The 115,343-nt window shown below is 70.7% G+C and carries 83 protein-coding genes and 5 tRNA genes (2 of these 88 cut by a window edge); 50 read left to right on the forward strand and 38 right to left on the reverse strand.

The window, feature by feature from the left end; genetic code table 11:
* Window positions 1-574, reverse strand: partial view of a PQQ-dependent sugar dehydrogenase gene (locus F5972_RS25065; RefSeq protein ID WP_138461671.1) — the beginning only. It extends 2,291 nt beyond the left edge of the window; only the first 574 of its 2,865 coding nucleotides appear in the window; it begins with the start codon at window positions 572-574; the stop codon falls past the left edge of the window.
* Window positions 575-876: 302 nt separating this feature from the next.
* On the opposite strand from F5972_RS25065, the gene F5972_RS38950 reads away from it, so the two are divergent.
* A complete protein-coding gene (locus tag F5972_RS38950; protein WP_263641862.1) occupies window positions 877-1,005 on the forward strand; it encodes a hypothetical protein in 129 nt (42 codons plus the stop codon).
* Between the two features lie 209 nt (window positions 1,006-1,214).
* Here the strand turns inward: F5972_RS38950 and F5972_RS25070 are convergent, their stop codons facing one another.
* A complete protein-coding gene (locus F5972_RS25070) occupies window positions 1,215-2,669 on the reverse strand; it encodes an arabinofuranosidase catalytic domain-containing protein (RefSeq protein WP_111699106.1) in 1,455 nt (484 codons plus the stop codon).
* A 527-nt stretch (window positions 2,670-3,196) separates the two neighbouring features.
* On the reverse strand, window positions 3,197-4,207 hold the full coding sequence (locus tag F5972_RS25075; RefSeq protein WP_208759081.1) for a LacI family DNA-binding transcriptional regulator: 1,011 nt from the start codon (window positions 4,205-4,207) through the stop codon (window positions 3,197-3,199).
* Between the two features lie 703 nt (window positions 4,208-4,910).
* Here F5972_RS25075 and F5972_RS25080 point away from each other — a divergent pair.
* Both F5972_RS25080 and F5972_RS25085 read left to right on the forward strand, forming a co-directional pair.
* A complete protein-coding gene (locus F5972_RS25080) occupies window positions 4,911-6,944 on the forward strand; it encodes a ricin-type beta-trefoil lectin domain protein (protein WP_111699110.1) in 2,034 nt (677 codons plus the stop codon).
* 141 nt (window positions 6,945-7,085) lie between these two features.
* Complete coding sequence (locus F5972_RS25085; RefSeq protein ID WP_208759082.1) at window positions 7,086-8,396, forward strand: PQQ-dependent sugar dehydrogenase; 1,311 nt, start codon at window positions 7,086-7,088, stop codon at window positions 8,394-8,396.
* A gap of 133 nt (window positions 8,397-8,529) precedes the next feature.
* On the opposite strand, the gene F5972_RS25090 is transcribed toward F5972_RS25085, so the two are convergent.
* Together F5972_RS25090 and F5972_RS25095 are read right to left on the reverse strand one after the other, a co-directional pair.
* Window positions 8,530-8,604, reverse strand: a tRNA-Lys gene (locus F5972_RS25090).
* A 122-nt stretch (window positions 8,605-8,726) separates the two neighbouring features.
* Window positions 8,727-9,884, reverse strand: coding sequence for an acyl-CoA dehydrogenase family protein (locus F5972_RS25095; protein ID WP_150936472.1), 1,158 nt, complete (start codon window positions 9,882-9,884; stop codon window positions 8,727-8,729).
* 86 nt (window positions 9,885-9,970) lie between these two features.
* Between F5972_RS25095 and F5972_RS25100 the strand changes: the two genes are divergently transcribed.
* Window positions 9,971-10,402: a PspC domain-containing protein gene (locus tag F5972_RS25100; protein ID WP_150936474.1), complete on the forward strand. Its 432-nt coding sequence runs from the start codon at window positions 9,971-9,973 to the stop codon at window positions 10,400-10,402.
* Between the two features lie 3 nt (window positions 10,403-10,405).
* Here the strand turns inward: F5972_RS25100 and F5972_RS25105 are convergent, their stop codons facing one another.
* From F5972_RS25105 to F5972_RS25120, 4 genes are all read right to left on the reverse strand, one after another.
* Window positions 10,406-11,695: an MFS transporter gene (locus F5972_RS25105; protein ID WP_150936476.1), complete on the reverse strand. Its 1,290-nt coding sequence runs from the start codon at window positions 11,693-11,695 to the stop codon at window positions 10,406-10,408.
* A gap of 151 nt (window positions 11,696-11,846) precedes the next feature.
* Window positions 11,847-12,188, reverse strand: coding sequence for a metallopeptidase family protein (locus tag F5972_RS25110; RefSeq protein ID WP_150936478.1), 342 nt, complete (start codon window positions 12,186-12,188; stop codon window positions 11,847-11,849).
* Window positions 12,189-12,200: 12 nt separating this feature from the next.
* Complete coding sequence (locus F5972_RS25115) at window positions 12,201-13,034, reverse strand: ABC transporter permease (protein WP_150936480.1); 834 nt, start codon at window positions 13,032-13,034, stop codon at window positions 12,201-12,203.
* On the reverse strand, window positions 13,031-14,107 hold the full coding sequence (locus F5972_RS25120; protein WP_150936482.1) for an ATP-binding cassette domain-containing protein: 1,077 nt from the start codon (window positions 14,105-14,107) through the stop codon (window positions 13,031-13,033). The genes F5972_RS25115 and F5972_RS25120 overlap by 4 nt, the downstream gene beginning before the upstream one ends.
* Before the next feature lie 27 nt (window positions 14,108-14,134).
* Here F5972_RS25120 and F5972_RS25125 point away from each other — a divergent pair, with 27 nt between their 5' ends.
* The 5 genes from F5972_RS25125 to F5972_RS25145 all read left to right on the forward strand — a co-directional run bounded on the left by F5972_RS25125 (window position 14,135) and on the right by F5972_RS25145 (window position 16,753).
* Window positions 14,135-14,794, forward strand: coding sequence for a TetR/AcrR family transcriptional regulator C-terminal domain-containing protein (locus tag F5972_RS25125; RefSeq protein ID WP_150936484.1), 660 nt, complete (start codon window positions 14,135-14,137; stop codon window positions 14,792-14,794).
* Window positions 14,781-16,400 (forward strand): metallophosphoesterase family protein, encoded by a 1,620-nt coding sequence (locus F5972_RS25130; RefSeq protein WP_150936486.1) that lies wholly within the window; start codon window positions 14,781-14,783, stop codon window positions 16,398-16,400. Before F5972_RS25125 ends, F5972_RS25130 begins: the two co-directional genes overlap by 14 nt.
* Window positions 16,401-16,473, forward strand: a tRNA-Glu gene (locus F5972_RS25135).
* A 108-nt stretch (window positions 16,474-16,581) separates the two neighbouring features.
* Window positions 16,582-16,656 (forward strand) — tRNA-Asp (locus tag F5972_RS25140).
* Between the two features lie 20 nt (window positions 16,657-16,676).
* Window positions 16,677-16,753 (forward strand) — tRNA-Phe (locus tag F5972_RS25145).
* A 345-nt stretch (window positions 16,754-17,098) separates the two neighbouring features.
* Here F5972_RS25145 and F5972_RS25150 read toward each other — a convergent pair.
* Window positions 17,099-18,178, reverse strand: a complete 1,080-nt coding sequence (locus tag F5972_RS25150; protein ID WP_225311841.1) for an amidohydrolase family protein — start codon at window positions 18,176-18,178, stop codon at window positions 17,099-17,101.
* A gap of 113 nt (window positions 18,179-18,291) precedes the next feature.
* Between F5972_RS25150 and F5972_RS25155 the strand changes: the two genes are divergently transcribed.
* From F5972_RS25155 to F5972_RS25210, 12 genes are all read left to right on the forward strand, one after another.
* On the forward strand, window positions 18,292-18,870 hold the full coding sequence (locus F5972_RS25155; RefSeq protein WP_150936490.1) for a TetR/AcrR family transcriptional regulator: 579 nt from the start codon (window positions 18,292-18,294) through the stop codon (window positions 18,868-18,870).
* A gap of 34 nt (window positions 18,871-18,904) precedes the next feature.
* Window positions 18,905-19,318, forward strand: coding sequence for an HAD family hydrolase (locus F5972_RS25160; protein ID WP_150936492.1), 414 nt, complete (start codon window positions 18,905-18,907; stop codon window positions 19,316-19,318).
* 84 nt (window positions 19,319-19,402) lie between these two features.
* Window positions 19,403-19,470: transfer RNA gene (locus tag F5972_RS25165), tRNA-Phe, on the forward strand.
* A 556-nt stretch (window positions 19,471-20,026) separates the two neighbouring features.
* Window positions 20,027-21,691: a hypothetical protein gene (locus F5972_RS25170; protein ID WP_150936494.1), complete on the forward strand. Its 1,665-nt coding sequence runs from the start codon at window positions 20,027-20,029 to the stop codon at window positions 21,689-21,691.
* Window positions 21,692-21,913: 222 nt separating this feature from the next.
* Complete coding sequence (locus F5972_RS25175; RefSeq protein WP_150936496.1) at window positions 21,914-22,795, forward strand: helix-turn-helix transcriptional regulator; 882 nt, start codon at window positions 21,914-21,916, stop codon at window positions 22,793-22,795.
* Between the two features lie 71 nt (window positions 22,796-22,866).
* Window positions 22,867-23,796: an SMP-30/gluconolactonase/LRE family protein gene (locus tag F5972_RS25180; RefSeq protein WP_150936498.1), complete on the forward strand. Its 930-nt coding sequence runs from the start codon at window positions 22,867-22,869 to the stop codon at window positions 23,794-23,796.
* On the forward strand, window positions 23,789-24,685 hold the full coding sequence (locus F5972_RS25185) for an MBL fold metallo-hydrolase (RefSeq protein WP_150936501.1): 897 nt from the start codon (window positions 23,789-23,791) through the stop codon (window positions 24,683-24,685). Before F5972_RS25180 ends, F5972_RS25185 begins: the two co-directional genes overlap by 8 nt.
* A 390-nt stretch (window positions 24,686-25,075) precedes the next feature.
* A complete protein-coding gene (locus tag F5972_RS25190) occupies window positions 25,076-26,731 on the forward strand; it encodes a glycoside hydrolase family 44 protein (RefSeq protein ID WP_150936503.1) in 1,656 nt (551 codons plus the stop codon).
* Window positions 26,732-26,890: 159 nt separating this feature from the next.
* Window positions 26,891-27,829 carry an acyl-ACP desaturase gene (locus F5972_RS25195; protein ID WP_150936505.1) on the forward strand — a complete coding sequence of 313 codons (939 nt, stop codon included), beginning with the start codon at window positions 26,891-26,893 and terminating at the stop codon, window positions 27,827-27,829.
* 83 nt (window positions 27,830-27,912) lie between these two features.
* A complete protein-coding gene (locus F5972_RS25200) occupies window positions 27,913-28,140 on the forward strand; it encodes a hypothetical protein (protein WP_150936507.1) in 228 nt (75 codons plus the stop codon).
* Window positions 28,141-28,268: 128 nt separating this feature from the next.
* Window positions 28,269-29,270, forward strand: a complete 1,002-nt coding sequence (locus tag F5972_RS25205) for a PaaX family transcriptional regulator (RefSeq protein ID WP_150936509.1) — start codon at window positions 28,269-28,271, stop codon at window positions 29,268-29,270.
* A gap of 449 nt (window positions 29,271-29,719) precedes the next feature.
* Complete coding sequence (locus F5972_RS25210) at window positions 29,720-30,967, forward strand: cellulose binding domain-containing protein (protein ID WP_150936510.1); 1,248 nt, start codon at window positions 29,720-29,722, stop codon at window positions 30,965-30,967.
* Window positions 30,968-31,078: 111 nt separating this feature from the next.
* Here F5972_RS25210 and F5972_RS25215 read toward each other — a convergent pair whose 3' ends face one another.
* From F5972_RS25215 to F5972_RS25245, 7 genes are all read right to left on the reverse strand, one after another.
* Window positions 31,079-32,614, reverse strand: a complete 1,536-nt coding sequence (locus tag F5972_RS25215; RefSeq protein WP_150936513.1) for a S8 family serine peptidase — start codon at window positions 32,612-32,614, stop codon at window positions 31,079-31,081.
* A gap of 157 nt (window positions 32,615-32,771) precedes the next feature.
* Window positions 32,772-33,689 carry an alpha/beta fold hydrolase gene (locus F5972_RS25220; RefSeq protein ID WP_150936515.1) on the reverse strand — a complete coding sequence of 306 codons (918 nt, stop codon included), beginning with the start codon at window positions 33,687-33,689 and terminating at the stop codon, window positions 32,772-32,774.
* Window positions 33,686-34,675: an NAD-dependent epimerase/dehydratase family protein gene (locus F5972_RS25225; protein ID WP_150936517.1), complete on the reverse strand. Its 990-nt coding sequence runs from the start codon at window positions 34,673-34,675 to the stop codon at window positions 33,686-33,688. The genes F5972_RS25220 and F5972_RS25225 overlap by 4 nt, the downstream gene beginning before the upstream one ends.
* Window positions 34,675-36,327 (reverse strand): fatty acid CoA ligase family protein, encoded by a 1,653-nt coding sequence (locus F5972_RS25230; RefSeq protein ID WP_150936519.1) that lies wholly within the window; start codon window positions 36,325-36,327, stop codon window positions 34,675-34,677. The genes F5972_RS25225 and F5972_RS25230 overlap by 1 nt, the downstream gene beginning before the upstream one ends.
* Before the next feature lie 4 nt (window positions 36,328-36,331).
* The gene (locus F5972_RS25235) at window positions 36,332-37,351 is read right to left on the reverse strand and encodes a 3-oxoacyl-ACP synthase III family protein (protein WP_150936521.1); all 1,020 of its coding nucleotides are present in this window, start codon (window positions 37,349-37,351) and stop codon (window positions 36,332-36,334) included.
* 24 nt (window positions 37,352-37,375) lie between these two features.
* Window positions 37,376-45,187 carry a type I polyketide synthase gene (locus F5972_RS25240; protein ID WP_150936524.1) on the reverse strand — a complete coding sequence of 2,604 codons (7,812 nt, stop codon included), beginning with the start codon at window positions 45,185-45,187 and terminating at the stop codon, window positions 37,376-37,378.
* 528 nt (window positions 45,188-45,715) lie between these two features.
* Window positions 45,716-46,150 (reverse strand): DUF6294 family protein, encoded by a 435-nt coding sequence (locus F5972_RS25245; RefSeq protein ID WP_150936526.1) that lies wholly within the window; start codon window positions 46,148-46,150, stop codon window positions 45,716-45,718.
* Between the two features lie 251 nt (window positions 46,151-46,401).
* On the opposite strand from F5972_RS25245, the gene F5972_RS25250 reads away from it, so the two are divergent.
* From F5972_RS25250 to F5972_RS25260, 3 genes are all read left to right on the forward strand, one after another.
* Window positions 46,402-47,211, forward strand: a complete 810-nt coding sequence (locus F5972_RS25250; protein ID WP_150936528.1) for an IS5 family transposase — start codon at window positions 46,402-46,404, stop codon at window positions 47,209-47,211.
* A gap of 138 nt (window positions 47,212-47,349) precedes the next feature.
* Window positions 47,350-48,384, forward strand: a complete 1,035-nt coding sequence (locus tag F5972_RS25255) for a hypothetical protein (protein ID WP_150936530.1) — start codon at window positions 47,350-47,352, stop codon at window positions 48,382-48,384.
* Window positions 48,381-50,954: a tetratricopeptide repeat protein gene (locus F5972_RS25260; protein ID WP_150936532.1), complete on the forward strand. Its 2,574-nt coding sequence runs from the start codon at window positions 48,381-48,383 to the stop codon at window positions 50,952-50,954. The genes F5972_RS25255 and F5972_RS25260 overlap by 4 nt, the downstream gene beginning before the upstream one ends.
* Here F5972_RS25260 and F5972_RS25265 read toward each other — a convergent pair.
* From F5972_RS25265 to F5972_RS25275, 3 genes are all read right to left on the reverse strand, one after another.
* Window positions 50,920-53,619, reverse strand: coding sequence for an effector-associated domain EAD1-containing protein (locus F5972_RS25265; protein ID WP_150936535.1), 2,700 nt, complete (start codon window positions 53,617-53,619; stop codon window positions 50,920-50,922). The genes F5972_RS25260 and F5972_RS25265 overlap by 35 nt on opposite strands.
* Window positions 53,616-54,242, reverse strand: coding sequence for a M12 family metallopeptidase (locus F5972_RS25270; protein ID WP_191910306.1), 627 nt, complete (start codon window positions 54,240-54,242; stop codon window positions 53,616-53,618). Before F5972_RS25270 ends, F5972_RS25265 begins: the two co-directional genes overlap by 4 nt.
* An 85-nt stretch (window positions 54,243-54,327) precedes the next feature.
* Entirely contained in the window at window positions 54,328-55,383 is a 1,056-nt protein-coding gene (locus F5972_RS25275; RefSeq protein WP_150936539.1) for a trypsin-like peptidase domain-containing protein, read from the reverse strand.
* 80 nt (window positions 55,384-55,463) lie between these two features.
* Between F5972_RS25275 and F5972_RS25280 the strand changes: the two genes are divergently transcribed.
* The 8 genes from F5972_RS25280 (at window position 55,464) to F5972_RS25315 (ending at window position 70,822) form a co-directional block, all read left to right on the forward strand.
* Window positions 55,464-58,049: an ATP-binding protein gene (locus F5972_RS25280; protein WP_191910307.1), complete on the forward strand. Its 2,586-nt coding sequence runs from the start codon at window positions 55,464-55,466 to the stop codon at window positions 58,047-58,049.
* Between the two features lie 97 nt (window positions 58,050-58,146).
* The gene (locus F5972_RS25285; RefSeq protein WP_150936542.1) at window positions 58,147-58,722 is read left to right on the forward strand and encodes a carboxymuconolactone decarboxylase family protein; all 576 of its coding nucleotides are present in this window, start codon (window positions 58,147-58,149) and stop codon (window positions 58,720-58,722) included.
* Between the two features lie 379 nt (window positions 58,723-59,101).
* Window positions 59,102-64,492 (forward strand): metallophosphoesterase, encoded by a 5,391-nt coding sequence (locus tag F5972_RS25290; protein ID WP_150936544.1) that lies wholly within the window; start codon window positions 59,102-59,104, stop codon window positions 64,490-64,492.
* Between the two features lie 156 nt (window positions 64,493-64,648).
* Window positions 64,649-64,993, forward strand: a complete 345-nt coding sequence (locus F5972_RS25295) for a PadR family transcriptional regulator (protein WP_150936546.1) — start codon at window positions 64,649-64,651, stop codon at window positions 64,991-64,993.
* The gene (locus F5972_RS25300) at window positions 64,990-66,453 is read left to right on the forward strand and encodes a PrsW family intramembrane metalloprotease (protein ID WP_150936548.1); all 1,464 of its coding nucleotides are present in this window, start codon (window positions 64,990-64,992) and stop codon (window positions 66,451-66,453) included. The genes F5972_RS25295 and F5972_RS25300 overlap by 4 nt, the downstream gene beginning before the upstream one ends.
* A 119-nt stretch (window positions 66,454-66,572) precedes the next feature.
* Window positions 66,573-67,391 carry a MerR family transcriptional regulator gene (locus F5972_RS25305; protein WP_150936550.1) on the forward strand — a complete coding sequence of 273 codons (819 nt, stop codon included), beginning with the start codon at window positions 66,573-66,575 and terminating at the stop codon, window positions 67,389-67,391.
* Window positions 67,392-67,895: 504 nt separating this feature from the next.
* Window positions 67,896-70,073 (forward strand): prolyl oligopeptidase family serine peptidase, encoded by a 2,178-nt coding sequence (locus tag F5972_RS25310; protein ID WP_150936552.1) that lies wholly within the window; start codon window positions 67,896-67,898, stop codon window positions 70,071-70,073.
* On the forward strand, window positions 70,070-70,822 hold the full coding sequence (locus F5972_RS25315; protein ID WP_150936554.1) for a hypothetical protein: 753 nt from the start codon (window positions 70,070-70,072) through the stop codon (window positions 70,820-70,822). The genes F5972_RS25310 and F5972_RS25315 overlap by 4 nt, the downstream gene beginning before the upstream one ends.
* On the opposite strand, the gene F5972_RS25320 is transcribed toward F5972_RS25315, so the two are convergent.
* The 3 genes from F5972_RS25320 to F5972_RS25330 form a co-directional block, all read right to left on the reverse strand.
* Window positions 70,761-71,810 carry a DUF916 domain-containing protein gene (locus F5972_RS25320; RefSeq protein ID WP_150936556.1) on the reverse strand — a complete coding sequence of 350 codons (1,050 nt, stop codon included), beginning with the start codon at window positions 71,808-71,810 and terminating at the stop codon, window positions 70,761-70,763. The genes F5972_RS25315 and F5972_RS25320 overlap by 62 nt on opposite strands.
* 164 nt (window positions 71,811-71,974) lie before the next feature.
* Window positions 71,975-73,495, reverse strand: a complete 1,521-nt coding sequence (locus F5972_RS25325) for a purple acid phosphatase family protein (RefSeq protein WP_150936557.1) — start codon at window positions 73,493-73,495, stop codon at window positions 71,975-71,977.
* A gap of 115 nt (window positions 73,496-73,610) precedes the next feature.
* Window positions 73,611-74,822: a HupE/UreJ family protein gene (locus F5972_RS25330; RefSeq protein ID WP_150936559.1), complete on the reverse strand. Its 1,212-nt coding sequence runs from the start codon at window positions 74,820-74,822 to the stop codon at window positions 73,611-73,613.
* 175 nt (window positions 74,823-74,997) lie between these two features.
* Between F5972_RS25330 and F5972_RS25335 the strand changes: the two genes are divergently transcribed.
* Window positions 74,998-75,669, forward strand: a complete 672-nt coding sequence (locus F5972_RS25335) for a type 1 periplasmic-binding domain-containing protein (RefSeq protein WP_150936561.1) — start codon at window positions 74,998-75,000, stop codon at window positions 75,667-75,669.
* Between the two features lie 12 nt (window positions 75,670-75,681).
* Here F5972_RS25335 and F5972_RS25340 read toward each other — a convergent pair whose 3' ends face one another.
* A complete protein-coding gene (locus F5972_RS25340; protein ID WP_225311843.1) occupies window positions 75,682-76,311 on the reverse strand; it encodes a class F sortase in 630 nt (209 codons plus the stop codon).
* Between the two features lie 140 nt (window positions 76,312-76,451).
* On the opposite strand from F5972_RS25340, the gene F5972_RS25345 reads away from it, so the two are divergent.
* Together F5972_RS25345 and F5972_RS37470 are read left to right on the forward strand one after the other, a co-directional pair.
* Window positions 76,452-77,621: a glycosyltransferase family 2 protein gene (locus F5972_RS25345; protein WP_225311845.1), complete on the forward strand. Its 1,170-nt coding sequence runs from the start codon at window positions 76,452-76,454 to the stop codon at window positions 77,619-77,621.
* A gap of 2 nt (window positions 77,622-77,623) precedes the next feature.
* Window positions 77,624-77,788, forward strand: a complete 165-nt coding sequence (locus F5972_RS37470) for a hypothetical protein (RefSeq protein WP_165900532.1) — start codon at window positions 77,624-77,626, stop codon at window positions 77,786-77,788.
* A 46-nt stretch (window positions 77,789-77,834) separates the two neighbouring features.
* Here F5972_RS37470 and F5972_RS25350 read toward each other — a convergent pair whose 3' ends face one another.
* Together F5972_RS25350 and F5972_RS25355 are read right to left on the reverse strand one after the other, a co-directional pair.
* On the reverse strand, window positions 77,835-78,494 hold the full coding sequence (locus F5972_RS25350) for a response regulator (protein WP_150936563.1): 660 nt from the start codon (window positions 78,492-78,494) through the stop codon (window positions 77,835-77,837).
* A 1-nt stretch (window position 78,495) separates the two neighbouring features.
* Complete coding sequence (locus tag F5972_RS25355; RefSeq protein WP_150936565.1) at window positions 78,496-80,484, reverse strand: sensor histidine kinase; 1,989 nt, start codon at window positions 80,482-80,484, stop codon at window positions 78,496-78,498.
* Window positions 80,485-80,637: 153 nt separating this feature from the next.
* On the opposite strand from F5972_RS25355, the gene F5972_RS25360 reads away from it, so the two are divergent.
* Window positions 80,638-81,303: a hypothetical protein gene (locus tag F5972_RS25360; RefSeq protein ID WP_150936567.1), complete on the forward strand. Its 666-nt coding sequence runs from the start codon at window positions 80,638-80,640 to the stop codon at window positions 81,301-81,303.
* Between the two features lie 61 nt (window positions 81,304-81,364).
* Here F5972_RS25360 and F5972_RS25365 read toward each other — a convergent pair whose 3' ends face one another.
* Complete coding sequence (locus F5972_RS25365) at window positions 81,365-82,780, reverse strand: hypothetical protein (protein WP_150936569.1); 1,416 nt, start codon at window positions 82,778-82,780, stop codon at window positions 81,365-81,367.
* A gap of 313 nt (window positions 82,781-83,093) precedes the next feature.
* Between F5972_RS25365 and F5972_RS25370 the strand changes: the two genes are divergently transcribed.
* Entirely contained in the window at window positions 83,094-86,723 is a 3,630-nt protein-coding gene (locus F5972_RS25370; protein ID WP_150936571.1) for a hydantoinase B/oxoprolinase family protein, read from the forward strand.
* Window positions 86,724-87,031: 308 nt separating this feature from the next.
* Here the strand turns inward: F5972_RS25370 and F5972_RS25375 are convergent, their stop codons facing one another.
* On the reverse strand, window positions 87,032-87,973 hold the full coding sequence (locus F5972_RS25375) for an alpha/beta fold hydrolase (protein ID WP_150936573.1): 942 nt from the start codon (window positions 87,971-87,973) through the stop codon (window positions 87,032-87,034).
* Between the two features lie 62 nt (window positions 87,974-88,035).
* On the opposite strand from F5972_RS25375, the gene F5972_RS25380 reads away from it, so the two are divergent.
* On the forward strand, window positions 88,036-88,983 hold the full coding sequence (locus F5972_RS25380; protein WP_150936575.1) for a helix-turn-helix transcriptional regulator: 948 nt from the start codon (window positions 88,036-88,038) through the stop codon (window positions 88,981-88,983).
* Between the two features lie 112 nt (window positions 88,984-89,095).
* Here the strand turns inward: F5972_RS25380 and F5972_RS38365 are convergent, their stop codons facing one another.
* Both F5972_RS38365 and F5972_RS25395 read right to left on the reverse strand, forming a co-directional pair.
* Window positions 89,096-89,353, reverse strand: coding sequence for a YdeI/OmpD-associated family protein (locus tag F5972_RS38365; protein ID WP_225311847.1), 258 nt, complete (start codon window positions 89,351-89,353; stop codon window positions 89,096-89,098).
* A gap of 373 nt (window positions 89,354-89,726) precedes the next feature.
* Window positions 89,727-92,099 carry a tetratricopeptide repeat protein gene (locus tag F5972_RS25395; RefSeq protein WP_191910310.1) on the reverse strand — a complete coding sequence of 791 codons (2,373 nt, stop codon included), beginning with the start codon at window positions 92,097-92,099 and terminating at the stop codon, window positions 89,727-89,729.
* A 295-nt stretch (window positions 92,100-92,394) separates the two neighbouring features.
* On the opposite strand from F5972_RS25395, the gene F5972_RS25400 reads away from it, so the two are divergent.
* Window positions 92,395-94,554: an AfsR/SARP family transcriptional regulator gene (locus F5972_RS25400; protein ID WP_150936579.1), complete on the forward strand. Its 2,160-nt coding sequence runs from the start codon at window positions 92,395-92,397 to the stop codon at window positions 94,552-94,554.
* On the opposite strand, the gene F5972_RS25405 is transcribed toward F5972_RS25400, so the two are convergent.
* Window positions 94,532-95,011: a S26 family signal peptidase gene (locus tag F5972_RS25405; protein WP_150936581.1), complete on the reverse strand. Its 480-nt coding sequence runs from the start codon at window positions 95,009-95,011 to the stop codon at window positions 94,532-94,534. The two genes, F5972_RS25400 and F5972_RS25405, sit on opposite strands and share 23 nt — an antisense overlap.
* A 175-nt stretch (window positions 95,012-95,186) precedes the next feature.
* Here F5972_RS25405 and F5972_RS25410 point away from each other — a divergent pair, with 175 nt between their 5' ends.
* The 4 genes from F5972_RS25410 to F5972_RS25425 all read left to right on the forward strand — a co-directional run bounded on the left by F5972_RS25410 (window position 95,187) and on the right by F5972_RS25425 (window position 98,415).
* Window positions 95,187-95,393, forward strand: a complete 207-nt coding sequence (locus F5972_RS25410) for a hypothetical protein (protein ID WP_150936583.1) — start codon at window positions 95,187-95,189, stop codon at window positions 95,391-95,393.
* A gap of 20 nt (window positions 95,394-95,413) precedes the next feature.
* The gene (locus F5972_RS25415; RefSeq protein WP_150936585.1) at window positions 95,414-95,929 is read left to right on the forward strand and encodes a MauE/DoxX family redox-associated membrane protein; all 516 of its coding nucleotides are present in this window, start codon (window positions 95,414-95,416) and stop codon (window positions 95,927-95,929) included.
* An 84-nt stretch (window positions 95,930-96,013) separates the two neighbouring features.
* Window positions 96,014-96,556 carry a TlpA family protein disulfide reductase gene (locus F5972_RS25420; protein ID WP_150936587.1) on the forward strand — a complete coding sequence of 181 codons (543 nt, stop codon included), beginning with the start codon at window positions 96,014-96,016 and terminating at the stop codon, window positions 96,554-96,556.
* A gap of 14 nt (window positions 96,557-96,570) precedes the next feature.
* Window positions 96,571-98,415: an ABC transporter ATP-binding protein gene (locus F5972_RS25425; RefSeq protein ID WP_150936589.1), complete on the forward strand. Its 1,845-nt coding sequence runs from the start codon at window positions 96,571-96,573 to the stop codon at window positions 98,413-98,415.
* Between the two features lie 18 nt (window positions 98,416-98,433).
* On the opposite strand, the gene F5972_RS25430 is transcribed toward F5972_RS25425, so the two are convergent.
* Window positions 98,434-99,246 (reverse strand): SDR family oxidoreductase, encoded by an 813-nt coding sequence (locus F5972_RS25430; RefSeq protein ID WP_150936591.1) that lies wholly within the window; start codon window positions 99,244-99,246, stop codon window positions 98,434-98,436.
* A 97-nt stretch (window positions 99,247-99,343) separates the two neighbouring features.
* Here F5972_RS25430 and sigJ point away from each other — a divergent pair, with 97 nt between their 5' ends.
* Window positions 99,344-100,228, forward strand: a complete 885-nt coding sequence (gene sigJ, locus F5972_RS25435) for an RNA polymerase sigma factor SigJ (protein ID WP_225311849.1) — start codon at window positions 99,344-99,346, stop codon at window positions 100,226-100,228.
* 59 nt (window positions 100,229-100,287) lie between these two features.
* On the opposite strand, the gene F5972_RS25440 is transcribed toward sigJ, so the two are convergent.
* From F5972_RS25440 to F5972_RS25465, 6 genes are all read right to left on the reverse strand, one after another.
* Window positions 100,288-100,719, reverse strand: a complete 432-nt coding sequence (locus tag F5972_RS25440; protein ID WP_111699204.1) for an SRPBCC family protein — start codon at window positions 100,717-100,719, stop codon at window positions 100,288-100,290.
* Between the two features lie 208 nt (window positions 100,720-100,927).
* Window positions 100,928-103,873: a LamG-like jellyroll fold domain-containing protein gene (locus F5972_RS25445; RefSeq protein WP_225311850.1), complete on the reverse strand. Its 2,946-nt coding sequence runs from the start codon at window positions 103,871-103,873 to the stop codon at window positions 100,928-100,930.
* Between the two features lie 319 nt (window positions 103,874-104,192).
* The gene (locus F5972_RS25450; RefSeq protein ID WP_111699207.1) at window positions 104,193-105,014 is read right to left on the reverse strand and encodes a carbohydrate ABC transporter permease; all 822 of its coding nucleotides are present in this window, start codon (window positions 105,012-105,014) and stop codon (window positions 104,193-104,195) included.
* Window positions 105,011-106,036, reverse strand: a complete 1,026-nt coding sequence (locus F5972_RS25455) for a carbohydrate ABC transporter permease (protein ID WP_111699209.1) — start codon at window positions 106,034-106,036, stop codon at window positions 105,011-105,013. Before F5972_RS25455 ends, F5972_RS25450 begins: the two co-directional genes overlap by 4 nt.
* A gap of 119 nt (window positions 106,037-106,155) precedes the next feature.
* The gene (locus tag F5972_RS25460; protein WP_111699211.1) at window positions 106,156-107,442 is read right to left on the reverse strand and encodes a sugar ABC transporter substrate-binding protein; all 1,287 of its coding nucleotides are present in this window, start codon (window positions 107,440-107,442) and stop codon (window positions 106,156-106,158) included.
* Window positions 107,443-107,630: 188 nt separating this feature from the next.
* Complete coding sequence (locus tag F5972_RS25465; protein ID WP_150936594.1) at window positions 107,631-109,622, reverse strand: glycoside hydrolase family 127 protein; 1,992 nt, start codon at window positions 109,620-109,622, stop codon at window positions 107,631-107,633.
* Window positions 109,623-109,859: 237 nt separating this feature from the next.
* Between F5972_RS25465 and F5972_RS25470 the strand changes: the two genes are divergently transcribed.
* The 6 genes from F5972_RS25470 to F5972_RS25495 all read left to right on the forward strand — a co-directional run.
* Window positions 109,860-110,876 carry a LacI family DNA-binding transcriptional regulator gene (locus tag F5972_RS25470; RefSeq protein ID WP_111699216.1) on the forward strand — a complete coding sequence of 339 codons (1,017 nt, stop codon included), beginning with the start codon at window positions 109,860-109,862 and terminating at the stop codon, window positions 110,874-110,876.
* A gap of 166 nt (window positions 110,877-111,042) precedes the next feature.
* Window positions 111,043-112,101: an ABC transporter substrate-binding protein gene (locus tag F5972_RS25475; RefSeq protein WP_111699218.1), complete on the forward strand. Its 1,059-nt coding sequence runs from the start codon at window positions 111,043-111,045 to the stop codon at window positions 112,099-112,101.
* Window positions 112,102-112,117: 16 nt separating this feature from the next.
* Window positions 112,118-113,215 carry an ABC transporter substrate-binding protein gene (locus F5972_RS25480; protein ID WP_111699220.1) on the forward strand — a complete coding sequence of 366 codons (1,098 nt, stop codon included), beginning with the start codon at window positions 112,118-112,120 and terminating at the stop codon, window positions 113,213-113,215.
* Between the two features lie 29 nt (window positions 113,216-113,244).
* Complete coding sequence (locus tag F5972_RS25485) at window positions 113,245-114,090, forward strand: ABC transporter ATP-binding protein (protein ID WP_225311851.1); 846 nt, start codon at window positions 113,245-113,247, stop codon at window positions 114,088-114,090.
* A gap of 13 nt (window positions 114,091-114,103) precedes the next feature.
* Window positions 114,104-114,919, forward strand: coding sequence for an ABC transporter permease (locus F5972_RS25490; protein ID WP_111699222.1), 816 nt, complete (start codon window positions 114,104-114,106; stop codon window positions 114,917-114,919).
* A 25-nt stretch (window positions 114,920-114,944) separates the two neighbouring features.
* Window positions 114,945-115,343, forward strand: the 5' portion of a protein-coding gene (locus F5972_RS25495; RefSeq protein ID WP_150936597.1) for a class II aldolase/adducin family protein. The gene runs 285 nt beyond the window's last position; 399 of the gene's 684 nt are visible here — the first part of the coding sequence; it begins with the start codon at window positions 114,945-114,947; its stop codon lies off the right edge, out of view.

A 115,343-nucleotide genomic window follows, 5' to 3' on the forward strand; every position in this document is an offset into this window, starting at 1 on the left:
GGTAGAGGTTCCCGGCCGCGTCGAAGTCGATGTCACCGCCGACGTGGCAGCACATGCCCCGGTCGTTCGGCACCTCCAGCACGACCTTCTCACTGCTCAGGTCCAGCGTGTTGTCGGACTTGAGCGTGAAGCGGGAAAGGTTCAGATGCCCCTTCCACTGGTCGAACTGCGACTGGGAGCCGCTGGAGGGGGCGTCGCCGGACGGGGTGCTCAGCCGCGGCGAGTAGTACAGCCAGACGTAGCGGTTGGTCGCGAAGTTCGGGTCGACCGCGACCCCCTGCAACCCCTCCTCGTCGTGGGTGTAGACGTTCAGCTTGGCGGCCACCTTCGTGGTGCCGTTGACATCGGTGATCCGCAGCGTGCCGTCACGAGCGGTGTGCAGCACCGACCGGTTCGGCAACACCGCCAGCGACATCGCCTCACCCAGTTCCCCGCCACCGGTCGCGAGGGCGACCTGCTGGTAGTCGGAGGCCGGGATCGTCAGCGCATTCGCCGCCGGGACATTGAGCGCCATCGGCAGAGGAGCCAGCAGCGCCAGCGTGGCCAGCATCACCGGCCACGGACGTCGGGACATAAGGGGGGTTCCTTCCTGACATGGGACATGCAGTCGGGCAAAGGCGCGCGCCGCCGCGCTGCTGCCGGTGGACGAGGTCTCGGGAGGGGTGCCGCCTCCGGTTCCCTCGGCTGAAGCGATGGCGTTCACTGCTAGAATCCCCGGTTTCTAACACGCGTGCCATCCGCTGTCACTCTGGCGGTTTCCTCCCGGTCAGCGAGTCGATTCGTTAGTGGTTCGCCATCCGCTGGCACCTTCCCAGCGACGTGGTCCAGGCCGAGGTTCAGGTGGCGAACTGAACGGCCCACGGCACCGCCGTGGTCTTGGATGCCGAGGACACCCCGCGCCGCCTGCGCAGCATGCTCGCCGGCGGCTTGTCGGCCGAGATCATCACCGAGTGCCTGGGCCTGCATCGCTCGCGCGTCTACCAAATCCGCGACAACAACCGGTGATCACTGCTCCGCCCTCCGCCTGGCCGAGGAAGGGGAAACTGTCGGTCGGGCGGCGTACTGTAGGGCCTCAGTGGCAGCGCTACGACCGTTTCGCGCCTTGTGGGCAGAAGCACGGTCAGGGGGAGCCGTAGCCCCACCCGGGTGTCTAAACCTCCACCCACCGGTGTTTCATCCGATCGCCCTCATGCGCCGAACCAGAAGGCCAGACATCAGCTGCGCAGGGTCCACTTCTGGCTGGTCGTGCCGGTGCAGGACCACAGCTGCACCTTCGTGCCGTTGGCGGTGCCGAAGTTGCTCGCCTCCATGCACTTGCCCGACTGCACGCCGGTGATGGTGCCGTTGGAGTTGACGTTCCACTGCTGGTTGGCCTGGCCGTTGCAGTCCCAGATGATCACCTGGGTGCCGTTGGCGGTGCCCTGCCCGTAGGCGTCCAGGCACTTGTTGCCGTACACCTGCAACTGCTTGCCCGAGGTGTAGGTGAACCGCTGGTTGGTGCCGCTCCAGCAGTCCCACAACTGCAGCTGGGTGCCGTTGGCGGTGCTGGAGTTCGGAACGTCCACGCACCGGCCGGACTGGCCGCCCACGATCTCGACGCCCTGCTGCGGGGTGCCGCCGGCCGGCGCGTACCCGGCGGCGGCGATGTTGGCCTGTACAGCGTCCTCGGTGGCGGCGCTCGGATAGCCGGAGGTCAACACGCCCTCGAAGAAGGTGCCGCGGCCGGAGACGCTGTTGTCACCGCCGATGCCGAGCAGGATGGCGCCTTCCTTCTTCATCGGGTTGTAGCCGTTGGGGCGCCGTCCGTCGAAATAGTTCGTCAGGCCGCCCGACTGCGCATCCCCGCCCCGGATCGCCCAGTGATTCGGCTCGCCCTTCACCATGGCCGTGACGAAACGGTGGTTGATGGGGGCGAGGTTGTTGTAGCCCGCGTTCACGCCGGAGAACAGTCCCCACTCCAGGTCGGCCATGATCCAGGGACCGGCTCCGGCCCCGTAGCCCCACTGCTTGTCGGCGCCGAAGTAGACGGTCTCCATGATGGCGGGGGAGTCGGCGATCCCATCCGTCTGCGCGTTGCCGTAGTCGAAGCAGCACCACTGGTTGTAGTGCGTGCCGTCGACGACGGCGTAGATGCCCTCAGGCTGGTCGCCGGTCGCCACACCGTTGGTGTGGTTGTTGCGGTAGCCGGTGCCGGGCTCCACCCGGACGCCGTACGCCTTCTGGCCGCCGATGGTGATCGGGGCCGCCTTCGCGTCGGCGAGGTTGTCGTACCCGCCCGCGGCCGGACCCTTCCAGTAGCCGGGCGGTGCCTGGGTGAGCCGGTTGTTCCGGCCGGACTGGTCATAGATGATCGTGATCACACAGTTCGTGCCGGCGCAGAACGAGTCCTGGGCGGCCGCGTTGGCCACCCCGCCCGGGCTCAGCACCCCGATGTCCCGGGTGGTGTTGTCCGAGGATCGCCGCACCTGGTACAGCGGGCCGTTGTAGTTGCCGTACAGGGCGCGGGTGGTGCTGTGCGCCGCCACACACGGCGTCCCGCCTGCGGCGTAGATGTCACACGGCTGCGACGTCGCGGCCTGGGCTGTACCACCGCCGACCAGGCAGGCGGTGGCGAGCAACGCGCTCGCCCCGGCCGCGAGCGCCCTTCTCAGGTACCCTGAAAGCATCATGCCTTCTTCTCTCGATCAGGAATCACGACCGGACGGCACCGATGCGGCAGGCCTTGCGAGCGTGTTAGCGCTAACATCAGTGAGCGTCGGGATATCGATTCGACGGGGAACGGGATAGTGCGGAGTCAAATCAATGAAGGTCTCGCCGTCAAGTACGTGGATCACATCTCTCAGGAAGCCCGGTCGCCATCGGCCCGCCACCTGGGCTTTACCTTGACGAGTCGAGCCGTTCCGATGAGATTTAGTGAAACTTTCATCCCGAGTCCGCCGGGTGGTGGCGCGTCGCCCGCCACACCAGACTGCCGCCGGCATCGATGATCAATTAGTGGAGTCCACCCAGTCCCGCACATTCGAGCGTCAGATGATCGAGAAGAGGCAAGCATCAACGGCCCTGCTGAGGGCCGTTGTGGCATAGGACCGTCTCCACGCTTTCAGGGGATTGACACCTACGACGGGCTCGGCCGCACCACAGGCGTCTAGCTGCCCGGCCGGACCAACGGCGTGCAGACGGCCAACACGACCTACTCCTACCTGGTCAGGACCGATGGGCCGGTCGAGCCGCGCACGATGAGGTGGGTGGGCAGCATCAGCCGGGACCCGCCAGGGCGCTGACGTCCGTCGAGTAGATCCAGCAAGAAGTCGACCGCGGTCCGCCCGATCTGCTGCTTGGCGATGGCGACGCTGGTCAGCGGCGGGTTGGTCATGGCGGCGAAGGGGATGTCGTCGAAACCGACGAGGCTGATCTGCTGGGGAACGCCTATGCCGCGGGCGGTGAAACGGTTGAGCAGTCCAAGTGCGATGACGTCGTTGAAGGCGATCACAGCGGTCGCCGAGGTGGCGAGCACCAGATCGGCCGCGGCGGTGCCGCCGTCGTAGGTGGGGGACACGGCGGTGAAGTCGGTCAGCTCGGCGCCCGCGGCGGCGACGGCGGCGCGCAGGCCGCGGAGCCGTTCGCGGTTGTCGGAGGAGGCGGCGGGACCGGCGACGTAGGCGAGCCGCCGGTGGCCGAGGGCCAGGAGATGCTCGGCCACCTGCCGGGCGCCGTCGGCGTTGTCGGAGGTGACGCAGGGGACCCGCCTGCCCCTATGGTTGATCGTGACCACCGCGGTTGCCCGTAGGAAGGGATCCAGGTACTCCTGGGCGGCGCGGGGCGAGCACAGCAGGAACCCGTCAACCTGCCTGGCCAGGGTGCGCACGAGGTCGACCTCGGTTGCGGGGTCTTCCCCGGTGTCGACCAGCAGGACGGAGTAGCCGCCTTCCCGTGCCCGTCCTTGCACGGCCTGGAAAATGGTGGAGAAGATCGGGTTGGTGATGTCGGGCACCACGAGCCCGATCATCCGGGTCCGGCCCGTGGTCAGGGCGTGCGCGGCCTGGTTGGGGTGGTAGCCCAGGGCCGCCGCGGCCCGATGGACGCGCTCACGCGTGCCGGGGCGCACCTGGCCGGGATCAGCCAGCGCCCGGGACACCGAGGCGGGTGACACACCCGCCAGCCGCGCCACATCCTTGATGGTCACCGTCACGACAGGTTCATCCGTCACGACGGTTCCTCCGGTATCGCCAGCACGCCGCATGCCACACCGGATTCTGGAACCGATTTCCATTCCCTGTCAAGCAATGGCTGAACGCCTGGCGGACAGTCCTCAAACTTTGGGTCTTGACACTGTGCGGACCTCGGCCGATGTTTGGAACCGATTTCAGTTGCGTTTCTTTCTCCGGCATCTCCCTAGCCATCCCTCAAGGAGGCAAGCCGCAATGGGACACGCATCCTCCCACGTCAGAGGCATCCGCGGACGATGGCGACGACGGTCCACGACCTGTGGACGGCCGGCCCTTGAGCTGGTCGAAGCCGGTAGCGTGTCTTCCACCATCATGGGTGGCGTCGCCGTCGCCGGTGTCCTGCTCGCCATATCTCCGAGCGGACATGGTGAGTCCTCCGATAATCATCGCCAGCCAGCCGAAGGACCAATGCGCCGGGCCGGTGACGAACTTCTGATCAACCTCCTCAACGACCGCGAACGGCCCGGCAGCTCCCGCAGAGTCGTACCCATGCAGCTCGTCGTACGGGAATCAGCCGGTCTCCGTCCCACATATAGGGGCAGGTAGCCGCAGCCCGTTACACCACTGTTCCGCCCACCACCGAAGATTAGCCACGGCGCGATTCGGGATCCCACCGCGTATCCACCATCACGATCACTGCCGCTGGTACCGCCCCCGCAAGGGATTCCGACAGGACGGACCCCCATGAGAATCACACCTCTTGCGAAGTTACTCGCGAAGTTGGCAGCCATCGCGCTACTCCTCGCCCTCGGCGGCGGCATCGGGACGAACGCCCTGGTGGCGCCGGCGTACGGCGCGACCGCGGCGACCGGCGCGGCCGGGAGCAGCTCGGCCGGTCAGGCAGCCGGCGGCTGCGTCGCGGATCCCACCCTCCCCGGCGCCACGACAAGCCCCCTCTACACCGTGACGGCGGACGGCGCGCCGCTGTTCGTCGAGAAGATGACCAAGTTCGCCCCCGAGATGCAGGTGCATTACGCGCACTGCTCGATGGCGGAGGCGGGCACGGCCACATTCTCGGTCACCGTCGCTCAGAGCTTCAGCTCGTACACCGTCAGCCCGAAGAGCCGGAAGCTGGCGGTCACCAGAAGCGGCAACACGATCACTTTCGACAGCGGCCCCAACTACTTGATCGTCCAGTTCGACTCCAAGGAACTGCTGTTCATTCTCATCGACGCGCCCGAGTCGAATCCGCCCCAGCTGGGGGACGCCAACGTCAAGAACCTGGCCGATTACGGGGTCGACAACACGGGGGCGACGCTCGTCACCTCCAAGATCCAGAACGCGATCAACGCCGCGTCCGGAGCGACCCAGAACATCCTGTACGTCCCGCCCGGCAGGTATCAGGTCGGTGAGCTCTGGATGAAGAGCGACATGACCCTGTATCTGGCGGCCGGCGCGATCCTCTACGGCTCGAACAGGCCGGGAGACTTCAACACCGGCAGCGGTGGTGTGAACATCGAAGGCACCCAGCACGCGACCGTCCGGGTGTACCAGGTGCACAACGCGAAGCTGCTGGGCCGCGGTGTCATCGACGGAAACGGGAAGTCCCTGCGGGCGCAGGGCAGCAACCTGAACCTGCTGAAAATCGAGCAGAGCTCCGACATCCTGGTCGACGGCATCATCGTCCGGGACCCCAGCTACTGGAACACGCTCATCTACCGCAGCGACAAGGTCACCCTGAAGAACTACAAGGTGATCAACGTTCGGCCCACCACGACGACGTGGAACAACACCGACGGGGTGGATTTCGACGAGCCGACCAACGGCCTGCTGTCCAATGCCTTCCTCTACACGGGCGACGACAACATGGCGACCAAGAACGAGTTCGACAACGGTAGCTTGATCAACACCAGGAACATCGTCCACGAGCATGTCGTCTGCTACAGCAACTCGGCCTGCGCGAAGATCGGGACCAAGACCCAGGGAACCTCGATGGACGGCGTCGTTTTCCGTGACATCGATGTGGTGAGGGCGGGACGCGCGATGGTGATCGACGCGTACGACACGGCCGTCGTCTCGAACGCCAGGTGGGAAGACGTCAGAGTGGAGAACACCGACAGCCTGATCGACCTCAACGAGGACCGTCCGCCGACATGGAGAACGGCGAAGAACACCTCGACGATCCGGGACGCCTACTTCACGAACGTCTCCTCGGACGTGAAGAAGGTCATCAACCTGCATGGGCGTTCGTCGTCCGTGAACATCGCCGGCGTGCACTTCAAGAACTTCACCGTCCAGGGGAAGCCGATCACCAGCCGAACCGATCCGGACGCGAGCTGGAACATCAACGCCTACGTCTCGGGCATCACCTTCGACGGCGACACGACACCGCAGCCCGGGACCATCCGACTGCGCAGCCAGTTCGCCAACCGGTGCATCGACAGCCCGAACGGCGCCAGCGCCAACGGCACCCTGCTGCAGATCTGGGACTGCAACAGCCTCGTCAACCAGCAGTTCACCCGCACCGGCAGGCAGTTGCTGCTCGTCGGCAAATGCCTGGACGAACCCACGGGCGCGACACACGGGACCAGGGTGCAGCTCTGGAGCTGTTCCGGCGGCAGCAACCAGCAATGGAACATCAACGCCGACGGCACCATCACCAGCGGCAGCGGCAGCGGGCTCTGTCTCGACCTGAACAACGACGCCACCGGCAACGGCACCGCGGTCATCCTCCGCAACTGCGACGGGGGCAACTCACAGAAATGGGCCAAAAACTAATCAGCGCCGGCGACAGCGGAGGCCTGGTGAGGATCCCGGCGGAGGCGGCACCCCTCCGGGACCGGAGAGCGGTACTGGCAACAGCGCGTCGGCGCGCGCCTTGCCCTGACTGAACTGTTCACGTCAGGAAGGAGCACTCCCATGTCCCGACATCCGTGGCTGACGGCGCTGACCGTGACGGCGCTGGTCGTCCCCGGGGCGCTGGCGCTGACCGCCCCTCCGGCGAGCGCGCTGACCATCCCGGCCTCCGACTACCAGCAGATCGCCCTGGCCACCGGCGGCGCGGAGCTCGGCGAGGCCATGTCGCTGGCCGTCCTGCCGAACCGTTCGGTCCTGCACACCGCCCGCGACGGCACGCTGCGCGTCACCGACGCCGCCGGCGCCACGAAGGTCGCCGCCAGACTCAACGTCTACACCCACGACGAGGAGGGTCTGCAGGGCGTCGGGGTCGATCCCGACTTCGCGACGAACCGGTACGTCTGGCTGTACTACTCGCCCCGGCTCAGCACTCCGACCGGCGACGCGCCGAGCAGCGGCACCCAGGCGCAGTTCGACCAGTGGAAGGGGCATCTGAACCTGTCGAGGTTCACCCTGAAGCCCGACGACACGCTCGACCTGGCGAGCGAGAAGGTCGTGCTGGAGGTGCCCAACGACCGGGGGATGTGCTGCCACGTGGGCGGCGACATCGACTTCGACGCGGCGGGCAACCTCTACCTCACGACCGGCGACGACAGCAATCCGTTCGAGTCGAGCGGGTACGCCCCCCTCGACGAGCGCACCGGCCGCAACCCCCAGTACGACGCGCAGCGCACCGCCGGCAACACCAACGACCTGCGCGGCAAGCTGCTGCGGATCAAGCCCCGGGCGGACGGCACGTACACGATCCCGAGCGGCAACCTCTTCCCGGCGGGCACGGCGAGGACCAGGCCGGAGATCTACGCGATGGGCCTGCGCAACCCGTTCCGGATGAGCGTCGACAAGGCCACCGGCGTCGTCTACCTGGGCGACTACGGCCCGGACGCGGGCGTGACCAGCTCCAGACGGGGCCCGAGCGGCCAGGTCGAGTTCGACCGGATCACCGCGGCGGGCAACTACGGCTGGCCGTACTGCACCGGCACGAACACCGCCGCCGAGACCTACACCGAGTACACCTTCCCCAGCGGCCCCTCCCTGGGCAGGTACGACTGCGCGGCCGGTCCGGCGAACAACTCCTTCCGCAACACCGGCCTGCCCCACAACGAGTACACGCTGCACGGTCTCCACGCTACGAGGGGAAGCTCACGCCCTGGCCTCACGGTCGTGACGTTTTCGTCCGCCGGTCCTGGATGCCTGTCGACTCGGCAGAGTGCGGAGAGACGATCTCTGGCCATCCGCATGCCCTCACTTGACGCTGGGGCACTGGGGAGTCTTCGGTTGTGGTCTTCTGTTGATCGTCTGTGGGGTCCGGCCTGACGAAGGGCGCCTGAACGATCTACCGTGTGCCCGGTCCATGCCCGCGAGCGAACAACGAGCAACCAAACGAGATCAACTACTCGCCGCGAGGCACACCTTGACCGAGAAATCCCAGGTCAGGTGGGGTGTGGAGTGGTGGGGCGCCAGGGACTCGAACCCTGAACCGACGGATTAAAAGTCCGCAGCTCTGCCATTGAGCTAGCACCCCTTGGTCATGCCCTCCGGCCTCCCGCGTCGCGGTGTGATCCGGCAGGACACTCCCCAAGATGCAGGGTACAGACAGTACCGCGTACATGGCGACGTCATTGTCCCCGATCGCCCCATCACCGCTCAGCGGAAGGCGTCGAGGCCGGTGAGCGCCTTGCCGAGCGTCAGCAGATGCACCTCCTGGGTGCCCTCGTACGTGAGCACGGACTCCAGGTTCGTCATGTGCCGGATGACCGGATACTCCAGGGTGACGCCGTTGGCCCCGAGCACCGTACGGGCCTCGCGGGCGATGTCCAGGGCGGCCCTGACGTTGGCCAGCTTCCCGAAGCTCACCTGGTGCGGCTTCAGCTTGCCCGCGTCCTTGAGGCGGCCCAGGTGGAGGGCGGTGAGCCCGGCCTGGCCGAGCGCGACGGCCATCCAGGCGAGCTTCTCCTGGGTGAGCTGGAAGCCGCCGATCGGCTTGCCGAACTGCACTCGGGTGGTCGCGTAGTCCACGGCCGCCTCCAGGCAGGCCCGGCCCGCACCGACGACGCCCCACAGGATGCCGTACCTCGCCTCGGTGAGGCACGACAGCGGGCCCTTCAGGCCCGTCACCTCCGGCAGCACCGCGGACGCGGGCAGCCGTACGTCGTCGAGGTAGAGCGAGGACGTGACCGAGGCGCGCAGCGACAGCTTGCGGTGGATCTCGGCGGCGGAGAACCCGGGCGCCGAGGTGGGGACGACGAAGCCGCGGATCCCCTCGTCGGTGCGGGCCCAGACCACCGCCACGTCGGCGACCGAGCCGTTGGTGATCCACATCTTGGCGCCGTTCAGGATCCAGTCGCCGGACGGGTCCCGCCTGGCCGTCGTACGCATGCCGGCCGGGTCGGAGCCGTGGTCGGGCTCGGTGAGGCCGAAGCAGCCGATCGCCTCACCGGACGCCAGCCGGGGCAGCCACTCCTCCTTCTGCTCCTCCGAGCCGTACTTCCAGATGGGGAACATGGCCAGCGACCCCTGCACCGACACGAACGACCGCAGGCCTGAATCGCCCGCCTCCAGCTCCCGGCAGGCCACGCCGTACGAGACCGCGTCGAGCCCGGCGCAGCCGTACCCCTCCAGGTGCATCCCGAGCAGACCCAGGGACCCCAGGGCCGGGGCGAGCTCGCGGGCGGGGAAGACGCCCCGCTCGAACCACTCGCCGACGTAGGGGAGGACCTTGCCCGACACCAGGTCTGCGACGGTGTCCCTGATCAGGCGGTGCTCGGGGTCGAGCTGGTCGTCGAGGTCCAGGAGGTCGTCCATGACGGCCAGGCTATAGGGGCCGCTTCGGGGTAGGGCCAGGGGGAATCCCGATGTGCGCCCGCACCCCCAAAAGGCATTGTGGAGGCATGAACGAGATGAACACCAACGGTTCGGTCAAGCAGCTCCACCGCACTCGAAACGGCAGGATCGTCGCCGGTGTGTGCTCGGGCGTGTCCGAGTACACCGGCATCGACGCCAACATCCTGCGCCTCGCCCTCGCCGTGGCGAGCTTCTTCGGCGGCCTCGGCTTCGGCATCTACGCCGTCGCGTGGCTGCTGCTCCCCGAGGAGGGCAAGCCCACCTCCATCGTCCAGGACCTCATCAACAAGAACAAGGACGGCCACGTCTGGCACGACGCCAAGGCCAAGTGGGACACCGTCCAGCAGGGCTGGCAGCAGAAGCAGTCCCAGCCCACCTACACCGGCCCGGGCACCGGGAGCTACGAGCAGCACCCGTACGGCCGGCCGTCCACCGACGGCACGCAGGACCAGGGCGGCCAGGGCACGCCGCAGGCCTGATCCTCAGGCGGCGGCCCGGACCTTGGCGATGATCTCCGTACGCGACTCGGTCCAGAGCACGGCGAGCACCGCCGCGGCGCACAGCCCGGCGACCCCCGCCAGCGTCACGACAGGCTCCGGACCGAGCCGCTGGGCCGCGGCGCCCCCGACGAGGATGCCGGTGCCCTGGGCGGCCATCAGGCCCGACTGCACCAGCCCGAACGCGGCGGCCCGCCCGGACGGCGGCACGCACTGGACGAAGGCCGCGTTCGCCGCGAGCTGGTACGCCCCGCCCACGCCGGACAGCACCCACAGGGCCAGCACGCCCTCCAGCGGCGGCCGCACGACGCACAGCACGAGCGGCGCGCAGGTCAGCATGGCCAGCCAGCCCATTCCCCGCAGCCGGCCGGTCGGCGTGACGAACCGCCCGAAGACGAAGGCCCCGAGCGCCGTTCCCGTCGGCATCGCCGCCATCAGCAGGCCCGTGATCACCGCCACCGGCACCCGCCCGTCGGCCAGTGTCGCGGCGTACGGCGCGGCGATCCCCTCCGGCAGCACGTAGAACCCGCAGAGCAGGGCGAACAGCACGAGCGTGCGGAGCCGCCGCTCCCCGAAGACCAGCCGGGCACCGGCCCGCGTCATCCGCCACACCGACGGCCGCTCGCCGTCCTCCCGCTCGGGCGCCGGACGGCGGCGCACCCCCGCGACGATCACCAGGGCCGACCCGAGGAACGTCGCGCAGTCCAGCGCCAGCGCGCGGTACGGTCCCAGCACGGCGATCGCGGCGCCCCCGGCGGCGAAACCCAGCATCTGTACGGCCTGGTTCGTCATGTTCTGCAGCGCGGACCCCACGACGTACCGGTCGCCCTCCAGCACCTCGGGCAGCAGCGCGGCGCGGGCGGCGGAGAACGGCGCGCCGAGCAGGACCACGCAGAAGACCAGCGCGCACAGCACGGGGAACGGCGTGGCCGGAACGGCCATCGCGGCCATCATCAGGGCCCGCAGCAGGTCGCACCAGAGCATCACCCGCCTGCGCGGATACCGGTCGGCGAGCCCGGCCAGCAGGGGGCCGCCCAGGATGGGCGGCAGATAGGTCAGCGCGTAGACCGACGCCGTGGCCAGCGGCGACGCCGTACGGGTGTAGACGAGCACGGCGAGCGCCACCTGGGCGAGCTGGTCACCGAGCAGCGACATGCCCTGGCCGAGCCACAGGGACCGGAACTCGGGGATCGCGACGACCTCGCGGTAGGTGACGCGGGTCTCGGGAGGACGGCGGTGCCGGCCGGACAGCCTGCCGGGTTCGGTGGCCGCCATCTCACTCCGCGGAGATCGCCCCGCCGGCGGCGGCCGCCGGTGCTCGCCGCGGATAGAGAATCTGACAATGCGTGGTCGCCATGTCACTTACAGTGCCCGCCGATGAGGGCTTTTTCAAGCGTTCGGTCATCCCCGGGTCAGGAGGCTGGGGTCACCACCCGAGTTCGTGCAACCGGTCGTCGTCGATGCCGAAGTGGTGCGCGATCTCGTGGACGACCGTGACCCGGACCTCCTCGACCACGTCGTCCTCGGTCTCGCAGATCTCCAGCGTCGTGTTGCGGTAGATCTCGATCCGGTCCGGGAGCACCCCCGAGTACCAGTCGCCCCGCTCGGTCAGGGGAATGCCGGTGTAGAGCCCGAGGAGGCCGGGCTCGGGCGGGTCGTCCACCACCACGACCACGACGTTGTCCATCACCTTCGCCAGGTCGGCGGGGATGGTGTCCAGCGCCTCGGCCACGAGTTCCTCGAACCTTCTCAGCGGGACGTCGATCACCGTCCCATCGTTTCACCGCGCGGTGGCCGTGCGGTAGCGGCGTACGGCGAGCGGTGCGAACACCGCGATGATCAGGACCGACCAGCAGACGGCGGCCGTCACCGGATGCCGGAGCGGCCAGGACGCGGCGGCCGAGCCCGGGTTGCCGAACAGCTCGCGGGCGGCCGAGACGACCGCGCTCATCGGGTTCCAGTCCGCGACGGCCCGCAGCCAGCCCGGCAGCCCCTCCAGCGGCACGAACGCGTTGGCCAGGAAGGTCATCGGGAGCACCCAGGAGAACGTCAGCCCGTCCGCCTGCGCTCCGCTCCGCGCGAACAGCCCGAGGTACGTGCCCACCCACATCATGGCGAAGCCGAACAGGGCGAGCAGCGCGAACCCGGCCAGCACGCGGAACGGGTTCCCGTGCGGACGCCATCCGGCGACGACCAGGCCGGTGAGCGCCATCATGGCGAGCGACAGCAGGGCCCGGGAGAGGTCCGCGAGCCCGCGCCCGGCCAGTACGGCGCCGCGCGCGATGGGCTGGGTGCGGAACCGGTCGATGACGCCGCGCGCCATGTCCTCGGCGACCGCGGTCGCGGACGATACCGCGCCCATCGCCATGACCTGCATGAAGATGCCGGGCATCAGGTAGTTCCGGTAGTCGCCCCCGCCGGGCAGCGTGATCGCGCTGCCGAAGACGTACCCGAACAGGACGGTCATGATGACCGGGAAGACCAGCACGGCCGCGATCTCGGCGGGCTGGGCGCGCAGCCGTGAGTAACCGCGCCCGGCCAGCACGAGTGTGTCGGTCAGGCCCCAGCGCAGCCGTCCGAGGCGGGTGGCCGGGGGATCGATGGTGACGGTCATGCCGCGTCCGCTCCCGTGAGCCGCAGAAACACCTCGTCGAGCGTCGGGCGGCGCAGGCCCAGGTCCTCCACCGCGACGCCGGCGGCGTTCAGGGCGGAGGCCACCCTGACCAGCGAGGCGGCCCCGTCCGGGACGGGTACGGCCAGCCGCCGCTCGCCGCGGTCGATCTCGATGCCGGTCGCGTCGCCCGCGAGGCCGGTCGGTCCCTTTCCGGAACCAACGCCGTGACCCGCTTCGGAACCCCCGCTGGAACCTGCTCCCGGGCCTGCTGAGGGGCCGCCGGGGAGCGCGTCGCGGACCACCTCGGCGCCGCGTGCCAGGTCGGCCGCCTCGCGGAAGGCCACGTACAGCCGGTCTCCGCCCACCCTCGCCTTGAGCGCGGCCGGTGAGCCGGACGCGACGACCCGCCCGGCGTCGAGGACCGCGACCCGGTCGGCCAGCCGGTCGGCCTCGTCCAGATACTGGGTCGTGAGCAGCAGCGTCGTGCCCTCGGCCGCCAGTTCGCGCAGCAGGTCCCACAGGGCCAGCCTGCTCCGGGGGTCGAGGCCGGTGGTCGGCTCGTCGAGGAAGAGCACGGGCGGCGCGACGACGAGGCTCGCCGCCAGGTCCAGCCTGCGCCGCATGCCGCCGGAGTACGTCCCGGCCGGCCGGTCCGCCGCCTCGGTCAGGCCGAAGCGCTCCAGCAGTTCCCCGGCCCTGCTCCGGGCCGTACGGCGGGGCAGGTGGTGGAGCCGGCCGAACAGCTCCAGGTTGCCGCGCCCGGTGAGCAGTTCGTCGAGGGCCGCGTGCTGCCCGGCCAGGCCGATGCGGTAGCGGAGCCGGTCGGCGTCCCGGACCACGTCGCAGCCGGCCACCCGGGCCGAGCCGCCGTCCGGGCGCAGCAGGGTGGTGAGGATGCGCACGAGGGTCGTCTTGCCCGCGCCGTTGGGGCCCAGCAGCCCGCAGACCGAGCCCCGCGGCACGTCGAGGTCGACGCCCCGCAACGCCTCGGCGGGCCCGTATCTCTTGCGCAGTCCTTCCGCCTGGATCACGGCCGTCTCCTTAACGTCGTTAAATTTAACACCGTTAAGCATGGATCCGACGTGGTTAGGCTGTCAACCGTGGCACTCGAACGCGGCACGATCGTCAGCACCGCGCTGCGGTTGCTGGACGAGGTGGGGCTGGAGAAGCTGACCCTGCGCAGGCTGGCCGCCGAGCTGGGCGTACAGGCCCCCGCGCTCTACTGGCACTTCCGCAGCAAGCAGGAGCTTCTGGACGAGATGGCCGACGCCATCGCCGTACAGGAGGCTCCCTCGCTGCGGCCGCTCGCCGAGGGCGAGCCGTGGGAGGAGTGGCTGGCGGAGTGGTTCCGCGGCCGGCGCCGCGTCTTCAGGTCGCACCGGGACACGGTCCGCCTCACCGCGGGCACCCACCCCGGTGCCGAGACCCTGCGGACCGCCGAGACCATTCTGGAGTCGCTGGTGAGGGCCGGGTTCACGCCCAGGGACGCGTTGTGGGGGATCGGCACGCTCGGGAACTTCCTCGGCGGGTTCGTGCTGGAGGAGCAGGCCGACCAGGAGCGGGGCATGACCGGCCAGGACACGTTCGAGGAGGCGCTTGAGGCGCTCGCGCCGTACCCCCACCTGCGTGCGGTGATGGCCGACACCGGCGCGCCGCAGAGCGACGCGGCCTTCGAGCACGGCCTGGCGTTGATTCTGGCCGGGATGAGGACGCGTATCGAAGCGACGCGGGGTATGCACAAAAACGATGGAGATCTCTAAGGTGAGGGCCTTCGCCCGGAAAGCGGCCGGCAGCCGGACCGCCGCCGTACTCGCGGTCGTGCTGGCGGCGGTGGTCGGCGGCTGGCTCGGGCTGGCGCTCGGCGCCAGGGTGGACACGCCGGTCGGCCCCGCCGACATCGGCATGTCCATCTCGCCGTCCCTGCACGGGGAGACCGTCGTCGACGTACGGCCTCTCGGGACGCTCAACTTCAACACCCACGACGGTCCGGTACGGCTCGGCCTGACGATCGAGGCGGTCCACCCGGACGTGGCCGAGGACATCATCAAGAACCCCCGGTGGGCCGACCGGCTCCCGACGACCATCGAGACCGACGTGATCGAGGGGCTGCGCCGGCTCGCCGTACGCGCGGCCCTGTTCGCCGTCGCGGCCGGGTTCGTGACCGGCCTGGTCGTCTTCCGGCGACTGTCCCGGGCGGCCTGGACCGCGGGCGCGTCGCTGGCCATGGTGGCGATCCTCGGGGGCGTGTCGGCGCTGACGTTCAACCCTCGCTCGATCGCCGAGCCCCGGTACACCGGGCTGCTCACCGGCGTGCCGTCCCTGATCGGCAGCGCCGAGTCGATCGTGACCAAGTTCTCCGAGTATCGCGGCCAGCTCACCAAGCTGGTGACCAACGTCTCCCAGCTGTACGAGGTCGGGTCGAACCTGCCGATCTTCGACCCCGACCCGGACACGATCAGGGTGCTGCACGTCTCCGACCTGCACATCAACCCGATCGGCTGGAACGTCATCAAGTCGCTGAAGGACCAGTTCAAGGTGCAGTTCGTCGTCGACACCGGGGACATCAGCGACCACGGCACCAAGCCGGAGAACGAGTTCGTCAAGGAGATCGGCTCGCTCGGGGTGCCGTACGTCTACGTGCGGGGCAACCACGACTCCAAGAGCACCCAGGACGCGGTCGCCAAGCAGAAGAACGCGATCGTGCTGGACGGCGACGCCGCCACCGTGGCCGGACTGACCGTCTACGGCATCGGCGACCCGAGGTTCACCCCCGACAAGGCCGTCCAGGTGGACGGCGACTCCAGCGAGAGCCTCCTCGACCTCGGCAAGACCAACGCCCAGAAGCTGGCGCCCCGCGACTGGTCACGGTCGAAGTCCACCTCCGCCCCCGACCGGATCCCCGCCGACATCGTGGCCGTCCACGACCCCACCGTGGGCCGCGGTTTCTCCGGGTACGTCCCCCTGGTCCTGAGCGGGCACGTCCACGCCCGATCCACCCAGCTGATGCCCACGGGCACCCGGCTGATGATCCAGGGCTCCACGGGCGGCGCCGGCCTGCGCGGCCTGGAGCACGACGAGCCGACGCCGCTCACCGCCTCGGTGCTCTACTTCAACAAGAAGAGCCACCGGCTGGAGGCCTGGGACGACATCACCGTCGGCGGCCTCGGTGAGCAGTGGATCCAGTGCCAGCGTCGTATCGAGCCGGACCCGGGCCGTACAATTTTCCCGGAGTCGCAGCAGGCGCCGTCGCCGACGGCGAGCGGCAGCGGCACCCCGTCGACAACCGCTTTGGCATCGGGGGCAAACGTCCCCTATGCTTCAGAGGTCTCCGACGGAAGGCGTCACGGAACAGGGCGAAAGCCTTGAGCCCCCATCGTCTAGCGGCCTAGGACACCGCCCTTTCAAGGCGGCGGCACGGGTTCGAATCCCGTTGGGGGCACGTGGAGCGCGTCGAGCGCACCGGAAGACGGAAGGTCGGAAGACCTCCCGGAAGCTGGTAAGCTAGGCGAGCCGAACAACACGGGAGCGAAAATCTCCCGGACATAGAGGTCCTGTAGAGCAGTTTGGAGTGCTCGCCACCCTGTCAAGGTGGAGGTCGCGGGTTCAAGTCCCGTCAGGACCGCGTACGGCGGCAGCCGCCGAGGTCAGGTAGCTCAGTTGGTACGAGCGTCCGCCTGAAAAGCGGAAGGTCGGCAGTTCGACCCTGCCCCTGACCACCATCCTTGAACAGCCCAAACGCCCCGAGCCGATCACGGCCGGGGCGTTTTCGATCTCTGCTGACGACAACGGGTCCATGCTCAGGGCTGTCTGCTGCTTTTGTGGACCTTCTCGAAGATGCGGCTTGCGAAGTCGTACAGTGGATGGCCTGCTGACAGCAGGACGCACGGAGACTCGGCTCCGTGCTGGGCGTGTGAGTACACCGTGAGGAACGCCACCTCCTGGTCGACCGGTACGTCGAGCGCCGTTGTTGACTGCGGGGCCGTCGCCGGCCTGTGGCGGTACTGCCTCGACCTGCTCGACGCCGCCGCGGTTACGGGAACTTCCGCTCGTGCAGCCGCTCAGGTTCAGGGTTCGCGAGCGGTGGCCGGAGTGACGGGGTGACCGGCGCACCAGACAGCGCGGATGTCGCGGGTGGCCGTGATGTCCCGGATCGGGTCGCCGTTGACCAGCAGCAGGTCGGCCCGCATTCCCGGCCGGACGGCGCCCCGGTCGGCCAGGCCGAAGGCGCGGGCGGGCAGCACGGTCGCCGAGCGCAGGATCTCCACCGGCGTCATTCCGGCCCGCGCCATCAGCTCGAACTCGTGATGCAGGCTCTCGCCGTGGGGCACGGGCACCGGCGCGGACGACTCGGCGTTCGCGTCCGTCCCGGCGAGGATCTCAACACCGGCCCGGTGCAGACGGCCGACATCGCCCAGCACCTCCCCCAGGTGGTCGGCCCGCCCAGGCGGCGGGCCGGAGGTCATGAAGGCGGTGAGCAACGCCTCCATCATGGTGATCGTCGGGATGGACCTCTGGCCGGCGCCCCTCATCGCGGCCACGTCGCGCGCCCGGACCCCGCCGGCGATCGGCGTGTGCGTGACGAACTCCGCTCCCGACTCCACGGCCATGGTGTAGGCGCCCGGGGTGGCGGCGTGCACGATCGTCTTCAGCCCGTACTCGCGCGCCGCCTCCACCAGCGCGCGCAGCGCGTCCGCGGGCGGCCCGCCCTCGCCGGGGGCCTCGGCGACGCCCTTGATGTAGTCGACACCCTCCGCCGCCCGCGCCTCGACGTGCCGCCGGGCATCGGCTGCCGTCAGGATGACGGCTTCCGGCGGCATTCCCGGCATGCGGGCGTGGTGGCCGCCCGGCCCGATCGCGGGCAGCCCGGCGGTTCGGAAGTCGGCCGCTCCTCCGGTCTCGCGCAGCGAGGCCACCCGCTCGGCCGGCCAGCAGGCCATGTCGAGTCCGGTCGTCACTCCCCAGGCGGCCAGGGCGGCCAGATTCCCGGGGTCGTGCAGGTGGACATGCGCGTCGATCAGCCCGGGCAGCAGCGCCGCCCCCGCCGCGTCGATCTCCTCCGCCCCTGCGGGATCGTCGCCGATCAGCGCACCGTCGATGACGACGGTACGGGGCTCGCCGAGCCGCTTGCCATCGAAGACCCGCACATTGCGCAAGGCTGTCCTGCCGTCAGTGGACATGGGCCGCCCGCCTTAAATAAGGAACAACTTTGTTCACTAATGGAGGCTAGCACGGCGAAGTACGTGATATATCCGTCCTCATGAGTCCCACCCGTCGCCGCGGAGACGCCCTCACCACCGCGATCTTCCAGGCGGTTCTGAGCGAACTGGCCGGGAGCAGCTTCGAGGAGCTGACGTTCGACAAGATCGCCTCCGAGGCCGGGACCGGGAAAGCGGCCTTGTACCGGCGCTGGTCCACCCCGGTCGAACTCGTCCTCGCCGCGCTGAGCGACCCCGCGACCGGGTTCGGCGACCCGCCGGCGCCGCCCGGCACGGGCGCACTGCGCGATGACCTGATCGCCCTGCTCGAGCACTTCGTACAGGCACTCAACGAGCCGCGCGGCCGCGCGCTGCTCCCGCTCATCGCCCACCGCCACCGCCATCCCGAGTTGTTCGAGCAGGTCCACCGGCTGGTGGTCCGCCCGCACCAGGAAGTACTGCTGTCCGTCCTGCGCCAGGCGGTCGAACGCGGCGAAGCCGCACCCGGCAGCCTCACCCCGCGCATCGTCTCAGTCGGGCCGCGCCTGATCCTCTTCCAGGCATGGGAGGGCGGTCTCGTGGACTCCGGCGAGATCGCCTCCATCGTCGATGAGGTGCTCATTCCGCTGACCAGGCCATGACCCCCTGGCCGGCATCGGTCGCTACCGCGGGCGGATGCCATACCTCGTGCGCTGTCGGTCTGAAATGCTGGATGGCTTGGCCGGGCTACGCGCTTCCGGGTGGCGAGTCGCGATCATCACCAACGGGACGGCGGATAACCAGCTTGGAAAGATCCAGCAGACAGGGTTGGCCGAGGCTGTAGACGCTTATGCCCTGTTGGGGCTGGAGGGCATCCGTAAACCCGACGTCGGCCTGTTCGAGATCGCGGCCAAGCGTTGCGGCGTGGCTCTCGCCGAGGGCGGATGGATGATCGGTGACAACCTGACCGCTGACATGGCCGGCGGACGGGCCGAGGGCCTCCGGACGACCTGGATCGACCGAGGCGCCTGGCCCGGAGTCGACCACCAGGCCGACTACGTGGTTACCGACGTACTGCAAGCCATGGAGGTTCTCGAGCGCCAGGGCTGATGTGACGACAACGCTGACGACAACGTCGGCCACCATGAGCGCGCATCGACATCCGAGCAGCACCCTTGACCTCGGGACGGACCGGGGGAGCAGGGCGATTGGTCCGCCTGAAAAGCGGAAGGTCGGCAGTTCGACCCTGCCCCTGACCACCACCATTGAACAGCCCAAACGCCCCGAGCCGATCATGGCCCGGGGTTTTTTGTTTCCACAATGTGCTTGGGTCGGTAGTCGATGCAATCGGCCACGCTCCAGCTCTTGGACGGGCCGAGCGGCCACAGCATGATGATCGCCATGTGGGCCGGTCGTCGTACGGGGTTGGGGGCGATCAAAGGCCCGGGATTTCGTTCTTCACAGCCCGGCCCGGCGGGACATCATCCGGATATAGACCGGACATCGTTCCAGCTCGGACTTGGTCATCGCGCTGTAGCGGCCGGCGGGCGTTTGCGACGCTGCCGTCAGAGCGTGGTTCGGATTCTTGTCAAGGCGGCGAGGATATTGCTGAAGCGCCCCGTTATGGCCCCCTTGAGTGCTCTTGTTGGGCTCCCATCCTGGCGTTTGGATTCTGGGAGAGGCGATCTTCTGCGGGGTGTCACAAACGACGGGTTCCAGGCGCCTCAACCGTGCCGCCGTCTGTTCTGCCCGGCCGGGTCCTCTCGTAGTGCGCAGGGCATCGACCTGTGCTGTCTGCCCAGAGAAGGAGTTGTGGCCTTGACCGCGCTGACCTACACCCTCCTCACCGACCCGACATCCCTGGAGGCGTCAGTAGACGGGCGCTCTCCGTCCACGGGAACGGTGTATCTGATGGTCACCAACCCAGGGAAGACGGTGCCCTGGGTGAGGATCGAGGTGAAGGTGCCCGTCGGTGACGGCGCCGGTCACCTCACCCGGGACATCGGCACGATCAATCCGAGGGGCGAGTACACCGACACCCAGTCGGGTCCTCAGGCGGACACCGAGTCGGTGATCGTCCAGCCGCGGGGCGTCGATGTCTTCCAGGTCACCACCCAGAGTGGGCGCTTGGAAGCTTTCGCACCGGGTGACTACATGGTGCTGACTCTGGAGAACGTCACCGTCGCCCCCTCCGCCGGGGTGGCCGTGCTGATGGTGACCGAGACCATCAGAACCCGTAGAGGGTGGCAGGTCAGCGACGCGGCGGTGCCGGTGGTCAAGGCCGCTGCCAAGGAGATTCCGGCACCGCGTGACTTCCGCCCGGACAAGGCCATGCTGGACTCCGGCGAAAACGTCACGCTGAGCTGGGACGGGTCCGGCGACTTCGGCTACGAGATCCGGTTCCCCGGCGGACACGCGGCCATTGCCCCGGGTACGCGTACCTGGTCGCCGGCCGACGCCCCGAAGCGGGCCACCACCTACATCTTGGTCGCCACCGACCCCACCACACAAAAGCAGCACTTCCTCACCACGACCGTTCAGGTTCGCTATCCCGTCCTGGAAACCCTCACCGCCACGACGGGCATCGACACCCCCTGGGTCCAGGGGACGGCGAACAAGGGGCGCGTCACCTTCACGGGCACCGGGGTGGAGATCTTCGGCGACTCCGGCGGGCCGGGGACCGTGACGGCCGACAAGGCCGATCTCAACGGTGTGAACACCGAGTGGGTGCAGGGGAGAAGCACCGACGACGGGAAGATCACCTTCCCCAAGGACGGGCTCGATGTCCGTCAGGGAAGCGGGGCGTGGGGAAACGTGCACGCCGACAAAGCCGACCTGAACGGTGTCAACACCAAGTGGGTGCAGGGACGGCACGCCGATGACGGATGGATCAGCTTTCCCAAGGAAGGTCTGGACGTGCGCAAGGGAGCCGGCCAGGACTGGGGAACGGTGTTCGCTGACAAGGCCGATCTCAATGGTGTGAACACCGAGTGGGTGCAGGGGAGGAGCGCCGACGACGGGAAGATCACCTTCCCCAAGGACGGGCTTGATGTTCGTCAGGGAAGCGGTGCGTGGGGAACCGTGCACGCCGACAAAGCCGACCTGAACGGCATCAATACCAAGTGGGTGCAGGGACGGAATGCCGATGACGGATGGATCAGCTTTCCTAAGGAAGGCCTCAACGTGCGCAAGGGAGCCGGCCAGGACTGGGGATCGGTGTTCGCTGACAAGGCCGACGTGAACAGCGTGATCACCAAAGAGGTCCGCGGATCAGGTGAGGACAAGGGGTACATCGAGTTCCTGGAGCAGGACAAGGGCGTGCGGATATTCGGTGGCGTGTCGGCCGGCTGGATACGGGGGCTCAACGATGACGAGGCATGGATCCGCTTCAACGCAAAGGGCATATGGGTGCTCACGCGCCGAAACGGCCAGCGGACGAGCGCGATCGTGAGTTGCGCGGCGGTCAATGACCGGCCCGCCTGATCGCGCCTGGCAAGCGGAGGGTCGGCGGTTCGGCCCTGCCCCTGACCGCCACCCTTGAACAGGCCAAACGCCCCCGAGCGATCCTGCTCCGGGGCGTTTTTCATCTCCAATGACAGTCGACTGCAGGGGGCTTGTGCCGCGGCACTCCCGTCACGACCGAGACCGTGCCTGTCCCTGGCAGAGTGTGGCTGGCCCGCGAATCGGTCGCGAATACTGTGAGCCATGAACAGCAGACGACAGCTCGGGGAGTTCCTTCAGACAAGGCGCTCTCAGCTGCGACCCGAGGACGTGGGGGTGGCCACCTACGGTGACCGGCGTCGGGTCCCCGGGCTGCGCCGGGAGGAACTGGCGCTGCTGGCCGGTGTGAGCGCGTCGTACTACTCACGGCTGGAGCAGGGCCAGGCGCCCAACGCCTCGCCCGACGTGCTTGACGCGCTGGCCCGGGCGCTGCGTCTGGACGACGCGGAACGCCGGCACCTGCACGAACTGGCCGCCGCCGGCCGCCGCCGGGGCACCGTACGCCGTGCCGCGCCCGAACGGGTCAGCCCCGCGACGCGTCAACTGGTCGCGGTGCTCGGTGATGTGCCTGTGCTGGTGCTCGGCCGGCGCGGCGACGTGCTGGCGTGGAACACGCCGGGCCACGCCCTGTACGCCGGCCATCTGGCCCCGGAGGGCCCGGAGACACCCCGGCAGCGGCCCAATATGGCCCGCCTGGTGTTCCTGGACGCGCACACCCGCGACCTGTACACCGACTGGCCCGCGAAGGCCCGGGGCGTCGTGGCGACCCTGCGCATGGCCTCCGGCCGCCATCCGGACGACCCGCTACTGACCGCGCTGGTCGGAGAGCTGACGGTCAAGAGCCCGGAGTTCGCCACGATGTGGGCCGACCACCGCGTCAAGACCGACGGCGACACGGTCTACGAGATGCGGCACCCGCTGGTGGGCGCCATGCGGGTGACCCAGCAGACCCTGCGGACCACCGATGACCAGGCAGTGGTCGTCGCCACCACCGAACCCGGCTCGCCCTCGCACTCCGCGATGACGCTGCTCGTCCACAGCGTGTTGACAGGGCAAACGTCCCGGCGTACCCGAATCACCAGCTGACCTCGCACATTCCCCAGGCGCTCCGACCGGAGCGCCCGATGCCGCACGCCCTCATACAGACAGGACCAGGTATGCGCACCAGATTCCTCGCCCTCGCGATCGCCGCCGGAATCGGCCTGACGACCGTAACCCCGTCGGACGCGGCGACGTCCCGGATAGCCGTGCACTTCGACCTGACGAAGGGCCAGCAGCCGGAGAACATCGCCCTCGCCCCGGACGGCACGGCCTATGTCACCTTCGCCGCCGCCCGCCAGGTCGCCGCGATCAGCCCGGAAGGCACGATCCGGATCCTGGCGACCCTCCCCGCCCCGGCTGACGGCGGCGCACCGGCCCTCGGGTTCGCCCTGACCACCGGCATCGTCCGCACCGCCGACGGCACGCTCTATTTCCTTTACGCCAGCGGCGACCCCGCGACCACCGGCCTCTACCGGCTGCGACCCGGCCGGAAACCGCAGCGCATCGCCGCGCTCCCGGCGAACGGTCTGCCCAACGGCCTGGCCTACGACGAACCGGCGAAGACCTTCTACCTCACCGACTCGGTCCTCGGCTCCATCGCCACGGTGCCCCTGCACGGTGGCCCCGCCCGGACCTGGTCGTCGGCACCGGAACTTGCCGCGGCCGGATTCCTCGGCGCCAACGGCATCAAGGTACGGCACGGCGCGATCTGGGCCACGAATCTCGACCGGGGCACCCTGCTCCGGATTCCGATCAGGCAGGGCCGCCCCGGACCTGTCCAGGTCAAGGCCACCGGCCTGGCCGGCATCGATGACATCGCCTTCACCGGTGACGGGGACGACCGGGTCATCGCGGCCCTCAACGCCCCGAACAAGGTCGTGCGCATCGACACGGACGGCCGTGCCGTGACCCTTCTCACCGCCGGACTCCAGAACCCCACCTCGGTGGCGGTACGCGGCCGGACCCTCTACGTGCTCAACGCCGCCTACCTCACCGCCACCGACCCCAACCTGATCCTGGCCACCATTGGAGCGCCCTATGCATGAGATCAAGCTCGGCGACGTCACCGTCACCCGCGTCGAGGAGACCCACGGCCCGATCATGCCGGCCCGGGACTTCTTCCCGACCATGCCGGAGGAAGCCTGGCAGGAGCACCGCGACCTGCTCGTCCCGGATCACCTGAGCTCCGACGACGACCTGGTGCACGTCGCCATGCAGACCTGGGTGCTGCGCAGCGAGGGCCGTACCATCCTGATCGACACCGGGATCGGCAACGACAAGAACCGTCCGGCGGTCGAACCCTGGCACCGGCAGCAGTTGGACTATCTCGGCCGGCTCGCGGTGGCCGGAGTCCAGCCCGAGGACGTCGACCTGGTCGTCAACACCCATCTGCACCTTGACCACGTCGGCTGGAACACCCGCCTGGTCGACGACGAGTGGGCGCCGACCTTCCCGAACGCCACGTATCTGATGCCGGCCGCCGACTTCCACCACTGGAACCCGGACAACAATCCGGGCATCGCGGGCAGCATCAACGAGTACGCCTTCGAGGACAGCATCGCCCCGGTGCGCGCGACCGGGCAGGTGCATCTGTGGGAGGACTCCTACGTCATCGACGGCAACCTGCGTCTGGAGGCCGCTCCCGGGCACACGCCCGGCCACGCGGTGATCAAACTGGAATCCGGCGGCGAGCGGGCCTTGTTCGCCGCCGACATCATCCACACGCCGCTACAACTGCGTCACCACCACCACGGCAGTTGCTTCTGCGAGGACCCGGTCCAGGCCCACGCGACCAGGCGCCGCCTGCTCGACTGGGCTGCCGATACCAACGCGCTGGTCCTGCCGGCCCACATCAGCGGCCGATCCGCGCTGGAGATCGAGCGGTGCGGCGAGTCCTACGCCGTCAGGGAGTGGGCACCCTTCAGCCGCTACTGACCGCGCCGTCCGTCCGGCAGGACGAGGACGAGGACGACGAGGCCGACGTTGCGGCGAGTGCGGCTGACTGATCGGCGACGACTCCTGACCGGCTCGTAGATGCCGGCAAGCCCGGCGGCAGGATCTCTGCGAAGACCTGAGGGGCTCCCGTCCGCCTTGGCTGTGTCGCTCGGGGCTGTGTGGAACTTTCAGGCTGTCCGCCTGAACCGCCGCCGGGTCGTCATGGGGTGGCCATGGCCTGACCAGGAGACGTGCCACGTCAGGGGTCAGGGTTTCTTGGTACCGCCTTGCCGACCATCTCCGCGCGACCGCGGTGTCTTGACTCGTGTGAAGCATCCGGTCAGGCTCCTCGATTGGTCACCGACGGATCGATTGACGGGAGCGTCGAGGATGGGTGCTCAACGGCGGCGGAAGCTGCGATCGGCCACGACGCTCGGCGTGGCGGTCTCCTTCGTGGCGGGGACGTTGACCGCCCAGGCGGCCCTGGACCCGGCTCTGGCCGTGGCGGGCCCGACCTTGTCGGTGGACCTGTCCGCCGCCCGGCACGCGATCAGTCCGGACATCTACGGCATGAACGGCGCCGACCCGGCGTTCGCCGCCGAGATCGGCCTGCCGGTGGCGCGCTGGGGCGGCAATTCGACCACGCGTTACAACTTCAGGAACCACACCTACAACACGGGAAGTGACTGGTACTTCGAGAACATCGTCGCCGGGCCCGACAACACGGTCGAGGCGTTCGTCAAGACCAACCGGGACCGCGGCACCAAACAGGTCGTCACCGTGCCGATGAGCGGGTGGGTGGCCAAGGACTCGCCCGACCAGCACCCGTTCGCCTGCGGATTCCCCGCCAGCCGGTTCCCCGCTCAGGACGGATTCGACCAGTGGGACGCCGGCTGCGGCAACGGCAGGCTCAACAACGCGAACCTCACCGGGGCGGTGCCCGAGGACACCTCGATCCCGGTGGGCGCCTCGTTCGACGGCGAGATGGTGTCGCATCTCGTGAGCCGGTTCGGCAAGGCGGCGCGCGGCGGCGTGTCGATCTACGAGCTCGACAACGAGCCGGTGCTGTGGAATTCCACGCACCGCGACGTGCACCCCGAGGCGGTCTCGTACGACGAGCTGGGCAGCAAGAGCACCGCGACCGCCGCGGCCATCAAGGCCGCCGACCCGACCGCGGCGGTGCTGGGCCCCTCCGGCTGGGGATACTGCGAGTGGGTCGCGTCCGGGGTGGACGGATGTGCGCCGGGAGCCGACGCGGCCGCGCACGGCGGGCTCAACCTGTCGCAGTGGTTCCTGAAGAACATGAAGGACTACAGCGACGCGCACCGTGGCAAGCGCATGCTCGACTACTTCGACCAGCACTACTACCCCCAGATCAACGGCGGGAAGGACCCCGAGTCCAACGCGTGGCGGCTGCGGTCCACGCGTTCGCTGTGGGACCCGACGTACGTCGAGGAGTCCTGGATCGGCCCCACGGGCGTGAACGCGCCGCCGCTGCAGTTCATCCGCAAGATGAAGGAGTGGGTCGCGCAGTACTACCCCGGCACGAAGACCGCGATCACCGAGTACAACTGGGGCGCGCTGGACGACATCAACGGCGCACTGGCGCAGGCCGACGTTCTCGGCATCTTCGGGCGCGAGGGTCTCGACCTCGCCACCATCTGGGACGAGCCCCAGCCGACGCAGCCCGGCGCCTACGCGTTCCGGATGTATCGCAACTATGACGGCGCGGGGAGCCGGTTCGGTGACGTGAGCGTGTCGGCGACCAGCAGTGATCAGGGACAGCTGGCGGTGTACGGGGCGCAGCGCTCGCGCGACAAGGCGCTGACCCTGATGGTGGTCAACAAGACCGGCGGTGAGCTGACCTCACCGTTGTCGGTCGCCGGACTGCACGGCAACGCCAGGGCGCAGCGGTTCACCTACAGCCCGGCTGATCTCAACTCGATCGTGCGCGGTAACGATCTCACGGTGCACCAGGGCCGGGTCACCGCGACGTACCCGGCGAACTCGATCACCCTGCTGGTCCTGCCGGTCCACCGGCGTTGACGGTTCCCCCTGGGCGTCGAACCCGGCGAACCCCGGCCTGCCACCGCATCGTCAAAACTGGAAGAAGTTGCGCTCAGAGATCCGGCTCCGGGACGCGTCTCCGTGAACAGGGCACTTAGGCTGGCCACGTTACGTAGTCGTATGTCTCGGGGGTCGTCCATGTCGATCGCGTCTCGTCCGCTCACCCAGACGGAGCTTCTCCTGGAGCTCGAACCCGTGGTGGAGCGGGAGCTGGATCGGCATCTCGCGGTGGCGAAGGAATGGTTCCCGCACGAGTACGTCCCATGGAGCGAGGGCCGGACGTTCGACGGAGTCCTGGAGGGCGAGGCCTGGTCGCCGGAGGACTCCTCGATCTCCGAGGCCGCCCGGGTCTCGCTCGTCGTCAACCTGCTGACCGAGGACAACCTTCCGAGCTACCACCACGAGATCGCCACGACCTTCGGCAGGGACGGCGCCTGGGGCACGTGGGTGCACCGGTGGACGGCGGAGGAGGGGCGGCACGGGGTCGCCATCCGTGATTACCTCACCGTCACCCGGGCCGTCGATCCGGTCGCGCTGGAGCGGGCCAGGATGAGTCACATGCAGAACGGCTTCGCCACCGAGTACGACGGCATGCTCCGGCAGTTGGCCTACGTCTCGTTCCAGGAGCTCGCCACCCGTATCGCCCACCGCAACACCGGGAGGGTGTCGGGGGACCCGGTGTGCGAGAGGCTGCTCGCGAGGGTCGCCGCCGACGAGAACCTCCACATGGTCTTCTACCGGAACCTGCTCGCCGCCGCGTTCGAGCTGGCCCCTTCGCAGACCATGCGAGCCGTCACCGATGTCGTGACGTCGTTCCAGATGCCGGGCCAGGGCATGGAGGGTTTCGCCCGCAAGTCGGTGACGATCGCCATGGCGGGCATCTACGACCTGCGACAGCACTCTGACGAGGTCCTTCTGCCAGTGCTGCGGCAGTGGAAGACCTTCGACATCGAAGGGCTCGACGCCGAGGGGGAGCAGGCCCGCGAGGAGCTGTCGGCTTTCCTGGCTCAGCTCGACGCGGCCGCTACCCGCTTCGAGGAGCGACGCGAGGCCCGGCGGGCGAGGGCCGAAGCCTGAAACAGGCCGACCGAAGGACGAAAACGGCATCATCTGGGGCATTAGGGTGCGAGCGGTCCCACAGTCGGCACATACTGGAGACGATGAACGCAGCCAGCGGCGAGCACCGCCGTCACCTGTCCACAAGTCCCTTCAAACCCCCGCCTCCTGCTCCGCCTCTCGAGCGGTTCAGCGTGAACGACCAGGTGACCCATGACCGGTACGGCCTCGGTGTGGTCATCGGCGTAGAGGATGGCGTCGCCGTGTTCGTCGACTTCCGGTCGCGACAGGAGCGAATCACAGCACCGTTCAAGCGGCTGTACAAACTCTGAGACCACCGCGGCTCAGCAGGCCTCGGGTTCGACGAAGAGCCCGAGGTGCTCGATGGCAACCCTGACGGCAACGTCCGCCGCCCCGGCCGTTGTCCGGCAGGGGCGTTGTCGTGGGGCAAGCTGATGACGTGAGTCTCCACGCACCTCCGGACGATGTCGGAGTCCCACGGGCGCAGGCCGGTCCCACCCCGCAGCACCTGCTCGCGACCTTGCTCGGTGAGTACCTCGACTCGTCGGACGCCGACCTTCCGTCGGTGGCGGTGGTCGCGATGCTCGGGGAGTTCGGCATCAGCGAGTCGAGCGCGCGCGCCGCGTTGTCCCGGCTGACCAAGCGTGGCCTGATCGCCGTACGGGGATCCGGGCGGCCGCCCGTGTACCACCTCACGCCTCAGGCGATCGCCAGGCACCGATCCCGGATGGATCATTTCCTGAGCTTCGGCGCACACCCGCCGCGGTGGACCGGCGACTGGGTGACCGTCTCCTTCTCGGTCCCCCAGTCCGGCCAGGCCCCACGGCACGCGGTACGCAAGGCGCTGGGGTCGCTGGGCTTCGCGCGGCTGTACGACAGTGTGTGGATCCGTCCCGGAACCGACTCCGGTCCGGTGACCCGGGCGCTCCACGACGTCCTGGACGGCGTCGACGGCAGCCGGTGGTCGGTGATGCACGCCCGCTTCGACGAGGAGGCCGGCCCGCACGGTCCGGCCGCCGCCTACGATCTGGCCGGTCTCGCCTCCGCCTACGAGGGTTTCATCGCGCGGTACTCGGACCTGCGGGTGGCCGTACGCAACGGGGAGATCGACGCGACGCGGGCGCTGGTGGCCCGGACCTCCGTCATGGATTCCTGGCGGAAATTTCCGGACATCGACCCGAACCTCCCCGAGCACCTCCTGCCGAAACCGTGGCCCTGCCAGGCTGCCAGAAATCTCATGCTGGAGATCCATTCCGCCCTCGGCTCGCTCGCCGAGGCGCGGCTCATCGAGGTCGTGACTCCGTACTGGCCGGACGCCGCGTCCTGGATCACCCACTTCCAGGCGTCGGAGAGCGGCGTCTCGGTCCCGGCGGCGAGGGCCGGTCGCAGGAAACTTTCACTCACTGGAACTCCTGCCGCCCCGCCAGGGCGCGTTTCGTGACCATGCGGCCGTCGGCTTCCCGGCCGGCCGCCGCGCGCTGAGACCCCACCCGAACGCCAGGCCGTCCAGGCATTGTGACCTGGGCGGGAGCCGCACCCGTCGGCCCATTCCCCTGGCGGCGGGCGGCGCCGTCCAGAAGGTCCGCGTGATCGGGCGGCGTACGGGGCGATTCCCGTCTGCGTGAGTACTGCCTCAACGCGGCAAGTGTGATCGCTTGACACTTTTCGTGACCGCAGTGATATTAACTGCACATTGCTCTCATCGGCTCGTTTCGGCTGGCAGGAGCGCATTTTGCAGTCGATGGCCCGCCATATCGATCCTCGGATTCGGTCGGCGCCGACCGGCCCGGCCGCCGTGGAAGTGGTCGGGTCGTTGCCGGGCTCCGTCGGCGTGCGCCGCGCATGCCGCATCCGACACAGAGCGCCGTCGTGACACCTTCGGAAGGCGAAATGAGAAAACGCTCGATCATCAGGGCGGTACTGGCGGTCGCGGTCGCCCCGCTCTGCGCTGGAATGGTGGCGCTCGCCTCGACGCCGTCCGCCGCGGCGGTCGGTGGCTCGGGCCCCTACCCGGCGGATTACGAGACCTCCACCAGCCTGCCCAACCACACCATCTACCGGCCCGGAACCCTCCCTTCCGAGAAAATGCCCATTTTCGTATGGGGCAACGGAGGCTGTTCCGCGAACGGGACGGGGCAGCTGCCCTTCCTCCGCGAGATCGCCTCGTACGGATTCCTGGTCATCGCCAGCGGCAGCCCCAACGGTTCCGGTTCGACGACCTCCCAGATGCTCACCCAGTCCATCGACTGGGCGGTCGCGGAGAACAGCCGCCAGGGCGGTAAGTACAACGGCAGGCTCGACACCAGCAAGATCGCTGTAGGCGGCTGGTCCTGCGGAGGGCTGGAGGCATACGCCGTCTCCAACGACTCGCGTATCACCACGACAACCATCTTCAGCAGCGGCCTGCTGAACGACTCCGACGACTACCAGCTCCGCCGGCTGACGAAGCCGATCGCCTACTTCATCGGCGGGCCGAGCGACATCGCCTACCCGAACGCCATCGACGACTGGGGCAAGCTGCCGGCGGGACTGCCCGCGTTCATGGGCAACCTGAACGTCGGACACGGCGGCACCTACACCCAGACCAACGGCGGCGAGTTCGGCCGCGTGGCGGTGCTGTACCTCAAGTGGCGGCTGAAGGGCGACACGACGGCCGGCACCAACTTCGTCGGCGCCAACTGCGGCCTGTGCAACACCCAGTGGCAGGTTCAGCAGAAGAACCTCACGCTCGGCGGCAGCCCGTCTCCGTCTCCCTCCCCGTCACCCAGCAACAGCCCGTCCCCCTCTCCGTCACCGTCACCCAGTGGCAGCCCCTCGCCCTCCCCGTCACCCAGCGGTGGGACCGGGGGCTGTTCGGCGACCTACACGGTGCAGGACCAGTGGGCCGGCGGGTTCGTCGCGAACGTCAACGTCACCGCGGGCGGTGCCGCGATCAACGGCTGGAGGGTCGCTCTCACCCTGCCCGGGGGAGCCACGATCACCTCGTTGTGGAACGGCGTCAACACCGGCACCAGCGGCGCCGTGACCGTCACCAACCAGAGCTACAACGGGCGGCTGTCGGCCGGACAGAGCACCAACTTCGGGTTCCAGGGCAACGGAACCGGCGCCGGAGCCACCGTCACCTGCACCGCCACCTGATCCTCGGCCCTCTCGACCGGGCGACCACATGACTCAGGCATGACGCTGGGCCCGCACCGGCATGACGGTGCGGGCCCAGCGTGGTGTCACTCAGGCGATACGAGGGTCAGTTCACTGGATGACCGCGAGGGCGTCGACGACACCGGTGCCGAAGAAGCCGTTGTCGTCGGCGGTGCCGGCGCAGGTCGCGGTGTTCGGCGGGCACGGCTTGGACACGGCCCGTGCCTTGAGCTCGCCGAGCATCTGGGCCGGCGTCCAGGACGGGTGCGCCGACTTCATCTGCGCCATGACGCCGGCGACGTGAGGGCTCGCCATCGACGTGCCGCTCTTGGTGCCGTAGCCGTCCGCCCCCGTCCGGGTGTTCCACGTCGTCGAGTAGATCGACGAACCAGGAGCCGCGACGTCGATCTTGCCGAGGCCGTAGTTGGAGAAGGACGACCGGACGCTGTCCAGCGTGGTGCCCACGCGCTGCAGGGACGCGACCGTCACGACGCCGTCGAGCTCGGCCGGGATGTCGCTGCAGCCGTTGTTGATCGTGCGCACGGTCGGTTCCGGCGCGTCGTTGGGGCTGCCCTTGTCCACGGTCTTGTTGGCCAGGTCGTAGTTGGAGTTGCCCGCCGCGGCGACGTTGACGACGCCCTGCTTGGTGGCCCACTCCACGGCGCGCCGGACGGCCTCCTTGCTGGCGGCCTGGTCGGGCTGGTCGTCACACCAGAACTCGAACGGGTCGACGTAGTAGGAGTTGTTCGTGACGTCCATGTGCTTCAGGCCCGCCCACATGAAGCCGCAGATGGCGTACTCCGGGTAGATGAAGCCGTCGTTGTTGACGACCTTGACGGACGCCATGCGCACGTTCGGCGCGACACCGACGATGCCGATGTTGTTGCGGGCGGCGGCGATGGTGCCGGCGACGTGCGTACCGTGGTCGCTCGTCGTCGGGCGCCACGCCAGCGGCGTCTGGTCCGGACGGCCGACGTCGGTGCAGTTGACCGAGTTCGCGACGTCGATGTTGGCCTTGAGGTCCGGGTGCGCCGGCGAGATGCCGCTGTCGAGCACCCCGACGAGGACGTTGCGGTTGCCGTCGGAGACCGCCTGCGCCTGCGGGGCCTTGATCATCTGCATGTCCCACTGGACCCCTTCGTTGGGGTCGAGGCTCGCGCCAGGCTGCGGGTCAGACGGGATGTCGCCGTTGTCCGGCTTCTTGGCACCCTTCTTGTACCCGCCGGCGCCGGGACCCCACGGCGGGGCCAGGTCGGTCGGCGTCCCCTCGGAGACCCCGGCCGTACGGGTGGCGCCGACGGAGGCGACCGCGTTGCCGCCCTTGGCGGTGACGTTCGCGCGGAAGGCCGCACGGTCTGAGTGGGCGACGACCACGCCGATCGCGGGCCAGGACTGGACGACGACCCCTCCGGCGGCCTCGACCGCGCGCTCGACGAGACGCGTCTGGCCGGGGTTGGCGATCCGGGCGTTGACGACGTAGCTCATGAGCATCCCGTCGGGGAAGTCCACGTTGACCGGTGTCGACGTCGGCTCGCCGGGGGTAGCCGCGCTGGCCGAGTCGGTAACGCCTCCAAGGAAGGCGGCACCCACCATGGCGAACGCCGCGGCGGTGGCCGCGAGGCGTCGCTTGGGCAGGGCATGCTGCATGTGTTGCTCCTTGAACAGTGGGGTTGCGGCACCCATCGCCGCGCTCTGGCCGGCCCTAACTCCGAGAGTCCGAAATCGCCCTTAATCCAGCCTTTCGGGTTGGTTGGTGACGGTAACAGCTCGATCGAGAATTGTTCAAGAGTTCACTGACGGCCGTTCAAGGGGCGAGCAGGAACGAGCGGATGGCGGGGACGAGGTCGGCGTGGGCGTCTTCGAGCAGGTAGTGACCCGCGCCGGGATACAAGCGAATCCGCGCGGCGGGAAAACGCCGCCGCCATTCGTCCAGTACGGCGCGGTCGAAGACCGGGTCGTCCATTCCCCAGGCGATCAGCGTGGGCCGGTCGGCGAACCGCCCCAGCGACGCACCGGTGGCCTGGAGGAGAGGCCAGGAGGGGTCGCCGGGGCGCAACGGGATGTCCTGGACGAAGCGCTGGATGGCCACCCGGTGCTCGGGCCGGTCGTAGGGGGCCAGGAACGCCGAACGCACCGGAGCCGCCATCCGGCGCCGTACCCCCAGCGGACGCCAGGTGGCGCCACGGGCGAAGAGGTTGTGGCGCAGGAACAGGCGGGTGCCCAGCCGGGTGTCCCGCAATATCCGGTACGGCAAGCGCAGCAGCGGACGTACGCGTTCGCCGTGCGGGTTGGGAAAGGCCGCGGTGTTCAGCAGCACGAGGCGGGCGACCCGGTTGGGGTGGCGGCAGGCCCAGGCCATGCCGATCGGCCCGCCCCAGTCGTGCAGGACGAGGGTCCACCCCTGTTCGGGGGCGCCGGCGTCGCCGACGAGGTGGTCGGTCAGGGCGTCCAGGTCGTCCACCCGGGCGGCCAGGTCGTAGGGGTAACGGCCGGCCCCCGGCTTGTCCGACAGGCCCATGCCGATGTGGTCGGGGGCGACGCAGCGGAACTCCTCCCGCAGCGCGAGGATCGGCCGCCGCCACAGGTAGCTCCAGGACGGGTTCCCGTGCAGGAACAGCACCGGCTGCCCCGCCCCCTCGTCCAGGTAGTGCTGGCGCAGGCCGTCAAGTCGGGGGTGGGCGAACCACCGGGAGGTGAACGGATAGTCCGGGAATCCGGTCACCGGGCGCTCCTCGCGGACAGGTGGGCGGTGAGCCGGGCCAGTCCTTCCGCCATGCTCACCCGGGGCCGGTAGCCGAGATCGCGACGGGCCGCGGAGATGTCGAACCAGTGCGCCGTCGAGGCCTGCTCCACCAGGAACAGCAGCGGGGGCAGGCGCCGCGTCAACGGCGACCGGCGGACCCGCTCCAGCAGCCGGGCCGCCCGCAGGACCGGTCGGACGGGAGCCCGGCGGGTCACTGGAGGCAGCCCGGCGGCGCGTAGCAGCAGGTTGAGCCACTCCCCGAAGCCGCAGGGCTCGCCCTGGGCGACGAAGTAGGCCCGGCCGGCAAGCGGTGAGCCCGGACGCAAGCGGTCGAGCGCGAGCAGGTGGGCGTCGGCGGCGTTGTCCACATAGGTGGTGTCGATGGTCTTGTCGGTCTCGCCCAGCAGCCACAGCAGACGGCGCCCCGCCACCAGCCTCGGCAGGAAGTGCGGATCTCCCGGCCCCCAGATGAGATGCGGGCGCAACGCGACCGCCGTCACCCGCCCGGCCGCCGCGTCGGCGAGGACGAGCCGCTCGGCTTCGGCCTTGGTCCGTGGATAGGCGGCGGGAAAATGGTCGGCGTACGGCACGGACTCGTCCACACCCTCCAGGTCCCGCCCGTCGTGGACGACGCTCGGTGAGGACGTGTGGACCAGGCGTGCCCCGTGACGCGCGCAGGCGTCCAGCACGTTCCGCGTTCCCGACACGTTGACCTCCTCGTAGTCCCGGTCCCGTCCGTGTACGCCGGCCTTCGCGGCGCAGTGCACGACCGCCTCGCACCCGGCGACGGCGGCCGTCACCGCAGCGCGGTCGCGTACGTCGGCCAGGTGCTGGGCGACTCCGAGCGCCGCCAGCGCGGGGCTTCGGTGACGCTGAAGTGCGTGGACGGTGTCACCGCGGGCGACCAGCCGCCGGCAGACGGCCTCGCCCAGGAAGCCGCCGCCCCCGGTCACCAGGACCCTCATCACCGGCCTGCCCGTACGCGCCGCGCGGCCCACCGGGCGAGCTCGTGCCGGCGGATCTTGCTGTTGTGCCGGGCGTCGACCGGGAACCCGCGATGGAACAGCACGTCCCGAATCCCCTCGGTGTGCGGATGGCGGGCCGCCACGCTCAGGATGCCGGCTGTCACGCGAGCGTCGTCCCGGAAACCCGGTTCGCGCTCCACGACCAGGACCGGACGCTGGGCGCCGGCGGGGCCGACGCCGACCAGCGCGGTGCGGCGGACCCCGGGCACTGCGGCGAAGACGGGTTCGACCTGGTCGGTGTGCAGGTCGCCGCCGACGGCGCGGATCCGTTCCGATTTGCGTCCGGCGAACCAGAGCCTGCCCTGCTCGTCGAAGCGGCCGGCGTCACCCATCCGGTGCCAGACGCGGTCCCCGTCGCGGATCCGGGCCAGCGCGGTCGCCGCCGGATCGTCCAGGTAGGGGTCGCTGACCGTGGGGGCGGCCACGACGATCTCTCCGATGGCGCCCGGCGGCACGACCAGATCGTCACTCCACCGTTCGACGGGGTCGTCGCCGAGGGCGATGACGCGCACCTCGGCGCCCGGGAGCGGGAGACCGAGGCAGGTGCCCGCCCCGGCGGCGGTGGCCGCAGCGTGCCCGGCGAGCGGGCGGCTCTCGATCGCGGCCACCGGCATGCACTCGGTGGCGCCGTACACCGACAACACCCGCGCGTCGTCGCGCAGGCAGCCGCGCAGGCGGTCCATGACCGGCATCGGCAGCGGCGCCCCGGCGGACACCACGTCGCCGAGCGTGTCCAGCACCAGATCACGGGCGGCGCAGTGCCGCGCGAGCCGGTCCAGCAGCGCGGGAGCGGCGAACATCCCGGCCACGCGGTAGCGCCGGATGTCGGCGACAAGGGCGGCCGGGTCGGCCCGCACCGGGTGCCGCGGGTCCATGTCCGGGATCACCACGGTCGCCCCGAACGCCGCCGCTCCGAGGGCGAACGGCGCGAACGTCGACAACACCGGCGTTCCCGGCTCCACCGTGCCGAGTTCGCCCAGCAGGGTGAGCTGCGCGGCCAGGTGCCGGTGCCGAAGCGGCACGCCCTTGGGCGGGCCGGTGGATCCGGAGGTGTACGCGATCAACGCCAGGTCGTCCGGCCCGGCATGGCGCCACGAATCCACCCCGCCCGGCCCGAAGCCGGATTCCGCCTCGCGGGGCAGCCGCGCGGGGACGGTGACGGAGACGCGGACGTCCGGGGTCCAGCGCAGCAGTCTCCTGGCCATCTGTACGGCGGGAATCGCGACGAACGCCTCGGGCGCCGCCTGGCGCAGGCAGCGCTTGATCGCGCCGAGCGGCAACCCGGGATCGACCAGCACGGGCACCGCCCGGAGCCGTAACAGGGCGACGGCGAGCGCGCCCAGTTCCGGGCCCGGCGGCACCAGCAGGGCGGTACGCATGCCCGGGCGGATCCCTGCCTCCATGAGGACCGCGACGGCATGGTCCACCGACCGCGACAGCTGCCCGTAGGTGGTGGCCGCCGGGCGACGGCCGCCGACCTGGCAGGCGATGACGTCGGGCTGCTCGCGAAACCAGCGTTCGGCGCGGACGATCAGTTCGCTGACCGGCTCGGCCGGGCCGGAGCCGCTCGGAGGAGTCACCTGCGTGGTCACCGGCTCACCACCGTACGACGACGATTCCGGCGCTGGCTCCGCTGGCCAGGCCGACGAGGGCGACCAGGTCGCCGCGCCGCACCCGGCCCGAGCCGACCACCCGCGCCAGTTGCACGAGCAGCGTCGCCGCGACAAGGTTGCCGTGCTGGGCGATGGTGACGACGACCTTGCCCTGGGGAATGCGCACCTGGTCACAAAACCACCACAGCGTCGGCAGCGTCGCCTGGTGCACGCAGATCGCCGCGAAGTCGTCCCAGGTCAGCCCGAGATCGGCGAGGGGTTTGTGGAAGACGGCGTAGTCGATTCTCTCGATGCCGCGCACCAGCTCGACGGAGTCGACGACGAGCGGCCCGATCGTGGGCCGGCCCGCCGACGGGTCGGTGGTGAGGTTGTCCACCGCCGAGATCGCCGCCTGCCATCCGGCGGAGTACGCGGAGAACCGGTGGGCGAGCACCCCCGGTTCGGCGCCGGCCTCCAGCAGCAGCGCGGCACCGGCGTCGGAGACCGTGTAGGACGCGGCGACGGTGACGTACTCCTCGGCATCGGCCACGGTCCACGGCGTGCCGGCGGTGGGCAGCTCTCCGCAGCAGACGAGGACCCGCCGATGACGGCCGGCGGAGATCAGCGCGTCGGCCACCTGGATGGCGTTCAGCACGCTGTTGCACGCGTTGCGTACGTCGAACACCGGGCAGCAGGCCCCGATCTTGGCGGCGACGATGTGCCCGGTGGCCGGCTCCACGGCGTCGGACGACACTCCCGCGTAGACGAGCAGATCGAGATCGGCGGCCCGCAGGCCGTTGTCCTCCAGGACCCGGCGGGCGGCGTGCGCCGCCAGGTCCGACGGTTTCTCGTGGGGGAGGGCGACGTGCCGGCGCCGTACTCCGCTGTGCTCGTGGATCAACCCTCGGGGCAGGTCCAGGGTGGGGTTGCGCTCGGCGAGCCGGTCTTCCAGCTCGGCCGTGCTGAGCGTGGTCTCCGGCAGATAGGCGGCCACTCCCGCCAGCCGGGTGTGCGACTGGGTCACTGCGGTCCTCACCTCTCGTTCGCTTCAGGCCGGCTGTCCGGTACGGGGGCCCGCACCGGCGGGCCGCTGTTCGCCGCGCGGCCCGAGGCGCATGAGGATGCTGGAGGCGATGTCGGCGACGGTGCCGCCGCCGCGCATCAGCTCCATGGGCGGGATGTCGATGCCGAACCGCCCGCGGATGGAGGTCAGCAGTTCGGTGGCCATCAGGGAGTCCAGGCCGTACTCGTCCAGCCGCCGGTCGCTCGCGATCTGGTCGGCCGGGACGAGCATGACGGTGGAGAGCAACCGGGTGATCTGCTCGGTGACGTACGCGTAGCCCTGCTCGTAACTCATCTCCGCCAGCAGCGACGGCAGGTCGGGCCCCTGCTCCTCCGCGCCGGGCGGCAGCACCAGGGACAGCCACGGACGCCGCAGGCCGGGCAGGACCTGCCGCAACCGGCCCCAGTCGCAGCGGCCCACCATGGCGACGTCGGCGTGCTCGCCGAGCATGGCCTCCATGGCGTCCAGCGCCCGTGCGGGCGGCATCGGCGGGATCCCGGCCTTGGCCAGCGCCTCTCCCTGCCTGCCCCGGGTAAGCACCCCGATCTCCGCGAGCGCGCCCAAGCAGGCCGTCAGGGCGGGCAGGCCCTCCCGTCTCCGCCGCCGGGCCAGCGCCTCCAGGAACAGGTTCGCGGCGACGTACGAGGTCTGGCCGATGTTGCCGACGGTGGTGAGGGAGGAGTACATGACGAACAGGTCGAGGCGGAGATCCCGGGTCAGTTCGTCCAGCACGATCGCGCCGGCGACCTTGGGACGCAGGACGGCCCGGATCCGGTCGTCGCCGATGTCGGCGAGCAGGCCGTCGTCGAGGTGCATGGCCGCGTGGACGACGCCGCGCAGCGGACGGCCGCCGCCGTCCAGGTCGCGCAGGACACGCCGCATGGCGTCGCGGTCGGCCACGTCGGCGGCGTACGCGCGGACCTCCACCCCCGATCTCTCCAGTTCCGCCAGCAGAGCGGGAGCATCGGGCGTCTCGGCGCCCCGGCGGCCGACCAGGGCCAGGTGGCGGGCGCCACGCTGCGCTAGGCGGCGGGCCGTCGCCGCGCCGAAGCCGCCCAGGCCGCCCGTGACCAGGTAGGTCCCCTCCGGGTCCAGGCGCGGCGCCGTCCGCTGCGGCCGTACGGTGACCGGTTCGTCGCGTGGGTCGAAGGACACCACGACTTTTCCGATATGCCGGGAATGGCGCATCATGGCGAAGGCGTCGGCGACGCGGGCGGCCGGAAACACCGTGTGCGGCAACGGCCGGAACCGCCCGGTGCGATAGAGGGGCGCGGCCTGCGACGTGCTGTCCGCCATCAGTTCGGGCGCCTTCCACATCAGCGTGCCGATGTCCACGCCGTGGAACGCGAGGTTGTCGGAGAACGGGCGCAGCAGCAGGGACCTGTTCTGGTAGATGTCCCGTTTGCCGAGCTCGATGAACCGGCCGCCGTGCCGCAGGCACTCCATGCCCCGGGCGATGGCCTCACCGGCCAGCGAGTTGAGCACGATGTCCACTCCCCGGCCTCCGGTCAGCTCCCTGACCTGCTCGGCGAAGAGCAGGCTGCGCGAGTCGAGGACGTGGTCGGCTCCCATCGCGAGCAGCAGGTCGCGTTTGGCGGCGGTGCCGGCGGTCGCGATCACCCGGGCGCCGTGGTGCCGGGCGTACTGCAGCGCGGCCAGGCCGACCCCGCCGGCGCCGCCATGGACCAGGATCGTCTCTCCCGCCCTGACCCGTGCGCAGTAGCCGAGCGAATGGTGCGCGGTGGCGAAGGCCATCGGCATGGTGGCGGCTTCGGTGAAGGTCATCCCCTCGGGTACGGGGACGGCCACCCACGCCTTGACCCTCGCGTGGCTGGCGAACCCGACGGGCCCGGCCGCCATGACCCGGTCACCCGGCCGGACATCGGTGACGGCGGCGCCGACGGTGGTGACGATCCCGGCGCACTCCAGGCCCAGTTCGTGGCCGCCGAACACCGCTTCGACGGCCTCGGCGGGCAGCAGGTTCACCGCCTGCATCACGTCGCGGTAGTTCAGCCCGATCGCCCGCACCTCGACCACGACCTCGTCGGGCTCGGGCTCCGGCATCGGGATCTCCTCCCAGGCCAGCGTGTACGACAGCCCCGGATCGCACACCTTGAGCCGATAGGCGCCGCCCGAGCCGACGGCCAGGTCGCGGCCGTGCTCGCCCGGCTCCAGCAGCCGTGGTACGAAACGTCCCCGGCGGGTGAGCAGGATCTCGTCCTCCTCGTCCGGTGCGAGCAGTTCCGCCGCCAGGCGGCCGGCGTCCCGCGCGGGGTCGCCGGTGGGGTGCAGGCAGAGCCGGCGTATCGCCGGTCGCGGCTGCTCGTTGCCCAGCGAGCGCGTCGTCCCCCAGGTCGCCGCGTCCTCAGGGTGGAGCTTGACGTCGGTGAGGTGAGGCTCCGGCAGCGCGCCGCAGGGGCGGGCCACCAGCCACACCGTGACCGCGACGTGCTCGGGCAGTTGCTCGCAGGCCAGCGCGACGGCCCGCAACGCCGCGGCCCGCCGGGTGACCCGCTCGACCGTCGCCTTCGGCTCTGTGCCGATGGTCGCCTTCGGCTCTGTGCCGATGGTCGCCTCCGGCTTGGTGTCGTCGGTTCCGCCCAGGATGACCGCGATGGTGACGGTCTCGGCGGTGGGCGGGAAGTGATCGGCCCAGTGGTCGGGGTCGTCGCTGAGCGGCGAGTGCAGCACGTCGCCGCCACGGCTCCCCAGCAGCGCCCCCAGCTCGGCCGTCAGGGCGCCGGTGCCGTCCTCACCGGCCAGGATCCACGTCCCGGCCGCGTCCGGTACGGCGCGCAGAGCGGCCGGAGCAGCCTCGGAGGCGGCAGGTATGTAGTGCGCGGTGTCCGCACCACCCTCCACGGTGACCGGAGCACACTCGTCGACGGCCGGAACGCGCGGCGTGGCGGCCGCAGTGCCCTCGGCAGTGGTCGCGGCACCACCGGCGGTGGCGAGCATCACCGAGAAGTCGCCGGCCGCGCGTTCGTCGTCGTCGCCGGTCTGGACGACCTCGGTGTAACCGGCCTCCGCCAGCACGTCCGGCCATTCCTCCCGGGACAGCAGCGGCGAGCGCGGCCGCAGGTGCCGGTCGGTGAAGTCCCAGAACTCCTCCTGCACGCCGAGGAACGGCAGCAGGGTCCCCACCCGATGCGGTTCGGCGACGAGCAACTGGCCGCCGGGCACCAGAAGAGCGGACAGGTGGCGTAGCGCGGCGGGCAGGTCACGGGCCAGGTGCAGGCTGTTCGCCGCGACCACGAGATCGAATCCGCCCGCGGCCACTCCCTGCCCGGCCGGGTCGGCGTCCAGGTCGAGGACGGCGTAGTCGACGAAGTCGAAGCCGGTGAAGCGCTGCCGCAACCGGGTCAACGCCGCTTCGGCGACGTCGGTGACCAGGTAACGGGTGCGGTCGGCGGGCAGGACTGGCAGCAGCATGGCAGTGGTGCCGCCGGTCCCCGCACCGGCTTCCAGGACACGGAGCGGCCGGTCGGCCGGCCATCGCCGGACGATCTGCTCGACGAGCGCCCGGGCGATCCGGTTGGTGAACAGGTTGACCGGCCCGATGTCGTGGAACTGCTCGATCAGCTCCTGACCGCCTCCGGAGCCCAGGACCTCTAGGCCGGTGCGCCGGCCCGCGAGCAGTTCGGGCAGGCACCGCCCGACCCGTACGGTCAGGGCGCTCTGGGCGGCGAAGGCGGCCCCCCGGGTGAGAAGGTCCCGGTGGAGGTCTCGGATCAGGTTCCGGTTCAGGTCTCGGTTCAGGTCATGGTGAGGGTCGCGGTGGGCACCTCCGGCTGCGTCCCGGTCGGAGTTCCGCTCCAGCAGGCCGTGCCGTTCCAGCAGGGGCAGGGCCGCGTGGAGCATCCGGCGGTGGTGCGCCTCGGGGCACGCCTCGATCAGGTCCTCGACGCCTATCGGCCGCCCGTCGCTCGCCCCATCGCTCGACTCGGCACTCAGTTCGCCGAGCGCGCCGGCCAGCGTACGGGCGAAGACCTCTTCGAGCCGTGCCGCGTACCGCGGGTAGTCCAGCTCGTGCCACGCGGAGCGCAGCCGGTCGATCCGCTCGGCCGCGCCGGACAGGATCTCGCCGGGGCCGGGCGCCGGCCACGGCTCGGCGGGCGCGTCCGCCCGGGGCGCGGCCCGGAGCGCCGTCTCCCACCGGGTGACCGGGGTGACGTGGACACCGGGCATCCGGCGGAGCCGGCAGCCCTCCACCTCTGCGGCGATCCTGCCCTCGCCGTCGGCGACCACGAGGTCCCAGCAGACCTCCTCGGCACTGCTGGAGCGTTCCCGCACGTAGACCAGCCCTTGCGCCGAGGGCGTTCCCCACAGGCGGACGGAGCCGATCGCGGCGGGCATGTAGCCGCGGCCCGCGCGCAGCGACTCCACCAGCCACAGCACGCCGGCCTGCAGCGCGCTGTCCAGCACCACCGGGTGCATCTGGTAGCGCCCCTGCCCCTGCTCCGGGCACGAGTAGGCGCCCAGCACCTCCCGCTCGCCCGTCCACAGCTCGGTCAGGACCTGGAACTCCGGCCCCCACACCATCTGTCCCTCGGCGGCCCGCGCGTAGTATCCGGGCACGTCCACAGGCGTGCCGATGCGGGCACGCAGCGCGGCCACGTCCAGCGGCGGCGGGACCGGGCGCAGCAGCGGCCGTACCCGGGCCCGGAAGTGCTCGCGGGGCTGCGCGGACTGCCGGTCGGCGCTGGCCACGGTGACCACTCCGGTCTCGGCGCAGAGCGACGTCTGCGCCCACACCGGATCGGCGGCGGCCTGCGACGGCACCACCATGGCCCGGCTGATGTCGACCCTGTCCACCTCCACCGCCTCGGCGGCGTCCGGCAGGGCGAGGCGGGCGGCCGCGACGGCCATCTCCACATATCCGGTGGCCGGCATGACGGCGGCGCCGCCGGCCCGGTGATCGGCCACCCAGGGCACCCGTACGCGGTCGATCTCCCCCTGCCACGTGGGGTCCAGCACCGGAAGCCGCTGTCCGAGCAGCGGATGCTGGATCGTCGTGTCGACGTCGGTCCGCACCCAGGTGTGCGGCCCGCCGATCCAGTGCCGTTCGCGCTGCCAGGGATAGGCGGGCAGCGATCGCACCGCGCCGGGGCGGGGGAAGTACCGATCCCAGTCGAGCCGCGCACCGGCCGCGACGAGTTCGGTGACCGCGCGGCGGACGCGCGCCGGACCGGGCTCATCCCGGCGCAGGGTGGCCACGACGGCCGCGCGCACCCGCGCGGCGCCGCTGATCCGGCGCAGGTACGAGCGGAGCACGGGATGCGGGCCGATCTCCAGCAGCACGTCGAAGCCGTCGCCGAGCGCCCGCTCGACCGCCGCGGCGAACCGGACCGGCTCCCGGACGTTCCGCCACCAGTACGTCGCGTCCAGTTCCTCGCCCCGGACCAGGTCGCCCGTCACCGTGGACATCAGGGGGACCCGCACCGGGCCGGGCCGCAGCCCGGCGAGTCCGTCGGCCAGGGGCTGCCGCGCCGGATCCATGGCGCCGCTGTGGAAGGCGTAGTCCAGGTCCAGCTCGCGGAAGAAGATCCTGCGTGAGGAGAGGTCCTCGCCCAGGGACTTGAGCGATCCGTCCGGTCCGGCGATCGTGACGTCGCGGTCGGAGTTGACCGCCGCGAGCTCCAGGTCCGGGTAGCCGGCCAGGATCTGCCTGGCCGCGGTCTCCGGCAGCCCGAGCGCGGCCATCCGGCCCCGGCCTCTGGTGATCGACTGTGCCACGCCGCGCTCGGAGATCACCTGAGCCGCCTGGGCGAGTGACAGGGCGCCGGCGGTGTGGGCGGCGGCGACCTCGCCCACGCTGTGGCCGAGCACCGCTCCCGGCCGTACGCCTGCCGCCCTGAGCATCTCCACCAGACCGGCCTGTACGGCGAACAGCAACGGCTGCGCCACTTCGGTGGCCGAGAGGCGTGACCGTTCGGCGGGCAGGGACAGCTCCTCGATCACCGACCAGCCGAGCCGATCGCACAGTTCGGCGTCGACCGCTTCCACGGCCGATCGGAAGTCGTCGTCGGAGAGCAGGTCGGCGCCCATCCCGGCCCACTGCGAACCGTTGCCGGAGAACACGAACGCCACCCGCCCGTGCTCCACCGCCTCCGACTCCGCCACCGCCGCGTCCCCGGCTCCGAGCCGCCCGCCCGCCGCCGGCCCACTGGATGCACCGGATTCACCGGTGGGGGTGGCCGGCTCCGGGGCGTCCACCAGGCGCGCCAGCGCCCGCGCCGCCGCCCCGGCGGTGCCGGCCAGCACCACGGCGCGATGCCGGTGGCCGCCGCGCCGCCGGGTCGCGGTGTAGGCCGCGTGGTAGAAGTCCCCGTCGTCGAGTGACGCGAGGTGCGCGGCGGTCCGTTCCACGGCCTCCCGCAGCGCCGGCCGGCTGCGCGCGGACACGACGACGGGCAGCGCACCTGTGGGGGGTGCCGGTGCTTCGCGGGGTGCGACCGGTGCTTCGAGGGGGGCGGGTGGGGCGGCCAGCGCCACGTGGGCGTTGGCGCCCCCGAACCCGAAGGAGTTGACTCCGACCACGGGCCGCTCGCCTGCTCCGTCCAGCGGCCGCGGCTCGGTGGTGACGCTCAGGCCGAGGGCGTCGAAGTCGATCCGGGGGTTGAGCGTGGCGGCGTGGAGCGAGGGCGGGATCATCCGGTGCCGGAGCACCAGCAGGGCCTTGAAGAGCCCCGGCATGCCGGAGGCGGGCTCCAGGTGCCCGAGGTTCGACTTTACCGAGCCGATGGGCAGGGCTCCGCGCGTGCGCCGGGCGCCCAGCGCCCGCCCCAGCGCCCGGCACTCGGCCGGATCGCCGGCCTGGGTGCCGGTGCCGTGCGCCTCCACGTACGCGATCTCGTCGGGGCCGACGCCCGCCGTGGCGTACACCTGCCGTAACAGGGCCTCCTGCGCGTCGGCGTTCGGCAAGGCCAGCCCCCTGGTGCGGCCGTCGTTGTTGGTGGCGGCTCCGACGACGACGCCATGGATGCGGTCCCCGTCGGCCATCGCGTCGGCCAGGCGCTTGAGCACCACCACACCGCCGCCCTCCGCGCGGACGAACCCGTCGGCGTCGGCGGAGAACGCCCGGCACCGGCCGGTCGGCGACAGCATCGACGCCTGGCTGAAGCCGATGAAGGGGCCCGGGCCGAGCAGCAGGTTGACCCCGCCGGCCAGCGCCACCCGGCTCGATCCCTCCGCGAGGGACCGCCAGGCCCGTTCCACGGCCGTCAGCGACGAGGAGCAAGCGGTGTCGATGCTCATGCTCGGCCCGCGCAGGTCGAAGAAGTGCGACAGCCGATTGGCCGCGATGGACAGGGTTCCCCCCGACATCGAGTACGGGCCCAGGCCGCCCGGCTCCAGTGCCTGCATCGTGCCGTAGGCGGGATCCGAGATGCCGACGAACACGCCGGTGTCCGTGCCCGCGAGCACCGCCGGGTCGATGCCCGCGTCGTCCAGGGCCTCGACCGCCATCTCCAGGAGCAACCGCTGCTGCGGGTCCATCGAGGCGGCCTCTTTGGGGGAGATGCCGAAATAGGCGGCGTCGAAGGCGGTGACGTCCTCGTCGAGGAAGCCCCCGGCCCGGGTGTAGCTCCGGTTCGGCCTCGGCGTGGTGTCGTCGACGAACCGATCGGCCTCGAACCTGCTCGGCGGGATCCGGCCGACCAGATCGGCGCCCTGCCGCAACGCCTGCCACAGCCCGTCCAGGTCCACGATCCCACCGGGCAGGCGGCATCCCACGCCCACCACCGCCGCCGCGTGCTCCGGCCAGGCCTGTTCCGCTGTCGGGTCGTCCGCGCTCATGTCGCCCTTCCTGCTCAGGTCCACCACGACTCGGCACTTCGCCGGTCGGCTCGCTGTCTCGGCCAGGGTTCACCGTGTCTGACGCGCACACCTGACACACGCCAGGCGGATCGGTCACCATGTCATCACAACTGCTGGTATGTGCCTAGGCACACTCCGTGTTTGTCCCGAAGAATGATGTTGTGCGAGGAATGGCCAAAACCCTTGCGGGCCTGTACCCGCCCGCCGTTGAGGCCGGGACAATCAGCAGCAGGACATGGTCATGACAGGTGGCACGTGTTGCCGAGGTGTATGACCTGCTTCCTGCCGCACGACAGCGGGTTCGACTCCGCTCGTCGCTGAGAGCGGGTTGATCATGGATGGGTGCCACGGGTCGAGCCTGTGTCGCCGGGGGTCGGTGGCTGACTCTTGCGTCCCATCCGCAGGCCGGGGCCTTTGTGTGAGCGCCGCGGGCAAGCACGATCCAGCCCTGCCGCCTGGGTGTGATCCTCCGGGGGGGGCGGAAGGATCATGGCATCCGCTCCGGCCTCAGCAGTGCTTACTCAGTGACATGTGCTTGACGAGGTCGAACAGGGAGGGGTCGAATTGGCCCCAGGCGATCCATCGGTAGGTACGCGCATGGCTGGGCAGGTTCTTGACGAACTTGGTGCTGCTGCTTCGGTACACCCGTATGTCGCCGAGCACGGCCTTGCGCCCGTCCAGCAGATGCGCCCACATCAGCCAGGCGTCGTTGTCGTCAAGACTGAAGACCGTGGCGTCCAGGCGCGCCGTGCCGTCCGAGTACAGAGTCCATTCGGCGCCGGGTTCGATCGTGCATGAGCCCGCGGTGAGGTAACCCCTCCAGGTGAACGTCACCTGATCGGGGGTGGACGCGTTGGCTGTCCCGGTGGTGGGGAGCGCCAGGGCGAGGGTAAGGGCACCGATGCTCGCGACTACACCTGCTATCTTTCGAATGCTTTTCACGGCGCTTTCCTCTCGTTGGCAGCTGTTGATAGCTGACGGTCGTCGAACAGGTGGAGCATGGTGGCCTTGCACATCACTGATACGGCAACTGGGTTGCAAATCGCTTGATCTGCGCTTTGGCACGTTCCTTCAGAGCGTCTTTGAGAGCGTGTTTGAGAAGGGTCGATAACGGTCTGCGCATCTCGCCGCTGTGACCACCGTCGGATCGCGATCATGACTGTGCGCCCCGCGAGCGTCGCTACCCCTCCGATCTGACCGACGCCCAATGGGCGCTGGTCGAGCCGTTGTTACCCGCGCCGAACACGGGAGGGAGGCCGGAGAAGCATCCGCGCCGGGACATCGTGGGCGCCATCTTGTACGTGGTGCGGACGGGCTGTGCCTGGCGGCAGTTGCCGTTCGACTTCCCGCCCTGGCAGACCGTGTACTGGTACTTCGTCCGCTGGGAAGAAGCCAAGGTCACCGAGCAGATGCTCACCGCGCTGCGGCGCCGGGTCCGGGCGGGGCAGGGGCGAGCTGAGGAACCAACGGCGGGCATCATCGACTCTCAGAGCGTCAAGGGCGCCGACACCGTCGGCCGCGGGTCCCGCGGCTACGACGCAGGGAAGAAGGTCAACGGGCGTAAGCGGTTCATTGTCACCGACACCCTCGGCTTGTTGCTGGTCGTGTGCGTGATGGCCGCCTCTGTTCAGGACCGCGACGGAGCCAAGACCACTCTGCTCAGCATGTACCTGGTCACGCCGGTCCGATACGTGTTCGCCGATGCCGGCTTCGCCGGGATGCTGGTGGACTGGACCCAGCGTGTGCTGCGGACCGTGCTGCACATCGTCCGCAAGGCCCCTGGGCAGATCGGGTTCGCGGTGATCGAGCGGCGGTGGGTCGTCGAACGGTCGCTGGCCTGGCTGACCAGCCACCGCCGCCTGGCCCGCGACTACGAGCGCCAGCCGGCCACGGCCGAAGCCATGGTCCGATGGGCCGCGATCAGCGGCATGGCCCGCCGCCTCGCCCGGGGAAGCACTGCAACTCGTCAGCAGCGCATCACCCTCGATCACCCAGCGAAGTAGCCCTTCTCAAACACCTACTGACGAAAGGGCCGAAAGGCGGATGAATGCGGCGCGAGGAGTTGACCGATAGCTCTCGTATCGCCTGGTTCTTGCTACATCTGCCTATCGTCGCCATTGTCTAGCCGCTAGTTTGGGCAGGTGACCTCCTCTCCGGACTGGCTCTCCGTGGGCTCTCCAGTGCTCGCGAAGATCCTCGACGATCTAGGCACCCAAACCGATCTGGGGGCGGGGAGGTTCGTCGCACGGAACTTCCTGTTGGAGGAACGTCCGCCTGATGCCAGGACCCAGCGCTATGTAAACGTTGTGGGTACGCGTGTCAATGGCACACGGCCCGCCGAAGCGTTGGAACAGCTCTACGCGGTCCACAGTGAATACATTCTCAGAAACCTCAGCCAGGGGAGCCGTGCCAATTCCTTCGACCAGGAGGCCGCTGACTGTCCGGAGACCTTCAGAGGTGACGTCCTGGAACCGGATGCGGGGATGGCCGACGGCAACGTCGAACTCGGCCGGGTGGAGCAGGTGGGGCGGATCGGCGAGGATTCCGGTGAAGGCGTGGACAGCGTGCGGTCGCTGCTCTCCCGCGTGGCCGAGGGACGGCGCGATGGATCTCCCGACATCCGGGCCGAGAAAGAGCTGAGATATCTGCTGCAAGGTTGGCAGCAGGGCTTGCACAATCGGCCGATGCGCGCTTTCCTCTGGGAGGATCTCGAGTCCGTCCTATCCCGGCTCGAGGACGGGTGGCCCGATAAGCTCCGTGACAGGCTCGGCATGATCGAGCTTGACCCCATGAGGCGCCGTCCCGGCCTCGGGATAGACATATGTGTCTTCCGGTACTCGATAAAGCGTGTCCCCAAAGGGCTGACGGGGCGGCGGCTTGTCCTGCGGCCCACCATTTTTGATGAGGTGCTCTCAGAGGCGTTCTGTACATCACCACCAAAGCGGGATGTCGGGCATCCAGTCGATCTCCGTGGGTTCAATGGGCTGGTCCGTGAGGTCGTACATCCTGCGATAAATCTGCGGGTTGAGGAAGTGTGGGCCGCCGGCACCGTCCGCAGAGGAGTGGACCCGGACATCGCGAGCGCGAGGACCTTGCACCTTCTGAAGCTGGCGGAGTTCTGCGATGAGAGTTTTCAAGATCGGTTCGGCCGCACGGATGAGGATCTCTTTCGGTGAGTGGGATCGAAGACACTGCGATAAACGGCATCGAGGAGGCGTTCAGCGAAGGCGTCCCCCGGTGGTTGACCTTCTTCACTCGAGAGCCGCAGAACGCCTTGACCGCACTTTTTGAGATGACCTTCTACCACGGCCATCTCAACACGGTGGAGCCCGACGTCCTGCTGACGGACTGGGCATCCTCCATCTCCCAACAATTCCATGAGGCGCTGGATCGTGAGATGTCGGTCTGGTTTGCCGAGCGATGGCGGAAAACGGACCGCGTGCCAGCGACAGCCGACTTCACCTGGCAGTTCGCGCTGCGTTCGGCCGCGAATCTGAAATCGGTCCCGCACTCGACGATCGGTGTCTTGAGGGAGCACTTCCACGACGCACCGCGGCGGATCGGGACGATGACCAGGAACCGCGCCAGCGACCCCATCGGGTGGTACTGGCTGGCCCTGTCCCGGGTGCAGCCGGACGACGCCCTGGTGCGGCACTGGTTTCGACTCTGCAATCTGGTTCCAGGAACGCCACCGTTCCACGGCAGGTGGGGGCTGATCGGCCTGCGGCGCGCGCCGGACCGGTCAGACGTAGGTTTCCCCGTTCTTGCGCTGGCCGGGCTACGGCAATTCCTGCTGGCCCTGAACGACTACGTCGAGCAGCGCATCATCCATCCGTCGACGGCACGTTCGCTGGCGCTGATCGAGTGCCAGGCTCTGGTTCGAGCGAGCTCGTCCGCGGCCTGGCCCCGTGAGATCTGGGGCAGTCTGGAAGACCTGCCGAAGCAGCCGATGGCCTGGGTGACCGCCATCCTGGGTACACAGCCCTCAGCCGCCGCCCGTAAGCGTCATCGGTGGTCCGGCATGCGGCCCGCCAAGGATTGGAGGCAGCGGGCCGACGAGATCGTGAGCATGCTCTCGGCCGACGCCAAGCGCGGTCTGATAGCGGCGTACGAACTCCTCGAGGAGCAGCGCGCCTACAACGAGGCGTCGGGGGTGACGTATGGCCTGGTCCGTTCCCTATGCCGGTTCGCCAAGCTGCTCGCCCCTTACCGCGAACACGTCCCGCTCGCAATCACGTGGGCAGAGGAGGCGCGGAACCTTGAGCCGTGGAACGCTTACACGTGGGCGACCGCGACCAGAGGCTGGGCTCTCGGGGGGAATTTCGACGCGGCCGTCTCGCTTGGGTTCGAGGCGCTTGACCGGTTCCCCGACGACCCCGTCGTGCGGAACGGTCTGGCTGATGTTCTGAAGCTGGCCGGTCGGTACGAGGAGGCGGAGGCCGTGTACCGGGAGGCGCTTGACCGGTTCCCCGACAACCCTGTCGTCCGGAATGGCTTGGCTGATGTTCTGAAGCTGGCCGGTCGGTACGAGGAGGCGGAGGCCGTGTACCGGGAGGCGTTCAGGTTGTTTCCCAAGAATGCCTTTGGCTGGTGCGGCTTGGCTGATGTTCTGAAGCTGGTCGGTCGGTACGAGGAGGCGGAGGCCCTGTACCGGGAGGCGCTTACGTTGTTTCCTAAAAATTCTTTCGTCTGGTGCGGCTTGGCTGATGTTCTGAAGCTGGCCGGTCGGTACGACGAGGCAGAAGCCGTGTACCGGGAGGCGCTTGGCTTGTTTCCCCGTGAGCCTGTCGTTCGGAATGGTCTGGCTGATGTTCTGAAGCTGGCCGGTCGGTACGACGAGGCAGAAGCCGTGTACCGGGAGGCGCTTGGCTTGTTTCCCGGCGACCCCGTTGTCCGGAGCGGTCTGGCCGACGTTCTCAAGGTTCAGGGGCGAACCGAGGAGGCAGCGGATGTTCGTGACGTGGGCGACAGCGACACCTTGCTCTTGGGCCGGCCTTCCACCGTCTCAGAGGAGGCACTGGTTGCCCGCCCTACCGTGACCACCGCGCCGGAGGCACCGAACAGCCCTTCCCTGCGCGCCGTGATCAGACGGGCGATCACGCTCAAGGGCGAGGAACGCCGCCAGGAATTGGAACGGGTCCTGGTCGACATCGACGAGGTGCTGGCACAGTTCGGCACCGACAGCGATGCGCTCTACGCGAAACTCGAGGTGCTGCTCGTCTTGAAACGTCAGGAGGAGGCGGATGCGCTGCTCGCGGTATTACCGCCCTATCTTGCGACGCGTCCGGAGTTCCTCGCGATGAAGGGACGGGTGGCGTTGGCGAAGCTGTCGGCTCAGGAGACTACGAGGTTCTCCGATTCGGCGGTCGACTCGGTGGTACGGCCGTGGGAGGCGGCCAGTCGGGCCGCCAAGGAGTTCCGCTATGTCCCCACGCTGCAACGCCTCCGCGTCGGGACGATGATGTTCGACGGCGCGGACCTCGAGAGATTTCGCGACGAGGCGGCAAAGAAGCTCCAGGAATCAGTCGCTCACCGCGTCGAATCACCCGCCAGAAGCTCTACCCGCCGAAACACCCTGGCCTCTTGGTCGCTCGACCTCATGCGTCACGCTCTGGGCGTGGACCCGGAGAACCAGGAGGGCTCGTATTCGCAGGTGGCCGGTGAACTACAGATCCGGGCGGACTTCTTCGACTCCTTGGAGGACGAGTTGATCAGCGCGGTTCGGCATCTGTATACGCCCCAGTGACCATCCAGGGCCGCGAGGTGACTCCGCCTGGCTCGATCCCGTAACGGTGGAGTTGGTCGGCCTCTTCGGTGCGGCCGGATTTCCTCAGCAGCCTCGCAAGGTTGTCGATGGCACCAGGCATCCCTGTCTCGACGGCATGGCGGAGCCACCGTTCGGCATCGGAGGGACTCTCCGCAAGGTCCACCAGCCGCCGCAACGCCTCAGCGTTGCCCGCCTTCACGCAGCGTTCCAACCAGGTCCGCGCATCGGCTTTCCGGCGCCTCTCAATGAGCCGCTGCACCAGCTCGCGCAGCGAGGCCGCGTCGCCTGCGACAGCGGCGGCACCGAGCCAGTGCTCGACGACCTCCGGCCCGGACGACCGGAATTGTAGGCGCTTCATTGCCGCCACATCACCTGCCTCTGCGAGATCGCGAAGGAGGTCGTCGGTTTCCTCTCTCGATGTCGTCCGGTCCAGCCGGTCGACCAGCCTGGTCAGCGCCCGCCCGTCGCCGAACGCCACCGCTCGTTGGAGCCATTCCGTCGCCTGATCGGCGCGCCCAGCGGCGTCGAGTAGTGCGACCAAGCGGAGTAGCGCCACCGTGTTCCCCAAAGCGGCGCACGACGTCAAGTACTCTTCAAGCTCCTCTACCATGCCCTCCGCCTTCAACGCGTCCGCCAGCGGCGTCCGCATGACGCCGGTGCCGCGCGTCAGCTCGAACGCTTCGCGGATGCGTCCGGCCTTCACTAGGCGGTCGACGAGTTGCGCGTGGGCCTCGGGGTGTGCCGAGTCGCGCAACAGCGTGTCCGCCTCGGCGTGGCGGGCGGCCGCATCAAGGAACACGACGAGATGGCCCAGCGCTGCCGGGTCTCCCCGCCTCGCAGCAACCCTCAGCCACTTCTCGATGTCCCCGGCTTGGTCGAGCAGTTCGACGAGTCGGAGCGCAGCCTCCGGATCGCCGTTCATGGCGCCTTCCAGCCACAGGGCACGCAAGCTGCCGAGGTCGCGCGTACGCTCCAAACGGGCCGCGAGCCGCGTCCGGGCGATGCCGTCGCCCGCCGCCACCGCTCGTTTCCAGACAGCATCGGCCTCGTCTTCGCGGTCTTGGCGATCCAACCACTCCGCATATCTCCGAAGCGCCTCGGCGCTGCCCGTACCGGCACAGGCTGCGAGCCGGACACCCGCCTCCTCGACCAAGCCAGCCCGGGTGAGCCAGCGGGAGAGGGCGATTGAGGCCGCTTCGTGCCCTGCGTCTGAGAGGGGGACGGCCAGCCGCACCGCATATCGGTAGAGACCTCGCCGGTGTGCTTCCCGTGCTACCCGGAAGGCATCCTCTGCAGGGACGGCGTGGTTGAGCAGGATCTCCCATACTCCTGGGAGGACGACCGTGCCCCGTAGTCTCGACCGGCCATGCTGGGTCAGGGCGTTGTGCAGGATGTAACCTTTGCCCGGTGTCGGCGAACGCTCGAGTGAGCTGACGCCGTGCACGGGCCGTAGCGCCTCGGCGAGGCCGTCTTCGAACCACCCATCTGGGTACGAAGCGTCCTTCGCGTGCCGTTCGGCGACGGCGGCGAGCAGATCGTGAGGAATCAGGTGATGGATCCCTAGCCTTTCGAGGTCCATCGCGGCCCTGGCGATCGTGTGTGCGTAAGTCCCTTGCGGACTCATCGGCGAGTCGTACCGTTGCAGAAGCGCCGCGCCGCCCGTCAGTGCCTGAACAATCTTGCCGGAGGAGCCCGCAGCTTTCTCAGCGAGGATCAGCCGGGGATCGCCGTGGGTCGGATCGCGCCATGCGCCGTGGTCCGGAAGTGAGACAGTCTCAGGTACATCGAGCTTCGCGTTTCTTAGCAGCTCTCGCACATGGTGCGAGGTCTCGGGACATCCTTCGGTCATCTCCTCGTACTCCACGAGGGAGGCCGTACCGATCACGACCACCGGCCCCGTGACCGGTTCACCGAGCAGCTGCCTCAGCATCCTTGCCACCGTCTCGTTGTGATTCAGGAAGAGCGGCACACGGTCTAGCCACAGCACTGTTCTCGGGACAACCCACCCTGCCTTGAGCATCTCCATGAGGTCTGGGATGTCAATGGGGCGTACGAGTGACCAGTCAGGAAGACAGCTCCGTACCGCTTCCAAAGCCGTTCTGGTCCTGCCCGTGGCGGGGCTACCCACCAACACGACTATGGTGCTCGCCGACTGCGAAAGGACTTTACGCAACAGTCTGTCGTGGGGGCGCACGATATAGGGCGTCAGCGGGGGCAGCGACGCCCCCGAGAGTACTCCAGGTGCGGTCGCCGGTCGGTTCACCCCGAGATGGAACGGATCCCACTCGGCCGGCGTCGCGCCGCCTGGTGGTACCGGCATCGGTGCCCGTCTGTTGAAGAGTTCGCCGGCGGCCTCCTGGATCGCCCTGCGGTGCCCGAACTTGCCTGTGTCGGCAAGCACGACGTCGAGCAGGGCCCTAAAGCAGCCGTGATCCGCCGCTTGATCGATGACCTCCTTCCAGATGTCCCTGGTGTTGATACCGTCGGTGATCAGCGCGGTCCATGGCAGGCCGGCGACCATGTCGACGAGATTCCTGACCTCGTTCCGTTCGGGGTACGCCTCAAGGAGGGCATCCCTGAGGTCGTGGAGGCGCCGGTCACTCCAGTCGGGGACGAAGTCGTAGGGAGATGGCCCGCTGGTCAAGCCCGGCCCGGGTACATGTGGGAAATGAAGGCGATGTCCCCTTCGGACAGTTCGTTGTTCCAGCCGACGGTGAAACCACCGATGGTCAGTTCTGCCGGTACCGCATACTGCATGATCGAGTGAGGGTCATGACGGGTGTGCTGAACCTCGGTTGCCGAATAACGGAGCAGGACGTTCTGAAAGGTCTTGGCTCGGTCCCATCCATGCCATTTCCGGTAGTAGGCATAGACCTTTTCCTCGTCCCAGGGGATTCGAGCCGCAGGACTGGCCTGCTCGTGCACACAGCCGATGGCGTGGCCGAACTCGTGCAGTACGGTGCCGCGGAATTCCTGCTCCTCAACGTCCTCAGGAAACGCGAGGACCATGGTCGGTTCAGACGGGTGGACCTTCTCCGCGTCTCGGCCTACGTACGACCAGTATCCCTCGCCTGAACATGAGATCCGGATCTCCGCTCGGGGGGAATTGCCGAAGGTGAAGTGGAGGTTCGCGTACTTCAACCAGGTCTCGGCGTGGCGCTGGATCCGCTTGTGTGTTTCGGTGTCACCGTCGAGGAATCTGATTCGTAGTTCCTGGCCGTTCTGCCATTTGCGGTCCGCGGCGAAGGCGAGTTCCTCCGTCGGCATCCTCACCGGGCTCGGCTCGCCGGAGGAAAGGCCGGAACGGAAGCCCTCGCCAGGAGGGTAGGAGTCGATACACAAACGATAAGGGCTACTCATTATGGTCCTGACAGTTGGTCTCGAAGGCCACGCCCCGCTCGTACAGCCATCGCATGATCGGTTCTATCCGGCTGCCCTGGTTGCGCCAGGTCGCCTCGGTGTCGCCTTGGGCCTCGGCGCGGTGCAGTGCAATCACGTGCATCTTCTCGTTGAACACCGGGGAGCCGGACGACCCCTGCTGGGTGTCGGCCACATATTGAATGACGTCCTTGTCGACGTAGCGAACGGCCAGGGGTTCGAGAGCGAACTTCTTGAACGCCCCAAGCGGGTGCTGGATGATGACGACCAGGTCGTCGATGCTGACTTCGAATGGCGTGCCAAGTTTCAACGGGGGGCGGTCCACCGCACTCTCCAGGGTCACGACCGCCCAATCTCCGGCCGGGTCCGAGATTATCGAATCAACAATTCCCCTGCGGACTAACCGTACCTCGTGTTCTCCCAGATCGTGGTCGAACTCCGCGACGACCGACGTCACCGCGCCATACTTCGAATAGACGTTATGGTGATTGGTGAGCAAGCGGTCATCTGCGATCAGGAAGCCTGTGCCGAATGCCGTTTCCCCGCCGAACCTCAGCGACAGCTTCGCCACGCTCCGCGCCATCGCGATCACCTGTTCCGCGAGCTCGATCCCAACCAGCCGACTGCGTGGTGACATCAGCCGCTCCAACCGCAGCCGCTCTGCGGCCTTCGGTGACTCGTCGCTCCCTCGCCACCAGCTCCCGTCTGTGGACCGTTCGTACGGCACCGGTACAGAGGGCTCGGCACTGAGCATTTCCGTGAGCCGCGATCTGTAGGACGCTACATGGGGATCCGCCGCCGCCTTCTCCACCAGTGCCCTTAACCGCGCCTGATCCCCAAGGACCCTGATGAGTGCCGTCCACGTCGTGCGCATGCTGTCGTGCTCGGGGAACGTTCCCACCAGCAGGCCAGCCTCTGCGGCCAGGTCATATGCGTCCTGGCGCCGCGGATAAGCCTGCACCAGCAGATCCCGCAACGCCGGAAACTCGGGCCGGTCCCACCTCTGAGGCGTCTCATCCAGAAAGGCCATATTTTCCCCTTCCAAACGCCTATATTAGAACGACCCGAACAACCACGCTCCAGGGTATTTCTGACTTTACTATCGTGTGCATGGAGCTGTGGGAGCGCTCCGGGCAACTGGAGCTTCTCGGTGGTCTGCTGCGCGAGACCGCCCACGGCGGCCGCGTGGCGGTGGTTGCCGGTGAGGCCGGGATCGGCAAGTCCGTGCTCGTGACCGAGTTCGCCCGGCGATGCGGACCGGCGGCGTGGGTGCTCTGGGGTGGCTGCGACCGGCTGATCACCCCGCGGGCGCTCGGCCCCCTGCACGACATCGGCCGCCAGACCGGAGGCGCGCTGGCCGAACGGCTGAGCGCCGGCGTCACCCGGGAGGAGCTCTTCACGGCGTTCCTGGACGAGATCTCCGGCCCCGCGCAGCGCCCGCGCCCGGTCGTCGTCGTGGAGGACGCCCACTGGGCCGACGAGGCCACGCTCGACTGGCTGACCTGGACGGCCCGGCGGATCGGCCGGACGCCGGTCCTGTTCGTGGTGACCTATCGCGACGACGAGGTGGGCGCCGAGCACCCGCTGCGCGGCGCCCTCGCGACCCTGCCCAGCGCGATCACGCGACGCGTGTCGCTGCCGCCCCTGTCGCGCGAGTGCGTGGCGGAGCGGGCCCGCCTGACCGGGCGGGATCCGGAGCCGGTCCACCGGTTGTCCGGCGGCAACCCACTGCTGGTGACCGAACTGCTGAAGGCGGAGGGGCGGGCGGCGCCGGCCACCGTACGGGACCTCGTCCTCGACCGGCTGCGGTTGCTGCCGCGGCCCGCCCGGGAGCTGGCCCACCTGGTGTCGGTGATCCCGACCCGCGCCGACGCCGCCGTTGTGGCGGGAGCGCCGGACCTGGTCGACCTGTGCGTCGACGCGGGGGTGCTCGTGCCGTCCGGCGACGGTGTGTCGTACCGCCACGAGCTGCTGCGCGGCGCGGTGGAGGAGTCGCTGTCGCCCGCACGCCGCGCCGCGCTGCACCGGCGGGTGCTGGGCACGCTGGCCGGAATCACCGGAGTCGACCCGGGCCGTCTGGTCCACCACGCGACGCGAGCGGGCGACGAGGCCGCCGTCCTGCGGTACGGACAGGTCGCGGGGGCCGACGCCGCCCGGCAGGGCGCCCATCGGGAGGCGACGGCGCACTATCGGGCGGCCGCCGGGTACGCCGACCGGCTGCCGGCCCCGCGGCGGGCCGAGCTGCTGGAGGCCTACGCGTTCCAGGCGTACCTGGCCGGGCTGGCCGAGGAGGGGTTGCGGGCCCGGCGGGCGGCGCTGGCCGTACGCGAGGAACTGCGCCAGCCCGGACCGGCCGGGGAGGACCTGCGCTGGATCTCCCGGCTCGCCTGGTGGGCGGGGGACGCGCGGCAGGCCTGGGAGGCGGCCGAGCGGTCGATTACCGTTCTGGAGACCGAGCCGCCGGGCCGGCCGCTGGCCATGGCCTACAGCAACCGGTCCCAGTTGCACATGCTCGCGGGCGAGCGGGAGGCGGCGGTCTCGTGGGGGGAGCGGGCGCGAACCCTGGCCGTCCGGCTGGGCGATGTGGAGACCTCCGTCCACGCCGAGATCAACGTGAGCACCGCCCGGCTCGCGGGCGGTGACGCCAGCGCGGCCGCGGCGCTGCTTGAGGTGCACGAGCGCGCCTCGGCCCTCGGGCTGGCCGACCACGCCGCCCGGGCGCTCGTCAACCTGGCGACCACGCTGGTGCAGGTCGCCGAGTACGAGGCCGCCGCACCGGCGGTCGAGCGCGCGCTGGCGTACGCCACCCAGCAGGACCTCGACGGCTACCTGCAGTATCTGCTCGGCGTGCGGGCGGGGGTGCGGCTGGCGCGTTGCGACTGGGCCGGCGCTCTGGCCGACGCGGACGCCGCGCTGGACCGGCCGGTCAGGGACGGGGTCGCCGTGGTCCCCGCGCTGGTGGCGCGGGGCCGGATCCAGGCGGCCCGGGGCGACCGCGAGGCGCGGGCCACGCTCGACGAGGCCGCCCGCCAGGCCGAGCGCACCGGTGAGGTGCAGCGGGTCTGCCCGGTGGCGGCCGCCCGCTCGGAGTGCTTCCTGCTGTACGGCGACCCAAGGCGGGCCGCCGAGGAGGCCCGGCACGGCCTCGGCCTGGCCGTCCGGGCCCGCCACCCGGTGTACGCCGGGGAGCTGACCTACCGGCTGTGGCGGGCCGGGGAGACCGCACTCCCCCGTGCGGAAGCCGGGCCGTACCGGATGATGATCGACGGAGACTGGGCGGGCGCGGCGGCGGAATGGGCCCGGCGCGGGGCCGCGTACGCGCGCGTCGAGGCGCTGGCGGGCGGTGACGCGGGCGCCGCGGCCGAGGCCCTGCGGGTCCTCGACGAGCTGGGGGCCACGCGGGCGGCGGGCGGCGTGCGGGCCGAGCTGAGAAGGCGAGGTCTCACCCGCGTGCCGCGCGGCCCTCGCCCGGCGACGGCCGCCAACCCCGCCGGCCTCACGCCGCGCCAGGCGGAGGTGCTCGCGCTGGTGGCCGAAGGGCTGTCCAACGCCGAGATAGCCGCCCGTCTGTCGTTGTCGGTCAAGACCGTCGATCACCACGTCTCCGCGTTGCTGGGCAAGCTCGGCGTGGCCACCCGGGGTCAGGCGGCCGCGGCGGCGCGTCGGCTGGACCTGACCGGGAAGCCGGCAAATTAGGGAGTTCTCCCCAGTCGCGGATCGTCGCGGGGACCTACCGTTCCGCGCGAAGACGCGAAGACGCGAAGACGCGAAGACGTCGTCCCAAGGGGGAGACATGAGCTATCTCGGCACACCTGACGAATCACCCCTCTACGAAGCGGAGCGGTCCGCCCGGGGGTACGTGCCCAACTACCTGAGGGTGCTGGCGCTGCGGCCCGAGGTCTATGAGGCGTGGCTGCGCCTGGGGGAGGCGGTCAGGGAGGGCATGGACCTGCGCCGCTACGAGCTGGTCACGCTGACGGCGGCCCGCCGCCTCGGTTCCTCCTACTGCGGTCTCGCGCACGCGGCCGTGCTGCTCGAACGGTTCTACGACGACGCGGAGTTGCGCTCGATCGTGGCCGACCACCGCGATGCGGGGCTGGCACCCTCGGACGTCGCGGTGATGGACTTCGCGGACCGCGTCGCCGCGGATCCCACCGGTGTGACCGAGCGAGACGTCGCGGTCCTGCGCGAGCACGGACTGGACGACACCGACATCCTCCAGATCGTGCTCGCCGTCTGCCTGCGCCGGTTCTTCAGCGGCGTCCTGTCCGCGGCCGGCGCCGTCCCGGATCCGGTCTTCGACACGCTGCCCGCGGGTGTCCGGGCCGTTCTGGAAGGGACCGGCGAGGCCTCCCCACCTGGTGCCTGACCCGGACGTCCCGGGGCCGTGATGCACCGGGTCCGGCCCTCCCAGGGCCCGGTCATGGCAGCTTCGCGCGAAGTGTCCCGAAATATGGTATTTGTCATGATTTCCCGTTCGTTCACCCCTGCTCCATGATTGCGAACCGATCCGTTTCGCCTGGCGTGATTTCTGTGATCAGCACTCTCAAGAACCACGCGAAACGGCAGAAACATGACGCGCAGCAGCGCAACCCGAACACCCCGCCGGCCCGGTTCGATCACCGCGCTCGCACTGGCGGCCGGCGCACTCGCCGGCGCCCCGGCTTCGCCGGCCGCCGCGGCCGGCGAGGACCGGCCGGCCTACCTCGGCAAATCCCTGTACACCGGCGAGTTCCACGCGCACCTCCGTGAGCGACGGCGTCAAGCTGCCGCCGGACGCCTACGCGCACGTCCACGACCAGACCGACGCCGACTTCTTCGCGGTGTCCGAGCACGACGTCATGTGGGACATCCGCAACGGCGACGACTTCGCCGAGAGCTGGCGGGACGCCGACTCGGCCGAGTGGCGCTACCTGCACGAGAGCGCCGACAGGTTCAACGCCGGCCAGAAGGACCTGGTCGCGGTCCCGGCGATCGAGAACACCTGGTACGACGGCACCGGCCACATCAACGTGTTCAACAGCGACTGGCACGTGACGGCGCGGGCGACCGAGAAGGGCAGCGTCGACGGGTTCGGCAACGTCTTCGGCACCGGCGACATGAAGTACGACTACTTCACGTTCCTGGCCCGCCTGAAGCGGGACCCGGACGCGATCGGCCAGTTCAACCACCCGTCCACGAAGGACAAGGGCGACTTCTTCGGATTCAAGGGCCTCGACCCCGCCACCGACGACCGGATGGAGCTCATCGAGGTCAAGTCGGCCGACGCGGTGGGCGAGTTCCAGAAGGCGCTCGACGCCGGCTGGCACCTGGCCCCGACCTGGAACGGCGACGAGCACTCCGCGACCTGGGTGTCCGGAAATCCGTCGATCACCGGCGTGTGGGCCGGGGGGCACTCTCTCGACGCCTTGTACGCGGCGATGCGGGACCGCAGCCTCTACTCGACGGCCGACACCAACGCGGTCCTCGGGTTCGGCGGCAACGGCAAGCTGATGGGCTCGATCCTGCCCGGCGGCACCGCCACCCTGGACGTCGAGGTCCGCCTCACCGACCCGGACGTCAAGGACTCCTTCACCTCCGCGCGCCTCGTCACCAACGGCGGCGCCGTCGCCCACGACTTCGGCACGATCAGCGGCAACGACCTGACGCTGAAGACGAAGCTCGACGTCCGGGACGGCGACTTCTACTACGTCCGCGCCGACCAGGCCGACGGCAACTTCCTGATCTCCGCCCCGATCTGGATCGGCGGGACCACCCGAGGCGCGAACTACGCCCCGGTGATCACCGTCCCGGTCGGCTTCCCCGCCACGGCGCGGTACGGCGACACGGTCACGCTGCCGCAGGCGACGGCCACCGACGACTTCGGCACCCGGCCGGCGATCGCGTACGAGGTGTTCGACTCCGCGGGCGTGGTGCCGGTCTCCGGCGGCGCCTTCCGGATCCGCTCGTACGACGACGCGTTCGTGGTCGTGAAGGCGACCGACAACCTCGGCAACACCAACGCCGAGCTGCTGCGGATCCAGGTGTCCCAGCAGGAGCCGGACCCGGCGGGCGTCTTCCGCTTCGGGAGCAACGCGGCCGTGGGTGAGAAGCCCGGCTCCGCCGGCATCGCGGTCACCACCGACCGGGCCGTCGAGCGGGTCTACGCGCAGGTCCTGCCCGAGGGCGCCGGCGACTGGTCCACGGCCCCGGTGCTGACCTCGGCGAACGACCGGCCGTACGAGGTCGACACGGTCGGCGACGGCGAGCCCGTCTACCAGCACTCCATCACGGGTCAGACGCTGCGCTCGCACGAGTTCCGGGTGACCGGGCTGAAGGTCGGCACGACCTACCGGTTCCGGTTCGGGGTGGCCCGCGACGGCCGCGCCCCCGTCCCCGCCGACCCGGCGGCCTGGACCGGCGTACGCGGCGGATTCCGCGCGGGCGGCGCCAAGGGGGAGCCCGTCTACATCCTGGGCGACGTGCAGGTGCCCGACGGCAACGCCGAGGACCTCAAGCTGCCGGGACGGGTGCTCGACCGGCTGAGGAGCGAGACGCCGGGCGGCGGCACCGTCGTCCAGGTCGGCGACCTCGTCGACCGCGGCGGCCGGGGCGAGAAGTGGGCCGAGATCCACAGATCGTTCCTGTCCACGCTCGACCTGCAGTACGCGGGCCTGGTCGGCAACCACGAGACGTACGAGGACCTCGACTACGACGCGGTCGGCGGGCAGCCGGGCGCGATCTTCACGAACACGTTCGCGCTGCCGCGCAACGGCGTGATCGGCGAGAGCAACTACTCCTTCGACCGGGGTGACATCCACTTCTCCGTGCTGAACTCCAACGCGCGCCTGGACGAGCAGCTGGCCTGGCTGGTCGACGACGTGCGCGCCTCGGACGCGGCGTGGAACGTCGTCGTCGGGCACTTCTCCTACTACGGCGGCCAGCACGCCGACGACGGCGGGATGGACATCGACCGGGACAAGGTAACGCGCGTGCTCGACCGGCTCGGCGTCGACCTCTACGTCGGCGGCCACGACCACGTCTACAAGCGGTCCACGATCTACGACGGACGCCTGGCCACGACCCCCGAGGAGGAGGTCGCGGGCACCACCTTCGTGACGATGGGGTCGTCCGGCCCGAAGTTCTACGACAACCAGAAGTTCTGGTGGGACGACAAGGTCTTCGACGAGAACGTCCAGATGGGCGGCGTCCTGAAGGTGACCGACGCCGGCCTGCGGCTGTCGACGTACACGATCGACGGGCGCCTCGTCGACGAGGTGACCGTCGCCAAGCCGCACGGCTCCTGGAAGATCTCCTCCGCGGACATCGAGAACCGTGAGCTGAAGGGCGTGGGCCTGCTGTCCTCTCCCGGCAGCCTCGACAAGATCACCGTCATGGCCGCGACGTACGACAACGCGCGGCAGCGGATGACCGCCGTGCACACCCTCGACGTCACGCTCGACCACCGCGGCCGCGAGCAGTACGTCCGCTTCGGCACCCCGCTGCCGGTGCCCCCGAGCGCGACGGTCAGGCTGTTCACGTGGGACTCGCTCGCGTCAGGAAAGCCGCTCCGGCCGGCCGTGACCCTGCGCGAGGGCCTCGCCGGTGAGGGCAGTGAGCAGTCGCCGTACCTGATCGACTCTCCCGACGACCTGGCCAAGGTCGACAACGATCCGGCCGGTCGCTACCGGCTGACCGCCGACCTGAACCTGACCGGGCTCGGCCGCGCCCAGATCGGCCGTACGACCACCTTCACCGGCGTCTTCGACGGCGACGGGCACGTCGTCTCCGGGCTGGCCGCCCTGGCCGACCAGGGCCCGGGCCTGTTCGCCGACAACCACGGCACGATCGAGGACCTGGTCGTCCAGGGCGACGTCACCACCGACCGTACGACCGCCGGTCTGGTCACCGACGCAAACCACGGCACGATCCAGCGGGTCCGCGCCGACGGGTCGCTGACCGCGAACAGCTACGTCGGCGGCATCACCGGCCACCAGTTCGGCACCGTCCGCGACAGCGTGTCCACGGTGAACGTGCGCGCCACGACGCAGTACGCCGGCGGCGTCGTCGGCGTCTCCGTCGGCGGGTCGGTCACCGAGAACGTCCTGGCCACCGGCGCGGTCGTCGCGAACGGCGCGTCCGCGGGCGGGGTGGCCGCCTACGGCTACACCGACACCCAGGTGCGTCACACGGTCGCGCTGAACGCGAACATCTCCGCGTCGAGCTACGCGCACGCCATCGTCGGCCGCGTCTACACCGGGCAGACCGCCACGCTGGAGGACAACCACGTCAGCCGGTCCGTGCCGATCAGCGGGCAGTCGCTGACCGACCCGCCCGCGGCCGGAAACCCGAAGGGCAACGTGGTCGCGCCCGCGGAGATCCAGAAGCAGACCTTCTACGAAGGCCGCGGCTGGGACTTCACGACCGTCTGGCAGTGGAACGACGTCGCCAGGCGCCCGACCCTTCGGATGGCGCCCGAGACGCTCGAACCGGCCCCGGGGCCGGGGCTGCCGACCGACGAGCGCGGCTTCTACGTCGTCGACAGCGTCGAGGACCTGATCCTGATGGGCAGGCACCCGTCGTACGACTTCGTGCTCGCCGCCGACCTCGACCTGACCGGCACGCCGTTCACCAGCCTGCCCGGTCCGTTCACCGGCGAACTGGACGGCGCCGGCCACACTGTCAGGGGCCTGACCTCCACCACCGGTGGTCTGTTCACCCAGATCTCCGGGCACGTCCACGACCTCGCGGTCCTTGACGCCCGGGTGGACACCACCGCCGCCCGCGCCGGGGTCCTCGCCAACAGCAGCACCGGCGCGGTCGAGCGCGTGTGGGTCTCCGGGTCGGTGACCGCGGGCTCGCGGGCGGGCGGTCTCGTCGGCGACTCGCAGGGTGTCGTACGCGACGCCTACTCGACGGCGGACGTGCACGTGCGCACCACCGAGGCGGGCGGCGTGATCGGCGTGGCCCTGGCCGGCTCCACCACGGAGCGGGTCTTCTCCACGGGCGCCGTCACCGCGGACTCCCGCAACGACGGCGGTGTGGCCGGCTACGGCTACACCGGCACCACCATCCGCGACTCGATCGCGCTCAACCCGACGGTCACCGCGCCGTCCTGGGCGCACCGCTTCCTGGGCCGGGTGCTGGCGAACAACGTCGCCACGCTCGTCAACAACTGGGCGGCCGAGACCGTGACGGCGAAGTCGCAGACCGAGACCGCGATCGGCCCGGCCACGCTCAACGGCGCCACCGCGACCCGGGACGAGGCCGGCGGCCAGGCCTTCTGGGCGGACCGGCTCGGCTTCGACTTCGCGTCGGTCTGGCAGTGGGACGCCGGCCTCGGCCGGCCGGTCCTGCGCGGTACGGCGGCCTCCGCCGCCAAGGCGACCACGGCGACGCCCGCGACCACGGCGACGGCGGCGCCCGGGACCGGGGCGACCGCGACGTCCGGGGTCGATGCGACCGCGGCCTCGGGGGAGACCCGCGCCGAGGCAGGGGAGACGCGGACCGTCGCGTCGGCCACCACGGTCCCGCCGACGGCCGTGGCCGCCGAGGCCGGCGGCATCCACCACGAGGCGGTCGTGAACGACGACGGCGCCGTCACCGTGACGGCGTCCGCCGGGACCGCCGCGGCCGCCGAGCAGATGTCGTTCCTCCTGCTGAAGGCCGGCGCCCCGGCGGCGGCTCCGGCCGAGGGCGACATCGCCTATCTCGGAGAGGCTCCCCTCGACGAGCAGGGCGGCGCGACGCTGACCGTGCTCCTGGACAAGCCGGACGGGACGACCCTCGCGCTCAACACCTCGGGCACCACGGGGCGCTACGTCGCCTCGCTCCTTCCGGAGGAGCCCGGGGAGACCCCGGCGATGAGGGTGCTCCACGACACCGTCACGGCCACGGTCAAGACGAAGGGGAACGCCCCCGCACTGGCGACGATCACCATGGTCTGCACGGGTGCGGACAAGTGCCAGGAGCAGGTGGCCGTCACCCATGACGGCCACCCTGTCGACGCCAAGAAGGTCACGCTCCAGCCCGGCAAGACCCGGGACCTGCAGCTCAACCTCCGCGACGAGGCCCGCGCCGCCCTCCTCGCCGGCAGGCCGATCACCCTGGAGGTCCGGATCGGCGCGGCTCCGGCGGTCCGGGTGACCGTCACGCCGTGACGCACTCACCGCGGAGGCCCCGGCCTCCGCGGTGATCACATGATCCTCGGCGCCCGCGGCCCCGTCCGCGGGCGCCGAGGGCTCTGTGCGACCAGTCATCGAACGCTGGCGTACGGGTAAGGTATGCGGAGGTCGATCCCTATGTAGCGTTCTTACATGGCCCCTGATCCACGGATCACCATGACGGTCGCACGGGTCCTTAGAGCGTTTCTTGACGACCCGGCGGAATCGCGTTACGGGTTCGAGCTCATGCAGCTCACCGGTCTGCAGAGCGGGACCCTCTACCCCATCCTTGCCCGTCTCGAAGAAGCGGAATGGCTGGAATCCCAGCGGGAGGACATCGACCCACATGTCCTCGGCCGCCCCGCGAGGAAGCTTTACCGCATCACGCGGACGGGCGCCACGCTTGCGCGGCAGGAACTCGCCCTGATCAGTGAGCGGCTTCGTCCCCCATCAGGAAAGTTCTCCCAGTCCCTTCGGCCGCAGGGGGGACAGGTATGAGTGTGCTGGTGAGCATCTGCGGCTTCCTCCTCGGCAGTCTCGTGCTCGGCGTCGCCGTCGAACTGGCAGCACGAGAGGTCGAGGGCCGCCTCGATCAGGTGCCATGGCTGATCTTGCGGCTCGCTCGCCGACGCCTCCATCCGGAGATCCGCGACGAGGTCTTCGACGACGAGTGGGCCCCCGAACTCCACTTCATCCTGCAGAGCAGTGGCGGACTGCCTCTCACGCGCTTCGTTCGCGGAGCACGGTTCGCGTTCGGTCTGCTGATCGGCGCGTCTCTGATCGGCGCCGCGAAGAAGCCTGGTGGGAAGCGGCGAGGATTCCTCGCGGTCCTGGTGATCGCCGGCTCCGGCATCTGTGCCTTGGCGTCGCTGTCGTTCGACCTTCTCACCGGTGAACCCCAGCACTTCCTCATCGCCTTCGTTCTGGCCGTCGCACCGGTGCCGGTCTTCCTCGCGGCGGTGCTGCTCCTCAACCGCTTCTCCCCGGAGCCTCGCGTCAACCTGGTCATCGCGTTCACCTGGGGCGCGGGCACCGCCGCCCTGCTCGCGGGCCTCCTCAACTCGCTGAATTTCAGGTATCTGCCCGACCTGCTGGGCGAATCGGCCGCCGACGCGCGCGACCTCATGGCGATGGTCGGGGCACCGCCTGTGGAGGAGACGCTCAAGGGGTTGGTGCTGGTCGGGCTACTGTGGTTCCGGCGGAAGGACCTGTACAACCTCTCCAACGGAATCGTCTACGCGAGCATGGTCGGCCTCGGGTTCGCTATGTCGGAGAACGTCAGTTACTACGAGTCCGCGCTGCAGGAGAACGGCGCCCAGCGCCTGGTGGCCACAGTCGTACTACGCGCCGTGCTTTCGCCGTTCGCCCATCCGCTGTTCACCTCGCTGATCGGGATCGCCGTCGTCTACGCCGCCAGGCGCCGACGCGCGGCCGAGATGGTGGTGGTGGTCGTCGTCGGCTGCGGGTGGATCGGTGCGACGGTCCTGCACAGCCTCTGGAACGGCTTCGCCCGGTTGCTCGGGGTCGAGGGGCTCGTGATCGCGTACGTCATCCTGATGCTGCTGTTCGTCGCCGAGCTTGCGCTGGTCAGGTGGGAGAGAAGACGCATCGTCGGGCTGCTCTACACAAACCTGCCGGGCTACGAGCGCAAGGGGCTGATCAACGAGGCGGACATCTTCATGCTGACGTCGCTGCGCCGGCGGCGGCACGCCCGAGCCTGGGCCAGGGAGCACGGCGGCCGGGCGGCGGCGAAGGCGATGAGTGACTACCAGCTCAGTTCGACGAGGTTGGGACTGCTCCACGATCAGGTGGCGCGGGGCGCCATCGACGACGACCATTTCCGTGCCATGGAACCGGCGCTCTCCCAGGAGATGGCCGACGCCCGGAGGTTGTTTCCCTCACCTCGATCAGCATGGTTCGGCCCGTCGGACCGCCGCCCCGAACCCCGTCTCGGGTGACCCGCTCCACCGGCCGGCGTCGGGCACGGACACCATGCTCCGCCGGACGCCATGACGTGACCGGCCGCTGGGGAGGGGTTTGACCCTGACACCGTGTCAGGTCGTAGACCGGAGGCGTCATGTTCACTATCGGAGACTTCGCCCGTCTTGGCCGGGTGTCCGTGCGTATGCTGCGGCATTACGACGCGCTCGGACTGCTCCGGCCCGCCAGGGTCGACCACGCCACCGGTTACCGCTACTACGAGGCGGGGCAGTTGTCCCGGCTCAACCGCCTGATCGCGCTCAAGGACCTCGGCCTGACACTCGAACAGGTGGGGCGGATCCTCGAGGAGAAGGTCGGCCCGGAGGAGCTGCACGGCATGCTGCGGCTGCGCCGGGCCGAAGTGGCGGCGCGGCTGGCCGACGAGAGCACGCGGCTGGCCCGGGTCGAGGCGAGGCTCCGATTGATCGAAACGGAGGGTCTCATGTCCGTGGACGTCGTCGTCAAGAGCGTTCCCGCGGTCCGTCTCGCCGAGCTGAGCGGCATCGCGGAGAGCTACGAGTCAGACAAGATCAGCCCGGTGATCCAGCCGCTGTACGACGAGCTGTTCCGGCGGATCGAGGAGGCGGGGCTGACCGTCACCGGCCCGACGGTCGCCTACTACGAGCAGGTCCCCGAGGGGGTGCGGGTGCACGCGGGAGCCCCGGTGAACGCGGAGCCGGGCGGCGCCTACGACTTCGACATCGTGGGCCTGCCCGCGATCGAGCAGGCGGCCACCGTCATCCACCACGGGACCATGGACCAGGCGGACGCCACGACCCAGCGGCTCGCCCAGTGGATCGAGGAGAACGGCTACCGCAGTTCCGGGTTCGCCCGGGAGGTGTATCTCACGTACGGCTGCGGCGATCCGGCCACCTGGGTGACGGAACTGCAGGAGCCCGTCTCCCGGGACGCGTAGAGGACGGGGAGCCGCGCCCTCGGGCGCCGTTCGAGACCCGTGGGCGTCGCTCGCAGCCGCCGGTGAGCCGCGTCGCCTCCCACTTCCGGAGGGCTGTGATGTCTTCGGCGACCCCTTCCCTTGGATCTATCCGGAAAGGTGGCGGATTACTTCCGATCGAGGGTGGTGTTCACTCCGCATTCCGCGGCGCTTTCTTTTCCTGTGCCGGACTTTTGCGACGAACCCCGGGGAAACCGCACCGGTGTTTATCGATCGCGGGCCCGGGGACGGTGTTCGGCGAATCGCCTCTTTCGGGCGAATCGCCAGATCAGGGAGGACGACATGAACGGATTCTTACCGTACCGCGATTCGACTCCGGCTGCCCGTGTCGGCGGCGTACGCGGCTGGCAGGCGGACATTCTCCGCGGTGAGTCATAGCTGAGCGATTCGGCGAATCGGGGTGCTGCGGTGCGCAGAGGCCGCAGTGCCTCGATCCATGGGTCCGACGCATTCCGGGGGCGTTTCATGGCGCGCTTGTTCTACCCTGCCGCATATCGCGGCGACGTCGTGGAGGAGCTGTTCGGATTTCCGGTCTCCGATCCCTACCGATGGCTGGAGAACGGCGACGACCCGCGCGTACGGGAGTGGGCCGAGGCCCAGGACCGCCTCTTCCGGACCTGCCGCGCCGGGTGGCGTGAGAGGCGATCGTGGGCGGCTCTGGTGGAGCAGGTGTCGTCCTACGGCGTGTCGGAGCCTCCGATGGCGCGCGGCCCGTTCCTGTTCCTGACCGAGTGGCCGCGCGGAGACGAGCAGCGACGCCTTCTCGTCGTCGACGCCGAGGGGAACAGGCGGGTGCTGGTGGATCCCGTGCGGATCGACCCATCCGGGCACACGGGGCTCCACGCCTGGTGGCCGTCCCGCGAGGGCGAACGCGTGGCCGTCCAGACGGAGGTCGCCGAACGGCCCGGCAGCGACATCGTGGTGCTGGACGTACGCACCGGTGAGACGGTGGACGGGCCGCTGCCGCGTGCCCGCAACACCTCGCTCGCCTGGCTGCCGGGAGGGGACGCGTTCTACTACGTCAGCCGGGTGCCCGACGAGGATCTCGCCCCCGGCGACACGCGCCTGCATCGGCGGGTGCGCCTCCACCGGATCGGCACCCCCGGCGAGCGGGACACGGTGGTGTTCGGCGGTGAGGACGCCCCCGACCACTACTACGGCCTCACGATCAGCGCCGACGGCCGGTTCATGGCGGTCACCGCGACGGCCGGGCCCGCTCCTCGCAACGACGTGTACGTGGGCGACCTCACCGACCCGGAGGCTCCGCGCTTCGCCGAATTCGTGGACGGCGAGGCCCTGGGCGCCCGCGTCCTGCCGCGCTTCCTCCCGGACGGCGATCTCCTGCTGGTGACCGACTACCGGGCCCCGTGCGGCCGCGTCTGCGTCGCCGGCCGGAACGACACCGACCCGGCCGCGTGGCGCGAGCTCGTGCCCGAAGATCCCGAGGCGCCGCTGGACGAGTGCGTGGTGCTGGACGGCCCGGCCCTCGCCCGGCCCCTGCTGCTGGTGGCACGCGCCCGCCACGGCACGTCCACCCTGACCCTGCACGACCTCGGGACCGGCCGTCCGCTCACCGACCTTCCCCTGCCCGGCGCGGGCGTCGTGTCGTCGCTGCGTACGGCCCTTCCGCACGGGCGGCGGGCGTGGTTCGGCTACTGCGACGCGACCACGCCTCCCGCCGTCTACCACTATGACGGCGTCACGGGCACGATCGAACACGAGGCGGGCGCGAGGGCCGGCCGTACCCCGGAGATCCGCAGCCGCGCCGTCCGTTACCGGGCGGGCGACGGCACTGAGATCCCGCTGTTCCTGTTCACCCCGGCCGCGTCCACTCCGGCCGGGGAGCACGCGGGTCCCCGCCCCACCCTCCTGTACGGCTACGGCAGCTTCGGCATGCCGATGCGGCCGTGGTTCTTCCCGGTCGCGGCGGCCTGGGTCGCCGCCGGCGGGGTCTACGCCGTCGCCTGCGTACGCGGGGGAGGTGAGGAGGGGCAGCGGTGGCACGACGCCGGTCGCGGGCCGCACAAACACCGCGCGATCAGCGACTTCAACGACGCCGCGGCCTGGCTGACCAGTAGCGGCGTGACGACCCCTGACCGGCTGGCGAGCTACGGGCAGTCCGCGGGCGGCCTGCTGGTCACCGCCGCCGCCGTCGAGCGGCCGGACCTGTACGCCGCGGTCGTCGCCGAGGGCCCGCTGTGCGACATGGTGCGGTACGAGCGCTTCGGTCTGGGAGGCACGTGGACCGAGGAGTTCGGCACCGCCTCCGACCCCGGGCAGCTCGAATGGCTGCTGGGATACTCCCCTTATCACCACGTCACGCCCGGAACCTCCTATCCCGCGTTCCTGCTCACCGGCGCGATGACCGATCTGCAGACCGGAGAGGCCCACGTCACCAAGATGTGCGCGGCCCTCCAGCACGCCACCGGCGGCGACCGGCCGATCCTCATGCGCCGGGACCCCGGCACCGCCCACGCCGCCTCTCCCGCGAGCAAGGAGCGCGCCCTGACCGCGGACATCCTCGCCTTCGCCGCGGAACACACCGGTCTGTCACCCGGTCGCCGCGGCGACACGAGCCGGAGCGGCGACCGGCGGCCGGTGCTGGTGAACCCACCGGAGGGGACGTACGTTTCTGGGGCATGAGATTGCGAACGATCCTGCTCGTGGCGGTGTTGTCGCTGGCAGCGGCGTGTGGAGAAGCGACGTCGGCCACAACGGCGGCCCCCGCCGCCGACGGGCCGGCCACGCCGGTCGCCCTGTGGGGCGCCGAAGGCGGGTTCGTGACCCCGACCGTGAACGTGCTGCGTCCGCCCCGGGTTGTGCTGTACGCCGACGGCCTGGTGATCGCGGACGCGAGCAGGCAACTGAAGCTCACCGACGCCGAGACCGGAGAGACGGTCACGGCGATGGAGAGATATCTGACCGGGCAGCCGCCGACCGCGCGGCCCAGCCCCGGGGCGCCGTCGGTGGCGGACGTGCCGACCACCGTCCTCGCCGTACGGGGGAAGGACGGGAAGATGCGGGAGGTTCGGGCCGAGGCCCTGGAACAGGTCGCGGAGTTCTACCCCAAGGCGCTGCTGGACGCGAAGAAGCTGATGGAGGGCCTGGCGGCGCGCGCCGACGCGGAGGGCACCCCCTACACCGGCCCGCGCGTACGGATGGTCGCCGAAGGGGTCGCCTCGGCGGAGGGCAAGCCGGCGCCGTGGCCCGCGAAGGTCCCCGAGCCCGACGGCCCGGCCGACCCGGTCTGGCGGAAGGACCTGGACGGCGAGACGGCGAGCGCGGTCGCCAAGGTCGTTCCCGCCGGGCAGGACCACGCCCGGCCGATCTTCAAGAGCGCTTCGGGAAAGGTGTTCGTGCTCTCCTGGCGATACCTGCTGCCCGACGAGTGATCCGCCGCCTGGCGGCCGGAACGGCCAGAGCCGTGACGACGAGCCCGCCGGCGGCGACGAGGACGAGCAGCGCCGCCCAGGGGATGGTCCAGGCGTGCGTGGTGCTCTCGACGGCGGCGAGCGGGGCGACCGAGCCCGACGCGTCGGCGAGCAGCGGGACGAGGGAGACCGCCGCCGTCAGCCGCAGCGCGGGAGCCACTCCGCGTACGGGCACCGTGACCTTCCAGGTCTCGCCCGGCAGCAGCGGGGGCGAGTCGCCGATCCGCCCCGCGCGGGCGCCGAAGCGCCCGAAGGGGCCGGAGGTGGACACCTCCTGTCGAGCGGTGAGGACGGCGTTGCCGGTGTTCCGGATCGTGTAGGTGACGGTGGCGTCGCCCTTTCCGAACGGATCGGGCGTGCCGGAGTAGCCGACGCGCAGGCCCTCCACCGACAGGCTCGGCCTGAGCTCGCCACCCACGCGCAGCCGGATGCGGATGCCGAGACGCCGCCCGTCCGCCCCGACGGTCCCGTCCGGGCTGGTCACGACGCCGCCCATGTACTCGCCGGGCGCGGCGTCGTCCGGCGGCGCGACCGTGAACGGCACCTCGGCCGACCCGCCGGGCGCGACCGTCACGTCGGGCCGGCCGGGGTGGACCCACGCGCCCACCCCGGACGGCGTCGCGTCCCTGCCCGCGAGGTCGAGCCTCCCCTGTTCCGTGGTGAACGCGTCCGCGGCGTACACGGCCAGGCGGAGCGGCGTCGTGCCGTGGTTGACGATCACGAGACCGTCCTCGATCCGCCCTCCGGGGTCGAGGGTGTAGCCGTAGTTGCGCCGGCCCGGCCCGAAGTCGTTGGAAGCCGTCGTCACCGTCCAGGAGACCTCGCCGTTCGCCGCCGCGGCGGGTCCCGTCCCCGCTCCGAGGAGGCCGATCGCGGCGAGCAGCGCCACGACGACGGTCCGGGCGAGGGCTTCGGCTGCCGTGGTCGTACGCGGTCCGGGGGAATGCATGTGGATGGTCCTCGGGTGGGTCGGGCTGCGCTGTGGAAGAAGAAGCATGGGGCGTGGTGGAAGCGGCGGGGTGGAATGTGCGGTGGGGCAGGCGCCGGACGGCGCCTGCCCTGTAGAGCGGGCCGGATCAGCTCATCGTGACCGGCCGCGCGTCACTGCGGGGGCTACTGCAGCCAGTCGGACCCGGCCGCCGCCGGCCCGTCCTGCCCGCCCTTGCCCTCGTTCGTGTGGATCACGACCTTGTCGACGGTGGAGCCGACCGCCGGGGCGGTGGTGGCGCCGTTGTCCGGGCCGCACCACTTCACCTTGCCCAGCTCGACCGCCGCGTTGGGGGCGGCGCAGGTGCCGCTGCGGATGTTCTCGACGACCAGCTTGTTGCCGCGCATCTGGACCCGCACGTACGTACGGACGTGCTCCTGGTTCTCGACCGAGTTGGCCCAGTGGCTCTTGGGGTTCAGCGGGTCGGGGCCGAAGTCCGAGCCCTCGACCGGAGCGGTGAGGTCGTAGTACTTCGAGCCCGACGCGGAGTTGGCGGTCACGTAGACGACGCCGCCCGGGCCCTTGGACACCTCGGCGGCGCCGGGCTGCTCGTCCGCGTTCGCCTTCTGCCCGTTCTTGATCACGTAGCTCCGGGAGTAGCTGTGGTCGTGACCCTGCAGGACCAGGTCGACGCCGAGCTTCGAGAAGGCGGCCGGGAAGTCCTGACGGCGCACCTTGTTGTCGGAGTCGTTCGCGTGGGCGGCCGGGGAGTAGATCGCGTGGTGGTAGATGAGCACCGTGTGCTTGGCGCCGGCGCCGTGCTGCTTGACGACGTCGCTGATGTAGCCGATGTGCGCGGCGTCGGAGCCACTGGCGTACGCGTTGCTGTTGATGTCGATGAACAGCACGTTCTTGTACTTGAACCAGTAGTCGCCGCCCGACCGGGTCGCCGGGGTGCCGTTGTAGTACGGCGCGGACCGGTCGGTGTTCGGCGTCCAGAAGTGCTGCTCGTACGCCTTGCCGCCGACGTCGTGGTTGCCGATGGTGGCGGCCCACGGATACTGGCGCAGCTTGTCGGGGGCGAGGAACGCGTCCCACTGCGTCTCGGTGTTGGCGGTCTCGACCTGGTCGCCGCCCGAGACCAGCAGCTCGGCCTTCGGGTTGGCGGCGAGGGCGACGTTCAGGGTGTCCGCCCACCCTTCGCCGTCCTTCGCCGTGTTGCCGGACGAGCCGATCTGCGGGTCGCCGAAGAACAGGAAGTCGAGGTTGTTGCCGTTGAAGTCCTGCGTCGTGAAGGAGTACGCCGGGGACCAGTTGCCCTCCGCGCCGACCCGGTAGGAGTACGCGGTGTTCTGCTTCAGGCTGTCGATCGTCGCGTGCGCGTTGTAGCCGCCGTTGACGGTGTTGGCGGTGACCGTGGCGGAGTAGGTCACGGCGTTCGCAGGGAACTGTCCCTTGACGAGCTTGGACGTCGGCGCGACCTGGACCACCTGCGCGGTGCCGGTCGAGGAGTACCACGACACGACGCGCTGCGTCTCGTCGGCGCCGACGCCGAGGACGATGCCGGTGAGCGTCGCGCTGTCGGCGTGGGCCGCGGTCGCCAGGCCGCCGAACACGGCGGTGGCGCTGAGAGCCGCCGCGGTGGCGCTGACGGCCACCCGGCGCAGCACCTGCCCGGAGCCCTTGGTCCCGTTGTCGAGCTTCATTACTTTCCATCCATTTATGGGGAATTAGGGCGATTTGCACGCTTTCGGGGTTCCGTGTCGCGAAAGTGAACATCGGGCGGGCGGGCCGTTGCGCTTGCCGGAAGTTGTGATGTGATCAGATCCCGAGCACGCGTTGCACAAACCACATCAGGCCCATCGCGGACACCCCGGCCGCGATCGCCCCCGTCGTCCACAGCCCCGCGACCGGCCGGCGGTGACGCAGCAGGGCGAGCAGCGGGAAGACGGCGACGATGATCGCCAGTTGGACGACCTCGATGCCCACGTTGAAGACGAGCAGCGACCACAGCAGCGTCCACGACCAGGCCTGGTCGATCCCCAGCGCCGCGGCGAAGCCCAGCCCGTGCACGAGGCCGAAGCAGAAGACCACCGCGAGCCGAGTCCGGCCCGCCCGGTCGAGGCCGAGACGGCCGTGACCGGCCGTCTCGAGATCCGTGGCGTGTGATCGGCGCCGCCAGACGCGCCACAGGTGCCAGCCCGCGACCACCGCGATCGACAGGGCGACGACGGGCTCGACGAACGACGCGGGCAGCCGTACGAGGCCGAGGGCCGCGAGGACGAAGGTCACCGAGTGGGCCAGCGTGAAGGTCGTCGCCGCGAGCACGATCTCGCGCAGGCGGCGTGATCCCGCGATGAGCGCCAGCAGGAAGAGGATGTGGTCGACTCCGCCGAGCAGGTGCTCGGCTCCGAGCCGGAAGAACTGCCAGAATCGCTCGGCCCAGGACTGTTCGGTGGAGAACGAGCGATTCCGGGCGTCGAGAGCCGTGCTTCCGGACTTCAGGTCGAGGTCGTAGGTGACGATCGTCTTGCTGTCGCGCACGTAGCCCTCGGAGCCCGGGAACAGCCCGCTGTGCACCTCGTGGGCCTCCGCGGACCGCGGGCACCGGTAGTCGAGGACCAGCCGCGCGTACGGGACGCCCTCGCGTTGCCCGATCGTGAAGCCGCCGTCCCGCGCCGGGGTGCACGCCGCGCCTCCGGCCGCGACGCGGAAGCGCCCGGTCACGTACGCGACGACCGAGCCGGCGTGCGCGTCGAGCGCGGCGGCCTGCTCCGCCGCGTCGCCGTTCTCGAACGCGGCGGTGCCCGCTTCGAAGAGCGGGTCGTCCTTCCCGGCGTCGGCGGCGGAGACGACGAGCAGGTCGTACTCCAGCTGGAGCTCGGCGCGGACGTGCCCGGTCTGAGGCGAGGCGAGGTGGGCGTAGACCGTCGAGGTGAATCCGTGGGCGAGGGCGGGCACGGCACTGAACAGGACGGCCACGGTCACGGCGGCGATGACGGAACAGACGCGACGCCGCGCGGCGGGGGACATATTACTCCTTTTCGGGCTTGGCGTACGAAATCTGCTCGATCCGGATGAACGACCGATATCTCGTAAATGAACCGATGGCCAACCAAGCCCGGCGAAGGCCCCTTCAGGGCGGAAAGGGAGCATTCGATGAGATAAGAAGTAGGCGCACTTCCCGTCGCCCCGAAGGACGATCTTCATGCGCTCTCGGCTTCTGCCCGCCGGCACGCTGGCCGTGGTGGTCGCGACCGCCCTGCTGGCCGGCGGATGCGGCTCCGGCGACGACTGGTCGCGGCCGCACGCGAAGCCCAGCGCCGTCGGCGCCCCGGGCCCGGGGTTCCTCCCGGCCGTCTCGCCCGCGCCGGAGGCGACGGTCACGCCCCGCCCCGGCTCGTGGAACGGCGTCCGGCCGTCGGACGGCTACCGCGTGGTGCTGCTCACAGCGGGGGAGGACCGCCAGACCCGGACGCTGGTGAACGCCGTGACGGAGTGGGCCGAAGAGGAGCGCGTCAGCCTGAGGACCATCACGGCCACGAAGCCGGCCGAGTTCATCCCGGTCATCAGCAGGGCGATCGACCTGAAGCCCGATCTCGTCGTCAGCGCCGGCGATGGCCTCGTCGACCCCCTGGCCCTGGTCACCCCCAACCACCTCGACCAGCAGTTCCTGGTGGTCGGCGCCGAGTTGGCCGAGCCGACGGCGAACGTCACCGCCGCCGACTGGGCCGGTGCGTCGTTCCGCGGCGAGGGTCTCGGCATGTCCTCGACGTACGACTCCGCCAGCTTCACGCCCGAGCGCGCGGGACGTGCCGTCCGAGCCGGTGTCGCCGCCGTGCTCAGCGGCCTCACCGGCAACGTGATCTGGCTGGACTAGGCGATGGAGGAGCTAACGGCCGGAGACGAGGTGGGCGTAGACGATGACGTTGTCGCGGTAGTGCCCGGTGGCGCGATCGAAGGCTCCGCCGCAGGTGATGAGGCGCAGGCCGGGAAATTTCACCATCCCGTAGACCTTGCGGGTGGGGAAGCGGTCCTTCGGCACGCTCTCCAGGGAGTCCACCTCGAAGACCACCTGGCTGCGGTCCCTCCTGGAGATCTTCACCGTGTCGCCCGGGCGCAGCTCCCCCAGACGGAAGAAGACCCCGGGCCCCTTCGTGGAGTCGACGTGACCGGCGATGACGGCGGGGCCGCGCGCGCCCGGCGACGGGCCGAGGCGGTACCAGCCCGCCTCGCCGACCCTGGAGAGAGGCGGCACCTCCAAAGTGCCGTCCGGGTTCTTGCCCAGCGTCATCAGCGTCGTGCGTACGCCGATCCTCGGGATCTCCAGCATGACCGGCGGTGACGCGGACAACGCGCGGGCCGTGGCCTTCGGGTGGGCCGGCGGGGTGGAGACGGCGGCGGGAGGGGCGGGCGGAGCCGCCGGGCGGTCACCGGCGCGGCCGTCGACGACCACGACGACCACGACGGCGGCGACGGCCGCGGACAGGCCCACGAGGACGGCGGCGGCAGACCTGCCCACGTGATCACCGTTTCTGATCGAGAGTTTGTAGTGCATCATATGTCGCTTTTATGTAACCCAATCCCATAGATCACTGGTGTACTCTCGTGCCGGTAGTAAACGGATATGTGGCAGCTTGCAATGATCTGGACGGTTTTTCAGTGGTTCTGTCAGAAACTCTGCGCAGGCCGCCGCAGATCGATCGCGAGCGTCCGGGCGTGGGCCGGCACCGGGCGGCCAAGGGCGCCGACGGCAAGCGGGACCTCCCGGCGGTCGACCCTTCGCGGCTGCACGTCACCGTGCTGGTCCCGGCCCACGACGAAGAGGACCAGATCGCGGAGACGATCACCTCGCTGCACGGTCAGCGGCGCAGGCCCGACCGGATCATCGTGATCGCGGACAACTGCACGGACGCGACCGCGGACATCGCACGCGCGTACGGCGCCGAAGTCATCAGCACGGCCGGAAACCGCCACAAGAAGGCGGGCGCGCTCAACCAGGTGCTCGAAATGCTGCTTCCTCTGATGGGGTCGCGGCATGCCGTGCTGGTCATGGACGCGGACTCGGCGCTCGATCCCGGTTTCGTCCACCACGCCGTCCTCAGACTGGCCACCGGCGAGCTGGCCGCGGTGGGCGGCACCTTCACCGGCAAACCGGGCGGCGGCCTGGTGGGCATGTTCCAGCGCAACGAGTACGCGCGCTACGCCCGGGACGTGCGGCGGCTGCACGGAAAGGCGCTCGTGCTCACCGGGACGGCGACGCTCTTCCGCGCGCTCGCCCTCAAGGAGGTCGTCAGGGCCCGCCGCGCCGGACGCCTCCCCGGTCGCGGCCAGGTGTACGACGTGCGCGTCCTCACCGAGGACAACGAGCTCACCCTGGCCTTGCTGCACCTGAGGTTCCGCATCCTGTGTCCCGCCGAGTGCACGCTCACCACCGAGGTCATGGAGACCTGGAGGGACCTGTTCAACCAGCGCCTGCGGTGGAAGCGGGGCGCGCTGGAGAACCTCACCGACTACGGCTGGACGCGGGTCACGTTGCCCTACTGGGGCCGCCAGCTCCTGTCGCTGGTCGGGATCGTCGTGATCTTCGCGTACCTCGGCGCCACGGCCTGGTCGATCGCCGTCACGGGCACGCTCACCTTCCATCCGCTCTGGGTAGCGGTGACGGGCGTCTTCATGATCGAGCGGATCGTCACCGTACGGAGCAGGGGCGGCGGGCAGATGGCCCTGGCCGCCCTGCTGTTCGTCGAGATGATCTTCGATGTGTTTCTGCAGATCGCACAGGCGAAAGCCTTCTGGGACGCCGCGTGGCGTCGGGAAAGGAAATGGTGAACATGTACAACAACCCACCCATCGGGGGCGTGGCGGCCGGCTTCGGCGGTGCGGCGCTGACCGCGCCGTTCATGGGCTGGAACGCTCTATGGATCGCCCTGGGCCTGTTCACGCTGGTGTCGGCCGCGGTGGCGGTGAAGCGGATCATCCCCAAGCGGGAGGCCTGACCCACCCCGCTCCCTCCGTAGAGCGCTGGGCCGGCTCGACGCCGGCTCAGCGCCCGCCGGGCAGGCCGGCGCCGAGCCCGGCGTCCCGGGCCCGGGCCACCGCGGCGGCCCGGTCGCCGACGTCGAGCTTGCCGTACACCGTGCTCACGTAATTGCGGACCGTCTTGTCCGAGACGTAGAGCCGGGAGGCGATGGCGGCGTTCGACAGCCCGCGCGCCATCAGGTCGAGGATCTCGACCTCGCGCTCGGTGAGGTCGGGCAGGACGGGGTTGGCGACGGACCGCCGGGTCTCCGCGCCGACGAGCCCGGCGAGCGCCCGGGCGGCGTTCGGGCCGAAGTAGGCGCCGCCGTCCCGGCACGCCTCGAGCGCCCGCAGGATCTCGGCCCGGCCCGCCCCCTTGAGCAGGTAGCCGCGCGCGCCCGCCCGTACGGCCGCCGCCAGCGACTCGTCGGACTCCAGCATCGTCAGCACCACGACGGCCACGTCCGGAAGCTCCGCGCGCAACCGCCCCGTGGCCTCCACGCCGTTCATGACCGGCATGTGCAGGTCCATCAGGACGACGTCGGGCGCGAGCCGGACCGCCAGCTCGACGGCGGCCGCGCCGTCACCCGCCTCGCCCACGACCGTCACGCCGGGACGGCCGGACAGCGCCGCGATCAGCCCCTCGCGGTACATGGGGTGGTCGTCCACGATCAGCACGCGCATCTCACACCTCGACTCTCGGCAGCCGCACTCGGATCTCGGTGCCGCCGCCCGCCGGGGCAAGGATCTCGCATCTCCCGTCCAGCTGGGCGGCGGCCTCGGTCATCGACTCCAGGCCGACCCCCGCGCGCCAGCCCGGGGCGGAGCCGGTCATGCCGACGCCGTCGTCTCGTACCGTGAAGTGCAGCGCGTCGGGAGACAGCGCCACGTCGATGTCGCAGCCGCCGGCACCCGAGTGCCGGGCGGTGTTGGCCAGCGCCTCGCCCACGATGCGCAGAGCCGCCGCCTCGGTGGCGGCCGGAAGCGGGGGCAGGCCCTGCGCGGGCAGGTTCAGCCGGACCACGAGACCGGGACGGTCGAAGGCCGCCGCCTGCGCGCGCAGCGCCTCGGCCAGGCCGAGGTCGTCGAGGGCGGACGGGCCGAGGCCGTCGACGATCCTGCGGACGTCGCCCACGGCGCCGGCAAGCCACGCGGCGCACCGGTCGGCCAGCTCACCCGCACCGGCCGGGTCGTCGGCCACCAGGTCGCGGATGGTCTCCAGCTGCAGCTGTACGGCCGACAGGCTCGGCCCGAGATGGTCGTGGAGGTCGCGGCGCAGCCGGCGGCGTTCTTCCGCGCGCGCGGCGACCAGCGCCCGCCGCGACCGGTCCAGATCCGCGGCGAGCCGGGCGGCGTGCGCCGCCGCGCCCGCCTGCCGGGCCAGCACGCCCAGCAGCCGGGCCTCGGCGGGGCGGAACTCCCCGGCGCGCGGCCGGGTCAGCACGAGCTCTCCGACGGCCTCCCCGGCGTGCACCAGTGCCACCCGCACCGGGTCGGCGCCGACGTCGTCCCCGTGGCGGGACTCCGGCCCGTCGAGCACCAGCACCCACACGGCGGGCACCCGCAGGATCCTGGCGACGTCCCCGGCCAGTCGCTCCAGTGCCTCGGCGGGGGCCGCCGACGTCTCCAGCGTCGACCCGAGCCGTCCCAGCGCGTCGTACGGGTCGGCCGCGTCGCCGTACAGCAGCCGCCGTACGCCCCGCTGAAGCAGGCGGTGGACGGGGGCCACGCTGACGGCGACCACGGCCGCGGCGACGAGGGGAGCCCCCACGCTGCGGCCCAGCAGGTCCCCGAGCAGCGCGACGATCACCGTGTAGCAGAGGGCGATCTCGGCCGACATGAGTGCCCAGACCAGGCCGCGGCGCAGCACGGTCTCCATGTCCCACAGCCGGTATCGCTGGATCGCCGCCACCACGGAGACCGGCAACGGCACGGCCGAGGCCGCGAGCAGCACCCCTGAGCCGCGCGCCGGCACCGCCTGGGCGGCGGCCAGTAGGAGCAGCGTGCCGGCCATCCCCGCGAGGACCCAGGCCAACTGGCCGCGCTCGTCGCCCTCCGCCCGGCGCAGGCGTACGCCCAGGGAGGCGAGCCCGCCGAGCGACGCGACGGCGACCAGTGCGAGGCTGACCGGCAGCAGCGCCTCGGCACCCGCGACTTCCAGGGGGTTGACCAGGCCGCTTTCGGCCAACGCGGGGTCGTCGCCGTGCTCCCAGGGCAGCAGCGCCCAGGCGGCCGACCCCGTCGCCACGGCTGCGCACCCGGCGTACATAAGGGGGCGGAACACCCGCGCCGGTCGTTCGCCGGAAGGCAGCCAGTAGGGCACGACGGCCGCCACGATCACATAGGCGGGCAGCCAGCTCCAGGCCGACAGCCACAGCGCGGGCAGGTGGCCGGGCCAGTGCGACACGGCCGCGGTGGCGGTGTACTCCGCGGTGAGAGCACCGGTCGCGGCACTCACGCTCACCGAGAGGAAGAGCAGGCCCAGGACGGTCCGGCCGCGCCGGACGAGGAAGGCGCCGGGCGCGCCGTACACGAGAGCCGTCACCGAGATCCACAGCCAGTAGTCGTCGGCGAACCCTGCCGGCGACCGCAGCCGCAGCCCGAACGCGGCCAGGGTCGCCGCCGCGGCGGCTCCCGCGACCGCATCAGCGATCGGCACCGTACGCGCATGCATGAGGCGAATTGTCTGTTATTTGATGTCCCGCCCGCATGGGACAAATCGTCCTTACCGCAGGAGGGGGCGCCGGGCTCAGGCGGCCCGGGACAGGGCCGCGTCAATGTTTCGGCATGCGGCGGACGGGCCGCCATGCACGAAGGAAACACGATCATGAGAACGAACAAGCCCTACCTGCTCGCCGCGGCGGTCGTCGCCGGCCCGATCGCCGGAGTGGTCTGGCATCTGGTCGACACCGTCGGTCTGCCCCGCACCGAGGCGGCGGACTACCTCGCCCAGGTGTCCGCCGACCGGGACGGCTACGCCCTCGGCACCATGCTTTACATGATCTTCGTCGGGTGTTCCATCCCCGGCGGCCTGGCGGTCGCACGGGTGCTGCGCGACCGGGCGCCGCTGGCCGGGACGATCTCCGGGCTGCTGCTCGCCCTGGCCGGGGTGCTCGGCCTGATTGTTTCCGGCATGCGGCCGGTGGTCCTGGGCCTGACGCCTGAGGGCGGCCTGGCCGCCGAGGCCGTTGAGGCGTACGCGAGATACCAGGGCTCGGCGTGGTTCGGCGGGATCATGCTGCCCATGCTGGCCTCGGCCGTGGTCGGGCTGGTCACGCAGGTCGCCGCGATCCTGCGCACCGGCGTGCTGCCGCGATGGACGGCTCCCCTCCTGGTGGCGGGTTTCGTCCTGTCCAGCGGGGAGTTCTCCCTTGCCGTCACGGTGGTGGGCGCGCTGGTCCAGCTCGCGGGCACCGTGCCGCTGGCCGCCAGGCTTATCGCGGGCTCCGAGGCCGCCGGCGAGGCCGAGCCGGCGCGGGCGGCCCTCGCCTGAGGCCGAGACGGCGGAAGGCCCCTCTCGCCGTCGTGACGAGAGGGGCCTTCCTCAGCCGGGATCAGGGATGGACGCCGTACAGCACGCGCCTGCCCAGCGGCCTGGCCGCCGTCCCCGGGAACTCGGTGACGGACCAGAGCATCGGCGTGCTCGTGCCCCGGTTCCAGTAGAGGTCCTGGACGCCCGTGCCGGCGTAGTGACGGGCCACCGTCGTCGCGCCCGGCCGGGTCACGAAGCGCCCGGCGGCGCCTCCGTGACTCGTGGTGAACTGGTACGTCCCCTTCCAGGACACGCCGCCCTGCGTGTAGCGGGCCGGCTGTGTGAACACCTGGGTCGGCCTCGCCGTGCCGTCCGAGGTCCGCAGACAGCCCCTGGCGCAGGAGGCGGTGTCCGGCATCAGCGGGAAGCGTGCCACGCGTCCCGTGCCGCAGGCGGAACTCGTGCACCACTCACCCGTGAGGAAGCTCGGCGGGGAGGTGCTCCTGTCCAGGCCCGCGTACGTGTAGCACGGCGGGTAGCGCAGATCGCCCGCGTGGCACGGCTGCGGCGTGGTCAGAGGGCCGACCGACGGCCGCCATATGCCGCGCAGCGGCAGGAGGAACCGGTAGCCCTTCGAATAGAACCAGCCGTTGTGCAGGCCGAGAGGGCGCTGCCGGTACGCGGGCACCGACACGTCGGCCACGCGCGTGCTCGCCCTGAGGTCGAGCAGGTCGCGCATGTCGAAGACGAGTATGCCGTTGAAGTCGCGCCGCTGGCCGTCGTCCGCGATCAGAAGGTAGTTGTGATACCAGATGAGACCGCCCGCGTGGGTCGGCACCGACTCGAAGGTGACCCGGCCGTTCCGGTAGCGCGGCAGCCCCAGCAGCACGTTCTGGTACCGGTGCACGGACGGACCCGTCGCCGCCTCGTCCACGAACGACACCCTGGACGCGTTGGGCGTCTTGTCGCCGCTGCTCGTCCGGTGATACCAGCCGACCGCGAACGCCCGCACCCCGTCGACGGAGCCGCCGCTGTTCGCGTCCCAGGTGCCGCTGACTCCCTGGGGATACCAGGCGGGGCTGGTGGAGTCCTCCTGGTTGAAGCAGATCCAGCGGTCGGTGAGGACCGGGTGTGGTCCGCCCAGCGCGCCACCGGGGCCCTTGGCCTCCGGGCAGCCGGCGTGGTCGCTGCGGGCGAGGTGGTTGGGCGTCTCCAGCACGCGGGAAAGCGGCACGCGGGGCCGGCCGGCCAGGTTCAGGTCCCTGCGCAACTGCGTGATGAGCCCCGGGTACGGCCTGTTGTCGGGGCCGACCTCGTCCCAGCGCAGCGAGTAGAGGGTGTTGGTGTTCACGCTGAGCCTGGTCATCGGCGCGGGGTTGTTCGACGGGTCGTTGGCCCGCGGCACGCCGGCCGCCGCGCTCTGGCTCACCGCCAACGCCGCCGTGAGCACGGCGGCGGCCGACACCGCCGTCAGCGTGCGAAAGGGACGGGATCTCACATGTTTCTCCTGACTGGCCCTGATCGTTTCGGCGCATAATCGCTGGTGTCTCTGGAAATGCACGGAAAACGAAATCTCCATACGCCACGGCTGCGCCGACTCTCCCGGCGGCCGTGCATTCGAGAACATAGCAGCGGCTGGTCAGAGGAGGTGTCCCGGTAAAAGAGCGCCCACCCTAATGGGAGTGCAAAGAACGGAGAAACGGCCGAAGTGAATGCGTCCGGCGCCTCTCTTTCGGGGTGATCTGCCCAGACTTGCCATTGATGGACGGGGGCGTGCGGACGTGAAACGACTGTTCTGATAAAAGGGATGTATGGCGACGCCTGGGGACCGGACGTCCGCGGGCCGGTGGCAGTTCTGGGTGGACCGCGGCGGCACGTTCACCGACGTCGTCGCCCGTCGCCCGGACGGGCGGCTGGTGACGTGCAAGCTCCTGTCGGACGACCCGGCGCGTTATCCCGACGCGGCGGTGGCGGGCATCCGCGCCCTGCTGGGCGTTCCCGCCGGGGAGCCGATCCCGGTCGGCCGGATCGAGTCGGTGCGGATGGGCACCACGGTCGCCACCAACGCGCTGCTGGAGCGCCGGGGCGAGCGCACCGCGCTGGTGATCACCAAGGGGTTCGGCGACGCGCTGCGCATCGGCTACCAGAACCGGCCGCGCATCTTCGACCGGCGGATCGTGCTGCCGGAGATGCTGTACGAGCGGGTGGTCGAGGTGGACGAGCGGATCACGGCCGGCGGCGAGGTGCTGCGACCCCCCGACCTCGGACGGCTCGCGCCCGAGTTGCGGCGGCTGCGCGAGGAGGGCGTCCGCGCGGTCGCGGTGGTCTGCCTGCACAGTCATCTGCATCCGGCGCACGAACAGGCGATCGGGAGCCTGGCCCGGCGCGTGGGCTTCGCCCAGGTGTCGTGCTCCGGCGAGGTCAGCCCGCTGATGAAGCTGGTGCCGCGGGGCGACACCACCGTGGCCGACGCCTATCTCTCTCCCGTCCTGCGCGGGTACGTCGAGGCGGTGGCGCGGCAACTGCCCGGCGTGCGGCTGATGTTCATGCAGTCGAACGGAGGACTGGCGGAGGCCGGGCACTTCCGCGGCAAGGACGCCATCCTGTCCGGCCCGGCCGGCGGCATCGTGGGCATGGCCCGCATGTCCGCGCTCGCCGGTTTCGAGAAGGCGATCGGCTTCGACATGGGCGGCACCTCGACCGACGTGTCCCACTACTCCGGCGCGTACGAGCGGGTGGTCCAGACCGAGGTGGGCGGCGTACGGCTGAGCGCGCCGATGATCGCCATCCATACGGTGGCGGCGGGCGGCGGATCGGTCCTGCGCTTCGACGGCGGGCGCTACCGGGTCGGCCCCGACTCCGCGGGCGCCGACCCCGGCCCGGCCTGCTACCGCAACGGCGGTCCGCTGTGCCTCACAGACGCCAACGTGATGCTCGGCCGCGTCCAGCCCGGCCACTTCCCCAAGGTCTTCGGCCCGGACGGCGACCTGCCGCTGGACGCGGGCGAGGTGCGGCGCCGGTTCGCCGAGACGGCGGCGGAGATCCGCCGCCGGACCGGCGACGAGCGCGATCCGGAGCAGGTCGCCGAGGGCTACCTGAGGGTCGCGGTCGAGAACATCGCCGGCGCGATCAAACAGATCTCCGTGCGGAAGGGCCGCGACGTCACCGAATACGTCCTCACCACGTTCGGCGGCGCCGGAGGCCAGCACGCCTGCGCGGTGGCCGACGCGCTCGGCGTACGCACCGTGCTGGTGCCGCCGATGGCGGGGGTGCTGTCCGCCCTGGGCATGGGCCTCGCCGACACCGTCGTGATGCGGGAGCAGTCGGTCGAGGCCCGGCTGGATCCCGCCGCGGCGCGGCGGCTGACCGGCCTCACCGACGCCCTGGAGGCGGCGGCGAGGCAAGAGCTCCGGGACGAGGGCGTGCCGGACCGGCGGATCCGGGTGACCCGGCGGGTGCGGCTGCGGTACGAGGGCACCGACACGCCGCTGCCGGTCGACCTGGCCGGCCCTGACGCGATGGCGGCGGCGTTCGCGGCCGCCCACCTGCGGACGTACTCGTTCCTCATGGACCGCCCGCTGATCGCGGAGGCGGTCTCCGTCGAGGCGGCCGGGCTGACCGGCCAGCCCCATCCGCCGGAGATGGGCCGGGCGGCGGAATCCGGCGCCCCAGCACCGGCGGAACTCGTGCGGTTGTTCACCGGCGGGGCGTGGCGTGAGGTGCCGCTCCACGAACGGGACCGGCTGCGTCCCGGCGACCTGGTGCGCGGCCCGGCGATCGTCGCCGAGGCCGACGCGACCACCGTCGTCGACGAGGGCTGGCGGGCCGGGGTGACGCCGTACGGGCACCTGCTCCTCGAACGGGTGACGTCACGCCGGGAGGCCACCGGCGTGACCACGGAGGCCGACCCCGTGATGCTGGAGGTCTTCGGCAACCTCTTCATGTCGATCGCCGAGCAGATGGGCGCCCGGCTGGGATCCACCGCGCAGTCGGTGAACATCCGGGAGCGGCTGGACTTCTCCTGCGCGTTGTTCGACTCCGGCGGCGGCCTGATCGCCAACGCGCCGCACATCCCGGTGCACCTCGGCTCGATGGGCGCGAGCGTCAAGGAAGTGGTCCGCCGCCGCGGCGACGCGATGCGGCCCGGCGACGTGTACGCGATCAACGATCCGTACCACGGCGGCACCCATCTGCCGGACATCACGGTCGTCACCCCCGTCTTCGGCGGCGACCCCCCGGAGATCCTGTTCTTCGTGGCCTCCCGCGGCCACCACGCGGAGATCGGCGGGCTGACCCCCGGATCGATGCCCGCGGACAGCAAAAACGTGCACGAGGAGGGCGTGCTGTTCGACTGCCGGCTGCTGGCGGACCGCGACGGCCTGCGCGAGAAGGAGACCTGGCGGGTGCTGACCGAGGCGCCGTACCCGTCCAGGGATCCCGCGACCAACCTCGCCGACCTGCGCGCGCAGATCGCCGCGAACGCCAAGGGCGTCGAGGAGGTCGGCGCGATGATCGATCACTTCGGCCTCGGCGTCGTGCGCGCCTACATGCGGCACGTGCAGGACAACGCCGAGAGCGCGGTGCGGGCGGTGATCGGCGCGCTCCGCGAGGGCCGGTTCCGCTACGAGATGGACTGCGGCGCCGTGATCTCGGTGCGCGTCTCGGTGGACCGGGCCCGCCGTACCGCGACGATCGACTTCACCGGCACCTCGCCGCAGCTGGACACCAACCTCAACGCGCCGACCGCCGTGGTCACCGCCGCCGTCCTCTACGTCTTCCGCACCCTGGTGGACGACGACATCCCGCTCAACGACGGCTGCCTGCGGCCGCTGCGGATCGTCGTGCCCGAGGGGTCGATGCTGGCCCCGGTGTACCCGGCGGCCGTGGTCGCGGGCAACGTCGAGACCTCGCAGGCGATCACCGGGGCGATCTACGCCGCGCTCGGCGTCCAGGCTGAGGGGTCCGGGACGATGAACAACGTCAGCTTCGGCGACGAACGGCGCCAGTACTACGAGACCGTCGCCTCGGGATCCGGAGCGGGTGACGGGTTCGACGGGGCGTCGGCGGTGCAGACCCACATGACGAACTCCCGGCTGACCGACCCCGAGGTGCTGGAATGGCGCTTCCCCGTGCTGCTGGAGGAGTTCGCCGTCCGGCGCGGCAGCGGTGGCGCCGGACGTTGGCGGGGCGGGGACGGGGCGGTGCGCCGCATCCGCTTCCGCGCGCCGATGACCGTCAGCGCGCTGTCCGGCCACCGCCGGGTGCCCCCGTACGGCATGGCCGGCGGCGCGCCCGGCGCCCTGGGGGCCAACCGGGTGCGCCGCGCGGACGGAAGCGTGGTCCGCCTCTCGGGATGCGACTCGGTCCGGGTGTGGCCGGGCGACGTGCTGGAGATCGAGACGCCCGGCGGCGGAGGATACGGCCCCCCGGCCGGCGGCTGACGTGGCGAGCCACCGCGAGGATCGCGCGGGACGCCGGTCCAGACGACCTCGCGGGCGATCACCCGTAGGTCGACGTAGGAGGCGGCGATGGTGCCGAGCAGCTCGATCTCGTCCAGCTCGCTGTAGGACTCACGCAGGCTAGGCACGTCGATTCGCGCCCCGGTGTCGCCGAGGGTGGGCTTGACCTGAGCACCAGAGCCCTGACCTGCGGATCAGTCACAGCTGGCGGCTGGTGGTAGCTGCCTTGCCGGTAGTGAGCCCAGAACCCTCAGTGGCCAGGCGTTTTCGCAGGCTGGGATCACGAGACGTTAGGCGTCATCCCGGTTGTCCAGCCATTTGAGAATGGCCTGGTTTGTTTCTTCGGGTTCTTCCTGCTGGATCCAGTGGCCGCAGTCCAGGCAGACCACTTCCACGTTGGGCACGAACTCTGCCAGGTTTTCCGACCTCGCGACCGGGTCCCGGTGGCCGTAGATCATGAGGGCGGGCTGGTGGATGATCGAGTCTACGTCCGCCAGGAGGCGCCAGTTGCGGTCGAGGTTCCTGTACCAGTTGATGCCGCCGGTGAATCCGGATGTTTCGAAGGCGGAGACGAGGACGGCCAGTTCGCTGTCGCTCATGATGGGTTCGCCGAGGGGTGTTTGCGCTCTGGCGAGGTTGATCAGTGCCATGCCCGGCTGAGGCTCCGGCGGCGGCTGGTTCTTCCGGTACAGGTTGCGGAGGAACTGGGCGGTGTTGTCTTCGAATACGGCGTCGGCGATGCCCGGCTGCCGGTTGAAGTGGACGAAGTAGAAGTCGCCGCCGAGCATGTCTTCCATCAACTCGATCCACGGCTTTTCCCCGCGCTCCTGGTAGGGCAAGCTCAGGTTGATCACCTTGTTCACACGGGTGGGGTGCAGCAGGGTCAGGCCCCAGACGACGAACGCGCCCCAGTCGTGGCCGATGAAGGTGGCGTCTCGGTATCCGTAGTGGTCCAGGAGCGCGACGAGGTCACCCGACAGGTGTTCGATGTCGTAGTCCGTCACCTCGGCCGGACGGGAGGAGTTGCCGTAGCCGCGCTGGTTCGGGGCGATGACGTGGTAGCCGGCCGCGGCGAGGGCGGGCATCTGGTGGCGCCAGGTGAAGGCGTGGTCCGGCCAGCCGTGGCAGAGCACGATGGGCCTTCCCGCGTTCTCTCGGCCCGCTTCGAAGACTTCGAGTTCCACACCGTTGACCGGAATGAGGGTGGGCTTGGGGAAATCGGTTGAGGTCATGGCGCCATCCTGACGCCGAAACCGGTCACCTCATGACCGGTTTGTGTGGGAGTTTTGTGGGCGTGCGAACCGACCGGCTGGTGGCCGTCCTCCTCATGCTGCAACGGCGCGAGCAGGTGACAGCGGCAGAGGTCGCCCGGGAGCTGGAGGTCTCCGAGCGCACCGCCCGCCGCGACCTCGACTCCCTGGCCATGGCCGGGGTGCCCGTGTACTCCACGCAAGGACGGGGCGGCGGCTGGCGCCTGGTGGGCGGCGCCCGTACCGACCTGTCCGGGTTGACCGCGGGTGAGGCCCGCGCCCTGTTCCTGGTCGCCGGCCCGGCCTCGGCCGCGACCCCGGCCGTGAAAGCAGCCCTGCGCAAACTCGTCCAAGCCCTGCCGGAACCCTTCCGCGCCCAAGCCGAAGCAGCAGCATCATCCTTGGTCATGGACCCGCGACGATGGGGGTCGAGCCGGGTCGAGCACCGACCACCTCGCTTCCTCGACGACCTCCAGGACGCGGTGATCCGCGGCGTCCAGGTGCGGCTCGGCTATGTCGATAGCAAAGGCGCCGAAACCGAGAGGACCGTCCACCCGCTGGGCATCGCCGCCAAAGGCCCGGCGTGGTATCTCGTCTCCCACACCGAGACAGGCCGACGGACCTTCCGGATCGACCGCGTGACATCCGCCGACCTGACCGGCGATCCCGTGCACCGGCCCGAGGACTTCGACCTCGCCGAGAGCTGGCGCGAGATCGCCGACGAGATCGACCGCAAACGAACACCTCTGGAGGTCCAGGCCGTCTGCGCGCCCCACGCCATAGGCATTCTCCGGATCGGGTTCGGCGACCGACTCGAAGTCGGAGGCACCACGACCGACGGACGCATCGACGTCGTGATCCGCGGCCACGACGACTACACCCTCGCCGGCGAACTCGCCGGGCTGGTCGAATGGCTCGAAGTGACCGGCCCCCCGGGTGTGCGAGACCACCTGGCCTCGATCGGCAACGCGCTCGTCGAGCGATACAGCTGACGTCGGCACGGGCGCTCAGCCCACGTGCTGAGCATGCTCGACGAGCATGATTCGATCGCGGGAAGGTACTGCCGATCGCCTTTCCGTCATCTTCCTGCGTTCTGGCAGACGGTCACGACGTCGGCGGGTCCGTCGGCCTGGCTCGCTGAGGGTGGATCGTCTCGTGCCGGGCCAGCATCGCCACGTACTCGGCGATCTTCCGGGTGCGCGTCTCGGCCCGCTTGACGGCATTGACCCGGCTGATGAGAGCGAAGCGGTTGGTCTTGGTGAGCAACTCGAACATCGCCTGCGCCGCTGGTCGGCGGCGATCGCGGCTCGCAGGCCGGCCGGGACCTCCGCTTCCGACGGCTGTGCATAGGCGGCCGTCCACCGCCCGTCGGCCTTCGCGGCTTCCACTGCGTCACGGCCAGCGGGCAGCATCAGGCCGGCCGCCTCCAACCGGTCCACGTTGGCGACGTTGCGCTGGGACCAGATGCTGCGGGACCGGCGCGGGGTGAACCGCCTCCAGGAACTCTCCTCGTCGCGCTTGCGGGCCTGCCCGTCGATCCAGCCGAAGCACAGTGCCTCATCGACCGCCTGCTGCCAGGTCAGCATGGTGACAGAGCCGCCCTTCCTGGTCAGGGCGAGCCACACGCCAGGAGAGGCAATGTGGTTGCCCAGCTCGGTGCCGTCGGGGTCCCGCGGGTCGCGGAGGGCGCCGGGGGCGAGGTCGGGCAGGGCGGAGCTGTAGGTGCCGTGGACGCCTAGGCCTGGAGCTTGCGGCGCAGGTCGGCGGCGTGGGGATGGCCGAGACCACGCAGGATCTCGTACGCCTCCCGCCAGTGCTCGCGGGCCGTCTCCGGGTCTCCGACGGCCTCGCTCGCGTCGCCGAGGTGGCCGAGCAGCTGGGCCCGCAGGGCCGGGTTGTCCATCGTGGCGACCAGCCGCAGGCCGCGCCGGAAGTGCGGGATCGCGCTCATCGGGTCGCCGAGCCGCTGGTGGAGCACGCCCAGCGTGTCGAGGGTGACCAGCTCGTTCGGCCGGTCGCCGGCCCGTTGCTGCAGCTCCAGCGCCTGGAGGTGGTACGGCAGGGCCTCCTGGAGGGAGCCGAGCTCCGAGAGGTACCAGCCCACGGCGAGGGCGGCCTTGCCCGCCCAGTAGGGGTCGTCGATCTCGGTGAAGAGCGCCAGCGACCGCCCGGCCTGGTCGAGCGCGCGCTCGCCGTCGCCCTGCAGCCAGTAGACGTAGGACAGCACGAAGCGGTTCTCCGCCTCACCCGCCCGGTCTCCGGCGGCGAGGCTCAGCCGGAGCGCCTCCCGCATGTGGGCGTGCGCCTCCTCGAACCGGTCGAGCCTGCCGTGCACGGCGCTCAGGAAGCGGTGCGCGTGCGCCGCCGCCGGCCGGTCGGTCATCGCGGTAGCGGCGCGCAGCGCCACCGCCCACGCCGCCCCCTCGTCGTGCCAGCGCCGCTCGTCGTTCAGGAACGTGTCCAGCGCCCAGCTCAGCTGCCACGCGTGCCGGTGCATCCCCTCCTCCTCGGCCTGCCGCAGCGCGGCCAGCAGCACCGCGTACTCCGTCTTCAGCCACTCCACGGCGGCCGTGAGGTCGAGCACCGGCTTCGGCTCGGAGCCGTCCACGGGCGTGCCGAGAGCCATCGGAATGGGCGCGCGCACCGGGTTCAGCACGAGCTCGGCGTGATAGGCGGTGTGCGTGTAGTGGTCGAGCAGCCGGGTCAGCGCCGCCTGCCGCCCGGCCTCGGATTCCTCGGCCCGGACGCGCTCGGCGGCGTACGCGTGCAGCAGGTCGTGCATCCGGTAGCGGCCGGGCGCGTGTTCCACGACCATGCTGGCGTCGGTGAGCTCGGCCAGCGTACGCCGGACCTCGGGCAGCGCCCGGCCGGCCAGCGCGGCGGCGGCCGCGAGCGCGATGTCGGCGCCCGCGACGAGCCCGAGCAGCCGGAACAGCCGTGCGGCGTCCCGGCTGAGCGCGTCGTAGGACCAGGAGAAGACGGCGTCGATCTCCAGCGCGGCGATCCGGCCACGGGGATTGCGCAGCTCCGTGGCGATCGCCTCGGGCGGGAACCCGGTCAGCTGCGCCCGCGCGCCGACCAGGGCCAGCGCCAGCGGGAGCCGCCCGCACGCGGCCGCGATCGCGGCAACCGAGTCGCCCTCCGAGGCCGGGGCGAGCCGGCGGCCGAGGAGCTCGACCGCCTCCGGGAGGTCCGGGACGTCGAGCGTCAGCGCCGTGGCGCCGGTCTCCGCCACCAGGCCGGTGAGCCGCCGGCGGCTGGTGACGATCGTACGGGCGGCGGGGCCGGCCGGCAGCAGGGGCAGGACCTGCTCGGCGTCGCGGGCGTTGTCGAGCACCACGAGCAGGGCGCGCCCGGCGGAGTGGCTGCGGTAGAGCGCCACCTGTGCCGTGAGGCCGGACGGAACGCGGTCGAGCGGCACCCCGAGCGCGTCGAGGAACCCGCGGATCACCTCCGTGGGCTCCATCGCGTCGTGGCGGGAGAAGCCGCGCAGGTCCACGTACAGCCGGCCGTCCGGGAAGCGCGGCGCGGCCCGATGAGACCAGTGGACGGCGAGGGACGTCTTGCCCACCCCGGCGGGGCCGGAGACGGCGACCACCGCGGACGTGGCCGCGTCGAGCACGCGCAGCGCCTCGGCCCGGCCGGTGAAGCCGTCGACGTCGGAGGGCAGCTGCTCGGGCACCCGCGGCCGTCCGGCGTCGCGCCTCCCGGCCTCGGGTTGCCCGGTTTCCGGCTGCGCGCTGTCCGGCTGCGCGGTGTCCGGTCGCGAGGCCTCGGGCTGTTCGGTGAAGGGCCGCGCCGCGGCGGACCGTCCGGCCTCGCGCTGCCCAGCGTCGGGTTGCCCGGTGTCCGGCTGCCCGGCCTTCGGATGCGGAGTCTCGGGCTGCGTGGCCCCGGACTGCGTGGCCCCGGGCTGCGCGGCGAGCTGGAAGGCGGCCCGGTCCTCCGGAGACAGGTCGAGGGCGTCGGCGAGCATCCGGACGGTGCCGGCGCGGGGCATCGGGACCCGGCCCGACTCGATCTCCCGGATCTGCCGCTCGCTGACGCCGGACAGCGCGGCCAGCTCCTCCTGCGTGAGCATCGCCCGGATACGCAGGCCACGCAGCATGCCGCCGAACATCGGCTCCCTTCCGCCGGCCCACGGTTTTCGATCACGTTCGCGCGGACGGCAGCTTAACCGCCGGTCAACCGCCGGTCGAGCGCCTGCCGCCGGGGCCGCCGCCGCTGGTTGGCTGGAGGGGCCTCACCGGCCAGGACAGGGCCGGGACGCTCCGGGTCGGCGCTCGCGACGGGGGCAGCGCTGACTTCACCGGACGGCGGAGCCGCCGGGGCTTCGGGGACGCCGGCGGGGACGGGAGGGCGGGAGGGACGGGAGGAACACGCCGGAGGCTTCGCCGATCGCGATGACCGATGTCACGGGGGTGATGGTGTTCGAGTTCGACGTTCTCGGGCCGCTGCGGATGAGCCGTGACGGAGTTCCCGTCAGGCTGGGCGCGGCGATGCCGCGCCGCCTGCTCGCGACCCTGCTGTGCACGCCGGGCAGGCCGGTGGCGGTGCCGGCGCTGGTCGAGGCCCTCTGGGGCGACGATCCGCCGCCCAGCGCGCACAAGACGCTGCAGATCTACGTGCTGCGGCTCAGGCGGGCGTTGGGCGATCGCGACCGCGTCGTCCACGGCCCCGGTGGTTACACCGCCGCCGTCTCGCCGCCGGAACTCGACGCGCTGCGGTTCCGCGAGCTGACGGCGGCCGGGAGGGCCGCGAGGAGGAACGCGGACCCGGCGAAGGCGGGCGCGCTGTTCCGGCGGGCGCTCGGCCTGTGGCGGGGGCCCGCCTTCGCCGACTCCGGAGACGGGACGCTCGTGGCCGACGAGGCGCGGCGGCTGGAGGAGGAGCGGCTCCTGACCTGCGAGGAACTGGCCGTGGCTGACCTGACGTGCGGCCGCCACGCGGAACTGGTCACCGGCCTGACCGAGATGGCCGAGCTGCATCCGTACCGGGAACGGCTGCACGCCTGTCTCATGCTGGCCCTCTCCCGCGCCGGGCGCCAGGCCGAGGCCCTACGGGTCTACCAGCGGGTGCGCGCCATGCTCGGCGAGGAACTCGGCGTGGAACCCGGCCACACGCTGCGGCGGGTGCACGAGGCGGTCCTGCGGGGCGACACCGGCGATGACGGCGGCGATCACCGTGACGATCGGCGTGACGATCGGCGTGGTGATCACGGTGGCGCGCCCGGCTCGGTGGCCGGCCTGCTCCTCGGCCCCGAGGAGCAGGCGTACGGGGACGGCGCGGCCGTCCTGACCACCCGCCGTACGGACATGGCGGGCCAGGGCGGCGAGGACGACGCCGGGCCCGTGGTGGCCGCGCCGTGCCAGCTGCCACCGGACATCGGTGACCTCGTCGGGCGTCACGAGCCGGCCGAATCGCTGCGGTTGTGTCTCACCGGCGCGGGAGACCCGCCCGCGACGCCGGTCGTGGTGCTGTACGGCAGGGCGGGCGCCGGCAAGACGACGCTCGCGATCCACGTCGCCCACAGCCTGGGGGAGACGTTCGCCGACGGCCGGCTCTACGTCGACCTGCACGGGACCCGCCCGCGGCCGGCCGACCCGGCCGAGGCGCTGGCACGTCTTCTCACCGCCCTCGGCGTGGCCGCGCGGTCGGTGCCGGACGGGCTGGAGGAGCGCGGGCGGCTGTTCCGCGCCGTCCTGGCCGACCGCCGCGTGCTGGTGGTTCTGGACGACGCCGCGAGCGAGGAGCAGGTCAGGCCGCTCCTGCCGGGCGGGCCGGGCTGCGCCGTCCTGCTGACGAGCAGGCGCAGGCCGGCCGGGCTGAGCGCCCGCGCCGTACGCGTCGACGCGCTCGACCCGGCGTCGGCGGCGACGCTGCTCGGGCGGATCGCCGGGCCGGAGCGGATCGCGGCCCGGCCCGGCGTCGCGGCCGAGATCGTCCGCCTCTGCGGTCACCTGCCCCTGGCGGTGCGGATCGCCGGGGAGCGGCTCGCGCAGCGCGAGCACTGGAGTCCCGACCACCTGGCCGGCCGCCTGCGGGAGGAGCGCCGGCGCCTGGACGAGCTCGTCGCCGGCGACCTGTCGGTGCGCGCGAGACTCGACGCCGACTACCGCGGGCTCGACGCGGCCACCAGGCGGGCGCTGCGGATGCTCGGCCTGCTCGACGTCCCCGACTTCACGGCGTGGATGCTCGCGGCGGCCCTCGGCGTCACCGTGCGCGAGGCCGAGGCGTACGCCGACCTGCTCGTCGACGCCCAGTTGCTGAGCTGCGCGGGCGACGACGCCGACGGCCGGTTCCGCTACCGCTTCCACGACTTCGTACGGGCCTACGCCCGGGAACGCGCCGAACTGGAGGAGACCGACGGCGAACGGGAGCAGGCGGTCACCCGTGTCCTCGGCGCGCTGCTCGCCAGGGCCGGGACGGCGGAACGCGGCCTGCCGCAACACCCGGCCGCCGCCGTCCCCCGCGCGGCCCCATGCCGTTACGCCGCCGGCCGAGGGACGGAACCCCCGCTCGTCGCGGACCGGGTCTCATTCAACGGGACAGGCTGCGGATGACCACGCCGAGCACCTCGTCCATCGGCAGGTAGCCCCAGTGCCGGGAGTCGTTGCTGACGGGGCCGTCGCCGAGGACCACGAGCCGGCCGGCCGGGACCGACTCGCCCGGCGCGGCGTGCACGCCCGCCGCGACCTGGTCGGGCACCGCGTCGCCCGGCACGGCCGCGATCCTCTTGATCAGCCACGACGTCTCGCGCAGCACGGCCGGCCGTCCCGTGCTGTTCGGCAGGCCCGTGTTGTCTGGCAGGTCTGTGTTGTCCGGCGGGAGGCGCCGGAAGACCACCACCTGGCCGCGCCGCAGCGCCGCGCGCCCGCCGCGCCGGATCAGCACCCGATCTCCCGGCTGGTACGTCGGAACCATGCTCGTCCCGGCCACCCGTATCACGACGAGGCGGCGCCGGGCGGCGGCGACCCCGGCCGCCACGGCCAGCGACAGCAGAATCACGAAATATCGCATGATCAACCCTTCGGCCCGGTCGAGCGATCGTGATTCTCGACGGCCGCGGTTGCGCCCCGGTAGCGCGCCGCCTGCGGCACGCCGCGCAACCGCCCGCAACCGCGGCGAAGGCGGGGCAGAGCATCCTCACAGAGCGGGCGGCCTACCACGCCCGGACCCAGCGAAGGGAAAACGCATGCTCCGCACTCTGAACCGCCTCGGTGACCGGCTGCTCCAAGGGCTGCTCCCCGGCGCGGAAGCTCAGGCCGACATCTGCACCCGCACCGAGGTGTACAACCAGAACTGCTGGTACAACTGCTACCCCAACCCCACCGGCGGCATCTGCGTCCGGAAGATCCAGTACGGCTGCGCGGGCGCCCTGTACACCATCGGAAGCTGCTGACAGGTCCGATGGTCTACGCCGTGCTGACGCTCCGGCTCGTGCTGATGGGAGTCTTCCTGGTCTCCGTCATCGCGAAGCTGCGGACGCGGCGCGCATTCGGTGAGTTCGCCACGGCGGTACGGCGGCTCGGCGGCCTTCCCATCCCTCTCGGGCCGCCCGCCGCCGTGGTCGTCGTCGCCGTCGAGGCCGGAACCGTCGCCCTGCTGGCGGCGCCCGGCCTCGGCGGCGACGGCAGGGCGGGCCTCCTGCTCGCGGGAGGCCTGCTCCTCGGGTTCACCGTGGTCCTGGCCGCGGCGCTGCGGCGGGGCACGGCCGAACCGTGCCGGTGCTTCGGCGGATCGGACGATCCGATCAGCCGCGCGGACGTCGCGCGCAACGCCGTGCTCGTCGTGTGCGCCGCCGCCGGAGCCGTCGTGACGCCCGCGGCGGACGCCGCACCCGTCGCCCTGCCCGCCGCCGCGCTCTGCCTGCTCGGGGCCTCGGTCGCCGTCGGCGCCGTTGTGCTCCTCGACGACCTGGCCCACCTCTTCCGCTGACCCCGAGCTCCCGCCGGCCCGCCGATTCACCTGAGCGCGCCGACTTTCCTGAGCGCACCGACCCTCCAACCGAAGGGAACGCCCATGGCCGTGCTTGCCGCCGCCGTCATCCTCCTCGGCGGTCTCGTCCTGGTGAACCTGCTCCTCACCGGCGCGGTCATCAGGAAACTCCGGAAGATCGCCAAGGAGACCTCCGCCGGGAGGCCGGAAAGCGCCGGACTCGCGGTGGGCGCCGAGGTCCCCGCCTTCTCCGCCCGCACGGTCGCGGACACGGAGGTCAGCGCGGACGATCTCGCGGGCGCACCCACCCTCGTCGGGTTCTTCAGCACCGACTGCCGGCACTGCCTGCCGAAGGCGCCGGGCTTCGCCGCTACCGCCGGCGAGGCCGCGGCCGCCGGTGTACGGACCCTGGCGGTGATCGTGGCCGGACAGGAGGAGCCCGCCGACCTGCTCGCCGCGCTGGCGGACGACGTGAGGGTGGTCGTGGAGAGCGAGGGCGGGGCGATGACCGGCGCGTTCGAGGTCGCGGCCTTCCCGTCGTTCTTCCTGGTCGGCCCGGACGCCACGGTCACCGCCACCGGCCACGAGCCGGATCGGCTGCTGCCCGCGCCGTCCCGCGCCCGATGACCGTCCCGCGCCCGATGAACGGAGTGACGTCACGGCTCGGGCCGCTGCGGCTCGTCCTGGCACTCGTCTGGCGCGCCGGCCCCGCGCTCGCCCTGTCCCAGCTCGCCATGGCGGTCCTGAACGGCGCCGCCCCCGTCGCGATCGCCTGGCTCAGCAAACTCCTGATCGACCGCCTGACCACGGGTGCGGGGCCGTCGACGACACCGCCGGCCGTCGCGCTGGCGGTGGCCGGAGCCCTGACCGCGCTGCTGCCCCATCTTTCTGGTTACATCCAGCGGGAACAGCAGCGCCGCATCGTCCGGCACACCAGCGGCGAGCTGTTCGGCGCGGTGTGCCGCATGCAGGGGCTGACCCGGCTGGAGAACCCGCGGTTCCACGACCGGCTCCAGATGGCCCAGCGGTCCGCGCTGACCACCCCGCAGCTCATCACCGAGTCGGCTCTCGGACTGGTCCGCGGCGGTGTCACCATCACCGGGCTCCTCGGCGCGCTCGCCACGCTCAGCGCGCCGCTGGCCGCCGTCGTGGCGGCGGCCATCGTGCCGGAAGTGCTCATCCAGCTCCGGCTCAGCCGTCACCGCGCGCACCTCCAGGGGGAGACGGCTCCCGCGGACCGCCGCAGGATCTTCTACCAGATGCTGATGCTCGACCTGCAGGCCGCCAAGGAGATCAGGCTCTTCGGCATCGGCGGCTTCCTGCGCGGGCGAATGCTCGGCGAGCTGGGCTCCATACAGCGGGCGGAACGCCGGGTGGACCTGACCGCCGTCCGCTACAACGGGGCGCTGACCGTCCTCAGCACGGTGATCGCGGGCGGTGCGCTGATCGCGATGGTCTCCCGGATAGCCTCGGGCGAGGCGGGCGTCGGCGACCTGGCCGTCCTCACCGCCGCCCTGGCGGGCAGCCAGTCCGCCCTGTCGGGCATGGTGCTCCAGCTGGCCCAGCTGAACGAGGCGCTCATCCTGGCCGGTCACTACGCCCACGTCGTCACGGTCGGGCCCGACCTGCCGGAACCCGCGACCGCCGGCGCCGTACGACCGCTGCGGCGCGGCATCGAGCTCCGCGACGTGTGGTTCCGGTACGACCCCGGCCATCCCTACGTGCTCCGCGGCCTGAACCTGACCATCCCGTACGGCCGGAGCGTGGCCCTGGTCGGCCTGAACGGCGCGGGCAAGAGCACCGTCGTCAAGCTGCTGTGCCGCCTGTACGACCCCGAGCGCGGCAGCGTCCGCTGGGACGGCGCCGACGTACGTGACCTGCGGGTCGACGACCTGCGCCGCCGGATCGGGGCCGTGTTCCAGGACTACATGGCCTACGACCTCACCGCGGCGGAGAACGTCGCCGTCGGCGACGTCGGCTCCCTCGACCGGCCGGAACGCCTCCACGAGGCGGCCCGCCGGGCGGGCATCCACGACACGCTCGCCGGCCTGCCGCGCGGCTACGACACCATCCTGTCCCGGTTCTTCGCCGCCGAGCCGGACGAGGATCCCGGCCAGGGTGTGCTCCTGTCCGGCGGGCAGTGGCAGCGGGTCGCGCTCGCCCGCGCCCTCCTCCGCGCGGACACCGCCGACCTGCTCATCCTCGACGAGCCCAGCTCGGGGCTCGACCCCGAGGCCGAGCACGCCGTCCACCGGCGGCTGCGCGATCTGCGCGCCGGCCGTACGAGCCTGCTCATCTCGCACCGCCTCAACACCGTGCGCGGCGCGGACCACATCGTCGTCCTCGCCGACGGCCGGGTGGCCGAACAGGGCACCCACGACGAACTTATGGCGTTGGGCGGAGAGTACGCCCGCCTGTTCACCCGCCAGGCGGCCGACTTCCAGCTCGCCCGGCCCACCGCCCTCGGCGCGTCGGCCGACACGTGACGGGACACGGGCGCCGCGTCACCTCGCCCGCCCGGCGAGGAACTCCTCCCAGGTCCGCCCGCCCAGATCGGCGCCGTCCAGGGGCAGGTTCGCGCCGGCCCGGAACGCGCGGGCGGCCTGACCGGGAGCCGGCATCGGCGTGACGAGCCGGCGCCTGCCGGCGGCCCTCAGGTAGTCGCGGGCGAGGTCCTCCATCGGATAGACCCGCGGCCCGGCGAGGTCGGGCACCAGACCGGCCGGCGCGCCGAGGGCCAGCGCGGCGAGCCGGGCCGCCACCTCGCCCGCGTCGACCGGCTGGAACCGTACGCCGGCCCAGGTCGGCAGCACCGGCAGCGGGACCGCGGCCATCTGGCCCAGGGTCGTCCAGATCCAGTCGTGGAACTGGGTGGCGCGCAGGGTGGTCCAGGGCAGCCCGCAGCCGGCGACGACCCGTTCGGCCTCCCGCTTGGCGGCGAAGTAGCCGAACATCGCCCGGTCGACGCCGCTGACGACGGGGACGCGGTCGGCGCCGACGACCGAGACGAACACGAGGTGCGGCCCGTCCGCGCGGGACGCCGCCCGCACCAGGTTGCGGGCCTTGACCTCGTCGCCCTTGGCGCTGCCCGCACAGTGCACGATGGTGTCGGCGCCCTTCACGGCGGCGTCGAGCCCCTCGCCGGTCGACACGTCGCCGGCCACGAACTCGACGCCGGTCACGAACTGGGCACCCTCCTGTGGTGCGTGCCCGCCTCTGCTGAGCACGCGCACCCGGCGGCCCGCGTCCCGCAGCAGCGGCACGACGAGCCGCCCGAGCGTGCCGGTGCCGCCGGTGACCAGGGTGAGCGAGGTCATGATGGTCAACTCCTCGGGTCCGGGGGCCCCGGTCACATCGGCCGGGCCCTCTGGGTCTACCAATGAGGGACACCGGGGCGGAGAGGAATGTGACGCGGTGGACGAGCGGGAGTGGCTGACGGAGCGTTTCGAGGAGCACCGCATCCGGCTGCGGGCGGTGGCCTACCGGATGCTCGGCTCGATGAGCGAGGCCGACGACGCCGTACAGGACGCCTGGCTGCGGGTCAGCCGCGCCGGCGCCGGCGGCGTGGAGAACCTCGGCGCGTGGCTCACGACGGTGGTGGCGCGGGTGTGCCTCAACGTGCTGCGTTCCCGTGAACACCGGCGCGAGGAGCATCTGGGGGTACGTGTGCCCGACCCGGTCATCGATCCCGAGTCGGGGGCCGACCCCGAGCACGAGGCGGTGCTCGCCGACTCGGTCGGGCTCGCGCTGCTGGTGGTGCTCGAAACGCTCTCTCCGGCCGAGCGGCTCGCGTTCGTGCTCCACGACATGTTCGCGGTGCCCTTCGAGGACATCGCCACGATGATCGACCGCTCCCCGGCCGCGGCCCGGCAACTGGCGAGCCGCGCCCGGCGGCGCGTACGGGGACAGGCCCCCGCCCCCGATCCCGACCTCGCCCGGCAGCGTGCGGTCGTCGAGGCGTTCCTGGCCGCCGCCCGCGACGGCGACTTCGACGGGCTCGTCGCCGTGCTCGCCCCCGGCGTCGTGCTGCGGTCCGACGGCGGCGTCGCGCGGGCCCGTCACAGCACGGTCGTCACGGGGGCGCGGGAGGTGGCGGCGCAGGCGGCCGTCTTCGGCTCGCTCTCGCCGTACGCGCGACCGGCCCTGGTCAACGGGGCGGCCGGAGTCGTCGTCGTGGCGAACGGCCGGCCGCTGTCCGTCATGGCCTTCACCGTCACCGGCGGGAGGATCGCCGCCATCGACGTGCTGTCCGATCCCGAACGCCTGGCCAGGCTCGACCTCACCGTCCTCGGCGACTGAGCGCCGCCACCGGCCGCGTCGAGCGCCGCCGGCCGGGAGGAGTTCGTCCCGGTGCCGGCTCAGCGGCCGGAACCCGCCTCGCAGCGGCGCTTGAGGCTCTCCGCCTCGGTGCGGACGTACCTGCGGGTGCGCCCGCCGGTGAGCAGGCCCACCAGCGGCGCCAGCGGGCCGGACTGGGCGATCGTGAGAAGGACCGACACCCCGCCGCCCGGCCGGGGCGTGAGCACGTGGCCCGCGACCGTGACGACGCCCCCGCTCGCCGCCCGCCACGTGAAGGACGCGCCGTCGGTGAACTCCGTCACCTCCCAGACCATCGGGGGAAGCGCGGGCTGTTTGATCCGTACGCGGACGCCGGGCCCCAGCGGGCCGTCGGCGGTGTACGCGACCCGGGTCATGGTGGGGAGGAACTCCGGCCACCTGACGACGTCCGTCAGGATCCGCCAGACCCGTTCCTGAGATGCGTCGATGTCGACGCCGGTCTCGAACCGCATCGCAGTTGCCGCTCCTTCTCCGTACCGGAGCCGCGCGGGGGGCCGGGCCCGCGGCGGACCACCGTGGCTCACGTCACGATGATCACACCTCGTGCCGGCGGTGCCGCACCCGGGCCGCGACCGGCTCGCCCCGGCCGGGGCGAGCCGGTCGCGGGAGGGCCGGGCGCCTGGAGGACGCCCGGTCCGCGACATCAGCCGGTCGGCCTCGTCAGACCCGCTTCCACGGGCCGTTCGGGTCGCCGGGCGCCTGGTTGCGGCTGTACCACTTCGCCTGGTAGACGACGCCCTGGTATTCCGCCCGGTCTCCGGTGAGGAAGATCCGTGACGGGGTCCACACGGGGGTGCCGTCCGCCGTGGACACGATCTGCTGCCAGGCCCCGTACGGGTTGCCGGGGATCTGGTTCCTGGAGTACCACGAGTTGAGCCAGACGGTGCCCTGGTAGGTCACCTGGTCACCGGTGTGGTAGATCGTGCTCGCGGCCCAGGCCGGCGGGTTGTCGATCACGATGGAGACGGTCTGCTCGGTGGTCAGCCCGTTCGTGCCGACCGCGTCGATCCTGAGCTGGTAGGTGCCGTTCGGATAGGCGGTGGTGTCGACGACGAGGTCGGGGTGGAGCCCGTCGTCGTGACTGCCGGGCGCCTTGGTGTTGTCGGTCAGCGCGACGCCGTCGCGGACGAGCGCGATGGTGGTGTGGGCCACGTCGGACGCCTCGCCGCCGAGGTCGACGGTGAAGGTCGGCGTGCCGGAGACGGAGGCGCCGTCCGTCACCGAGACGTGCTTGATCGTCAGGTAGGGAGCGAGGGTCCAGAAGTGGTCCGGGACGCTTGCGTCACTCGTCGCGGGCGCGGGGCTGGCGACGAGGGTCGCGTTGCGTCCGTTGCCGGACGAGTCCGCGACGGCCGTTCCTCCGTTCTCGTCGAACGTGTAGCGCAGGACGTCGCCCGCGCCGGCCTGCCCGGCCGCGAGGGCGGCCACCTCGGACGCGGTCAGCGCGCGGCCGTAGACGTTGAAGTCGTCCACCGCGGCGGCCAGGTAGGGGTCCCCTCCGTACTGCGAGCGGCCGATCCAGTTCTGGGTGGTGGCGCCGAGGTTGGCGGGGCGCCTGGTGACGCCGGGGTTGGTGCCCACCACCTGGTCGTTGACATAGAGGGTGCCGGTGGTGCCGGACACGGTGACCGTCACCAGCGACCAGGTGTTGAGCGGGAGCGTCGTGGTGGAGCTGATCTGCTGCTCTCCGCCGGCGCCGCTCGTCGTGATGGCGAACCGGAGCCCGGTGTTCTTGTTGAGCGTCAGGAACATGTAGGCCGACGTGCCGGTGCCGAAGTCGAACACCCGCGACCATGTCGAGTTCTTGGCCGGGTTGACCCACGTGGAGACCGTGAAGTCGCCCGTGACGCCGCTCACCGCGCCCCGCGGCACGTTGACGTACTGGTTGGTCCCGGACAGCGCGACGGCCTTGCCGAGCTTGCCGGCCACCCGGGTGCCGCCGATGCCGGAGGACGTGACGGTGGTGTCGTTCCACTGCACGACCTGGGCGCCCGGGTCCTTGCTCATGCCGTCGACGGCGAGCACCAGACCCGTGCCGTAGTTGACGAGCTGGTTGTGGCCCTTCCCGTCGGGGACGACCTGCCAGAGCTGGGTGTTGCCGCCGGTGTCGGTCTCCACGACGGCGGACGCGCCGTTGCCGGACGAGGCGTCCTTCACCCCGAGCACCAGGCCGCCGGCCGCGTTGACCACCTTGTACAGGCCGGAGCCGGTGGAGACCAGCTTCCACCTCTGCGTGGTGCCGCCCGCGGCGGTGGCCTGGTTCACCAGGGTCCCGGCCGACGTCCCCGCATCGTGGGTGTCGAGCGCGAGCCCGCTGTTGAGGTTGGTGATCCGATACGTGTTCTCGAGGTCGGTCGCCGTACCGGCGCCGCTGATCACCAGGTGGTAGGCGTCGGCGGAGCTCATCGCCACCGGTACGGTGATGGACCCGTCGGTCACCTTGTAGACGGTGTCGGAGATGGTGATCGGGCCGGCGACGGGGTTGGTGCGCCCGTACGACGGGGTGTACTCGAGCGTGGCGTGGACCGTTCCGCCCAGGTCGAGCTTGTCCAGCCCGTCGACCTTGACGGCGGTGGCGCCGCTGCCGCCGCCGAAGACCACGCTGACCTGCTTCTTGTCGGCGGGCACGGCGGCGGCGCCGTCGAGGCCGGTCGTGGCGTTGGGCGGGGTGGTGGTGACCATGTCCCCGCTCATGTCGGCGTACCACTTGTAGAGCCAGTAGGCGCCGTTCGGGCTTCCGCCGGTGCCGGTCAGCAGGTCGCCGAGCGCGCCGTAGCCGTTCCAGAACGCGAGCTCGGCGTCGTGGATGCCGTATCGCTCGAACTTCGCGATGTACCCCACCAGGGAGCCCGGGATGCCGACCTCGGAGGGCGCCGCGTACTCCTCGATGGAGATCGGGCGCGGGCTGATGCCGAGGTCCTTCATGATGGCGTTGACCTTGGCGAGGTCAGTCACGATCTTGCCCGAGTTGATCAGTTCGTGCCAGGCGAGGATGTCGGGGACCGTGTCGGTCGCGACCGCGTTCCTGAGGAACTTCTCCATGTCGTTGATGTTGTCGGAGAAGCTCGGGCCCTGGATCGGCGTGGTCGGGTCGAGCGACCGCACCTGGCGGAAGGTCTTCGTCCAGAAGTCCTCGTAGGTGCCGTTGGACGCGAGCCAGGTGTTGTCCGACTCGTTCCACAGCTCCCACGCCGCCATGTTCGTCACGCCGGAGGCCTGGACGGCCTTGACCTGCTGCTCGACGACCGTCGGCCACGTGCTCCAGCTGAACTGGTACGGCCAGCCCGCGTAGTAGTCGGACAGGCGGTTCACGACCTTCGCGCCCGCTCTGGCCGCCTTGTCGGCGACCACCAGCACGTCGCCCTTCGCCTGCTGCCTGCCGCCCACGGCCATCTGGACGAACGTGTTCGGCTTGATGGCCTTGACCAGGGCGTCGGAGGGCGTCGCGTCGTCGGCGAGGCCGTACAGGGACCCCGTCGCGACGTGGGTGACCGGGCGGAAGGGCTGGTCGGCCTTCACCACGAGCGTGGCCGCGGGGGCCGGGTCGGCCGACGCGGGCGAGGCGGGGAGGGCGGCCCCCGCGGCCGCGATGGTGAGCGCGGCCACCAGAACCGCTGCCTGGTGGGAAGTGCCCTGGCGCCGGTTCGGGCGAAGGCGCGGGGCCGATGCCCTTTCCGGGGGGGATGCCGCTCGAGACATGCGTACTACTCCTTTGCGTTCGTGAACGAGGGGGTCGTTCACACTTGCGTTACGCGTCGTCTCGGAGGGGCAGGGCCGTATCAGCCGGAGGATGTTATCGCTAACATCGTCACGCATGATGCGGCACGTCCTCCAAGAGGGCGCGTGGCTCCGGGGACCGTTCGGCCCGCGGGAAGCAGGGGAATCGTCGAGGATGGCTTACGAGGTGCCGGGCGGAGAGGACTCCTCAGTCCTTGACGGCGCCGGCGGTGACTCCGGCGGCGACATAGCGCTGCGCGAGGACGAGGAGCACGGTGGCGGGGATCGAGGCGATCACGGCGGTGGCCATGATGGCGTTCCACTGCTGGTTGTTGTTGCCGATGTAGTGGTAGATGCCGAGCGTGATGGGCTGATGGTCGCCGCCCTGGTCGAGGGTGCTGGCGAAGACGAAGTCCGACCAGGCCCACAGGAACGCGAACAGCGAGACCGTGATGACCGCGTTGCGGCTGACCGGCAGCACGATCGACCAGAACGTCCGCAGCGCCCCCGCGCCGTCCACCCGGGCGGCCTGCAACAGCTCCTCCGGGATCCCGGACATGAACGTCGTGAAGATCAGCACCGCGAACGGCACCGCCAGGGTGGAGTCGGCCAGGATCAGCCCCGGCACGGTGTTCAGGACCCCGGTGCTCAGGTAGATCGCGTAGAACCCCATCGCCATGATCACTCCGGGGATCATCTGCGCGACCAGCAGCAGGAAGCTCAGCACGCCGCCGCCGCGCGGGCGCAGCCTGGCCAGCGAGAAGGCGGCCGGAGCGGAGATCACCAGGGTCAGCGCCACCGTGCCGAGCCCCACCACGAGGCTGGTGGCGAGGTAGGGCCCCTGCTGCTCCAGCACGGCCCGGTAGCCCTCCAGCGTCCCGTTCACCGGGAACCAGTCCGGCGGCGACTTGCGCATGTCCTGGTCGCGGGTGAACGACACGTTGATCATCCAGTAGACCGGGAACAGCATGAGCGCGGTGAACACCACGCCCAGGCCGGTGTGCCACCAGGTGCGCCGGTTCGCCGTCATGCCAGTGCCTGCCTTCGCTGTACGCGGATGTAGACGAGGCCGGAGACCAGCGCGATCACGATCAGCAGGTTGCCGACCGCCGCGCCTGGGCCGAAGGAGGGCAGCAGGTTGCCGAAGCCCAGCCGGTACGACCAGGTGGCGAGCGTCGTGGACGCGTCGCTGGGCCCGCCCTTCGTCATGATCCAGATGATGTCGAACACCTTCAGCGTGTAGACCAGCCCGAGCAGCAGCGTGATCGCCGAGACCGGCCGCAGCAGCGGGAAGGTCACCCGCCAGAACCGCTGCCAGCCGCTCGCGCCGTCCAGGGCCGCCGCCTCGTGGATGTGGGACGGGATCGCCTGCAGGCCGCTGTACAGCACCACGAGGTTGAACGGGATGCCGATCCAGATGTTGGCGATGGTCACCGACCACAGCGACCAGTCGGGTGAGGTCAGCCAGTTGACCGGTCCGATCCCGAACGCGTGCAGGACGGCGTTGACCACACCGGAGTCGCTGTTGAGCATCCACGACCAGGTCGAGGACGACACGATCAGCGGCAGCAGCCACGGCACCAGGAACAGCGCGCGCAACGTGGCCGACAGCCGGAAGTGCCGGGTGAAGAACACCGCCAGGGCGAGCCCGATGGTGAACTGGAAGGCCAGCGACACCAGGGTGAACACCACCGTGTGCCACAACGCCGGTCCGAAGGTGGCGTCGCCCACGGCCTTCGCGTAGTTCGCGAGCCCGGTGAACGGCGCGTCCCCCTGCACGAACGACCGTACGGTGTAGTTACGCAGGCTCAGGTCGACGTTCCGGTACAGCGGATAGGCGTAGAACGCGAGCAGATAGATCACCACCGGCGCGAGGAACGCCCACGCCGTCCACTGCCCGGCCGCACTCTTTCCTGGCGCGCTCTTTCCCGGTGCCCGCTGTCCCGGCCGCCGTACGATCCGGCGGAGGGCGCCCCCGGCCGCCCCGGCCGGTGCCGGTTCCCGCCCGTCGTCCGCCGTGGGCGCGGCCGGCGTCTGTGTCGCGTGTTTCATGCTTTCCTTCGTCTGACGTCCGCGGGACGGGGACGTGCGCGCGGGTTTGCTCCTGGGGCCCGCGCGCACTGTGCCTGCTCGATGCGCGCCTGCTGACTGCGTGCCTGCTGAGTGCGTGCCTACTGGGTGGCGCTCGCCGCCGTGCCCTGCGCGGCCGTCAGCGCCTCCTGCGGCGGCTGCGATCCGCTCAGCGCGGCCTGCATCGCCTTCCACATGGGCTCGGAAATCTTGGGGTACTTCGTGCCGAGGTTGTCGCTGGTGCGGCCCTTGGCGGCCTTGACCGCCTCCACCCACACCTTGAGCTCCGGGTTCTGCTCGACCTGCTTGGCCTGCACCGCCTCCGTCGGCGCGATGTACGAGAGCGTGGTCGTGGTGTTGAGGGAGTTGTCCGTGCTGGCCAGGCAGGTCACGAGCTTCTGCGTCGTCGCGTAACGGGCCGCGTCCTTCTGGGCGGGGATCGTGACGAACTCGCCGCCGGTCGGCGCGGGGGCGGTGCCGCCGTCCTTGGCGGGGATCGGGATGATGCCGTAGTCGAAGCCGGCCTTCTTGGCGTTGGCGAGCTGCCAGGTGCCGTTCTCGCCGAAGGCGAAGTCGCCGGTCGCGAACTCCTGCCAGCTCGTGGTCTGCGTGTTGTTGATGACGGAGTTGGGGGCGTACCCCTTCTTCACCCAGTCGGCCCACAGCGACAGCGCCGCCACGCCCTGGGGGGAGTCGAGCTTGGTGAGGTTCGCGCCGGAGCCCCAGAACCACGGCAGGAACTGGAAGCTGCCCTCCTCGGTGCCGATCGCCGAGAACGTGATGCCCTTCTTGCCGGCCGCCTTCACCTTCTCCAGCGCCGCCGTCAGCGACGCCCAGTCCTTGATGCCGTCGGCCTCCACCCCGGCCTTCTTCAGCACCTCCTTGTTGTAGTACAGCGCGAGGGTGTTGGCTCCGATCGGGATGCCGTACGTCTTGCCGCCGATCTGGCCCGCCGCCAGCAGGTTCGGCGACACGGCCGAGGTGTCGATCTTCGTCTCGTCCGTCGAGGTCAGCACCCCCGCCTCGGCCAGCGTCGAGACGACCGGGTTGTCCACGATGAGCACGTCGGGCGAGTTGCCCTGCTGCGCCGCGAGCAGCGCCTTGTTGGTCAGGTCGGTGGTGTCGTAGCCGGTCCGCTTGACGGTCACGCCGGCCTGGGTGCCGCACTGGGTGAGCAGCTTCACCCAGTCGGAGGAGTCGTCGAACTGCGGGTACGGGTCCCAGATCGTGTAGGTCCCGCCCCCGGCGGCCGCCTGGCTCGCGCCCGCCGAGGCGGTGTCTCCGTCACCGCCGCCGGACGACCCGGAGCACGCGGTCAGTCCGCCCGCGAGGGCGAGAGCCGCCAGGCCCAGGCCGGTGGCGCGCCGGCCCCTGTCGAGGCTTTCCATATCGTTCTTCCTTTCGACGGCCGGCGTCCGGCCGATGTCATCTCTTCCACCGGCGCGGGTCCGCATTCTGCGCCTGAGGGGGGAGAGCAGGAGGTGAAGCGGAGCCACCCGCCCCGAGTCCGGCGAGGCGAGCCGCGGGCGGTTCCCATCGGCTGTCGCGGGCCGCGTGCCAGGCGCGGCCCGCGCGGTCATCCTGAGGCGGCGATCGGAATCCAGACCCGCATCGGGCCCTCGCTCCGGTTGCCCCACAGGAAGTACGGCACCGCCGTGAGCGTGAAGGGGGTGCCGCGGCGCCCCCGTCCGCTCGTGGCGGTGTAGAGCGCGTCGCCGGTGTCGGCGAGCGTGCCGCCGGCGGTGAGGACGACCGGGAACTCCGGCAGGTCCTCCCGGCGGTCCGCGACGGCCGGTGCCGCGGGGTCCAGCCGCACGTCCTCCATGACCGCGCCGGGCGGCAGGTCGGCCTGCTCCAGGCAGTACACGAGCGGCCCGCGGGCCAGCGCCACGCAGCCGCGTACGGCGTCCACCCGTGGATGCGCGCTCACCTGCCGGACCGGCATCTCCAGATCGAGGACGACGGTCGTGCCCGGCGCCCAGGCCCGGGTGAGCCGTACGTAGCCGTCCCGGACGGGGGCTATCACCGGGCCGCCGTCGATGCGTACGGTGTGCGCTTCGCACCATTCCGGCACGCGCAGCGCGAGGGTCCAGGGGACGGCCGCGGCACCGTCCAGGGTCAGCTCGATCCGGCCCCGCCAGGGATACTCGGTGCGCATGTCCACCCGTACGGCGGAGCCCGCGACCTCGGTGTCCACGCTGCCCGAGGCGTACAGGTGGATCTGCAGGCCGTCCTCGTGTGCGGTGGCCAGGTAGCCGTGCAGGGAGGCCATCAGCCGGGCGATGTTGGGCGGGCAGCAGGCGCAGGTGTACCAGGGCAGCCGCCGGGCCGCCGACTCCTCTCCGGCGCCCGTGTGCCCCGTGCGCAGCTGCAGGGGGTTGGAGTAGAAGAAGTGCCTGCCGTCGTGGGACACGGCGACGGCGACCGCGTTGTACAGCGCCCGTTCCATCTCGTCGGCGTACCGCGCGCGGCCGGTCGCCAGCAGCAGCCGCCAGTTGAACTGGAAGCTCGCGATGGCCGCGCAGGTCTCGGCGTACGCCCGGTCCGGCGGCAGTTCGTACGGATCGCCGTACGCCTCGTCGCGGTGGCGCGACCCGTGCGCCCCGGTCACGTGGGTGCGCCGGCGCACGGCGTCCTCCCACAGTCGCTCGGCGGCGTCGAGCAGTGTGCGGTCGCCGGTCTCGACGCCGACGTCGACCATCCCGGCCAGGAGGTAGAGCTGGCGTACGGAGTGCCCGGCGACCTCCGCGGCCTCGCGTACGGGCACGTGGTCCTGGTAGTAGACGGGGCCGAACCGGCCGGGCCCGAGCAGCCCCCGTCCGCGCAGGTCGAGGAACCGGCGGGCCAGGTCCAGGTAGGGCCGGTGCCCGGTCAGCCGGTACAGCTCGGCCAGGGCGGTCTCGATCTCCGGGTGCCCGCAGACCTCGTCGGCGCCGCCCGGCCCGAAGCGCTCCACCAGCAGGTCGGCGAAACGGCGGGCGACGGTCACCAGGCCGGGGCTCACGCCGGTCCTGGCGGCGGCCACGGCGGCCTGGATGAGATGGCCGGCGCAGTACAGCTCGTGGCTCCACTCCGGCTTGCGCCACCGGTCCTCGGGCGCGGCGACGGTGAAGTAGGAGTTGAGGTAGCCGTCCGGCTGCTGGGCGCGGGCGAGCAACGCGGCCGTGTCGTCCACGAACGACCGCAGCCCGGCGTCACCGGGTGAGCGCCCGAGCTCCCAGGCGGCGGCCTCCAGGGTCTTGTGGACGTCGGAGTCGGCGAACCACATGCCCGCGAACGCCTCATCCGCCTCTCCCGCGGCGGCGCGAAGGTTGCCGATGTTCCCGGCGCTGTGCAGGTTGTCCACGCAGTGCGGGAGCGTGACCGCGGCGTTGCGCCGCTGCCACCGCCCCAGCAGGCCGTCCGGATCGAGACGGACCTGGTCCGGACCCAGCGGCCACAGCGCGGCGACCGCCCCGGGCCCCGGAGCGACCGGCCCCGCGGCGCCGTCGGGGACGGACGGGGCCGGCGCCTGGATCGGGTGGACGCCGGGAGCGGCGGGTGTGTCTGACAGCTTCTGCTGAGTCATGCCTCAATCTTTCGTGCGACAGGGACGTCCTTCACGCCGCCGAGGACCTGTCCCGGTTACGGCGAGGAACATGCAGCAGGAAAAAATTAGGAAAGAAGGAAAACGATTGCCGTCACGGTATCCAACCTGGATCGGGACCGTCAATAGCCTGTTTCCACGCTGTTACAGTGACCTTGCGGCCGATTGCGGGGCCTATAAAGTGAGGCCCAGGCAACCGGCAAGGAAAGTGGGGGAAACGTGGGGAAGTCGGAGCGTCATGCCACGATCGCCGACGTCGCGGCGCTCGCCGGGGTGTCGGTGGGCACGGTCTCCAAGGCCCTCAACGGTCGCGGGTCGTTGCGCGAGGAGACCCGGATGCGGGTGCGCGAGGCGGCCAGGCAGCTGGCGTTCGAGGCCAACGCGGGTGCGCGGAGCCTGCACTCGGGACGCACCTACACGGTCGGCATGATCACCACCGACACGATCGGGCGGTTCAGCATCCCCGTGCTGATGGGCGCGGAGGACGCGTTGGGCGCCGGGGAGATGTCGGTCTTTCTCTGCGACGGGCGCGACGACCCCATCCGCGAGCAGTACTACGTCAAGACCCTCCTCAGCCGCCGGGTCGACGGCATGATCGTGACCGGCCGGCGCACCGAGGCGCGGGCGCCCATCGGCGCCAACCTGCCGGTGCCCGTGGTCTACGCCTTCATCAGCTCCTCCGACCCCCAGGACTGCTCGGTGGTCCCGGACGAGGCGGGCGGCGCGCGCAAGGCGATCGAGCATCTCCTGGCCGTCGGGCGCACCCGGATCGCCCACATCACCGGACCCGAGCACCACGACTCCGCCCGGGTGCGCGCGGCCGCGGCGACGGAGCGGCTCGCCGAGGCCGGGCTGTCCCTGGTCGCTCCACCGCTGTTCGGCGGGTGGAGCGAGGTGTGGGGACGTCAGGCCGTCGGCATCCTCCTGGCCGGCCGGACCGAGTTCGACGCCGTCTTCTGCGGCAACGACCAGATCGCCCGGGGCGTCTGCGACGCGCTGCGGGCCGCCGGGCGCCGGGTTCCCCAGGACGTCGCCCTCATCGGCTTCGACAACTGGGATGTCATGACCGAGGCCAGCCAGCCGCCGCTGACCAGCATCGACCTGAACCTCGAAGGGCTCGGCCGTTCGGCGGCCGAGATGCTGCTGGCGGCCATCAACGGCTCCCCCTCCCCGGGCCGCCACGCCCACCCGTGCCGGCTCGTGGTGCGGGAGTCGACCTCGGTGCCGCTCTCGTGACCGGTCCGGCCGCCCGGCCGTAACGGCCCGGCCGCGCCACCGCACTCGTTCCAGTGTCTTATTTGCGGCGACTTGCCTAGATCGTCCCTCCCAACCTAGTATTCCGGCAGAGTTACTAGGAAATGCCTGCCGCCCCTGAGGCGCGCAGTGCGGGAAGGGGCGCACCATGCCCACGACCACGCCCGCGACCCTGCCGTCCACGGCCCAGTCCGTGGACACCCTCTGGTTCACCCGCTGTCCGGTCCCGACGGCGAGCGGACTCGCCCACGCGCTCGGCTGGCTGGCCGGCCGCTACGCGGACCTGGGCGTCGACATCGGGGTCCTGCAGGACGCGCCCCTGGAGATCGCCAGGCACCACTACGACCACGACCTCGTCGGCCTGATCCGCGAAGGGGGGAACGTCCCCGCCATCGCGGCCCGCGCCGAGGGCGCCAGGACCCGGCTGATCGGGCTGACCTGGATCGACGAGGGACAGTCGATCGTGGTCCGCGGGGACTCCGCGATCGACTCGCCGGCCGCCCTGCGCGGCGCCCGGGTCGCGGTTCCCGGCTGGGCCGCGACCAGGGACACCAGCATGGCCCGCGCCATGGCCCTGCACGGGTTCAAGGGCGCGCTCGGCGTCGCGGGCCTGTCGCTCGACGACGTCGAGTTCGTCGAGCTGCCGCTCGACCCGGTGGTGCCTCCCGGGCGCGTCCGCGCCGAGCGGGCCGCGCCGCGCTTCCCCGAACTGGACGCGCTCGCCGCCGGCCGCGTCGACGCGGTGTACGCCAAGGGCGCCGCGGCGCTGGAGGAGGCCCGCCTCCGCGGCGCCGTGGTCGGCATCGACCTGGACGCGCTGCCTGCGCGGCGCTCCAGGGTGAACAACGGCACCCCGCGGCCGATCACCGTGCACGAGGACCTGCTGCGGTCGCGGCCCGAGCTCGTGGTCGAGTTCCTGGTCCAGTCGCTGCGCGCGGCCGACTGGGCGGCGGGCGACCTGGAGGGCGTTCGCGAGGTGCTGGCCGCCGAGACCGGCTCCGGCGCCGACGGGGTGCTCCTCGCCTACCGCGACGGGTTCCACCGCACCCTGCACCCCACGCTGGACGACGAGCGCGTCGACCTGCTGCGGACACAGAAGGCGTTCCTCCAGCGCCACGGCTTCCTGAGCGCCGACTTCGACCTCGACTCCTGGATCGACCCCGACCCGCTGCGGCTCGCGTACGAACGCGTCTCCCGGCGGGACTGACCCGAAAGGCCATGCAGTGATCAGCACACCCACGCCCGGCGGCCCCGGCTCCGCGGCCCGCCCCGCCGGACGTGCATCCGTCCGCCGCCTCGTGTTCCCGGTGGCGGTCGCCGCCCTCGGCGCGCTGCTGGCCGCCTGCGGCGGTCCCGCGGCGTCGTCCGAGACCGGACAGGGCTCCGGGCAGGGCTCCGGACAGGGAGTCGACACCGTCCGCGTCGGCGTCATCGCCGGATCGCCCCCCGGCGTGTACTCCGCGATCGAGAACGGGTTCTTCGCCAAGGAGCGCATCAAGGTCGAGCTCGTGACCCTCAGCGGCGGTCCCGCTCTGGTGGCGGCCACCGAGGGCGGGTCCATCGACATCGCCTGGGCCGACATCTTCGCCTGGACCTCCGCCATCCAGCAGGGGTTCAAGCTGACGATCATCAATCCGGCCAACGCACTGAAGCCCGGTCAGCCGGTCAACGTCATCGTGGCCAAGCCGGGCAGCGGCATCACCTCTGCGAAGGACCTGGCCGGCCGGAAGCTCGGCGTCCCGGCGCAGGCGCTGACCACCGTACAGATCAAGAAGTGGCTGGAGGACCAGGGGCTCGACCCGAACGGGCCGAAGTACACGACGGTGCAGGACCGCACCACCTCCGGCGGGCTGGTCGCCCAGGGCACGCTCGACGCGGCGGCCACCAGCGGGGCGTACGTCACCGCCTGGCAGGCGCAGTACGGCCTGACGGTGGCCGGCGCGTTCGACTCCGGCGTCCCGGACGGCGCGGCGACCTCCGGCTACGGCGCCAAGCGCGCGTACGCCGAGGCCCACCCCGACCTGATCAAGCGTTTCGTGCGGGCCGTCCGGCAGGGGGTGACCGCGTTCCAGTCGGTCGCCCCGCTGGAGCAGAACACCCTGCTGGTGAAGTACGGCGGCGCCGACGTCGGCAAGCTGGAGTCCAAGTATCCGGGCGCCCTGCAGAAGGCCTCGGCGGCGACCAGCGGCGAGTTGCGCGGCCCGTTCGACGTGGCGGCGGAGAACAAGTGGATCGAGATCGGCGCGCGGTACGGCGCGCTGAAGCAGGCGATCGACCTCACGCCCTACCTGTGGCCCACCGCCACGGCCGCCAATCCCTGACCTCACGACGAACGCTGGGAGCTCTTCGGATGGCGATTTCGACGACATCGGTGACATCCTCGGCATCGGCGGCATCGGTCGCGTCCCCGGCCGGCGGCGCCGGACGTCCCGCGCCCCTGCTGGAGGCCGAGGACGTCCGGATGACCTACCGCGGCCGGCGGCGCGAGGTCACCGCGCTCCGCGACCTGTCCCTGCGCGTCGGCGCGGGGGAGTTCGTCGCCGTGGTCGGCCGTTCCGGCTGCGGCAAGTCCACGCTGCTGCGGCTCCTCAGCGGGCTGCTCCCCGCGTCGGCGGGGGAGATCCGGGTGGCGGGGCAGCCGATCGACGGGCCGCCGCGGCAGGCCCGCTGCGTCTTCCAGGACTACGCGCAGTCCCTGCTGCCGTGGAAGACCGTGGCGGGCAACGTCCGGTTCGGCCTGCGGCACGCGTACGCGGCCCCGGCGGGGGACCACGACGCGCTGGTGGCGCACTACCTCGACCTGGTCGGTCTCGGTCACGCGGCCGACCGCTACCCCTGGGAGCTGTCCGGCGGAATGCAGCAGCGGGCGGCCATCGCCCGGGCGCTGGCCGCGGGGCCCCGGCTGCTGCTGATGGACGAGGCCTTCAGCGGCGTGGACGCGCTGAGCCGGGCCACGCTGCAGGACGTGATCCTGCGCGCCTGGGCCGAGGCCGGGGTGACCGTGCTGTTCGTCACCCACGACATCGACGAGGCCGTCTACCTTGCCGACCGGGTCGTGGTGCTGCACCCGGAGGGCCACGGCGTGCTCGCGGACGTGCGCACGGACCTGCCCCGCCCGCGCGAGCAGGTGACCACCCGGGAGCTGCCGGACTTCCTCCGGCACCGGCGCGACCTGCTGAACCTGGTGCTGGACTGAAAGGACGCGGCCGATGGCCACAGACTCCACCGTGACGACGCCCCGGCGGGCGGGCCGCCTGCCGCGCGCGCTGCGCAGCAGGTTCTTCGGCTGGCTCGTCTTCGCCGGCGTCCTGCTCGCCTGGCAGCGCTACGCCTCCACCCATCCGTCGCCCAGGTACGCCACCGTGACCGACGTCGCCGCCAAGTGGTGGAGCGAGATCCTCGGCGGGCCGCTGCCGGCCGCGATCCTGCAGACGCTGCGCACGATGCTGATCGGATACGCGATCGCCGCCGTCCTGGCGGTGGCCGTCGGTGTGCTCATGGCCCGCGTGCGGTTCGTCTACGTGCTGGTCGAACCCCCGCTCGAACTGCTGCGGCCGATGCCGATCTCGGCGGTGATCCCGCTGCTCATCCTCTATCTCGGCATCGACGACGCGATGAAGATCAGTGTGGTCGCGCTGGCCGCGTTCTTCCACATCCTGCTGAACGCGTACTCGGGGGCGGGCTCCACCCCGCGCACGATGATGGACACCGCCCGCACCTTCGGGCTGACCTGGCGGCAGACCATGGCCGAGGTCGTGATCCCGGCCGCCGCGCCGGCCATCTTCGTCGGCCTCCGTTCGGCCCTCGCCGCGTCGCTGGTCATCTCGGTGGTGGTCGGGATGATCGCCGGAAACGACGGGCTCGGCCACCTTCTGATGATCCAGCAGCAGAGCTTCCTGGTGACCGACCTGATCGTCGGCGCGGCGACGATCGCGATGCTCGGCTACCTCCTCAACTTCGCGTTCCTGTTCGTCGAGAGACGGATCCTGCACTGGCACTTCGGCGCCACCCGCGCCCAGGACTGAGATCCACGAGAAAGAAAGAAGACCAATGACGTCGACACTGACGAGCCCCGTCCGGGAGGACGGCTGGCTCACCGCCGGAGAGGTCGTGCTGACCGGCGCCGACGCGGCCGTGCGCGCCGACCTCATCAAGGCCGTGCACCTGCTGCACCAGCTGGGCGCGCTGCGGAACCCCTACTCGGCCAACGCCAGCGTCCGGCTCCCGGGCTCCCCGGGGCACCTGCTGATCAACGCCAAGGGGCTGCCCGCCGACATCTCCGAGCAGGATTTCGGCGTGGTGACGCTGGACGGCGACCTGGTCGCCGGGAGGCTCGGCCCCGGCGTGCGGCAGGTCCTCCAGATGCACACCCTGGCCTACGCCCGCCCCGGCGTGCACGCGGTCATCCACACGCACTCGCTCCACGCCACCGCGTTCGCCCTGGCACAC

The organism is Microbispora cellulosiformans, from assembly GCF_008728085.1.
Classification (GTDB): Bacteria; Actinomycetota; Actinomycetes; order Streptosporangiales; family Streptosporangiaceae; genus Microbispora; species Microbispora amethystogenes.

Coding starts and splice junctions, on each gene's coding strand:
- F5972_RS25180 (WP_150936498.1), top strand. CDS start 22,867: ATGCGCACCAGATTCCTCGCCCTCGCGATCGCCGCCGGAATCGGCCTG.
- F5972_RS25405 (WP_150936581.1), bottom strand. CDS start 95,011: ATGCGATATTTCGTGATTCTGCTGTCGCTGGCCGTGGCGGCCGGGGTC.
- F5972_RS25155 (WP_150936490.1), top strand. CDS start 18,292: ATGAGTCCCACCCGTCGCCGCGGAGACGCCCTCACCACCGCGATCTTC.
- F5972_RS25195 (WP_150936505.1), top strand. CDS start 26,891: ATGTCGATCGCGTCTCGTCCGCTCACCCAGACGGAGCTTCTCCTGGAG.
- F5972_RS25370 (WP_150936571.1), top strand. CDS start 83,094: ATGGCGACGCCTGGGGACCGGACGTCCGCGGGCCGGTGGCAGTTCTGG.
- F5972_RS25115 (WP_150936480.1), bottom strand. CDS start 13,034: ATGACCGTCACCATCGATCCCCCGGCCACCCGCCTCGGACGGCTGCGC.
- F5972_RS25240 (WP_150936524.1), bottom strand. CDS start 45,187: ATGAGCGCGGACGACCCGACAGCGGAACAGGCCTGGCCGGAGCACGCG.
- F5972_RS25080 (WP_111699110.1), top strand. CDS start 4,911: ATGAGAATCACACCTCTTGCGAAGTTACTCGCGAAGTTGGCAGCCATC.
- F5972_RS25225 (WP_150936517.1), bottom strand. CDS start 34,675: ATGAGGGTCCTGGTGACCGGGGGCGGCGGCTTCCTGGGCGAGGCCGTC.
- F5972_RS25085 (WP_208759082.1), top strand. CDS start 7,086: ATGTCCCGACATCCGTGGCTGACGGCGCTGACCGTGACGGCGCTGGTC.
- F5972_RS25310 (WP_150936552.1), top strand. CDS start 67,896: ATGGCGCGCTTGTTCTACCCTGCCGCATATCGCGGCGACGTCGTGGAG.
- F5972_RS25475 (WP_111699218.1), top strand. CDS start 111,043: ATGCCCACGACCACGCCCGCGACCCTGCCGTCCACGGCCCAGTCCGTG.
- F5972_RS25185 (WP_150936501.1), top strand. CDS start 23,789: ATGCATGAGATCAAGCTCGGCGACGTCACCGTCACCCGCGTCGAGGAG.
- F5972_RS25175 (WP_150936496.1), top strand. CDS start 21,914: ATGAACAGCAGACGACAGCTCGGGGAGTTCCTTCAGACAAGGCGCTCT.
- F5972_RS25300 (WP_150936548.1), top strand. CDS start 64,990: ATGAGTGTGCTGGTGAGCATCTGCGGCTTCCTCCTCGGCAGTCTCGTG.
- F5972_RS25455 (WP_111699209.1), bottom strand. CDS start 106,036: ATGAAACACGCGACACAGACGCCGGCCGCGCCCACGGCGGACGACGGG.
- F5972_RS25315 (WP_150936554.1), top strand. CDS start 70,070: ATGAGATTGCGAACGATCCTGCTCGTGGCGGTGTTGTCGCTGGCAGCG.
- F5972_RS25410 (WP_150936583.1), top strand. CDS start 95,187: ATGCTCCGCACTCTGAACCGCCTCGGTGACCGGCTGCTCCAAGGGCTG.
- F5972_RS25440 (WP_111699204.1), bottom strand. CDS start 100,719: ATGCGGTTCGAGACCGGCGTCGACATCGACGCATCTCAGGAACGGGTC.
- F5972_RS25120 (WP_150936482.1), bottom strand. CDS start 14,107: ATGCTTAACGGTGTTAAATTTAACGACGTTAAGGAGACGGCCGTGATC.
- F5972_RS25490 (WP_111699222.1), top strand. CDS start 114,104: ATGGCCACAGACTCCACCGTGACGACGCCCCGGCGGGCGGGCCGCCTG.
- F5972_RS37470 (WP_165900532.1), top strand. CDS start 77,624: ATGTACAACAACCCACCCATCGGGGGCGTGGCGGCCGGCTTCGGCGGT.
- F5972_RS25400 (WP_150936579.1), top strand. CDS start 92,395: ATGACCGATGTCACGGGGGTGATGGTGTTCGAGTTCGACGTTCTCGGG.
- F5972_RS25105 (WP_150936476.1), bottom strand. CDS start 11,695: ATGGCGGCCACCGAACCCGGCAGGCTGTCCGGCCGGCACCGCCGTCCT.
- F5972_RS25215 (WP_150936513.1), bottom strand. CDS start 32,614: ATGCAGCATGCCCTGCCCAAGCGACGCCTCGCGGCCACCGCCGCGGCG.
- F5972_RS25420 (WP_150936587.1), top strand. CDS start 96,014: ATGGCCGTGCTTGCCGCCGCCGTCATCCTCCTCGGCGGTCTCGTCCTG.
- F5972_RS25210 (WP_150936510.1), top strand. CDS start 29,720: ATGAGAAAACGCTCGATCATCAGGGCGGTACTGGCGGTCGCGGTCGCC.
- F5972_RS25100 (WP_150936474.1), top strand. CDS start 9,971: ATGAACGAGATGAACACCAACGGTTCGGTCAAGCAGCTCCACCGCACT.
- F5972_RS25160 (WP_150936492.1), top strand. CDS start 18,905: ATGCCATACCTCGTGCGCTGTCGGTCTGAAATGCTGGATGGCTTGGCC.
- F5972_RS25200 (WP_150936507.1), top strand. CDS start 27,913: ATGAACGCAGCCAGCGGCGAGCACCGCCGTCACCTGTCCACAAGTCCC.
- F5972_RS25285 (WP_150936542.1), top strand. CDS start 58,147: ATGAGCTATCTCGGCACACCTGACGAATCACCCCTCTACGAAGCGGAG.
- F5972_RS25450 (WP_111699207.1), bottom strand. CDS start 105,014: ATGACGGCGAACCGGCGCACCTGGTGGCACACCGGCCTGGGCGTGGTG.
- F5972_RS25350 (WP_150936563.1), bottom strand. CDS start 78,494: ATGCGCGTGCTGATCGTGGACGACCACCCCATGTACCGCGAGGGGCTG.
- F5972_RS25460 (WP_111699211.1), bottom strand. CDS start 107,442: ATGGAAAGCCTCGACAGGGGCCGGCGCGCCACCGGCCTGGGCCTGGCG.
- F5972_RS25395 (WP_191910310.1), bottom strand. CDS start 92,099: ATGCTGCGTGGCCTGCGTATCCGGGCGATGCTCACGCAGGAGGAGCTG.
- F5972_RS25130 (WP_150936486.1), top strand. CDS start 14,781: ATGGAGATCTCTAAGGTGAGGGCCTTCGCCCGGAAAGCGGCCGGCAGC.
- F5972_RS25360 (WP_150936567.1), top strand. CDS start 80,638: ATGAGAACGAACAAGCCCTACCTGCTCGCCGCGGCGGTCGTCGCCGGC.
- F5972_RS25295 (WP_150936546.1), top strand. CDS start 64,649: ATGGCCCCTGATCCACGGATCACCATGACGGTCGCACGGGTCCTTAGA.
- F5972_RS25320 (WP_150936556.1), bottom strand. CDS start 71,810: ATGCATTCCCCCGGACCGCGTACGACCACGGCAGCCGAAGCCCTCGCC.
- F5972_RS25465 (WP_150936594.1), bottom strand. CDS start 109,622: ATGACTCAGCAGAAGCTGTCAGACACACCCGCCGCTCCCGGCGTCCAC.
- F5972_RS25275 (WP_150936539.1), bottom strand. CDS start 55,383: ATGGCCTTTCTGGATGAGACGCCTCAGAGGTGGGACCGGCCCGAGTTT.
- F5972_RS25280 (WP_191910307.1), top strand. CDS start 55,464: ATGGAGCTGTGGGAGCGCTCCGGGCAACTGGAGCTTCTCGGTGGTCTG.
- F5972_RS25190 (WP_150936503.1), top strand. CDS start 25,076: ATGGGTGCTCAACGGCGGCGGAAGCTGCGATCGGCCACGACGCTCGGC.
- F5972_RS25425 (WP_150936589.1), top strand. CDS start 96,571: ATGAACGGAGTGACGTCACGGCTCGGGCCGCTGCGGCTCGTCCTGGCA.
- F5972_RS25070 (WP_111699106.1), bottom strand. CDS start 2,669: ATGATGCTTTCAGGGTACCTGAGAAGGGCGCTCGCGGCCGGGGCGAGC.
- F5972_RS25325 (WP_150936557.1), bottom strand. CDS start 73,495: ATGAAGCTCGACAACGGGACCAAGGGCTCCGGGCAGGTGCTGCGCCGG.
- F5972_RS25095 (WP_150936472.1), bottom strand. CDS start 9,884: ATGGACGACCTCCTGGACCTCGACGACCAGCTCGACCCCGAGCACCGC.
- F5972_RS25335 (WP_150936561.1), top strand. CDS start 74,998: ATGCGCTCTCGGCTTCTGCCCGCCGGCACGCTGGCCGTGGTGGTCGCG.
- F5972_RS25375 (WP_150936573.1), bottom strand. CDS start 87,973: ATGACCTCAACCGATTTCCCCAAGCCCACCCTCATTCCGGTCAACGGT.
- F5972_RS25270 (WP_191910306.1), bottom strand. CDS start 54,242: ATGCCGACGGAGGAACTCGCCTTCGCCGCGGACCGCAAATGGCAGAAC.
- F5972_RS25430 (WP_150936591.1), bottom strand. CDS start 99,246: ATGACCTCGCTCACCCTGGTCACCGGCGGCACCGGCACGCTCGGGCGG.
- F5972_RS25355 (WP_150936565.1), bottom strand. CDS start 80,484: ATGCATGCGCGTACGGTGCCGATCGCTGATGCGGTCGCGGGAGCCGCC.
- F5972_RS25305 (WP_150936550.1), top strand. CDS start 66,573: ATGTTCACTATCGGAGACTTCGCCCGTCTTGGCCGGGTGTCCGTGCGT.
- F5972_RS25330 (WP_150936559.1), bottom strand. CDS start 74,822: ATGTCCCCCGCCGCGCGGCGTCGCGTCTGTTCCGTCATCGCCGCCGTG.
- F5972_RS25485 (WP_225311851.1), top strand. CDS start 113,245: ATGGCGATTTCGACGACATCGGTGACATCCTCGGCATCGGCGGCATCG.